The sequence below is a fragment of the Shewanella scandinavica genome (assembly GCF_031932065.1).
Lineage (GTDB): Bacteria > Pseudomonadota > Gammaproteobacteria > Enterobacterales > Shewanellaceae > Shewanella > Shewanella baltica.
Genome location: NZ_JAUOES010000002.1, coordinates 1 through 115,343 on the forward strand (window position 1 = coordinate 1; position 115,343 = coordinate 115,343).

A 115,343-nucleotide genomic window follows, 5' to 3' on the forward strand; every position below is an offset into this window, starting at 1 on the left:
TGTGAATTTAGCGAACTTGAAGAGCCTAATGAGCTGTTAAGGTTTGTGGCAAGTCCTTTATTAGTATTCGAAAGCGGTAAGCCAGCATCGTTTATGCTTTTGTTTTTGATGCCTTCGGTACTTGTATCTAATGTTTGTGGTTGAGCTGTTCTACCGCTTACCTTAGTCTCCGGTGCATCTACCTTTGCTGTAGTCGTTTGTTTTGTTGGTTCAGGTAAAAAAACGATAGCTTCAAGTTTTTTTAAAAAGGAAGCGATGATCTGAACTGGTTCAACTTTGGCGATCACAATGTCAGAAGACAATTTATTTGTGGGAACCTGAGTTTCATTTACTGGCGCCCCAATAACGATTTCGAGTTTGCTCTGTATTGGGGTGAGTAATAAAATAGGTCGCCCTTGCTGAAAGGTTATTTTTGCTAAGAATTCTCCTTGATTCAGCTGAGGTCCAGAATCTTGTGCTACAACAGTGCCATTAGCAAATTGAAACTCTTTGTTAATAATTGTGACGTTCGGTAATGGGTAACCTTGAGTTCGAGCCGCAAGAGCCGAAAGCTGTGCCTGAGATATGCCATTTTGTTGCGCCAAATTGATAACAGCCTCTGGAACTTTCAACGCAATAGGCGTGGCTAGAGCAAGCAGTTGGCTGATGGGATTTTGAGTCGCTGCGGTTGTTGGTTGCGTGTTTTGCGTAATAGGCGTGACTAGAAAAGTATTCGCTGTCAATAATATTTGCCGCTGCTGAGCGTTAACAAGCTTTAAATTATATTCTGTACCGTTTAGAATAATACTATCTCCTTCAGGCGAGGTTTGCACCTGAGCTGGAATAGGGCGCGGAGAAGCATTGAGAGCATCAGCTTGGGCCATCGCAGTATGTAACTGCGGGGTTCGACTGCTAACAAGTGGAATCGACTCCATTTATAGACCTTATATAGTTTATTCGGCGATACATTCGTTTTGTAAAATTAACAATTGACCAATTTTTTTTGCCAAGTATGCTTATGCGCCTTGTGACAACGGAACTGTCATACTGGATAGTATGCCACTAAGACGAATTATCTTTATATCGTCATTTTTGTATTGTCACTTTAGCGAAAACTTGCTGCCTAAGCTGTACATTTATATTAAGAGAGCGATATGAAGTTAAAATGGATGGGATTATCTTTGGGGTTATTGCTGTTGCCTAAAGTGCAAGCGGCTGAAGTACCCGCATCAGATACCATTCCGCAGGAAACCCCTGCTAAGGTACAAATCACCTATGATGATCCCCGCGACCCGTTCGAAGGCTTTAACCGTGCGATGTGGGATTTTAACTATCTCTATTTAGATAGATATTTATATCGTCCTGTTGCCCATGGTTACAACGATTACGTTCCTATGCCTGCTAAAACGGGCATCAATAATTTTGTACAGAATTTAGAAGAACCGAGCAGCTTAGTAAACAACGTGCTGCAGGGAAAGTGGGGCTGGGCGGCGAATGCGGGTGGACGCTTTACGATTAACACAACTGTTGGTCTATTAGGTGTCATTGACGTCGCAGATATGATGGGCATGAGCCGTAAGCAAGATGAGTTTAACGAAGTGCTTGGTTATTATGGCGTACCCAATGGACCTTATTTCATGGCACCGTTTGCGGGTCCTTATGTCGTGCGAGAACTCGCGTCTGATTGGGTTGATGGTCTATACTTTCCCTTGTCTGAGCTAACAATGTGGCAAACCATTGTTAAATGGGGACTTAAAAATCTTCACTCCAGAGCATCTGCGATCGATCAAGAGCGACTCGTTGATAATGCACTCGATCCCTATGCCTTTGTCAAAGATGCGTATTTACAACACATGGACTATAAAGTCTATGATGGGAATGTTCCTCAAAAACAAGATGATGATGAGTTACTCGAACAGTATATGCAGGAGCTAGAGTAACCAATAGGCCGTACTTGACAGCATTTGTCTTTAGTATGCAAGTGTTCGCCTTATCGAATAACGTTATCGGTATGTTCACTTGAGTAATGGCAATGCGATGAATTCTATTCAGGAACTTTTATGGCGTTAAATGGTGTTGCGGTTCTTTTAGTTGAAGATGATCCTGTGTTTAGGCAGATTGTTGCAAGCTTTCTTGATAGTAGAGGCGCGCAAGTTACACAAGCCTGTGATGGTGAAGAAGGATTATCATTTTTCAAATCGCAGCACTTTGATGTTGTTCTTGCAGACTTAAGCATGCCTAAGCTTGGTGGGCTTGATATGCTTAAGGAAATGACAAGGTTAGCGCCACTGGTTCCTTCAGTTGTGATCTCAGGTAATAATGTCATGGCTGACGTTGTTGAAGCCCTAAGGATTGGCGCCAGTGATTATCTCGTTAAGCCAGTATCCGATTTATTCATCATCGAACAAGCCATTAAGCAAAGCCTACATAATTCCTACATTGATGATACCCAAGCCGCGGATTTTGAAGCCCTATCTCATCAAGAGTTAAGCGACAACCTCGCTTTGCTCGAGCAAAGTGTTGCCGCAGCCAAGCAAGTGCAGCAACAATTATTCCCCGCTTCAAACATCAGTTACCCTGCCGCCAAAGTTGACTACAGTTTGTATAAAAACAGTGACATTAGCAGTTACTTTATTGATTCAGCAATGGTCGGCACTGATCACTTGATCATGTATATGGCGCATTTATATCCCGAAGATAATAGAGCCGCTTTTGCCTGTGTTCTGCTGAGAAGTTTTGTTAATCAGAAGCTTAAAGATTTTCGAAATGGCCAAAGCCAAAGCATTATTGAACCATTCAATATGATGAGCTATTTGAACGAGCGTCTAGTTAAATCGGGACTCGATATCAAAGCGGATATGATTTATGTCTCCATTGAGCTAACTAAGTACCGTGCTGCTATCGCACAGGCTGGGAAGGGACTGCGTTGTTATCTGCGTAATGACGAGGGATTAAGCCCGCTAGCGCTTTCAGAGAGCCTACAGCTGGGCGTATTAGATTGGGGTAAGCCGAGCATTCAGTTCCGCAGTATTTTACCGCAAGAGCAGTTGTGTATTGCGACCAGTGAGCCTGAACATAAACAGGCTTTGCTTGATAATAAATTTAAGGGGTTGGTTTACGATGCCACAATCCCCGAAGGTGGCTTCCTGCAGTTGAGCCTCTAGTTCGTCTTAAATGAAATCAGTATTCAGTCCAAATTCGACATAAAAAAAACGCCTTACTATTGCTAGTAAGGCGTTTTTGTTTTTACAGTCGAATAGCTAATTAGCGTTTTATTGCTTCATGTTCCGCAGTTACAGCAATTTCACTTTCTAATACTTCTGCTTCAGTCTGGTGCTTGCTTTCAGCGCCATGCATCCAGTCCACTAATTTATCAGCCATAAAATACAGGATAATGCCTGAAAGAGCTGCTGTGATGGCAATGCCAGAGAAAATCGCCATTGCATTTGCCAGTTGTTCTTCTTTTGCACCGCCATGGCCGATGAATGAGCCAACCACACCGCCAATCTTGTTGGCGGCAGCAACGAATAGGAACCAAGCGCCCATCATCAAAGATGCGATACGCAGAGGTGCTAACTTAGTCACCATAGATAAACCGATAGGTGATAAGCAAAGTTCACCCATAGTGTGGAAGAAATAAGCGCCCACTAACCACCACATGCTCGATTTAACCGATGCATCACCGCCCATTTGCATTACAGCGCCGATCATAAATAGGAAACCGATCGCGAGTAAGAACAGACCCAGTGCAAATTTCACTGGAGAGTTAGGTTCATTCTTACCTAAGCGGATCCAGATAGAAGCAATCACAGGTGCAAATAATACAATAAAGATAGCGTTTAATGATTGGAACCAAGTGGTTGGGACTTCAAAGCTACCGACCATGCGATCGGTGAACTCGTTAGTAAACAAGTTCATTAAACCGCCAGCTTGTTCGAAACCAGCCCAGAAGATAATCGTGAACAAACCCATTACCATGATGACTTTAATACGGTCACGTTCAACTTTGGTCAGGGGTTCTTTACGTACTTCGCCTTTCTCTTCAGCTTTTTGCTTTTCAAGCTTAGCGGCTGGCACTCTTCCGATATCGCCTAAATACTTCTGCGCGAACAAAAATTGGATGATTAAAGAGAAAATCATACCAACACCGGCACAGAAGAAACCTGCTTGCCAGTTGTTAACAAACACTTCTTGTCCGTCAACGATAGTAGCGTGTCCGAAGCTAGTATAAGCCCAGGCCACAATAAAGCCTGACAGGGCAGCACCTAAGTTGATGCCCATGTAGAAAATGGTAAATGCGCCATCACGACGGTGGTCGCCTTCTTCGTATAGATCCCCCACCATAGTGGAGATGTTTGGCTTAAATAAACCGTTACCTAAGATAAGAGTTCCTAGGCCGATATAGAACACCGTTGTTTCTAAACCTGGGATCCAGCTATGCGGCGCGGCAAGTAAGAATTGGCCGGCAGCCATTAAAGCACCACCCAAATAAATGGCTTTACGTTGGCCCAAAATGTTATCGGCTAACCAACCGCCGATAAGTGGCGTTAAGTAAACTAAACCTGTGAAGGTACCATAAAGTGATAATGCTTCAGCCTGAGTCCAACCTAGACCATGCCCGCCGTCACTCTGTACTTTATCAACTAAATACAGCACCAAAATGGCGCGCATTGCATAATAACTAAAACGTTCCCAAAGTTCTGTTGTAAACAGCAGGAACAATCCCTTAGGATGCCCAAGCATCGTTCCTTGTGGTTTTGCTACGCTCATGAAGTCTTCCACCTTAAGCTCGTGATTGCCTGTGGGCCCCTGAAACAGGATGATGTCACCACAGAAAAATGGTTGTTGCTCGTCCCCATATCGCCTGCAGGTTTAATCAGCAATCAATTCATACTAATGCATTCATTAATTGTTGAATAACCGCTAGTTACGTATGGGTTATTGTTACGTTTTTATAATAAAAGTAATATTTTTAGCTGTGAAATGAGTATTTTCGCTAAAATCCCACCTTATATACCCCTTAAAAGCAACCAAAGTCAATTTTGGTAAACCAAGTGGTGACATTATCAGCAATATAGTATTACCGTGCTTTTAGATGTGAATTCGCTAATCTAAGTGCGCATTGTATGTATACCGAGCGAGATGTCAGAGAACGGCGAAAAACTGCTTCCATCGACTTAAGCATCTTTGCTATGATTGCCGCCCGTGAATGGACGTCACTTAAAATAGGGTAGTGAGATTAGCGTATGAAGGCATGGTACCTTTTGTATTGTAAGCCTCGTAGTGAAGCGAGAGCACAACAGAACTTAGCACTTCAAAATTTAGAGACGTATTTGCCAATGGTCTCTGAAGAGAAATCTCAACGCGGGCGGAAACAAGTCTGTCGTGTACCATTATTCCCTAATTATTTATTCATCAATTTCGACCCAAGCCAAACAAGTGTTAGGCAGGTCCACTCTACTCGTGGTGTGAATCGAATCGTTAATTGTCAAGAAAAAATGACGCCCATTGACGACAGAATTATCCATGCCATTCGCATGAAAGAATTAACGCCTTCCCAAACGGTATTAGCCGAAGTACCAGAGCTAAAAACTGGGGAAAAAATTCGTTTTACTGATGGACCATTTGTTGATTTAGAAGGTATTTTCCAAGAAAAATGCCCGAACAAGCGTTGTCATGTTCTATTCAACATAATGGGACAAATAAAGACAGTTACAGTGCCAGAACAAACTGTTGAGCGGGTTAGTATTTAGCGAGTTGGATCACACTTCATTGTCAGACTTAAGATGAAGTTTTTGTAGGATATTAGCTATTTTAGTGATTATTGCTTTTTGCCTACAATAAATAAAAATCATTGAAAAACATATAAATCAATGAGTTACAGGTTGTCTGAAATAGTTGGTTGGTTTGGCAACAAATTGTTGTTTAAAATTCGAACAAATGCCTTGTGTTTGCTTGTTAATTAACCAGCTAAAACTGAAAGTTTACAGTAGACTTGTAAAACTCAATGTTGTGATAATGTTTTAATAATCTTGTCGCCCATAGTGGAGGCTAGCTAAGTGTTAAATGTGGATATTGAGGCAAAGACGACAATTAGCCTAGTTAAGCTATTTGTTTTTGCTTACCCAAAGTAGAAATTGCTCGGCGTGTTTTCTCACAAGTTTGATGATGTTACTCGCTAGGAATACTAAAGGATTAGAGCCTTGCCATTCTTTATATCAAAGAATGTTATAGCTTTATTGCTTGAAAAATATGAATTTTCGCGTCGCGAAGGGCAATATAGAAGCCGCAATCTATGGGCGGTAGCGTGCCTGAAAGGTGAGAAACCGAAGGTTGAGCCCTCGAACGAGAGGTACGGATACCGAACTGGCAGTTATATAGGGATATATTTATCGAATGAATAGTTTCATTCGTTAAGCGAACGCCGAAGGCCTCAGGCCGCCACGCGGATCGGTAGCGTGCCAGAAAGGCATTATGTATTTCAGTTTATGTAAAGACATCAAGCTGTTTACTGCTCAAACGTAGAACAAATTGTGCTACATCTAAATTCTAAAAAATAAGTTTTGCCCCAATTTTTATAAACGGAGATATCTGGTGCTACGACAAGTCAAAAAATTCATCATACTAGGCATAAGTGCCGCGATTTTGATGGGCGCGCAGGCTAATGCCATTACGCCATCTCCGCAGATGATCGAGCAGTTCAAAGCATTACCTAAGTCTGAACAAGAAAGATTAGCACGCCAATATGGTGTTGACCCTTCAATCATAACTGGGGCTGGTGCTACAGCGACAGTTGTTGAAAATCCTACAGTAGTGACTCCGCGCGCGGAGAAAAATAATGTGGTTGATCAATCGGAAAGCGACCAGTTAAATCAAGCGACTAAGTCAGAATCTACGGTTGAGGCAATTGAAGACAAGAAAGAAAATCAACTAAAGCGTTTTGGTTACGATCTCTTTGCGGGTTCACCAAGTACATTTGCGCCAGTTAGCGATGTACCTGTACCTGCTGAGTATATGATTGGTCCTGGTGATAGTCTGAATGTTCAGTTGTTCGGTAAAGAAAATAACCAATACACATTAACAGTGGGCCGTGATGGTGCCATTCAGTTTCCTAATTTAGGGCCTATATCGCTGGTTGGTTTGAGTTTTGCTGAGGTGCGCGAATTATTACAGCAAAAGATTAGCCAAAGCATGATCGGCATTGAATCAAATATCACTATGGGCGAATTACGCTCAATCCGCATTTTCGTTGCAGGTGATGCTTTCCAACCAGGCTCTTACACAGTTTCAAGTTTATCGACAATTACTCAAGCCCTATTTATCTCTGGTGGCGTGAACCAAATTGGTAGTTTACGCAATATTCAAATTAAGCGTGCTGGTAAAACGGTAGGCCACTTAGACTTATATGATCTTCTGCTTCGCGGGGATGCCTCTGGGGATATTCGTTTACAATCTGGTGATGTCGTATTCATTCCCTCTTCAGGTGGTTCGGTGAGTGTGATGGGGGAGGTTCGTCGTCCCGCTATTTATGAACTCAAAAATAATGAAACAATGGCCGATGTTATTCGCATGGCGAGTGGTCTAAACCCAGGCGCTTATCCTAAAGCAAGTACGGTTGAACGTTTCAGTAACGAATCAGTTAAAACCGTAATCAGTGTTGATTTAACCGAAAATGCGGGTTTAAACACCTTAGTTAAAAATGGTGACCTTTTAAATGTAAGATCGGCCTCCAGCCGTATCGATAATGCGATTACTGTCGCTGGTGCTGTCGTTCGACCTGGTAAGTATCAATGGACGAAAGGTCTGACCGTTGCGGATTTGCTTCCTTCAATTTGGGGTGATCTCACCATTTCAGCTGATTTGGATTATGCCTTACTAGTACGTGAGATAAATCAGCGCGGCGATATTCAAGTTGAGCGTATTGCCCTCGGACGCGCAATAGGTGAGCCTAAATCACACTACAATCCTCAATTGAATCCGCGTGATTCAATCATAGTGTTTGATTATGCAGACCGCGAAGCGTTACTAAAGCCAATAATTCAAAAACTTAGAGAGCAAAGCCGTTTTGGCGACGCTGCTAAGTTGGTCAATATTAATGGAAATGTGCGTTTCCCTGGCCAATATCCCATCACCATTAATGCTGATGTTAAAGAGCTACTTATCGCTGCCGGTGGTTTAGAGGAAGGCGCTTATACCCTTGCAGCGGAATTAACTCGCCAACAAGTATCAGAGCAAAATGGGGTGTCAGTTGAGCATGTGCAGCTGAGCTTAGACCGCGTAATGCAAAATGATCCATCTGCAAATATTAAGCTACAAAGCCGCGATATTCTGACAGTTCGCACCCTTCCTGATTGGCAAGATACTCGTTGGGTAACCATTAAAGGGGAAGTTAAGTTCCCCGGTACCTATAGCATTCAACGCGGTGAAAGTTTAAAGGATGTTCTTGCTCGTGCTGGCGGCTTAACGAACGATGCGGCTCCTCGCAGTGCGGTATTTTTACGTAAATCAGTAAAAGATAAAGAGCAACTTGAGTTATCAAAACTTGCTGATGAATTGCGCCGAGAGATTGCCGCGAAAGCGTTGACCAAAGATACCCCAACTATTGGTTATAACGATTCACAGCAGATGCTCAATGAGCTTGAGAATGTCAAAACGGTGGGTCGATTAGTTGTTGATATTAATGCCATAGAATTAGGGATTGATAGCGCAAACCTTATGCTTGAGGATGCCGATGCCTTGTACATTCCACCGACCAATCAAACTATTTCAGTTATGGGTCAAGTGCAACACCCAAGCACACACAGATATAAGCAAGGTATGACTTTCGATCAATATCTAGCTTTATCCGGCGGAGCGCGTAAACGTGCCGATGAATCACGCTCTTATGTACTGAAAGCTGATGGCTCAGTCCAAATGCCTGAATCATCTTTTTGGTTTAATGGCGGAAGTGCCATGGAACCAGGCGATACCATAGTTGTACCGTTAGATACTGAATACAAAGATAACTTAACGCTTTGGAGCCAAGTCACTGGCATTATCTACAACACAGCTGTCGCAGTGTCTGTAATCTCAGGGCTGTAGCAAAGTTTGAGGGCGTTGCTCCGCAACTTCTAGGGCGCAGTACAAAACGCTGCTGCTAGCAGCGAAGCACCCTTGCTTCTAGCAATCGCTCTGCTTTTCCACGGAGGTACCATGACTGAGCAAGAATTTAACCGTTGCAAGATGCAGTTGTTGAAATTGGCTGATGCAGATAAGCAAATAAACGCGCTTTGGCTATACGGTTCGCACGCTAAGGGATTGGCTCATGAGCACAGTGATTTAGATTTAGCTGTGCAGTTTACCTCCTTTGAGCCAGATATTTTTGCTCGGCGTATGCGTCCCGAGATGCTTCTACTGGATTGGCAGCAAAGTTTACAGCTACGTGATGGCCAATTGTCGGTGATTGACCTTATGCAAGCACCCATTCTGCTTGGTATCGAAGTTCTACAAGCCAATACCCTTTGGTATTGCCGTGAGCGAGGTTTAATGCTGCAAGGTGTGGGGAAAATCATGTCGCGATATGAAACCGACTATCTACAGCAGGTAAAAACTACAGCAGTGGGTGATACATGAGCGATAACATAAAACATGACGGGTATTTAGCGGCAATGCGTGTCCATGTGCAGCAGTGCCAAAGTGATTTAGAAGAATTGCGTAACCACTTTTTGCAGGCACCACTTGATAAATATCAGCGTTTAGCTTTACAACGTTTAATGCAAATAAGCATTGAGTCAGCAATTGGTATTGCCAAACATTGGGCGCAACAAGTAAATCAACGTCCAATATTGGAGGCCTATCAAGCCTTTGATATTTTAAATAACGCAGGCTTACTTAAAGGCAATGCGCCTTGGCGTCAGATAATCGGCATGCGTAATGTGTTGGTGCATGATTATTTGAATCTGGACGAACCATTGCTAGAAGTTGTCATCCGCCAGCAGTTATACGCGGTAATTTTTGATTTTTGCTATCAAGGATTAGCGGCGCTAGAACGGCCTTCGGCCTGCTAGTACGCCACTGCATGGCTCTAGGATTTAGGCCCTAGGCCCTAGAAGCGCAGCGTCCTAGTTTCTGCTTTTAAGGAGCCCCAATGCGATTCGAACAACTGGATGTTTGGAAACGCGCTTGTCGCCTTTCATGTGATGTATATAAGGAACTTAAAAATTGCCGAGATTATGGGCTCAGAGATCAGATGACCAGAGCGGCAGTTTCTATTCCCTCAAACATTGCAGACAAAAGTGCAGGAGCAACTTTTGAACGATGTGAGTTTAGCATCGGCCTCGAAGAGGTGAGGTACATGGATTTACCGAGTAAGGCGAGGAACGTGAGTCGAATGCAGAGTCAGCAAGATTTCTTTATTTTGCAAAAGGCTCATCTGGGGAACTGATTACTCAGATATATATTGCGATAGAAATTGGCGTGATAGACAAGCAAAACGGAATGACTCTTATCAAAGAGGCTAAAGAAATTTCAGCAATGATTGCTTCTTTGATAAAAATACGAAAAGGCAGTGTCCGAGAAGAGTCCGCAGATTATAAAAGTACTTAAAAACTAGGACGGCCTTCGGCCTCTAGGACGCAGCAAAAAGCGCTGCTGCTAGAACGCTCGCAAGCTCGCTCTAGGCCCTAGCACTTAGGACGCTTCGCTCTCGGCGCTAGCCCCTAGAAGCGCAGTGCTCTGCTTTTCCTAACACTTTCTTTAAATATCTTTAAGCTTTCCTAGGGCTTAGCACCTAGGGCCTAGAACCTGAAGAACCAATGAACACACAAATTACTCAAAATCCAAACACATACCAATCCGACGCAAGGTTTCCTCAAGTGCCAGATGACGAAATTGATCTCCGCGAGTTGTTCTCCGTAATTTGGCAAGACAAATGGTTAATCATTGCCATTACAGCAGTATTTGCTATTGGTTCTGTGGCACTTGCTCTGTATTTGCCAAATATCTATAAGTCTGAGGCATTACTGGCCCCGGCAGCTGAAGAGCAAGGAGGTGGCTTGAGTGCGTTAGCCTCTCAATTTGGTGGCTTAGCCAGTCTCGCTGGAGTTAATTTAGGCGGAAAAGGTGGTACGGATAAAACCCAACTTGCTATTGAAGTATTAAAATCACGTCAATTTACCGGTGAGTTTATTCAAAAACATAATATTTTACCGAGCTTAATGGCCGCCAAAAAATGGGATCGTGATGCAGATAAACTTATCTATGATGAAGATGCCTATAGTGAAGCCACAAATACTTGGATCCGTGAAGTTAAAGCACCATTAAAACCTGAGCCATCAATGCAAGAGGCCTATAAAGCCTTTAGTAAAATATTAGCTATTAATACGGATAAAGCAACGGGAATGGTCACGCTAACCGTGGAGCATTTATCGCCCACAGTTGCTCAGCAATGGTTGTCATGGCTCATTAAAGATATTAATAAAGTGATGAAAGAGCGTGATGTAGCAGAAGCCAATCGCAGTAGTGAGTTTTTAAATAGACAGATTGCGCTAACCAACGTCGCCGATATTAAAGCGATTCTCTATAAGTTGGTGGAAGAACAAGCTAAAACTATTATGTTTGCCGAAGTACGCGATGAATATGTGTTCAAAACCATCGACCCAGCCCTAGCGCCAGAAGAAAAGGCAAAACCTAAACGCGCATTAATTTGCGTATTAGGCACCTTCCTTGGCGGAATGCTTGGCGTTATGTTGGTATTGGTAAGGCATTTTGTAAGAAAAGAAGACAACCTATTATCTAATACCTAGTCCTTTTTTATCTGCCCATAAGGACTGCTGCAATAAATTAAACAGCAGAGAAACAGTAAAACCTAAGCGCTCAATAGGAGTAGGAAGTCGACAATCTCAAAATTACTAAAAAGTGTCTCAGTTCGAACTGAAAGGTTTAGATACAGACGTGAGAATTTACGGTATTTACTATTGTATTCTGGATTATTTTAACAAAAAAGCGGCTTTGTTTCCTAAATAGGTTGAACTAAAACCGTAGCCGCTGATCTGATCGGCATCGCCTATCAACTTACCCATTAACCGTGTCAAAACCTCGCTATAAAACAACCAACTGGAAGCAATACAACCAAGCCTTAATCAACCGCGGTTCACTTACCTTCTGGATTGATGAGGATGCAATTGCTAAGTGGAAAGCCAAGGTCGAGCAGCCCAAGAAAGGTCGTCCTCAAGTGTTTAGCGACTTAGCCATTACCACTGCGTTGATGGTTAAGCGTATTTTCTCTATGCCACTGAGAGCCTTACAGGGCTTTATCAATTCGGTGTTTAAACTGGGTGACATCCCATTATCTTGCCCGCAAAACGCGCGAAAACGGTCAATATTGCTTTTAAAACCAAGACTCGCGGCGCCATTGAGCACTTAGCTATCGACTCAACAGGCTTGAAGGTCTATGGCGAAGGTGAGTGGAAAGTGAAGAAACATGGCACAGATGGAAAGCGCCGAGTGTGGCGTAAACTGCATATTGCCGTAGATACACATAGCCATGAAATTATTGCCGCAGAACTCAGTTTATCAGGTGTAACAGACGCTGAAGTGATGCCCAATTTACTTAAGCAAACCCATCGAAAAATCCGCAATATCTCGGGTGATGGTGCTTACGACCCGAAAGCCTGTCACGAAGCAGTTCGTCGAAAACGCGCTTTAGTGCTCATTCCACCTAGGGAAGGTGCTGCGCTATGGGAACAAGGGCATCCACGAAACTTAGCCGTCAGTTGGCAACAGCTTCATGGCTCAAATAAGCAATGGAAAAAACGGTATGGTTATCATCGCCGCTCAATCTCAGAAACCGCTATGTACAGGATAAAACAACTGCTAGGAGGCACGTTGAGCATGCGGAATTATAACGCTCAGGTGGGAGAAACTTACGCGATGATTAGGGCTTTGAACAAGCTTACTGGGCTAGGTATGCCTGAAACCCACTATGTAGCTTGATATTTGAACAATGATGAGAGTTTTGTTCGCTGACTCGATTTAGGAAACAAAGCCCAAAAAAGCTGCAGTGAAGCGATCTAATTCATACGGTAATCTAATGAATAGCTCTAGTTTGAATATAATTGATTAAACCGGAAATATGATTTTTAAAGTCTCAATGAGTCTAAACGTAGGTTTTAAATATAAAAAGTTGTTTAGCGAACTTAACCATATTCTATCAACATTCTTGACTGGAATAGTGAGGGAGTGGGGAATCAAAGTACTTTGCATTACCTTTTCAATGTTAATAGTTAATATAACTTGTGAGTACGATTAAATTTATTATGCAAAATAAATACTTAAATAATGTATCTTGGTCTGTTTTTGAACAAATATTCAGATTGCTTTCTAATTTTTTTATTTCAATATTATTGGTTCGGTATCTTGGAGTTGAGGATTTTGGCGTTTATTCATATGTCATAACCATATCTACTTTTTATTATGTTTTCTCTAAATTTGGCTTGAATGATATTGTAATAAAATATCTTGTTGAAGAGCAAGATAAAGATAATTATTTAAGAATATTAGTATCAGTTATTAAAGTTAAATTATTTTTATGCCTTGTTCTGTATTTTGCAATAGTTATAATTTCATATATTTTTTTTGAAGATAAGACTATAGTTTTTTTAGTTTTGATTTCGACTGTTGGTGTTTTATTTCAGTCATTTGATGTTGTAGAAAGCCATCATACAGCAAGTGTAAATATTAAACCTATTGCCATTTCAAAAAACATTCAATTATTTTTTTCTTTAACGTTGAAGTTGCTTTTAATTTATTTTGAATTTGAATTGATTTATTTTGTTTTGCTATCTTCAATAGAAATAATATTCCTAATGTTCCTTTATTACTTTATATTTAAGCATTATAATGGTTTCTCTCTTCATTACAAAATTGATTTTTTAATAATCAAGAAAATACTTAAACAAGCTTGGCCAATTGCATTAGCATCATTAGCTATGATGGGCTATGTAAGGCTTGATCAAATAATGATTTTTAATATGCTTACCCCTAAAGATTTGGGTGTATATGCAGCTGCTGCTAAAATAAGTGAATCTTGGTATTTCGTTCCGACTATAATAGCTGCTACTTTTTTTCCTAAAGTAATTGCTGCTAGTACCAAATCGTTTGATGAATACCAACATACTATTGTCAAACTTGTACGGTTAGAAATAGTCATTGCATTTACATTTGCAATGTTTATAACTATTTTTGGTGATGCAATTATTTCTCATGCATATGGATATGAATTTGAAGATTCTTCTTTTATTCTAAAAACTCATATTTGGGCGGGTATATTTATTGCCATTAGTAGAGTTTCGATTAAGTGGCATATTAATGAAGGTTTTCAAATACACTTTCTTTATAAATGCATAATTGGATTTTTAATTAATTCATGTCTGAATTATTTTTTTATTCCTATTTATGGTATAAAAGGTGCAGCAGTATCAACTGTTATTTCAATGTTTATTATTGAATGTCTCTACTATTCAGTTATGAAGTATTCTAGAATATTTTTTAGGGTTATAGTGAAAGCTATATTTGTTATTTAGAATGTTTAATATATCTTTAATGTTATTTGTCGCTTTTTCAGGGGTTTATCTGTGGCAGTCCGGTCTACCACAACTTTCACACTTAGTAATATTATTTACAAGTACGATATTCATATCGAAAGTTAAAACTATTCCATTTACTAAGAGCTACCTTTTTTTATTTGCTTTTTTAATTTATTCTTTTGTAATAAATTTTTATTATTTTGTCATTTATGAAGACTTACAATTTATTATAAGTAGTATTCAGGTCTTTTTTAATTTTTATTTGTTAATTATTGTTGTTGGGATTTTGGGAAAGATTGATAATGCATATAGTTCTATCGTGTTTGGTGTTGTTATTGGGTACACCATTCAATGGTTTGTTCTTTTATTTGGATTTGGTAATTATACTCTTTACCCTCGTTATTCAGGGACATTTAATGATCCAAATCAGATGGCGTTTTGGTTGTTATCAACATATTCAATCTTTTTAAGTTTAAAAGATAGGGTCAAAATCAATAATTATTTTTCAATATTTTTGCATTTATCATTTTTAATATTTATAGCTATGACAATTTCTAGGTCTGCAATATTAGCGATAGTTTTTTTCACAGTTGTATTTTTTCTATGGAAGATTTTAAAATCAAATAAAATATATTTTTTTCTATTATCACTACTAGTTTTGCTTTTTTTGTCCATAGTACCATTATTTCTACAACACACATCTGATAATATTGTTCTCGATAGATTAACAAATTTAGAGCTTGAAAAACAGGCTGATGAACGAGGTTACACTAGGTTTAGTGAATATCCTGAATACACAATACTGGGTTCAGGACAAGGAGAACATAAACGATTTAATAGTAAGAAAGATCCTGATTTTTTAAATGTTGAAATGCATACAACTTGGGGGGGGCTGTTATTCTATTATGGTTTATTTGGATTTATTTCAATAGCTATTTTTTTGTTAACTGTACTAGTAAAAGTCAGCAGTTTTAATAGAATAGTTTTGCTTTCTACTTTTGTTTATGGAATATCAACATATTCATTCAGAACCCCAATATTTTGGTTTTTACTAGCTGTTTTTATAAGCATTGGTCTGACTATGCGTAAAGAAAATAATAATTTAATTAATAATAAGTGAGTTTATAGAGTGAGAAATAAGTTAATTTTCGTTGGTTATAATTTAAAGTCTAGTAATTTAGATGAGAATAGTCTCGTAAGTGGTGAGATTAAAAATGCTAATTATCTGATGAAAGCATTGATGAAATTTAATTTGGATGTTGTACCTGTTTCTATAGATCTATACGAAACATGTCAGGATGTAATTCATTCAATTAAGAAAAGTAATGCCAAAGGTATTTTTAGATGGTTGTCGGAAGGGAGGAAGCTAAATGATTTAATAAATAATATTGCTACTGACGAAACCATAATTTATTTAACTATACCAAGTTATTTGCCTTTCTTAAAATTAAACAAAAATGTTAAAGTTATTGTTACAGCTCATGGGACTTATTGGCCAGAATTAATAGCTGATTTGAAATACGAAAAAAATATTGTTAAGCGAATAGCCCATTTAATTAATGGGAAAATCCAGCTTGAAATTGATAAATTTAGTTTCAAAAGAGCTGATTATTTGCATTCAGTTAGTGACTATCAAGTTTCTGAAATGGTAAATACATATAATGTACCAAAGGAGAAAATAATTTCCATTCGAAATGGCACTGATTTTTATAATAAGAATGAGAATAGAAAATATGACTTTATTTGGGTTGGTAGGTTAGCAAAAAAGAAAAATCTTAACTTATTTTTAGATTTTATTAATATCTATCCTAATGCCAAAGTTTGTATTTGTGCAGGTAATGATTATTTTGCAATTGATGGAACTAGCAAAAGCCTGCTTGAATCTGCAAGGGGCAACCCTAATGTTGATGTTTTCAGCGATGTTTCTGATGGTATGCTATGCAACTTAATGAACAGTTCCAAATCATTAATTGTCTCAAGTACTGGGTATGAAAGCATACCAACAGTTATTTTTGAAGGCCTTGCGTGTGGCTGTGTTGTATTAGCTCCGAATTCTTGGGGAGTTGGGGAAGTTGAAGGTAATGGTTTAATCACGTACCGTGAAGGCTGTTTATCTTCTTTAAATGATATGTATAAAAGTATCGGTGAAGTTACTGGAACTGTAGAATCCTGCGTTAGTTGGGACTATAGAGCAAAAGAATTTAAGGAAGCTTTTAATTTATGAAAGTACTAATTGTAGATTTTTGGAGTGACGGCAATATCGGTGATGCAATTATGCAATGCGAGATATTAGAACAATCATTAGATGTTTCTAATGACATCCATGTTATTTCTTGTTTTGGGTATAATCAATTCCAGTTAAATGCCTTTAATGAAAGCCTACAATTTGATAATGTCACTTGGCATCCAAGCTCCTTTGATACATTTATTAAGTTGGATAGTTTCACAGAAAAGCAAAATACAGGACGAGTTTTTAGACTCATTAGAACTTTTTCAAGTTTAGTTATGGCCAACTTAAGAAATTCACTATATAGCATTACGAAAAATAGACTTTTTCTAGGTAAGTTATCTTATTTAAAAGAAGAAAAGTTTGATGCTATTGTTTTTAATGGGCGAAATTATCGTGATTTCAATTCATTTCTTAAGAATTATATTAACAATCAACCGTTGTTAATCAATCAAATTTTTATAAACAATCTTTTTCCTGACACTCCAAAATTAAATGCAGGATTTAGTACTTGGGGCTTAGATGCAAATGTGAAAAAGTTTATTGCTAATACTTGGCATCATTACACTGATAATGTTGCTAGAGAGAAATTTTCATTAGCTTACATGAATGATAATTTTGATTTTGATGTTTCATATAAAAAAGATTTAAGTTTTGATTATCTATCCAGTAGAACAAATATTTCTTATAAAAAGGTTAAAAAAATTGCATTCAGCCTAACAGCAGTGTCGGATATAGATGGTTATATCAAGCAGGTTAATAATGTTTTGATGTATTTCTGCAATAAAGGCTATGAAATAGTATTGATCGAACAAGTGTACTTAGCGCATGAAAATGTTGATTATCTCAAAAAGCTAATTAATGTTCCTTTTATAAATCTGAGTTCAAAAAAGATTTCGAATATACTAAGTTTTTACAAAGAATGTGAACTTGTTCTAAGTACTAGAATGCATGGTTCCATCATGGCTTTAAGTCAAGGTTGTAGAGTCGCAAGTATTGCATACGATGATGGTGCCAAATGGTGTATTTTGAAAGACGATATTCATCAGTATCCAATATTCACCCCAGTTAAGTCGTCAAGCGATGATATAATTAACTACCTTGAGTCTGAAGCTTCTATTTTACATTCACATTCTTTTGTCGAAAAAATCGAATCAGGGCAGCAAAAATATGTCTCACAATTCTTACGTAATATTAATTCCTAGTTTAAGTCGTGGTGGTGCTGAGTCCATGGCTTTTCAGTATGGAAAATATTTGTCTTTAAAAGGACATAGTGTGAAGTTTTTGTTGATGGAGGACAGGGTTGATCCGAAATATCAAAATGTAGATTATATGGTTTTAGGGTGCAGTTCATTATTCAAAACAATCAAATTATTCGGTAAATTAAAATTCCATAAGGATGTTATTTTTATTTCATTAATTCCTCTTTATACATTTTCGTTTCTTATAGGAAATTACATAAGGTTAAGGTTTTATTTTAAAGTCATATATACAGTGCACAATAATATTGAAATGGATTTTTCGGGCGGATTTTTATTAGCTTTAGTTAATAAGTTTTATATTTGGAAACTTAAAAGCTCTAGTAATGTGTATTCGGTTAGTGAAGGGCTTAATCGGCAGTTGAATAACTTGAATATTAATTCAAGAACTTTAATTAATAAAGTATCACATTCTTTCTCACCAGTTTTGAGGCATCCTACTAAAAAATTAAATTTTTTAATGGTAGGACGGTTGACTGAGCAAAAGGATTATTCAGAATCTTTTAATTTTTTTCATATGCTAAAAAATAATAACATTGATTTTAGTGTAGATATCTTTGGGGAAGGACCTTTAAAAGAGAGTTTAGTAGATGAGGTTAATACCCTTTCCTTAAGCCATGCTATTAAATTCAGAGAATACAGGGCTGATATTGAAAGTGTATTTATTGATGATAAGTATAATGTTTTCCTACTTACTTCCAATTATGAAGGTTTTGGCTTAGTTATACTCGAGGCCATTTCTAAGAACCTTTTTCCGATAGCAAGAGATTGTGAGTTTGGACCTAAAGAAATTATTTCAAAGGGGGTTGGATATTTGTTACCCTTAGAGTTTAGCGAAAATGATGTTTTGAATGCAATATCAGCTTACAAGTTGTGGGAGGTAAAGTTGCCAACAGAACAGTTTGAGTTAACTCGTAGCGTGTTTAGTTATTTTTCAAACAAGAGTGAGGATGAATGGAGTCAAATAGAGTTGTATCTGTAATTATTCAGGATGGGCAAGGGGGAATCGAAGTTGTTTCTAAATTGAATACATGTTCCTTAATTGTCCATTTAAATAAAAAGCCTAAATTTGGATTTTTAGGAAGTCAGTATGGTGTCTTATTTTGTATTTCATCTGTTTTCAGAATCTTGAAAGAAAATGATGTTGTGATGACTAACTTACCTATTCATCATATGGTTTTTTCATTAATTAACTTGTTTTATAAGCGTAAGCACATAGCTGTCGAACATGGCCCTTGGGTTTTCGCTATTGGAGCAAAAACTCATCAATTTGTCTCTTGGTTTTATCAGTTTTGGTTAAAAAAATCAAAGCTTGATGTAGTTTGTGTGAGTAAAGACTTATTTGCAATGTATAACTTGATTAGAAATAATAATCATTATATACCCAATGCAATATGTGATTTTGAGAGCGTAAAATCTCATTCATCAATTGACGATGTTTTAAGATTTGTTTTTGTAGGTAGATTTGATTATCAAAAAGATGTTCAGCTGGCAATTGAAGCATATTTGTCGTTTAAACGTGCTAGTAATAAAAAATGTATTTTCGATTTGTATGGTAGCGGTAAAGACATGGAGGGAATATTAGAAAAATATTCATCTTACGATGATATAAATTTTAAAGGTTATAATAATAATGCTAGAAACTTATTGTGTAATTATGATATTTGTTTAGTTACAAGCCGATTTGAAGGTTTACCTGGAATAGTTCTTGAATCACTTTATGCTGGTTGTAGAGTTGTTACGACCCCATTTATATCAGGCCTGCTGGAACTAGCTGTCTATCCTAACATTAGAGTGTCCAGGAATAGAGATATTATTTCTATTGTTGAGAGTATAAGTTCTATTTTAGATGTAGAGTATGATCCACTAGCTGTTAGAGTTTCACTTGAGCGTACTTATTCTCAACCTCTAATTAAAAATGAGTATTCAAAACTCTTCATTAAGAATGAATGCTATTGATTTTTATAAGGAGATATAGCTTGAAGGTTTTTCAAGTAATAACACGAGCTGATACCATTGGTGGAGCACAGAAGCATGTGCTCGACATTTCAACTGAGATATTAAATCATGACTGTGAGGTCCATGTAATTTCTTCTGGTGATGGACCATTTAGGGAATTAATCGAAAAATCAAATATTCCATATCATAAATTGCTTAATTTTAAACGTGAGCCCAATTTATTTGCTGACATAGGTGTGTTGTTGCAATTAAGAAGGCTAATAAAGTTGCATAAGCCTGATGTTGTAGCATTACATTCTGTTAAGGCTGGTTTAGTAGGTCGTCTTTCGTCGATAGGTTTAAATTGCAATGTTATTTATACAGCTCATGGTTGGTCACATATACGCAGTGCTAGTCGATTTAATAAAAAATTCTATTCCTTTTTAGAAAAGATTTTGTCATTTTTCTCTAGCCGTGTTATTTGCGTATCTGATGAAGATTATTCGTTTGCATTGAATTCAATTGGGATAAGTATTAAAAAGTTACGCTTAATTCCTAATGGTGCTATTGTTCCAGAATTTGCTGAACTTAATGGAGTAAGAAAAACTCCTGAATGTTTAAATTTATTATCTGTTGTTAGATTTCAAGAGCCTAAGGATTTTGATACATTACTAAATGCTCTGCGTGTGATAAAAGATAGTTGTTGGCACTTATCATTGCTAGGTGATGGCGAGAATTTTGAGTTAGTAAAATCTCAAATAGTATCTTATGGTCTTGAAAAAAAAATATCATTGGAAGGTTTTCACGCCGAAATATCTCGTTATTACAAAATGGCAGATGTTGTTTTGCTTATTTCTAAGTCTGAAGGATTGCCCATGTCTCTAATTGAAGCTATGAGTTATTCTAAAATGCTTATAGGTTCTAATGTTGGTGGCATTCCTGAGCTAATCAGTCATAATTGGAATGGTTATTTAGTCGGTGATGGTGATTTTATTTCTCTTTCAACATATATATCAGAACTTTCTCGGGATAATAATAATACTTGTAAAGTATTCGGGAATAGATCTTTTGAGCGTTTTATCGATAAATATACATTTGATAAAATGCTCCTTGATACTTTGTGCGTTTATAAGGGGCCTGCTTCATGATTTTACTTACTGGAGCATCGGGTTTCATTGGTAAGAATTTTATTTCTTCAGCTGGGCGTAATATATCCCGTGCGGTAATAAGAAGAGATTATTTAAATCAATTTCAGTTTCTATATCCTGAAATTGATTTTTTTACAATCGATAAGTTAACAGCAGATACAGAGTGGGGTGGCGCTTTTAATAGTTGTCAAGCAGTCATACATTTAGCTGGGCTAGCACATTCATCTGATTATTCAGAGGTAGATTTTCGGACCATCAATTTCGAAGGTACTATTAATTTAGCCTCAGCTGCTGCTAAGGCTGGTGTAAAGAGGTTTGTTTTTGTTAGTACAATAGGTGTGAATGGTACCTCTACACTTGGAAGACCATTTTCACCATTATCAGATCCTGTTCCTCATAATTACTATGCCCAATCAAAATATGACACAGAGTTAGCATTAAAAAAGATTTCATTTGAAACAGGATTAGAACTAGTAATTGTAAGACCTACTCTGGTTTATGGGCCAGATGCACCAGGTAATTTCGGGTTGCTCGCAAAGTTATTAAAAAATTTTTCGATACTACCTTTCGGTCTAGCTACCAATAAGCGTGACTTTATTTCGGTACAGAATTTAGCTGATTTGCTGATGATTTGTGCTACTCACCCAAATGCTGCTGGACATATTTTTTTGGCCTCAGATTGTGAAACTGTTTCAATCAAGCATTTTATAAACGCCATTGCCGAAGGGCTAGGTAAGAGGGTGTTTCAATTGCCAATACCAGTAAGCTTGATTAGATTGGTCGGTAAGCTAACAGGTAAATCTACCGTTGTAGAACAGTTATTTGGTAATTTACAAGTTGACTCTTCCAATATTAAGGAAGTATTGGATTGGACACCGCCATTAACAATGAAGCAAGCTATGGCTACACTACGTGATTCAGGTAAATAAAGCTTATGATTCGTTTAATTGATTTTATCGCAGCATTCTTCGGTTTGTTATTCCTATGGCCAATATTATTAATCGTTACCATCATAGGTTTATTTGATACTGGTTCGCCGATTTTCATTCAAACTCGTGTTGGTAGATATAAAAAACCGTTTAATTTGATTAAGTTTCGTACTATGTCTTTGGAAACAAAATCTGTAGCAAGTCATTTAGCCAGTAATGCTTCTATTACCAAACTCGGTAAATTTTTACGTAAGACAAAAATCGATGAACTGCCTCAATTGATTAATGTTCTAAAAGGTGAAATGAGCTTGGTTGGTCCACGCCCAAACTTATTTAACCAAGAAGAGCTGATTAAAGAGCGTGATGCTTTAGGTGCTTATAATGTGCTGCCGGGCGTGACGGGATTGGCTCAAGTTCAAAATATTGATATGTCTACACCAAAGCTTCTTGCTGAAACCGATAAGCAGATGATAGATACTTTGAATATCAAAAACTATTTTAAGTATATCTTAATGACTGTGACAGGCAGTGGTTCTGGTGATGCAGTAAAATAGGGCTATCCTTAATCACTTGAAATTAGTATTTTGATTGGTTCTGCTTGTTGTCTATTACTTGGCTTCTCCACTCATTGCTCAATACTGGTGTCACTCAAGTTACCCATGATCCTATAATTCTCATAATTGAGCTTTGAGAATCACAGCACCGAATTGGTTAACTTTTTGGCTAAATTATGAATGTTATTTATTGGGAGCGAAAAATGGAGTTTTTGCAAGGTTTGTTCCGTTTAAAACGTGCTCACAAACGTATGGTGAGCGTTGTTATTGATTCTGTTTTCCTTTGTTTTGCATTCTGGGCTGCATTATTAGTTCGGGTCGACGATGTCAGCGTACTCGTCAATGGGGCTTATTGGGCATTACTCATGGTGGTTGTTCCCTTTAGTATTGTGGGTTTTGCAAAGCTAGGCTTGTATCGAGCAGTATTGCGTTATATGGGATTACAGGCACTTACAGCAATATTGTTTGGTGTTATAGCCTCGACTATATGTTTGGTTATAGTTGCCTATTATTCTGAGGCCCAGTTACCTCGAACAGTGCCTATCATTTACGCTGCCTTTGCCTTAGTTTTTGTTGGTGGGACGCGTGCGATGGTTCGTTCGCTTGTGGGCTCAGGAATGAAGCGGGTTGGTGAGCCAGTGATAATTTATGGCGCTGGAGTCAGTGGTCGTCAATTAGTCACAGCATTAGTTCAGAGTCATGAATACTATCCATTTGCCTTTGTTGATGATGATGAGTCGCTACATGGCATAGTGATCCAAGGTGTTTATGTTCATTCCCCTTCAATTATTAAAAAATTAATTAAGCAAAATTCTGCAACCAAAGTGCTTTTGGCGATGCCTAGTGCGCCGCGCTCACGTCGGCAAGAGATCTTGTTGTCGCTTGAACCATTGGCTGTGCAAGTGCTTACCTTGCCGGCGATGGCTGATTTGGTCAATGGCACCAAACTTTATAGTGATATTAAAGAAGTTGAAATTGATGATCTGCTAGGGCGTGATGCAGTAAACCCCAGAGGCGACCTTCTTAGTGCGAATATTCGCAATAAAGTGGTTATGGTAACAGGCGCCGGTGGGTCGATAGGCTCAGAGCTTTGTCGCCAAATACTCAAGCAAAATCCTAAAAAGTTAGTGCTGTTTGAACTTTCTGAATATGCCTTATATGCCATTGAACGAGAATTACGCTTAACGGCAAATGAGTTGGGTTTGGATGTTGAAATCTTCCCCATGATGGGTTCTGTTCAACGTGCTAATCGTATAGACGCTGTGATGAAGGCATTTAGTGTACAAACTGTTTATCATGCTGCTGCCTACAAACATGTTCCATTAGTTGAGCACAATGTGGTTGAAGGTGTACGTAATAATGTTTTTGGCACGCTTTATACAGCTCAAGCTGCCATTGCTGCAAAGGTCGAAACTTTTGTATTGATCTCGACAGATAAAGCGGTAAGGCCGACCAATGTCATGGGAACTACTAAGCGGTTGGCAGAGTTGGTACTGCAGGCATTATCTAAGTTAGATAATAATACTCGGTTCTGTATGGTGCGCTTTGGTAATGTTTTAGGCTCATCGGGTTCAGTCGTGCCCTTGTTCAGAAGCCAAATTGCCAACGGTGGTCCCGTGACTGTCACGCACCCTGAAATTACGCGTTTTTTTATGACCATTCCTGAGGCTTCTCAGTTAGTGATCCAAGCGGGTGCTATGGGAAAAGGCGGTGATGTTTTTGTGCTGGATATGGGAAAATCGGTTAAAATCGTCGATTTGGCAGCAAAAATGATCCGACTAAGTGGATTTGAAGTTAAGGATGAAAAAAATCCTGATGGCGATATTGCGATTGAATTTAGTGGTTTACGTCCAGGTGAAAAGTTGTATGAAGAATTGCTGATTGGTGATGATGTTACTGGTACTGAGCATGAGCGCATTATGACGGCAAACGAATTATGTCTGCCTTGGAACGAGCTCGAAATTATTCTTAATAAACTAGATAAAGCCTGTCATGAATTCAATCATGAGGTTATCCGCGACATTTTACTAACAACGCCAACAGGATTTAATCCGACAGATGGAATTTGTGATCTTGTTTGGTTGCAAAAGAAATCAATCACTGCAGTTGAAGCCAAAAAGAAAGTCGTTACTTTAGTTTCTTAGTCTTATTTTTACTTTAAAAGCCAAATCAGGATTGATTTGGCTTTTTTGTTTTAGAAAATTGAATATTTGAGGGAGGTTTTATGTCTAGGAAGTATTTTGGTACTGACGGTGTGCGAGGTAAGGTGGGTGAGTTTCCAATTACACCTGATTTTGCGATGAAGTTAGGTTGGGCTGCGGGTACTGTGCTGGCGTCTAGTGGAACGAAGGAAGTCCTTATCGGTAAAGATACCCGTAGCAGTGGTTATATGCTTGAGTCGGCAATGGAAGCTGGTTTTTCTGCTGCAGGCGTGAATGTTGCGCTTATTGGCCCTATGCCCACACCCGCGGTGGCGTATTTAGCCTCTACATTTCGTGCTGATGCAGGGGTAGTAATTAGCGCATCGCACAATCCATTTTATGATAATGGCATTAAATTTTTTTCTAATTCCGGCACTAAGTTAAATGATGCCCAAGAACTTGAAATAGAAGCCTTGTTAGAAAAGGCGCTTAACCAGAATGCAATGCAGTGTGTTGCTTCTGAGAAGCTAGGTAAAGTGCGCCGTATCGATGATGCTGCTGGTCGTTATATTGAGTTCTGTAAAGGCACATTCCCAAATCATTTGTCTTTAGCGGGATTGAAGATCGTGATTGATAGCGCTCATGGCGCCGCATATCATATCGCGCCCAATGTTTACCGTGAACTTGGTGCTGAAGTGATTAGCATCAATGATAAACCTAACGGCGTGAATATTAATGATCACTGTGGCGCAACACATTTAGACAGTTTGCAAACTGCGGTGATGGTGCATGAGGCCGATTTAGGTATCGCACTCGATGGTGATGCAGATCGGGTAATGTTTGTTGACCATAATGGCCATGTGGTTGATGGCGATGAGATTTTATTTATTCTTGCCCAGGCTGCACACAGCAAAGGTGAAATGGCGGGTGGCGTGGTTGGTACCTTAATGTCAAATCTTGGCTTAGAGCTTGCGCTTAAGCAGATGGATATCCCTTTTGTTCGCGCTAAAGTAGGTGACCGTTACGTTGTTGAGCAACTTAAAGCTACTGGCTGGCAATTGGGTGGTGAGGGTTCTGGGCATATATTGAGCTTGCAACATGCTTCAACGGGTGATGGCATAGTTGCATCCTTACTGGTACTTAAAGCTGTATTAGAGTCCCAGAAGAGTTTATCTGAGATTAAAGCTGGCATGACTAAATTGCCTCAAGTGTTAATTAATGTACGTTTAGCCACAGCTGATGCTGATAGCATTTTAGCGACGACTAGCGTTCAGCAAGCTGTGATTAAAGCCGAAGGGATTTTAGGTGACCAAGGGCGAGTGCTGTTGCGTAAATCGGGTACAGAGCCGCTTATTCGGGTCATGGTCGAATCTACCGATAATATAATGACGCAGACTCAAGCTGAATATATCGCGGATGCGGTTCGAGCGGCTTAAACCTTAGGACTATTAAAGCTAACGGTTATACGCGTTCATTCAGGTATTGATATGCTGAATTTTTAAGCCAGAAAGTTGTATACTTTCTGGCTTTTTGTTTTCTGCTCTTTGCTAACAAATTAGCCGAATACTTATTACAGGTGGCGCTGGTTTATCGGTTTATCTTTGGGCTGCATGTGCTTTTTAATATACGGATAAATTTATTTAGTTTTTATTACAGCCATCTTGCTGATAGTGATGACTAACTTGCCAAGCTATTTGTGACTATGAAAAACTGATCCTGTCAATGGTGCTTAATGCACTTTCTGAGAAGTACTTACCTCTGGATAGCAATGATTAGCCAGTGCACGGATGTAATTCTGATTATGTTTGTTTTTTTTACTTTTAATGAAAGGCTAAGTGGGTAGGATTTATGATAGTGGAGACACTAATGAGCAGAGCAATCTTGGGGTCGAACACTGAACTTGTGCTTTACTAGAGGAAGTTAGTGCCCACTTATTTGCTTGATGTTTAACAGGCCGCAATGGTGACGCTAAGTAATCGACTTGGCATTGTCGTTACTAACTTTATATCTTCGCCTGGTTTAATGATAAGCATGTCATAGGGCATGATCTTGATGAACTTGCCATTATGCTCCCATGTCATTGTATCTAAGCAGCAGAGTAGTTGGATGATAGTTGTGTCAGCTTCAGTCTTGTGGTGCTCTTTTTTATTGTTGTTTGTGATAGCAGCATGTTCTTCTATAAATATGCTATCAAAGTTAAGCCTTTGAGTATGTGCTTTAAATACGCCTCGTTTAGTCATCACATTGAAATCAATAACATTACTGCCTAATAGTTGACTTGTTATTGAGGTTTCGCCTGCAAAGCATAAGGCACTGTCTTTAGGCGTGAGTCGTTTATATTCAGTTGTATCTGTGTCTCCCAGTATCTTTTCATTTGCTCCAAGGTCATTTATCTGTTTTTCCCCTTCATGGTTATCGATGCTGAGTTGAACACCATCACCTTCTAGGATAACCAGTTGTCTGTCTATGCCATTAAATAATGAAAAGGGTCCGTTACTGCCAATGCTTGCTATGCTGATCCGATAATCGAATTCAGTAAGATCGGCAGTGGCGGGCGAAATAAGTAGCTGTTTTGTGCTCCCACCGCCATTTTTCCATGGTGTTGATGGGCAATCTTGGTAGCGGATCAGTTGCGTGTGTTTATTTGAAGTCATTCCTTCGTCTCTGTATTTACCTTGAGGTTGATTAATGATGCTCGCTCATCCTTGAGCGTATATTTGTTCTGCTATTGTTTCTTTTTCAATACATAATTAGCGGCCAGATCGCCAGTAATTCTTTGGCCTTCAGTATCTAACATGATCAGCTGATTTTCACCGACCAGATACTGTGTGCCATCTTCCAAAGTGATTTTTTGGCCTTTCTCATCCCACGCTGCTTTGCCCATCAGTTTTAAAATCTTCTCATCTTTACCCAAATAGACCGTTTCTTGAACAAAGCTATTATCAGATTGTAATGTGATCAGGGTTTGAATACCTTCGCAACTGGCGCAAGGCAACACACCTTCATAGCTGCCTGCCCAATCGAGTGAATTTTGGCTAGTATCACCAACAGGGACGGTTTTAGCGGCGTCTGTTTGTACTTGGGTTGTATCGACTGCGGTTTCTTCTTTTGGGGCTTCAGAGCAAGCCGTGGTAAATAAGGCCAGAAGTGCGATGCAACATAGTGATTTGTTCATAGTGGCTCCAATAGAATTTCGAGGTGTTACGGGTTAAGTGCATTCATCATACCCGCCAAGGCTGGCTTAGCCTAACTTTGGCTATTTCTATTTTATAACAATAGCTTAAGTTGTAATCGTGTGTATCCCAAGTGGCGTGAGTGTTAGTTATTAGCCTAAAGTCTGTAACCAATAAGATGATAATTTATCCTTTGAAACTAGTCACTTTCGAGATTGAATCTATACTAAAGCTTAACTATTCATCGTATACGGTGGTTCTGTGGCGTTATTTAAGAAAAGTGCTGATGTTATCGAGGATAAATCCCATAAGCCTAAACAAGGCATTTGGAAAGTTGCCATTATTGATGATGAGCCTGGGATCCATGAGGTGACTCGATTTGCTCTAAAACATCTGACCTTAGATAATCGGGTATTACAGTTCTATTCCTGTTACAGCGCCGCTGAAGGTTTAGCATTACTTCAAACCGAAACGGATATTGCATTGGCTTTTATTGATGTGGTCATGGAAACCGACCATGCTGGGTTAGAGCTAGTTCAAAAAATCCGTACTGAGTTAAATAATCACAGTACCCGCATCATTTTACGCACAGGCCAGCCGGGACAGGCGCCTGAAGATCAAGTGATTCGGGACTTTGATATCAATGATTACAAGGCCAAAACAGAGCTTACCGCGGCTCGGCTTAAGTCTTGTGTCTACACTTCACTGCGTTCCTATCGCGATATTAAAATCATCGAGCAAAGCCAGAAGGGGATGGAGAAAGTCATTGCCGCCTCCACCTCGGTACTTAAAAGTCATACATTACATAATTTTGGCAGTGCGGTGCTTGAACAGACTTTACAGTTACTCAATCTTGAAAGCTCAGCCCTTTATCTCACCAGCTATCATCAAGACCTTTACCTCGATACCCAAATGAATCTTCTGGCCGCTACGGGTGAGATGATCAGTTACTGCGAAGGTGGCAGCGTTGAGACGCTACCAGGGGATGTACGTGAGTATATTATCGAGGCTATCGCGCTAAAAACCTCGCTCGTTCGTGACAATATTTACGTTGGGTTTTATGAGCTAAGTGGCCATGTCACCAGTATTTTATACTTGCAGCACAACACTAAATTAACGGATTTTCAAGTCAGTATTCTTGAGCTATTTGCGGCGAATGTGAGCTTAACTTTCGAGAATTTGTCGGGCCGTGAAAATGTGCAGCAGACGCAAAGGGAGCTGATTTTAATCATAGGCGATGCCATTGAGCAGCGCAGTAAAGAGACCGGAGCACATGTACGTCGGGTTGCGCGCATGACTGAAATGCTCGCGATTGCTATCGGCATGCACGCGGACTTTATCGAAACGATTCGTTACGCTGCGCCTTTGCACGATGTCGGTAAAATAGGTATCCCTGAGAGTATCTTGCATAAGCCAGGCAAACTTGATGCCGAGGAATGGGCGATCATGCAAACCCATGCGGAGAAAGGCTATAACTTGCTCGCGGGATCAAATCGTATTATTGCCAAAATGGGTGCCCGAATTGCTTATACCCACCATGAGCGTTGGGATGGGCAAGGGTATCCCCGTGGAATTGCTAAGGAAGAAATCCCCATTGAAGGCCGACTCATGGCGATTGTCGATGTGATTGATGCGTTGCTTTCCAAGCGCAGTTATAAAGAGGCGTGGTCAGTCGATGCGGTGCGAGAGTATATTTTGGCGCAATCGGGTAAGCAGTTTGACCCCGTACTGTGTGAAGCGAGTTTAAAACTGTTAGATGCGTTTGCCTCCCTACATATCCATATTCCGGACGAACCGCTATGACCCGAATGCTTGATCGAATCCTATTTGATGTCAGTAAGTCTCAGGTTATTGATGAGGGCGATCTCATTCAAGCATCACAACTTATAGTGAGTTCAATCTGTAAGGGATTACAGATCACGCGGGCGGGCATTTGGTTGTTTGGTCAGGATAATCAGACTATTGCTTGTTATTATTTACTCGACCACCAACAGCCGCAAGAAGCGTTAGTGCTCACCCGCGCGCAGTTTCCCCATTATTTCAGCCTACTCGATAATGAGCGCACTATTGTCGCCAATAATGCCCAAACCGATCCCGCCACCAAAGAGTTTGTTGAAACCTATCTGAAACCGAATCAGATCACCTCTATGCTAGATAGCCCCATTCGTCACCACGGCAAAATGGTGGGGATTATTTGTTCTGAGCATCAAGGTGAGGCGAGGGAATGGACGCGGGATGAAAAGGCGTTTGCTTCGGCACTGGCCGATCTGTTTGGCCGAGCCATGAGTGCTAAGGAGATCCTCGAATACCAGCAACAGCTCAAACTCATTAATGCCGATTTAGAGCATCAAGTTGAACTGCGAACAACGGAGCTCGAGACGGCCTTATCAACCCTAAAATCGACCCAAAAGCACTTAATTGAGAATGAAAAAATGGCCGCCTTAGGTAGCTTAGTCGCCGGTGTGGCCCATGAGGTCAATACGCCGTTGGGTATCGCGGTGACATCCGTGACCCATTGCTTGGATGAGTTGTCGTTACTAAAAGGATCATTCGAGAAAAACGATCTCGATGAAGATAAGTTTGTCAGTTTTATCAATACAATGCAGGATGGTTTGTGTTTAATTGAGCGTAATCTTTCCCGCGCCGCAGAACTTGTTCATAACTTTAAACGCACTGCCGCAGATCAATCGATATTGGAACGTGAGCGCTTTAATTTAAAGAATTATATCTTCCAAATATTTAGTTCGTTAAAGCCCTTAATGCGTAAGAAAAACATCACCTTAAAAGTCGAGCTCGATGACAATATTTTCATTGATTCCTATCCCGGCGCCATCGCTCAGATTTTTACCAATTTAGTCGCTAACAGTTTTCGCCACGCTTTCCCCGATGATTTTGTCGGAGATAAACAAATTGATATTGTGGTTGAAAAGGAGGGATCACAGATCAAGATGACGTATCAAGACAATGGCATCGGCATGTCTGATGAAGTGAAAGCCAAAGCATTCGAGCCATTTTTCACCACGGCGCGCCAAAGTGGTGGCACAGGGTTGGGGATGTCGATTATTTATAATCTGGTCACCCAAAAGCTCAATGGTCATGTTTCACTCTTCTCGGCACCAAATCAAGGGTTACGTATTGAGATGCTGATCCCCGAAAGTAGTAAGGGCGTAGATTAGTCAACACTCAGTTCAGCAAAGGCGTTTGTCTTTATTGAATAGAGGATTCTCCATCTTACTGAAGCTGAATGGCTTTTAGTGCTTGGAATGCAAACGGCTATTGCGCCATTATTTTCGTTAATCGACTGACTCATCTCCTGTCATCCGTTCTTCCGGCTCGTCGTCTTTTATATGCTACAATCTGGACACTTCACCTAGCTTATCAATCTTAAATATTTCAATGAGAAAAGGCATTTTACTGGCGGGCGGTACTGGCTCGCGTCTTTATCCTATGACGCAGGTTGTTTGTAAGCAATTACTGCCCATTTACGATAAACCTATGATTTATTATCCACTTGTCACCCTAATGCAGGCTGATATTCGGGATATCTTGATTATTTGCACTCCCCACGATTTGCCGCTATTCAAGGCATTACTCGATAAGCAGGTATTTGATGAAATGTAGCGCAACTGAGTTAGCCGAAGTGCTAGTGTTTGAACCGCAAGTCTTTGGGGATGAACGCGGTTTCTTTATGGAGACGTTTAGGCAATCCTATTTTGATGCCTGCTTTGCACAGCGGGGATTCGAGTCATGTGTGTTCGTGCAGGAGAATCACAGCCGTTCGCAACGTAATGTCCTGCGAGGCTTGCATTTTCAACGACGTAAACCGCAGGGTAAGTTAGTGCGGGTCTGTGCAGGGAGCATTTTTGATGTGGCCGTCGATATAAGGCCCGACTCGGCCACCTATGGGAAATGGGTTGGGCGAGTGCTATCAGCAGAAAATCATCTGCAAATGTGGATCCCACCGGGCTTTGCTCACGGTTTTTATGTTCTCAGCGATTATGCTGAAGTTATTTATCAATGTACCCAATATTATGATCCTGAAGATGAAAGTGTTATCGCGTGGAACTGTGCTGAATTTGCTATTGATTGGCCGTTAATTACCGCACCGATTTTATCCGCGCGAGATAGTCTCGCCAGTGCAGCATCATAAAGCCAGCCTCGTCTTGTATTAAAAGGAAGGACAAGGCTGTGATATCGCCTAAAATGGCACTCGGTGTGCGGATTTCGGCAACCGATTGGGTCGAGGGTGGTTGGGATTTAGCCCAAAGCCTAGTGTTGGCAAAAGCATTAGAGAGCAGAGGTTGCGATTTTATTCATGTGAGTACTGGCGGGTTAAGTCCGCTGCAACAAATCCCTGTCGCTGAGCACTTTCAAGTGCCTTTTGCCGAAGCAATTAAAGCTCAGGTAAACATACTTGTGATTGCCGTGGGCTTAATTACAGATGCTAATAAAGCGGAAACGATTTTGGCTCAAGGGCAGGCCGATGCTATCGCGCTTGCTCGCACTATGCTCTATGACCCACATTGGCCTTGGCATGCAGCCGCAACACTCGGTGCAACTGTGAAAGCGCCGCCACAGTACTTACGTTCATCGCCCCATGGGATCAAGTCACCAATAGAGTAGAGCGCTTAACTTGCTATTTATCGGTGGTATTAAGTCCTCGATTTTTTAAACAGTTTTTATGGGCAGAAAACAAAACGGGCAAGAATTATCTTGCCCGTTTTTTAGTTTTAACTACGCATTCACTATTTCGCTAGTTCAACACTCGGTCTGGTATACCAAGGTGCTCGCGCATCTGTGACATCAAACAAGTTGTACTTACGTCCAAGCATTTGACCACCGTCACGGGTCAGTGGCATCCAAGACAAGAAAGCACGACTCTGAGTCGATTTTATGGTCATGAGATCGAATGGGATGGAAATATAGAAGCCCTTGGTAAAGCTGCCTTCGCCGTATTCTTCTGCTGATAAATTGGTTTTAGTCGCAAATGCACCGACAATAACACCGCTATCAAACTGTTTAGAGAAGTCAACCGTCACGCCTTTATCTTCGGTAAGATACTGCCCTGCGCTCACTCTAAGTAAAGTATTGGGGAACCACTCCGGCTGGTAATAAGCCGTTGCATGTCCAGTCACAACACCGGTTTGCACTCGATAAGCCCGATTGGTTAGAGGATCAAATTGGTTTTCGTCACTAAAGAAACCGAACATACTGTCGGGATCTCGCTGTTTCGCATAGTTAATATCAAAACCAAATGCCCATTGGCTATTGAGTGGACGATAGAGAAATTCTGTCCCCACACCGCCATACATCATCTCTAAATAACCACCATAGGCTTGGTAGGAAATGTTATCACTAAGATTATCCATCCATGTCAATTGGAGGTTATTAACCCGCACTGGGTTATCATGAACGTACTGGCGTATTAACGTTCTTACTCGTTTCAAGTCGGTACCGTCTGGTGGTACGTCATATAAAAACTTATCGTAGTTATCGTATAAGTTGAGATAAAGAGAACCGCCAAATTCGAAATTATCGGTAAACTTATAGTTTGCACTCCCAGTAACACCGATATTAAACATGTAGAAGCCTTCTGAGCCTCCGAAGGATTGCACCATAGTGGGAGCAACATCGAAGCCTAATTTATCCAGCCAATCTTTATCAGTACGCGTTACTAACTCACCTTGGGGTAAGCGTGGGACTGCAACTTGACTCGCATCAGTAACCTTAGCATTGAGGTAAGCAAAGCTGGCTACTTGGGCAAATTTTTCTGCATCAATACGCGTTTCTGTAATCGGCTGGCTATAATGGGTCTCGATTAAGCGATACTCTTTAATTTGAGTCAGATCGCTATTATTGGCAAGTATAGTGGCAGCCCTTTGGTGGGCTTCATTTCTATCACGATATTTAGTTTGCTCTCCAACCACGGTAATACTGTCAGAGTCGAGGTAAATTTTAGCGTTGCTATAGCCTGAAATCGTTTGCAGATCCTGCGCAACCTTATTCCAGTCAATTGTTGTTTTTAACATTGCTTCTTTAGGCTGAACGATTAAATGAGTGTCAGCTATTTCTTCTTTGATGTGTAGAGTGGTGTCAGCCGTCGCAATGATATTTTCTGAAGGGCTAACACTATCTAAAGGAATATTGGCTGTTTGTACATGCGTTAACGGTGCCGCTGGTATTGGCTTATATTTAGCCGCAGCAGGATCGCGCTTTATCTGAGTTAAGGTATTGAAATTCGTTTGCAAACTAAAACCGAGCGTCCAAGTATTACCACGTTCATAACTTAAATGCAGATCGCCCCAGTCACCAAATCGATACAGTAAACCATAGTTGAATTTGCTGTCCTGTGGCATAGCATTCCTATCGCGGCCACGCACGACAGGGAAATCGGATTGATAATCGTTGCCGTCATATTCAAGCTTTAGACGCAGTGGATCCCATGGGGTTTGGTATTCAACACCACCGAAGAGTGCCGCACAGCCCTTAAACCAGCGTTGGTAATCGACTGTGCCGCCTTTGCCACCGACGGATGTATCTCTATCACAATTATAATTAAGGTCTTTCTTATCCGAGGTCAGATTACCGCTATTACCGATATAGCCCCAGCCAATACCTAAGGTGAAGTCTAGTGGGCCAACCCGTTTGGTCGCCGCAATAAACTCGCCATCGAACAAGCCTGTTCCGCCAAAGTCGCGCACACCGAAAGATGTTTCTGGGAGCCAGTTTGTTTCTTCAAGCAACCGAACTTTAAAGTCAATACCTTTATCTGTGTATTTAGTGTTACCACTGAAACTGGGATCGCTGCTATAGAGTAAATCCTGTACCTGCGTATAACGAACAGTGGTCTCAAACCAAGGAAACAGTTGTACTGAGGCTGTGAAGTGCTGGTAGTCGTCGTTATAGCTAGTCGCAAAATTAAACTCGCCTTCAGGCGCCATTCGGCCTGTTGGCATTTGCATCAAACCAACACCACCAAAATCTGATTGCGAGGCTAACAGTGTTGGATAAGAAAACTCATCTGCAGTTACCTGGAGTAATGGTAATAATGCCAAAGACAGTGCAGATAATCGGCCTAAGGTATGGATTGTGTGGCTAGACTTTTTCATTACAGAGCCCGATTCCTGAGTAATTCAACAATGTTTTCATTCAGTTGAGTGTAGTCATCAAATAGACTTGAAAACTCAACGTAGAGACTTGCTCCAGGAGCAATATCTTGCTCTTGATGATTCCAATAAGCGATGGGTTGTTTTATCGCTTTGCCATCTGGTTGAATAATCCACACAAAACTTGTTTCAGCATTATCGAGTAACCCTGCTTGTTTGAGGTAATCTTTGCTAGTCTTTTGGCCTTGCCATGCCAAATCCCCTGTTTGAGCTACTGCACCAAGCACTGTGACAGTGCTTGGACGAGGCGGTAAGACTAATAGGAAACGACCATCAATTAGCGAATTGTATGAATCATTGATACGAATAAGGTCAATATCCATAGGCTGCATTACGCGCTGCCCAAGTTGTAGACTGCGAATAAGTTGTGCGAGCTTAGCCAGTTTTGCGATGTAAGCACTGTCGTCTTTTACTTGGCCCATTTTAGCTAACTGGCTTAAGACTTGCTGACGTTTCGTTTCTAATGCGGCGGTATTCTGAATATCGAGTAATGCCGCACCTAACCAATAAATTGGAACAACCTCTTTATTCGTGGTTTTATTATATGCTGGGAGTTGCTGTAATCCGTCTTGTACTATTTGTTCTATACGCACTGCTGTCGGATAGTTTAGTTGAACCTGAGCATCCTGATTCGTAGATGTACTGATGAATAACTGGGTTTCAGCATGAACGGTTGCCGTTAGTGCTGAACTAAGTACAAGTGCCAATGGCGCGATGTAATATCTCATAATGGTTCCACTAAGATGCAAATGGCTTAAGTAAAGTTATATCGATAAAAGGCAGATTGGGTGCTATCTTCTGGCGGCTTTTAATGACGTGCCCATTATCCGGTTTTAACCAAAACTCATTTAAATATTGAATATCAAGACCTTCAACAGATACTAACTCGCTGTAATGCAATGCTTGAGTGGGAGTATCATTTATGAGTATCTTTTCCTCAGCGATAAAATCAAACTGTGAATTAAGTTTATACCCATAATGGTAGCCGGGCTGCCAGTCAAGCGTGCGAGTCCAAGTCTTAGGCGTGCTATTTAGATGTAGACCTAGGAGAATAGGATCGGGTTCTGAACTTTTAATAGCGGTTAAATTGCCTTTGAGCAGATTATGAGTTCTCACTAAACGCCCGTTCACCGTCACTAACATTGCTTTATCTGCAGAGAGCCATTTTAGCTCCATTGCTTCTGGCGCTGGTCTGACAGTGGTGAGGGTTTGTTTCGGTTCTGCAAAGGCTAAAACAACAAATGCTTGAGGTATATCTTCTATCTTGACATAGATGCTAGCGTAGGGATTGGCTTCTATTTGCTCGGTGGTGAGCTTAATATCATTCTCTCCAATAAGAGCCAATTTCATCGTATCGTTGAGGGCGCTAATTCGTTGACTACAGCCGGCAATACCCATTAATGCAACTGAGGCTGTGAGTAAGATTAATTTTTTATTTATACGCATCCGAGTTGCTTATTCTCAATAGTAATAAATATCTAATGTAGAGATATCTGAGACTTATTTCAATAAATGAAGTGATTCTCACTTTCTCTAAACGAGCAAAAAAAACAACCGCCAATAGGCGGTTGTTTAAGAGTCATTAATAACTGATTAATTGCCAGTACCAGTGGTAGTGGTAGTACCTGTACCAGTGATAGGGTTACCATCAGAGCTGTTAGATATTACAACAGCGCCAGCAATTACAGCTGCACCAGCTACAGTACCAGCAACGATTGTACCTGTGCTGTTTGCAGCAGCATTGTTGCCAGCTGGTTGACCATCGACTGCATTAGCAGCGACAGAACTGAATGCAGCGATAGCAGCGATTAGTGCTAGTGAAGTTTTTTTCATCGTGATTCCCTTTTAGAAAAAATTTAAGTGATTTTAGCTAATCTAGTAAAACATGATAGGGGATACTAGCTAAATGATCAATCTTAAATCCTAAAGAGGATTCAGGCTTTCGATTGAAATTTTGCTTAGCTATAAACTAAGCCCCTTTATTTTAATGAGTTGTATCATTCATCTTAGACTTGAACAGCTAAACAAACTCACCTTTATAAATCTGCTTTAGTCAATGAGTGCTGCATCATAGCTGTTAGCGATAAGGTTCTGCGCTATTTTCTGATTTTAAACCAAAAAAGGCTTTAAGTTCGTCGATTTGCTCCATGGCATCTTTGTAGCCTAGGTCGATCAACGCGCTGGTGTAGGTTTTTTCGAATAATAGGTAGGACACGATACTCGAGTCGGATTGTCTATCAATACCAATAAAACCGAGTAAGGTTTTTACTGCCCATGGCATGTCATCGTAGAAGCGGGCGGCAATTTTACTGAGGTCTTCGCTGGGCTTGATGACTAAGGTTTTAATCGGATGTAAGGCGAGCTTGTTACGGCTTGACTCGGGGATCAGGCTTAAGGTGTTATTGATCCTTTCGAGCCGCTCAAGGTCACTGTTTAAGGTATCTGAGAAGATAGTATCGAGCAGATGGCCCGCTATGGATGCGGTTTTAGGGTGATACTCCAGTTCCATTGGGAAGTGTTTGTGTGGACTCTCTAAGTTAATGACTAAGAGTTTTTCAGCGCCTAAATGGATAGGACTTGAGAGCGGTGCCAGCTGGTGGACCGAGCCATCGCCATAATAGGCTTGGTTGAGTTTAATCGAGGGGAACACCATAGGGATGGCCGAACTGGCGAGTAGGTGCTCAGTGTTGAGCATCATACGTTCGCCGCTGCGTCTAGCGCGGGTCCAGTTTTCGATATCCCGTGAAGCTTGGAAAAAACTCACCGAACGTGAGTTGTTATAGCAAGAGGCATCGACGCTGAGTGCGGTGAGTGCGCCGCTGCGAATATTACGGTCGATACGTTTAAAATCGATTAATTCATTGAGCAGTTTTCGGAGTGGATCGTTATCGAGCAGACTGCCTGCATCGGTATTAACCTTATCGTCCTGCATGCCTTTGAGTGCCATTTTACCAAGGTGGCCAAGCACGCCAGTGATGGATGCGCGATACACTTTGCGAGTCTCAAAATGGCGCCACACCCATTCGAGCTTTTTGACGCCAAGATGAAAACAGGAAGCATGGGTGGCTATGGAGGTGCCATTGATGGCGCCTGCCGAGGTGCCACAAATGATTTTAAAGGGAATGCCATGATTACGCGGATAAAGCTGAACCAGTGCTTTTAGCACGCCGACTTGATAGGCGGCTCTTGCGCCGCCGCCACCTAATACTAATGCAGTTGATGTAGGCAATCTTCAGACTCAATTTATTGTTTTAATAGTTTTATTAAAGCAACGCCCCCCTATAAAAAGCAAGTCGATAGACTCAATTAGTTGCAAATTTCGATTTATAGTCTATTCGATTGCTGCAATATTTCGCTTTAAACAATTAATCCGCTGTAATCTTGGTTGTTTGGCTGAGGCCAAAGCAGTGCTCCGTTGTTGGAAACTCAGCGGTTCTCACTTCTCTGGCGTATTCGGCGCAGGCGTGAGTGATTAAGGGGCCTAAGTCGATATAGCGTTTGGCAAATTTAGGCGTGTAGTCAGAAAATAAGCCTAAAATATCCTCAGTCACGAGCACTTGGCCATCGCAGGCGGGTGAGGCGCCAATGCCGATGACTGGGATTGAGACTTCTGCCGTTACTGTGCGCGCCGCGAGTTCGGACGTGCCTTCTATCAGTATGCTAAAAGCACCAGCTTGCTCGAAGTCTTTCGCTAAACGAACGAGGGCTTCGATTGCTGTTGCATCCCTTGCTTGGGTTTTAAATCCACCTAATTGATTGACGTGCTGCGGCATTAACCCTATGTGTGGCATCACAGGGATCCCTCGCTGGGTTAAAAAGCGAGTAGTGGCTAGCATCTCTGCGCCCCCTTCGAGTTTTACCGCCTGCGCGCCAGTACGTATTAATACTTGGCTGGCATGTCTAAAGGCTTGCTGAGGCGATTCTTGATAACTCCCAAAGGGCATATCGATAATCACGCAGGCATGTGCTGCGCCGCGAGTGACAGCCAGACCATGGTTAATCATCATTTCTAAGGTAACCCCAAGTGTGGAGTCTTGCCCATAAACCACCATGCCGACGGAGTCGCCGACGATAATCATATCCACATGAGGATCGATAAGTTCCGCCATCGGTTTTTCATAGGCGGTGAGGGCGACTATTGGCGTTTTACCTTTCATTTTTTGTAAGGTGACGGGCGTAACCCGGTTTTTATTCATGTGGATGCTCATGTCATCTCCAATTTGTTAAATCTGAGAGGGCATGTTAGCGCTTGCCGCTTTGGCGTTAGCTCGATAGATTGACTTAATGTCTAGATTAAAAGACACTTCCTAAAATAAAAGGCGTTGCTAAATTGGCGTTGCTAAATCGAGAGGTACGCTAATACGAAAAGAAGCTTCGATATAAAAATCACCTTGGGCGATAACACCTTGAATCAAGTAACCGACACTCCTTTATCCCAGCAGCATATAACTCCGCGCACTCAGGTGGCGCCATCACGTTTAGCCGCCGCAGGGCTAAGCGCGTCCATCATGTTGCTTAAGCGAACACTCATGCCGTATGAACATGTGCAGCGCCATCGTCATTCTTGGGGACAGGTCATTTATGCCAGCCAAGGTGTGTTGAGTGTGATTACGCCAGCGGGGCGTTACATAGTGCCGCCTGAACAAGCAGTGTGGGTGCCTCCCTTTGTCGATCATGAGGTTATCGCGCTAGGTCAGGTGCAATTGAGCAGTTTGTATTTGGATGACACCCAGATAGGCGGTTTTCCACCCGACTGTACTTGTTTGAGTGTGAAGCCTGTTTTGCAGTTGTTACTGCAAGAGGCTAATGCCTTGATGAAGAGTGAGGCTGGGCTGATTGATCCCGATTTTAAGGATAGCGTCATGCGACTCTTGATGGTGATCCGTGATTTTATTGTGCTCGCCCCTAAGGTCGCCTTGGATTTACCTTATCCTAGGGATAAAAAATTACTGCGCATTACAGAGGCTTTGCTTGCGGATCCAAGTGAGCAACGTACTTTGGTGGATTGGCAGCGGGAGGTCGGCGCCTCGGCCCGCACGTTAGCGAGATTATTTAAACAGCAAACTGGGCTAAGTTATAGCCAATGGTTGCAAAGGCTTAGGTTGCAGGTGGCGATTCAAATGCTCAGTCGAGGTGAATCAGTGCTCACTACAGCGTTATCTTTAGGTTATGCCTCGGGTTCAGCCTTTGGTTATATGTTTAGGCAGTTGATGGGCGTCGCTCCGAGTCAGTACCTGTTAGCGCAAAATACCTTGCCAAAAATACAGTGCCAAAAATACAAAGATAAACAGCTACAGATAAAAGTCATGTCGTGAGTGATCGACGAAGGTCAATAAAAGTCCAATAAAAAGCCAATAAAAAAAAGCACTTAAGCTGGGCTTAAGTGCGTTTCGTTTTTGATCGTTAAGCTTTTCTATATTTCGCGTTGAGGCTTAGCCTTTCACTGCGTTTTTCAGGAAGTCGAGCAGTTGATCAAATGGAATATCTTGCTTTTCACCGGTACGGCGGTTTTTGTATTCAAATACGCCAGCATCGATATTGCGATCGCCAATCACCACTGTGTGTGGGATACCAATCAGTTCCATATCGGCGAACATTACGCCTGGACGCTCTTTACGATCGTCCAGTAATACGTCAATACCCGCTTCGTTTAAGTCTTTGTATAACTGCTCGGCGATATCGGTTACGCGGTGCGACTTGTGCATGTTCATTGGCAGAATGCCCACGCTAAATGGCGCAATCGCTTCTGGCCAAATGATGCCACGGTCATCGAAGTTTTGCTCGATGGCTGCGGCCACAATACGGCTTACGCCGACGCCGTAACAACCCATCAATAGCACCTGTGACTTGCCGTTTTCGTCAAGTACAGTCGCGTTCATCGATTTAGAGTAGTTAGTACCCAGTTGGAAAATATGACCCACTTCGATACCGCGTGCCATAGCATAAGTGCCTGAACCATCTGGTGTTGGCTCGCCTTCGACTACGTTACGGATGTCGGCAACTTGTGCTGTCGGCAGATCGCGTTCCCAGTTGATACCAAAATAATGTTTGTCATCCACATTCGCACCAGCAGCAAAATCGTTCATTACGCTAACGCTGTGATCGATAACGATAGGGATGTTAAGACCGATAGGGCCAAGTGAACCAGGACCTGCGCCAATGGCGTCACGGATCAGCGCTTCTGATGCCATTTCTACTGGTGATGCCACTAAGTCTAACTTGTCAGCTTTGACTTCGTTGAGTTCATGGTCACCGCGAACAATCAGTGCCACTAACGGCGTCGCTTCTGATGCGCCCACGACGATCAAGGTTTTGACGGTTTTAGTGATATCCAGATCAAACTGCTCAACCAATTCAGCAATGGTCTTTGCATTTGGGGTATCGACTAAACGCAATTCTTCAGTGGCAGCGCCGCGAGGCTCTGTGGGTACTGGTGATTCAGCTTTCTCGATGTTAGCCGCGTAATCGCTACCCGTTGAGTAAGCAATTAAATCTTCACCGCTTTGCGCCAGAACGTGGAACTCGTGTGACATGCTGCCACCGATAGAACCTGTGTCAGCTAATACTGGACGGAAGGCTAAACCCATGCGCGTTAGAATGTTGCTATAGGCGTTGTACATGGCCTCATAGGTTTCATTCATGGTATCGACGTCAAGGTGGAAAGAGTAGGCGTCTTTCATCAAGAATTCGCGTGAGCGCATCATGCCAAAACGTGGGCGAACTTCGTCACGGAATTTGGTTTGGATTTGGTAAAGGTTCAGCGGTAATTGCTTGTATGAGCTGACTTCTTTACGAATGAGATCTGTGATCACTTCTTCGTGGGTTGGGCCCAGTACGAAGTCGCGATTGTGGCGATCTTTAAAGCGCAGCAGCTCGGGACCAAACTTTTCCCAACGACCTGTTTCTACCCACAAGTCTGCCGGTTGCACCATAGGCATTAGAATTTCAATTGCACCGGCTTTGTTCATTTCTTCACGAACAATGGCTTCGACTTTACGCAGCACGCGTAAGCCCGTGGGGAGGTAGCTATAAAGGCCCGACGCATTACGACGGATCATGCCCGCACGTAACATTAATTGATGACTAATGACTTCTGCGTTGGCAGGAGTTTCTTTCTGTGTTGATAGCAGGTACTTGCTGACGCGCATTACCGATGTCCAAATTTGAGTTGAATGGTCGCCATTTTATCACCTGCTTTGATGATGTCACCTACGTATTTAGGTTAAATTCAACTAGCTGGGAGACAAATAGCATTTTTGAGAAGATTACTGAGTCAAAGGAAAGCGATTTAAGATGCGATTTGTACCAGCCGATTTAGCTTTTATCCCGCCTATCGCCAATCACTTTGGCAGGGTTGCCAGCCACTATCGCCCAGTCGGGCACATCTTTAGTTACTATGCTACCCATACCCACCACAGCGTGATCGCCAATTGTCACACCATCGACTATGCCGGCCTGAGCGCCAATCCACACATCTTTACCTATAACAATGCCTTTGGAGTTGGCAGCTTGTTGATAGATGGGCGTATCTGGCGCCATGCCATGGTTGAAGGCATAAATAGTGACATTATTAGCGATGCGGGTCTGGCTGCCAATCTGAATACCGACCCTGCCACCATCGAAGGAGCAACCATGATTAATCGCCACTTCATCCCCTAGCGTGATGGGCCCGTGTAAAAAACAGTCGGCGGCGATCATGCAGCGATTACCCATGCGGATATCACGATTGGGTTCGGCGAATAACTGCGCTTCGGGTGCAATAAAACAGTGCTCGCCGATGTTGACTGTTTCGAGGGCACAAAGCTTTGCTTGGATCTCATCCTGCCAAGGTTTTGCCCAGACTAAATGTTTCTCTTTTAAAGAAAAATACAGCCACGGCATCCAAGAGAGACGCTTTTTATGCTGGCTTTGATAATCAGGCAAAGATGCCGGCTCTGATCTAGGCGTTGGCGTAGGCATTTAGCCACATTTCCCCGGTTTGAGTTCCAGTACCAAGATGTATTCTTGGTCATTATTATCGACCGCCATTTGCCAGAACACATCTAAATCATAGAGGGCGACTTGATAAAGCTTAGGATCGTCCTTGGCTTTTTTATAGGCGGGGCGCGGATCTTGCCCCAAGACTCCGCGGATAAGTACGGCTAAATCTGTGTAGGTTTCCTGCTGGGCGTAACGCTCAATTTGTGCCTTGGCATTATCGGAATACACCACTGAAATCAGTTTAGGGGCGTCTTGAGCAATGCCGCCGACAGCATCGGTAATCGAATCCGAGAATGGAATGTAAGGCTTAATATCGATAATTGGCGTGCCATCGACCAGATCCATACCGGAAATCTCGAGACACACTTTGCCCTTGCGTTGTACTACACCGTGCAGTTTCACTACTGACTGGCCTATACCATTAGGGCGAAAAGTGGAGCGAGTGGCGAATACGCCGAGTTTTTCATTGCCGCCTAATCGCGGCGGCCGCACTGTGGTTTTCCAACCTTGGGCAAGATTTTCATGGAAGCAAAATAGCAACCAGAGATGGGAATATTGCTCTATGCCACGCACCGCATCGATATGATTGACATGGGGTTCGAGTTCGACATAGCCGCGAGCCTCAACGAGTCCGGGTTGTCTTGGAATGCCAAACTTTTGTTTATAGGGGGTGCGGCATGTCGCTACTGCGACAATTTGGTTGGTAAATGTCATGCAAAAAATTACCTAAAAGGGTAAGTATAACAACCGCCTAAGTTCATCATTCTAAGCTCATCATTAAGGCCCATCTTTGAGCGCTAATTATGCAGCGTTAGCCATGAATCCTTGCTCATGGAACATCAGCCATTAAGCGGTTGATACGGGCAATCTTAGATCATCGAATCGCGAGCAGTTTGTTTGCTCAGCGTGTGACTTACTCTGCGGTAGCCGTTTTAACTGCTTGGCCTACGCACAGGGCGCGGCTGATACAACCTTGGGCGGCTTCATCTAACATCACACATTGTTTGATGATAATGCCGTTAGCGCCTTTATCTGCGGCGTTACGGCGGGCTTCGGTTCTGGCATCGGCTAATGACGCAGGTACGCTGTTGACATCGGCCTGACAGGATTCCCCTTGGACCAACCCTTTTAATTCATAATGACCTTTTGGCAAGGTATCGCCTTCATAGAGGGTGACATCGGATGCCTTGAAATAGTCATTAATCGCCTCACCGTCCAAATTACTGTTAAAACTGTAGTCGCTTGCACAGGCACTGAGCAGTAGCACTAATGCACTTGAGAGGATAATTTTCATGGTTTGACCTGAGATTGAGGGGAAAACTGCGCAGCCTTGGTAGGCTGCGCCGATGCGATATTATTATCTGAGTAAATTCTACCGCTTAAGGTACTTTTGATAAAGCTGCTGATGGCGATTATTCAGATCTATCTGCCGTCCTTCAATCCAGATAGCCTCTATCTTATTGGTCATAGGGTCGAGAATGTCCCCCTCGGACAGTACAACACTGCCTTGGTATCCCACGGCAATCGCCCCTAAATCCTCGACACCTAACAGTTTTGCGGCATCTAAGGTGATGGACTTAAGCGCTTGCTCAGGCGTTAAATCATAGGCGGCGCTATAACCTGCTGCATAGGGTAAGTTACGGCTGTTCCAGTCCGATGAGAACCCAAGGGCAAAGGGAATTCCTGCATTAGCGAGCAAGGAGGGGATTTTAAAGGGCAAATCCACCGGTTCATCTTTACGCTTAGGCAGACTCAAAGTATGTGGGTAAATGACGCTCGCATTAACTTCCCTCAGGCTTGAGGCTAAGCGCCATGCATCGTATCCGCCGACAATCACCAGTTTGAATTGGTATTTTTTTGTCAGAGCAATCACTTGCTCAATTTGGCCAACACTGTCGGCATGGGCAAACAGTGTCGCTTTACCTTGGTATAGCGGCAACATGGCCTGCCAGCGCAGGTTGTTGGTCGCGGACTGTGGATCTTCATCCTTGTTGTTATCTTTGCCCTTGGCTTTATCACTTAAGAAATAGCGATAGCCATCTTCAAAGGCGATATTGAGCTGGTCGATCGCCTGCTGATTTTTCTCGATAGCCTTGGCTTTCTCTTTTTCATCTTCTGGCATGCGTTTAATTTGCGGCCAGTAGACATGGAACTGTCCTGCACTGGGTGTCAGTGCATCCTCAATCGTCCACGCATCGAGATCCACTAGTACCGATTGGCCAGCAATACCATCGCCGCTCGGGACGATTTGTGCGTGAGTAATGCCGTTGAAACGTATGGTCGGGATGAGCTCCGAATCCGCATTGTAAGCTGTGGCTGTGCTGATCTGCGGATTGATATAACCCACCTCGGCGTTATCGACCGTGGGGCGGCTCATTTCAATTTCAACTAAGCCTAAGCTGGTATCGAGGGCAATTAAGCCCGGATACAAGTGTTTACCGCTAGCATCGACGACTTGAGTGTCACTGGTTTCTGCGGTTGCACTGTTGATTTGGCTGGTGAGTTGAGGCCCAACGGCCGTGATCTTGCCATTTTCAATCAAGACATCAGTATTGCTGAGCACGCCTTGACTGACTGTGTGCACTGTGGCGTTTTTAATCAGTACGCTGCGACTTTGTTTAGGAGTAGGCACGATATCGTTTGCCATCGCTGGGGCCAGCGTGGTGCAAATCGCGCCCAGTAGCGCGGCAAACAAAACCGGTTTAGATGAATGTTGCATTATTTGGCTCCCTCATGAGTGTGGCCCCATGCTTGATAGTGGGTGTCGCAGTGCCACTGTGGCTCGTTAAGTGGCGTGACTTTTTCACCCGCTTTGGCTTGATCATCACTGCTGAGAATTTTTTGGATAAGTGCGGCGCGCTCGTTGACGACTGCTTGCTGGGCAATTTGGTCTTGGTCGCGGTCAAAGTAGCGTTTTCCTTCAACCCATGCCTGTGTCACTTTGGCGTAAATCGACAGTGGCTCTGCGTTCCACAGCACGATATCGGCCATTTTCCCAGGTGTGAGTGAACCCACAAATTCATCGACTCTTAATTGCTTGGCTGGATTAATAGTGACCATTTTCCAAGCATCTTCCTTCGACATATTGCAATACATCATAGACTTAGCCGCTTCTTGGTTGAGTCTGCGCTGCATTTCATAGTCGTCTGAGTTTATGCTGGTGGTCACGCCTTTGTTTTGCATCAAACACGCATTTTGTGGAATCGCGTCGTACACCTCAAACTTATAGGCCCACCAATCGGCAAAGGTCGAAGCGCCAGCGCCATGGGCGGCCAGTTCACTCGCCACTTTGTAACCTTCGAGCACATGGGTAAAGGTTTGCACTTTAAAGTGATAAGCCTCAGCTAAGCGGATAAACATCAGGATTTCTGACTGCACATAGGAGTGAATGTGCACATCACGCTGCTGATTTAATACTTCGGCCACTGCTTGCAGACGGTAACTTGGGCGCGGTGCAACGGTTTTTTTCTTATCGCTGGAGCGCAGATTATCATAGGCTTTTAACGCATTTTCATAGGCGATGGCGGCATCGAAGGTCTCTTCAAATAAGGCTTTGACTCCCATACGCGTTTGCGGGAAGCGCTGCACAAATTTCTCGCCCCAATTACTCTGTTTGACGTTTTCACCTAAAGCAAACTTGATACTGGCGGGCGCGTTAGCAAATTTGAGTTGTTCGGCTGGCTCACCCCATTTCATTTTGATCAGTTGCGATTGGCCGCCAATTGGATTGGCGCTGCCGTGGAGTAATTGCGCGCTGGTGACGCCGCCCGCTAAGGCCCGATAGATTGAAATATCGTCGGGATTAATAATATCGCCAATGCGTACCTCAGAGGTCACAGCATCCGTGCCTTCGTTGGTGCCACCATTAATGGCGATATGTGAGTGTTCATCAATAATGCCCGCAGTAAGATGTTTACCTGTTGCATCGAGGACTTGATAACCAGAAGGCGTACTGAGTTGCTGGCCAATTTTTTCGATGCGGCCATTGGCCATCAAGAGATCTGCATGTTCGAGAATGCCTTGCTTATCCGAGGTCCACAGGGTGGCATTTTTGATGTGCAGCTTCTCGACCTTAGGTGCTTCGCTCAGTCCATAAGCAACGTTAGGGAAGGTGAGGTGACTCACTAGGCTAGTGTTGGCTTTATCCTTGGGTGCTTGATGGTCATCTTGAGTGGCATTATCAACCGCTGCAGTTTGCGCTATCGCAATACCGGCAACATTTGTGGTGCGACTCTTAGCATCGACCATGCGGCCCTGAATACCGTCATCGGCCATCCACAGCGTAAAGCGGCTAAGACCATTGATGCCTGCGGCGCTCAAATCGGCAGTAAAGCTTAATCGACCGTCGTCATCTAATTTAAGTTGGCTGAGCGCGATACTTTGCTCGCCACTGCTTAAGCTGCCTTGGATTTTAGGTTTATCACCTTTGCTCGCATCTTGCAGCGATAAATCCAGCGTGAGATTATTGAGGCTCAATTGATAATCGCCCAGTAATTTTGCTTGGGGCAGTGAGCGAAGACTTTGCTCCTGACCTTGCAACCAAACACTGTAGATCTGACCTTCTTTAAAAATATTGCCCTTAGTGATAACAAAGTCAGCCATGTAACCGGGGGCGAGTTTGCCGGTAAAATCGGCGGTGCCTGTCATCTCGGCGGCTTGGGTGGTCAGTGCAGCTAAGGCTTGCTCTTCACTCAAACCTTGGACAATGGCTTGGCGCAGGCGCGGCCAAAAGGCATCTGTCTTAATACCAAATTGTGTTAGTGCGAAGGGAATACCCGCTTTGGCAACTTCTGCTGGATTGGTTGGCGCACGTTCCCACTGTCTTAAATCCGCCAGTGACACTTCGCGATCGGCATCATCTGTTCCAACATCAGGCGCTTGCGGATAGTTTAAAGGCAAGATTAACGGGTAGTTCAGCGCCTTTAACTCATTGATGCGCGAGTATTCTTGACCATTACCGAGCAGGTTGGCTGGCAGTTTATGTTCTTTGAGTAAATGGGCGGCGCGCAATTGATCGTTGAGATTTTTGGTTTCAAAGATAATTTGCTTATCGGTTAAATTATCTAAGCGTTCAAAGGCGATATTAAATTCGACTTGATTGTTTATTGCGCCATTGCCTTGTTTGTTTTTATTTTGATTATACCAATTGGCGTCGGCAAAGGTTTGTCTAATAAGCGCAATACTGCCCATTAATGATGACGGATAATCTTGTTCAGATGAGCCTTTATCGAATGCCATAAAAGGTTGACTGCGGGCACGATAAATCACTTCGTTGGCGGTTTTGTCTGCTAATGACAGGCTAACACCCGTCCCTCGGAAGATTCCGTCGAGTTTGCTACTTTGCACACTCGTAAAGCCATTATTGATCCACTCTTTAGCGCGTTCTTTATTGGGATAAACGTAATTAAACCATTCTTTTTCAGAATGAATTGCACCATTGTCTGCATTGCCGCCGATACGTTTAATATCATAGACAGGGCGAGTGAGCCCAAGTTTTGGATATTCGAACTCAATCCCATAATCGGTGAAAGGATCGATAAATCCAGGGTAAATAGTATAACCACTCAAATCGATTTTAAATGCGCCAGCGGGAATGTCACCGTGCTCAATAATGGCTTTAATTCGATTATTTTCAACCAATAAAGTGGCATCGCTTAAACGCTTACCCGGCGCAATCATTAATTCAGCATGGGTAAAAGCCGTGAGTTTATTTGAGGTTGTCCCTGTATTGATTTGGGCATATGTGGTCTGTGAGACTAAGCTAGCGATCATGCTGCAGCTTATAATTATCTTATTGTTTATCTGCATTATTTTATTCAATCGAGTGAGGGTGAATAAAGAGTAACTGAAAGCAGATGTAAATACTAAGGTTGAATTGTAACGCAATTTGAGCGGGAATGAGGCGTGGGATTAACGCTTGTTGTTTTAGATTGCAGCCAATAGTGGATATAAAAAAGCTCGCAATGAATGCGAGCTTTTATGCAAATAGGTGTTGGTTACTCGAACCGCCACACCGAATTGGATTAGATTAAGAAATCTTCCATAGAACGACCTTTGTTGATCTCGTTCTTAAATACGGTAGGCATACGGCCTTGGCCAGTCCACTGAACCATTTCACCGTCAACTTCGATTTGGTATTTAGCTGGACGAGGAGCGCGTTTCTTCGCGGTTGCTTTAACAGCTACGCCACCTAAGTCATCAATTGATAAACCAACGGCTTCCATTTGTTGACGGATTTCTTCAATCTTAGCATTACGAGCTGCCATGGCTTGTTCTTCTTCCTCAGCCATAGACTCGCGTTCTACTAAAATTTTATCTAATTTATCGGCTAAATCACGTAACTCTTCAACGCTAAGTTCTTTAACTGCTGCTTTAAAACGACGGCCGTGAGTTAATATCTCTAAAAATTCGCTCATATCTATTTTCGTCCCACTCTAATTTTTAATACAGGATAATGGTGAACAACACCTAAATGATAGAAACTAATATAGCTCGAATCAAATAAAATTATGCGTTTTAAGTAAATTAAATATTATTTATATTTTGAACTTTTCTTATTTACTCAAATAAGTGTCCAAAAAAGTAGCCGTTGCGCGGATTAAAAAATGCAAACAGGCGTTTGACTTTGGTTGACGTTAACGTTAACAGGACGTAAAGTTGCTCTATCCTGCATTGGTATTAACCAATGTTTTGTCCATGTACATGAAAGTGTAGGAAGGAAACCCTATGAAAGTATTGGTGCCCGTTAAGCGCGTTGTTGATGCCAATGTGAAGGTCAGGGTCAAAGCTGACAATACAAGTGTTGACACTGCAAACCTAAAAATGGCGTTGAACCCTTTTTGTGAAATCGCAGTAGAAGAAGCGGTTCGTTTAAAAGAAGCGGGTAGCGCTACTGAAGTGGTTGTTGTCAGTATTGGTAATAAAGCCGTGCAAGAACAATTACGTACCGCGCTCGCATTAGGCGCAGACCGTGCGATTCATATCGATACTGAAGAAGAACTGGTGCCAGTATCTATCGCCAAATTGCTCAAAGCGGTACAAGACAAAGAACAAGCTGAACTGGTGATTTTTGGTAAGCAATCTATCGATGGCGATAACAATCAAACTGGTCAAATGTTCGCGGCGCTGATGGATATGCCACAGGCGACCTTTGCTTCTGAAATCAAATTGGAAGGTCAATCTGTGCAAGTTGCTCGCGAAGTTGACGGTGGTATGCAAACCTTACTTATGCCGTTACCTGCAGTCGTGACTGCCGATCTACGTTTGAACGAACCTCGTTATGCTTCACTGCCTAACATTATGAAAGCCAAGCGTAAGCCATTAGAAGTCTTTACTGTGGCTGATTTGGGCGTGACGTTAAAGAGTCACCAAACGGTTGTGAAGGTCACTCCGCCAGCAGAGCGTAAAGCAGGCATTATGGTAGCGTCGGTAGCTGAGCTAGTTGAAAAGTTAAAAAATGAAGCGAAGGTGATCTAAATGGCCATTTTAGTATTAGCTGAACATGATAATGCCGCACTGAAACTTGATACGGCAAAAATCGTCACTGCCGCTCGCGCCATTGGCGATGAAGTGCATGTACTGGTTGCGGGTCACCAATGTGGCGCGGTTGTCCAAGCTGCACAAGCACTACAAGGCGTTAGCCAAGTGCTCGTTGCCGATGTTAGCGTGTATGAAGCGCATTTAGCGGAAAATTTTGCCAAATTGCTGGTGGACTTAGCGCCAAACTATGGCCACATTCTGGCTTCTGCTTCGAGCTTAGGGAAGGACACGCTTCCGCGTGTGGCAGCATTATTAGATGTTGCGCAAATCTCTGAAGTCATTACCGTCGTCAGTGCGGACACTTTTGTGCGCCCTGTGTATGCGGGTAACGCCTTAGCGACAGTGCAAAGCCATGATGCCATCAAAGTGATGACAGTACGCGCCAGTGCTTTTGATGCTGCGCCAGAAGGTAACAGCGCGGCTGTGACGACACTCGATAAAGTGTTTGAAGCGAGAACTCAGTTTGTTTCTCAATCCTTGACGGTATCAGCCCGTCCAGAATTAGGTAATGCTGGCATTATCGTTTCTGGCGGCCGTGGTATGGGCAGTGGTGAAAACTTCGGCATTTTAGAGCAGCTTGCTGACAAGCTTGGTGCTGCGGTTGGCGCATCACGCGCGGCAGTTGACGCTGGCTTTGTGCCTAACGATTTACAAGTCGGTCAAACCGGTAAAATCGTTGCGCCTAACTTGTATATTGCCGTGGGGATTTCTGGCGCGATTCAACATTTAGCGGGCATGAAAGACGCAAAAGTTATCGTTGCTATTAACAAAGACGCGGAAGCGCCAATTTTCCAAGTTGCCGATTATGGCTTAGTTGCGGACTTATTTGAGGCGGTTCCTGAGCTGATCACAAGTCTCGGTTGATTTAATCTGTGATTTAGGTCACATTAAGTGGCTTTGCGGTAGCATCTGCTAAGCCGCTTATGTTTTTATGTGCCTCACGCCCGCGTAAGGGCGTTCTTAGAAGTAGAGGCGCGCCAAATATTAGTAGTGATCAGTAGGGTGATTCCGTTGATCGATTGCGAAAGGATTTGGTGCCGAAGTGGTTCGATTTATCACGATCAACTGCTGGGGTTGTATCTAATAGGTGCAACACTGCCATAGTATTTTCCGATACGGATATTGGAAATAGTTACTATGGAGCGCTACTGATAGGACAGGTGACCTTGGGTATCTATTGCCTTTCCCCACCAGTTCAGTCGCCCTCCATTCGTATTTAACGAAGATAATAATCAATGACTGTTATGAATTATGCCGATTCGGCACTTTCCTTGCTGCCGCCTGCGGTGGCTATTGTGTTGGCGATCTTAACTCGCCGTGTACTGCTTTCTTTGGGGTTAGGTATTTTAATTGGTGCTTTATTGCTCAATCAATTTTCACCTGTAGCGACGGGTGAATTTGTATTTAATGGCGTTAAAGGACTTTTTTGGACGGGCGAAGGCTTTAATTCGTGGAACTTATATATTCTCGGTTTCTTAATTGTACTGGGAATGATCACAGCGTTAATTACCGTAAGTGGCAGCGCGCGGGCTTTTGCCGATTGGGCTCGTTTACATATACGTAATAAACGTGACGCTAAATTATTAACCATGTTTTTAGGGTGTGTGGTTTTTATTGACGACTATTTCAATAGCTTAGTCGTAGGTTCGGTCGCTAGACCTGTTACCGACCGTTATTATATTTCCCGCGCTAAGTTAGCTTATTTATTAGATTCTACTGCGGCACCTGTGTGCGTTATTTCACCAGTATCAAGTTGGGGCGCGTATATTATTGCACTTATTGGTGGAATATTAACGGCCCATGGTTTTGCTGATACTGGCCATTTGAGTATTTTTATTCAAATGATCCCAATGAACTTCTATGCAATTTTCTCCTTGTTATTATTACTTTTCGTTGTCTTTATGGGATTAGATGTTGGGCCAATGCGCGAGCATGAACTCAATGCCCAGCGTGGTAATTTATACGATGAGTCAAAAGGATTACCGCCTGGAGCCAATGCGGATTTACCTGAAGCCGAAACCGGTAAGATCTTAGGTTTATTCCTGCCGATTACTGTGTTGGTATTTGCGACCCTGTATTTTATGGTCAACAGTGGCGCTCAAGTGCTTGCCGCTGAAGGGATTGAATTTAATATTATTTCAGCGTTTGAGAAAACCGATGTCAGTTCATCCCTTTTCTTTGGTGCATTAATCGGTTTAGCGATTTCGCTGATATTGAATTTAGTCCAAGGCGTTGAGAAATCAATGATAGTCAAAGGCATAGTGCAGGGCGCTCGCTCTATGCTGCCAGCGATTTATATCCTGTTGTTTGCTTGGACCATCGCAGGCGTGATTGGTCAACTCGAAACCGGCAAGTTTATGGCAAGTCTCGCGACGGGCAATATTCCGTTCGCCTTTTTGCCAGCCCTAATGTTTGTGTTAGCGGGTATTACTGCGTTCTCAACCGGTACTAGCTGGGGCACGTTCGGTATCATGTTGCCGATTGCTGCGGATATGGCGATGGGAAGTCACACTGGCATGATGTTGCCTATGCTTGCTTCTGTGCTGGCGGGCGCGGTATTTGGCGATCACTGTTCACCGATTTCCGATACTACGATTTTGTCGTCTACGGGCGCGAGTTGTCACCATATCGACCATGTGGTCACTCAGCTACCGTATGCATTGATTGCGGCGTTTATTAGCTTAACGGGTTATGTCGTACTTGGATTTACTGAGTCAGTTGTCGCAGGTTTAGTGGCCTGTAGTGTGGTGTTTGTGGTTAGCATCATAGTGCTAAAAATCAAATCTAAAGGCGCAATTAGCTAAACCTTAATTGAAACCTTGCACGGCAAAGGTTCACTACGAATAAGTCAAAATAAATCAGCCAGCATTATGCTGGCTGATTTTTTGGTTAACGCTCTATCTCTATCTTTAACCTAATCGCATTAAGGCTATCAGTACTTAACTTAGGCTACTTGCCGCTTAGGTTTTTTGTAGCTTAAAGTGTTTGGTCTAGCCCGCGGCGTTTTAGCAATCCTTGTGTCGTTGGCTCTTGTCCCCGGAAATTTTTGTAGGCTTCCATTGGTGCAATACTGTTGCCCACTTCACGAATAGTTTTGCGGTATTTCATGCCGATTTCACGGTTTAGACCACCTTGGGTTTGCACATAGGCAAAGGCATCCGCCGCTAAAATCTCACTCCACATATACGCGTAATAACTTGCCGAGTAACCACCGGGGAAGGCGTGGGCAAAGTAGGTCGATTTATAGCGTGGCGGCACGGCGCTGATGTTTAAGCCGTGCTTTTTCAGTGCATTGGCTTCAAAGGTGGCGACATCTTGCAACTGTGCATCTGGGCTTAATGAATGCCATTCCATGTCTACGAGCGCCGCAGCCATATATTCTAACGTATCGAAACCTTGGTTAAAGCTGCCTGATTTCAACAGTTTTTGCAGCAGTTCATCGGGAATGGGTTTGCCCGTTTCATAGTGTTTAGCGTAGTTGGCCAACACTTTGGGATGGGCCGCCCAGTCTTCTTCGAAGGTTGATGGGAATTCTACAAAGTCACGGGAAACCGAAGTGCCTGCCAGACTTGGGTAAGTCACTTTGGAGAACATGCCGTGGGTGCCGTGGCCCATTTCGTGGAACATAGTGGTGACTTCGTTGTAGCTGACGAAGGTCGGTTGACCCTCTGGTGCCTTCTTAATGTTCATCACGTTAACCACGACAGGCTTAGTGCCTTCGAGGAAGGATTGGCCTACAAACGAACTCATCCAAGCGCCGCCACGTTTACCTTCACGGGCAAAATAGTCGGCGTAGAAAATGGCCATGCTTGAGCCATCGGCATCAAACATTTCGTAGGCTTTCACATCGGGATGATAAACCGGTAAATCTGGGCGAGGTTTTAGGGTGACGCCATAGAGTTCTTTGAGGGTGTAGAACACGCCATCTTCGAGGACGCGGTTAAACTCAAAGTATGGGCGAATGCTATTGCCATCGAGGGCGTATTTTTCTTGGCGGACTTTCTCGGCGTAGAATTCCCAGTCCCATGGCGCCAGTTCAAATTTGCCGCCAGTCTTGTCGATCATAGCTTGAATATCGGCCGCTTCTTTCTCTGTATTAGCGACTACGGCTGGCACCATAGAGCCAAACATGCTGTAAACCGCTTCTGGCGTTTTGGCCATTTGCGGCGCTAGGCGATAACTCGCCCAGTTTTCATAACCTAATAGGGTGGCGCGCTCAGCGCGCAGTTGCGCTAAACGAGATACCAGCGACGCCGTTTCGTTTTCACCACTTAAGCCACGGTTAGCCGAGGCTTCCCAAATGCGTTGGCGCAGTTCACGGTTTTCCAGTGACGCCAATACGGGCTGGCGAGTGGTGTTGGTGATGTTGATCAGATACTTGCCATCGTGACCTGCTGCTTTAGCATCGTTTGCGGCCGAAGTGATATCGCTGTCAGTTAATCCTGCAAGCTCATTCTTTGATTCCACGATAACGGCGATTTCTTTAGTTAGGCGCAGTAAACGCTGGGAAAACTCATTGGTCAGTGTCGATTGTTCTTCGTTAAGAGCACGGATCTTCACTTTCTGCTCATCGGTCAGCTTAGCGCCCGCCATGATAAAGCGTTGATGATAGACCTCAACCAAACGCACAGCTTCTGGGGTTAACCCTAGGTTAGCGCGATCGTTATAAATGGCTTCGATGCGGGCAAATAGCGCTGGATTTAAGTTGATATTGTCCGAGTGGGCCGCCATTTTGGGTGCCATTTCACCTTGGATTTTACGCAGTTCTGGATTGCTGTTCGAACCCGCTAGATTATAAAACACACTCGATGCGCGGCTGAGCAGGGCACCGCTTTTTTCCATCGCGACAATAGTGTTGTCGAAACTTGCCGCGGCGGGATTATTCGCAATCGCGAGGATTTCTTGATAGTGCTCGGCCATGCCTTGCTCTAGGGCAGGCGTAAAGTGCTCATTTTTGATGAGGCTAAAGTCGGGCGCTTGATATTGCAGACTACTGACTTGAAACAAGGGGTTTTGGACTTGTACCGACATGGCGTTAGGGGCTTTGCTTTCTGTGTTGCTACAACCTGCCATAAATCCGGCGGTGAGCGTGGCGCCGATGGCGATGGCAATAAAACGTTTACGCATAATTGAGTGACTTCCTTTGAATTGTTGTTTTTTTAGGACTGTAACGTTAGTAACTTAAATGGGACTGAAAATGGCTTGTTATCGGGCTGTATCTAAATAAAAAGGAGTCCCGTGTTGATGAGACTCCTTGGCGATTTCCTTGCAGGGAAAATCGGTACCGCTTTTTACTGACTATTTAATCATGCGATGATGAAATGACTAATTAGCGAGTAAACTTGTGGTATTTATCAATACCAGAGCTTCTACCTGTGTTATGACATACTGCACAGGATTCAGTTGTTGGTTGTTTAAACCAATCTGCCACGCTAGGAACGCTGATCTCACCACCGTTGCTCACCATGTGCGCTTTCGCAGAATCAATCGTATGGCAGGCATAGCAGTTTGCAGATACAGGGCTGGTCATCTTGCTGCCGGGTTCTAAAATGTATTGATTTGGAATTTTATCTAAATCAATCGCTTTATCATGGCAGGCTACGCAACTGGTGACAGGATTGATCGCCCCTGCACCGTTAGCCGCATTCGCTTGAGTTCCATCCGCTTTCATTTCACCGACTTTAGCGCCATTACCCCAGTGCCAGCTGTGAACCATAGGGCCAAAACCTGCGCCTAAGGCGGCTGATGTCCGTGCCATGCCGTTGTCATGGCAAGCAATACAGCCATTACCGCCGTCATCGAAGGCCCCATTTTTGTGGAATGCAGTGGCATCGTTATGACAAGTCGTACAGCTGTTAGCGCTCACTATCTCACGACGCTCAAAGCCTGAGACTTTTTGAGCCGTGACAGGGTTAACGACGTCTGAGTAGGCGGTAAAGGATACGCCCATAGAACCGTCATAACCTGTCGCTCTTAGGCTGCCATTACTTTGATAACGTTGATTGCCATCATATTCAATCCAACCTGCGGTACTGAATGTCACGCGGGCAGAGTAAACATAGTTAGCATTCACAGCGCTGATATCCGTCAGTAAGTGACAGATGTTCTTAGTGCCGTCGGTGTTGTAACCATAGTAATAGTTAGTACGGTTTCCTGGGCGGCCCACTAAACTGCCATTGTCATAGGCGTGCAGATAGGCGCTGGCATAGACCAGCGGTTTCTTGGCATCAAACACCAGCGGATCTGAGTAGTTGAAGTTATCTTTGATACTAAAGATATTGCCATCAACATCCTTTACAGTAAGTGTTGTACACCAGCCTGGGGCGGCGACTGCGGCAGCACCTGTTGGCGCATAGTGATCTGTTTTCGTTGATATATCATCGACTTTAACTGGGGCCGCTAATGTCACTTTGTACTTAGCGCGAATAGCTTGGCGTTCAGTAATGCCAGACTTGCCTTCATGCATAGTACGGACATCGGCACCATTACTTGGGATAATAACGCCTGGTACACCACCACTATCATGGCAATCGATACAACCGGGTCCTGCAACGTTGATGTTAGTTGGGGCTTCAACGTGACAGGATGTACAGTTTTGTACTGAAAAGTCTTTAGTAAAATCTTGGTGATTAACATGGCCAATTTTAGATAAGGTGTTTGTCGTATAGCCACCCACAGAGAAACCTTCCGCATTGACAGCGCCGCGACTCACTGAGCCGTGACATGCTAAACAGCCTTCTACGAAAGTGACTTCACCGTCCATACCGGTTGCAACATAGCTTGCATGGCGACGAGGACTGGTTGCGTAATCGACGTGACAGGAATAGCAACTATCGGTTGTGGTGGAATGAGTGCCTTCGGGTTTATTGACAACTAAGGGGGCTGAACGTGCGATACCTGTTGCGCTATTGCCGCCAACGCGTAACCACACAATACCTTCAGTGCTCGGGTTTACCCCTAACATTGGGGTCACAAAAGTGTAGTGACCGTCGCCTAAAGAGGTCAGTGTGGCACCTTCAGTCGCTTGAGTTGCCGCGCCACCAATATGCACATTGTCTGCAACGCCATTAAGATCACTTTCGGTACGGTTATTGATGAAACCTTTATCGGTTAACGCCGCGACTTTAGCCTCTGCGTTTTGCAGCCCGTTGATTAAATTATTATTCTCATCAGTAATTTCAAATTCGTAACTGATACTGCCTTCGCCAAAGCTGTAGTTGATCACTTTGACTTTCGTCAGCGTCGAGCTAGTGACTGGGGGCGGTGTTCCGGGTTCCCCGGGTGTGCCAGGCGTACCTGGGGTTCCCGGAATACCGGGCGTTCCTGGTGCGCCATCGACACCATCTTTGCCATCATCGCCACAACCAACAAGGGCACCAGTTAGTGCTAAAGCCACTAAGTATGCCAGTTTTCTAGAGGTGAAAATTCTCATCATTATCTCCATTTGATCCAATATGCGCATAAAGGACGGAGTGGAGCACTAAAGTTTGCAGGGTAGATTAGTGCTTTGACCGTTAGCTTTAATTTGCAAGCTATCGAATACTTTCTTTTTTTAAATTGAGCACGTTTTGTCTCGAATGAAATATTACTGTTAACAAGATGTTTGTTTTTTTTGGGCGCAAGCCCATTAACACTTAATACTTTGGAGGTAGATCTCACTTTTGAAATTTAGCTTTATTTACTATTTCCTTATAAAACAGTATTTAAGGTTAAATTAAGCTTGTGTTAACAAAATTTAATCATTTGGTGGCTGGTGATGGCTTTTATCGTGCTAAGGATTAAATAAAGTGAGCTGGAGTTGGTTAAGTCGACGATGGGAGAGTAAAACGCTGGATAAGTCAGCGCAGTTGCAGTAATTCATGATAAAAGCTTAGTCGCTGCTAGTGTTCTGATGTGAAGCGCAATGTTAGACTAGCGGCCAATTTGGCTCCGATGGCAGACGCGTAAGCGCTAACGTTTTTTAAAGGGTATAAGTCTTGGCTCAATTGTATTTTTATTATTCGGCGATGAACGCTGGTAAATCCACTTCCTTATTACAGTCATCCTATAACTATCGCGAACGCGGTATGAATACCTTAGTGATGACAGCCTCCATAGATGACAGATATGGCAAAGGTAAAGTGGCCTCGCGCATCGGCATTGAAACGGATGCACAGGTTTTTAGTAGCCAAGATGATCTGACTCAGATGATTAGCGATGTGCATCAAGCCACACCATTAAGCTGTGTGCTGGTTGATGAGTGCCAGTTTTTGAGTAAAGAACAGGTTAAGCAGTTGACGCATGTGGTCGATAATATTGATATTCCTGTACTCTGTTATGGTTTAAGAACGGATTTCCAGGGCGAACTCTTTAGTGGCAGTCATTATTTATTAGCTTGGGCCGATAAGTTGGTTGAGCTGAAAACCATTTGCCATTGTGGCCGCAAAGCCAACATGGTGGTGCGCCTCGACGGTGACGGCAAAGTGATGCGCGAGGGTGAGCAAGTGGCGATTGGTGGAAATGAAAGCTATGAGTCCGTTTGCCGTAAACATTTTCGTGAGTTCATCTGGGATTAGTCTTTGCTAGCAGGGCGTTGTTGGCGGTGAGTTTTTTGTGTGGCTTAATGGATTGATGTCTTGTTTTACTGAGTGGCAACGGATTTGCTGAGTTGCATGAAAGATATTTATTTTAGTGTTTTTTTGGAGCTGTTTTGCCTAATTCCCCGTCAGAGATGAAGTTCGAAAATTATCGTCCTCGTCCACCACAACCCGAACCTAAGGTGAAGGTTAAGACTCCGCGTAAAGCCAGATCTAAGGGCAGGGTCTGGTTCTTATTTTTTATCTTAATTTGCTGTATCGCACTATTGATTGGTCTTGAAGTTAAAACCTCGTTTTATCAAGCCAAATACATCAATCAATATGCTAAGACACTCACCTATGAATTAGAAAACTCACCGAGCACAGCGGTGATTTATCCAAGTTATGGCCCTTTCGATGAGCGCCATGGCTATAGCAAGTTACCTCAGTATATTGACAGGTTACTGCAACGGAATTTTCAGGTGACGCAGCAAGTGTCATTTTCGCCTGCCTTGCTGGAATACGCGCAGCTGGGTTTTTTTCCGCCTTACCACGAAAAGGCGCAATCTGGCTTAACGCTGCTCGATTGTCGCAATACCGATTTGTACGAGTTCGCCTATCCCAAACGGGTTTATCAGGACGACGATAAGATCCCCAATGAAATCGTTAATACCTTATTATTTATTGAAAACCGCGAGTTATGGACCACGGAAGATAAACTCAATCCCGTGATCGACTGGCCACGCTTTGTGGTGGCGGGGATGAGCCAAATTGCAGAGATGGTCGGCATGAATGTGTCCACCGCCGGTGGCAGTACGCTGGCGACTCAGATTGAAAAATTCCGCCATTCTTCCCAAGGCTTAACCTTAAGCATCAAGGATAAGTTACTGCAAATTGGCTCGGCCAGTGTGCGCGTGTACCAGCAAGGTGAGAATACCGAACCCGCTCGTAAGCGCATCGTCCAAGATTATTTAAACACAGTGCCATTATCCTCGGCGCCCAATCATGGTGAAGTGCATGGTATAGGTGACGGGCTGTGGGCCTGGTTTGGCACCGATTTCGATACTGCAAACAAGCTGTTAGCATCGCCACAAATCAAGGGTAATGCCGCCAAGCGTGGACAAGTATTCCGCCAAGTGGTTGCGCTGATGATCGCCCAGCGTCGCCCTTCATACTATTTATTACAAGGTCATGAAGATCTTGAAAATTTAGTCGATAGCCATATCCGCTTACTCGGCCAATATTATTTGATTGATCGTGGTCTGCGCGATGCCGCACTCGCGCAGAAATTGCAGTTTAGGGTCACTAAGCCGCAACGAAATACGCAATCGGGCGCAGATAAGGGCGTGAATACAGTGCGTATTCGTACCGCGGGCATGTTAAATGTGGGGCTGTACGATTTAGACCGACTCGACTTAACAGTAAACAGTAGCTTACACAGTGATTTACAGCAGCAAGTGAGTCACTACTTGCGCAGTCTGGCGCAAGCGTCGACCGCAGAGCAAGTGGGTTTATTGGGCGAGCGTTTACTCGAGCCAAGCCAACTGCAAAACGTGCTGTATAGCTTTACGCTTTACGAGCGTACCGACACCGCCAACCGAGTCCGTGTGCAGACCGACAGTACCGACCAACCCTTTGATATCAACGAGGGTAGTAAGTTGGAACTGGGTTCAACCGCTAAATTGCGGGTGATGGCGACCTACTTAGAAATCATCGCCGAGATCCACGAAAAATATTCTAAAAAACATGGTATTGAACTGGAATCTATCATTATCGAACCTAGGGATCACTTAACCCGTTGGGCGATTGATTACTTGATTGTGAATCCTGATAGACGTTTAGATCGCATGTTAGATGCGGCGCTACAGCGGGAATATTCTGCCTCAACCAGTGAGCAGTTCTTTACCGGTGGTGGTTTGCATGTGTTTAATAACTTTAAAAAATCGGAAGATGTTAAGACTCCGACACTTTATCAAGCTTTGCAGGATTCGATTAACTTGCCGTTTGTGCGCCTTATGCGCGACATAGTCAATTACAGCAGCAGTATGCAAAATGAGGGCAATATGGCCCAGTTGCTACGTAATGATAAAGATCCGCGCCGCGACGAATACCTGCGGGTATTTGCCGATAGAGAGGGTAATACCTTCGTCACTAAGTTTTATCGCAAGTATAAAAAAGTGGCTGCAAATGAGCGTTTTGGGATGTTCTTCGACGGTTTATCCCAGTCGGAGCAACAATTAACGTCGGCGTATCGCTACCTCTTACCCGATGAACCTATGTCGGCATTTAAGGCTTTTCTGCAGCAAAGATTGCCGCAGGTGAGTTATACCGATGGTCGTATTAAGAGCTTATATAACAAGTACGGCCCTGATAAATATAACCTGCCGGATCAAGGTTATATCGCACGGGTGCATCCGTTGGAATTGTGGGTGCTGGATTATCTTAATCACAATCCCGATGCTAATTTGAACGATGTTAAACAGGCGAGTGAAGCACAACGCCAAGAGGTTTATCGTTGGTTGTTTAGGACGCGACATAAAAACGCCCGTGACGTTCGAGTGCAAGTGATGCTCGAAGTGGAAGCCTTCCTCGATATACATCAACGTTGGGCGCGTTTAGGTTACCCCTTTGATGCTATGGTGCCATCCTTAGGTTCGGCGCTCGGCAGCTCGGGTGATAGACCTGCGGCCTTGGCCGAGTTGATGGGCATTATTCAGAATGATGGTTATCGTTTGCCCACTGTGCGTATCAATCAGCTGCATTTTGCCGCGGATACACCATACGAAGTGACGCTGCAGAATCAGAACACCCAAGGTGAGCGAGTCATGCGCCATGAAGTCGCGCAAGCTTTAAAAGCGGCGCTGGCGAACGTAGTGCAAAACGGTACCGCCCGTCGTTTGAAGGGCATTTTTACCGATGAAAAAGGCGAGATGTTAGCCATAGGCGGGAAAACCGGCACCGGTGATAACCGTATCGTGACTCAAATGCAGCAAGGTAAAAAAGTGGCGACGACTGCCATGAACCGCACCGCAACCTTTGTGTTTTATCTGGGGGATAAATACTTCGGCACTTTAACCGCCTTCGTGCCCGGCAGTAAATCTGATGATTTTAGTTTTACTTCGGCGCTGCCATTGCAGGTGATGAAAGGCATGATGCCTATTCTGTCTCCCTATGTGAAAACCGAGCAGGGTATGTGCGTGGTAAACGAATAAAGACAGTGATTTTCATGCCAAATTTAATATCCTCAAATTAACAACCGCAAGCTAACCACAAAGAGTGTTCATTAAGAACGCTCTTTGCTTTTTTATCGCTTAAACTATCTATCGATTCGTGTAAGAGGGTTATAGCGTCTCATACCAAGCGATAAAGATTTATTATGAATCACTGCTAAATAGCAGTGATTTTGGACGATTAATTGCATTCACTGACTCGAAAATACCCCAAAGCAAGACAATTGAGTTACGCAGCATTAATTGTCATTGTTTCCCCAGTGACACGCCATAAACTCGTCCCTGAGGGCTCTACTAAAACATCCATGTTTTAGAAGGTCACTGGTGCAACAATGCCAATTTTACTAACCCTCTTGCTGCTCGTTTAGCTAAAAAGCTATTGCCCCAAAGCTTGTTTCGCCTCTTTTAACTAGCTCCTCCAGCTACAGGTTTGTTGACCAAACTTTAGTAATGAGTGAAAGTTAGTATTGATTGCCATTCGTTCTACCTAAACGAGGATTTCATGGGGAAACCATTAGTTATCTGCAGTATCCTAGGGTTACTTCTAGGAGCGTTCATTTCACTATTGGATGTGGACGATTCTCTAAATGGCCTTTTAATTTCGATTGTGGCTTGTATAGCTGCGGGCTACATAACTGTCTATACAGTTAGAGATTATCCTAATCTATATTCGCTTGTCACGGTTTCAACGACCGTTCCGCTTTTGCTAATCAGTTATGGGATAAGAGATGGTTTAGCCTACACACTGGGTGTAGCATTTATATATGGAATTTGTTCCGTTCAGCTGTTCCTAGCATTAAGAAATTCTTTTCATAATGCAAAAGTTATTTTTAAAAGCTTTAAACCTCGTAAACGCTAAAATGTGGATGCCCCAAAACGAGTTAACTCGTTGTCTGTGGGGGAGTCAAACGCAGACTTTCTCGCCTACAAATTTTCATCCATTTCACTCAAATATTGCCCTTCTTTGAAATGCCTAAAAGCTGGACAGTCATATTGAAATCATCACGATTTTTATCCCAACTTCGTGCGCGTTTTCACATTCCAATATGAATAAATATAATTAAAATCATGAAATTATAAACCCTATGGGTTAGATAACAGGTTTGGGAAACGCGCATGCGCGTTTTTCCAGATGGTGAATTTAGCAAAATGCTGATAAGTTCATTACATACAGATAGTTAACTGTGCACGTTTTCACTGGCCTAACGTGATAAACGCGCATGTGCACGAATAAAATGTTAGAAGACTAGCGATGATATACGAGCCTAAGGTTGTAAAAGTAGAGACTGATTTCGAATCAGACACTACAGTAGACATTGACGAAATTACATTCGACAAAGAATGCTTAACCATCGCTGTTAAATCGAAGTGTTGGAGTATAAAAGTTCATTTCGATGCTATCTATGGTTTCAGAGTGCTTAATGAAGGTGATTTAGGCGAGTTTTGGAGTGAATGTAACTTAAAAACTGGTTGGTGTTTTGAAGTAATCAACGGTGGCTGGAATGCTCTGGAAAAAACTAGAGATCACTTCGTTACGGGTAAGCTATATCAGCCAAAGGAATATCTAATTATTGGTTTAAACGAGTGTGTTTCGGTTTTAGCTTTTGAGCAACCAAAGGTAGTAGAAACATCGTCTTCTAACTAACCACTGTAGTCGCCCGCGAGCGGGCTGAGACAAATACACGTAGGCTCAGTCGCTTCGCTCCAATTTTAGCCTACGTGTATTTGCCCCTAAGTGGGGCGTTAGCCATTAGGATAGCTCAATGAGTACAACCAGCATTAATTCTGATAATTATGCAGAACGACAATTAATTGTTGTAATGCCTGATGATTTTGTTGATTCAATCCGAAAATTCGAAGAAGAGATAATCGAAGAAAACAAGGAGACAAGCTTAAAAGAGGCTGCCATCCTTGCAATGAAGCTTGCAATTAAGACAAACATTTTCACCATGGCAATAGATGCATACAAGGCTTTGGAAAAACTAAAACAAAATGGATTCAATGCAACTTACATTAAGAAGTCAGAATCTTCAGGCTTAACTTTCCCCCCTGGGCATCCTCGCAATGGTGTTTTATATGTTGCGCATCCAGCAGATGACGATGTCTATTATGCAATGGCATCATTTCACAGAATGGCTTTTGAGCACAAATTTTCAGAAGCTATTGATATTTTAATGAGTTTGGGTGCTAATAAAATTAAGGTTGAACATATTCGCGGTTGGTCACATGAATTTTGCGGAGAATTGGCAGTTTCTACACCCACTGGCAACCTCAGTGCAACTGCACACAATACATCTAAAATCTCATCATCAATTTTATATGAGGCGACACTAGATGGACATACTACCCCCTCAATTCCAGATCAACTTGCTTGGTACAAACATGAGCCAACATGGCAATCAATTGCTAAGGGAAGAATTCAACATGGTCTTCGCGAGTTCTCACTATCAGTTGCATATGAAGATGATTTTGGAATTAATGCGGGTCTGAAAATTTCGGCTGTAAAATCAGGCTTAGAACTTGGTGGCAGATTTGAAGACCACCAAGCAACCATTTGGAGAATTTCAGGAACATTCACAAATGGCTAACCATTCAATCAATCGGGACGGCCAAAAGCAAGCTTTTGGCTCCCCTAGCTGGCGCTCGGCGCCCCTTATTTCAAACGTTATGAGTTCGGGAGAGCATGAATACTGTTGAAGATTGGGTGATACTTTTAAAGCTAAGAGAGTCTGAATTTAATGGGCTCGAGTACAGCACGCTCCAAGAAAAATATGTTCTTATACTGGCAACACGAATTAGTGAGCTTTGTCTCGATACAGTGTTGCTGCTCAATCAAAATCGAATCTCAAGTGCTCCTATCATTCTAAGGACAGCACTGGAATCATACGCGGATTTAAGTTCATGTATTACAGACCCTACATACTGGGAGCAGCTAACGAAATCTCTTTATTGGCAACTACATGAAGTTAGTAAAGGTGTAAACACAGAAAGGGCTGAACATTACAAGTCAATTGGAAAGTACTTGTCGGTTAATAAGCGTTTTAGTAAAGCCGGGTTATCAGGCTTATTTAATGGTTATTACAAAGCCCTATCGCTGCATAGCCATGGCAACTTGTCATCATTAATTGAATTTCACTCTAAAGATAGTAATGCTTATTTTGGAACAATTTCTGATGACGATAAAACCATAGAATATTTTGAGCAAGCTACGAACTTGCTAGCTTTATGCTTAAGAGATACTTGGGAGTTCTTTGAAATATCTCAGCAAGGCATCCAACAAGCACAAAGAATCATAGATAAAATCAATAAAACTCATAACAAGTCAATCCATTCGACCGCTGACGCGTTGGCTGATTGAGGCGTTAGCCCATAGAAATTTTCATCCGAAAATGACGAGTTAGAGTTAAGGCTTTAACTCGGAATTGTCCAAAAATGAGTTATCTTGAGTATGAAACTTTAATACTCAATTGCTGTTCTATTTATGCACCTAAGCGCAGATGAGTATGATGCTTTATTTTTCCACGTATTCAATCTGATGCTGTAGAATCAAGCACATGTGACGTTTCAGTATAGAACTTTATTCCTCAACCACCATTGAGCTTGTTGCACTGGTTAAAAGGCTTTGGTTAAAGCGAGTGCTTAATATTGCTGCGGTGAGATCTGGTAAAATTTTGATTTCGCTTCATCGGTCACAAGATAAATCAACCCATCAGGCCCTTGCACGACTGAGCGTAATCTTTGCCTCAATTCATTTTTTAGCAGCCGTTCTTCCTTAATAATCTTGTCGCCATCAAGTACTAAACGTACTAGCGTTTTTTCCTTTAGGCTGGCGAGTAAAATATTATTTTGCCACTGCGGAAATTTATCGCCCGTGTAAAACATAAAGCCCGCCGTGGCAATTGAGGGAACCCATTTGTAGACGGGTTGCTCCATTCCAGCTTTGTGGGTGCCTTCGCCGATTTTGCCGCCACCGTAATTCTCACCATAGGTAATCACAGGCCAGCCATAGTTTTTGCCCGCCTCATCAATATTGAGTTCATCGCCGCCCTGAGGTCCATGCTCGCCAGTCCATAATACTTTGCTGGTGGGATTAATGGCCGCGCCTTGCATATTGCGATGACCGATAGACCAGATCTCGGGCAAAGCGCCCGCCGTATTAACGAAGGGGTTATCCTTAGGCACAGAACCATCGGCATTAATCCGCACCACTTTGCCTAAATGATTGTCTAATGTTTGGGCGCTATCTTTTTCGCTGTAGCGGTCGCCAAGTGTGATAAATAAAGTGCCGTCAGGCGCCCACACCAAACGAGATCCAAAATGGTGGCCGCTGTTGATTTTAGGTTGCTGACTAAAAACGCGGCTGAGATTTTCAAGCTTGTTGCCATTGAGAGTAGCAAAACTCACCGCTGTGCTATTGAGATCGCTTGCATCACCTTCAGCGGGTTCTGAATAACTGAAATAGATTTTTTTGCTGCTGGCAAAATCTGGCGCAAGCACCACATCAAGTAAACCACCTTGACCTTTGGCATATAGCGGTGGCAAACCCGTTAAGGGTTCGCCCACTTTACCTACGGCGCTGACAATGCGCATTCTGCCGGCGCGTTCAGTCACGAGCATGCTGCCGTCGGGGAAAAATGCCATACCCCAGACATTTTCTAACCCTTGGGCTATGGTTTTTACCTGAATGTTACCCGTTTCCGTTTTGACGCTAATGCTTGTTGCGCTAGTGTTTTGCGCGTAAATAGCGGGTGAGCTTGCAACAAGACACAGGGCAAGACTTAAGGTACTGAGCTTCAAGGCCTTTAGCTTCAAGCTGCATAGTTTCTTCAAGCTGCATAGTTTAAAGGTGATCCGTTTCATCGCTATCCTTAGTCACAGTGCTTTCCTAAATGATGGCTCAGAGTAACAAGCCAGCAACCTAAGGGCAATTTATCGATGTGACCTTGTATCGAAACTCACTGTCTTGTTCCCTTGAGTCCAAGAACTGCGCGTTGGCTAATGCATTCAAAGGCTAACGTATTAAAACCTTGTTTCACGCATAAACAGCTCAGCGCATGAAAAAGCCTAAGGCCATCGCTAAACCGACAATCACAATAAAGCCGCGCAGCAAGGGCTGTGAAATACGATAGGCCAGCGCCGCGCCGACATAGCCACCAATAATCGCCATCACAGCAAGCAGCAACAGATATTGCCCATCGATAACATTGCCCGCGGCATAAACCACAACGGCGATGGCGGTGAGCAGGGCTGAAATCAGATTTTTAAGTCCGTTCATCCCATGTAGATTGGTTTGCCCCATCAGCCCAAAACTTGCGAGTAGTATGATGCCTAAGCCACCATTAAAATAACCGCCATAGATACACACAGCCGACAGCATTATCAGTGCCGTTATCGGACTTAACATTGGCGTAGAGGTGTTTTCGCCTTGCTCAGCGATTCTTCGTTTGAGCAACCAAGGGCCAACAATAAAGGCCGCGGTGGCCAGTAAAATCAGCCAAGGGATCAGTTTTGCGAAGACTTGCTCGCTGGTGGTCAGCAAAATACCCGCGCCAATACTGCCGCCGATAAGGGCAATCAAGATCAGATGCTTAAGACTAAGACTCGCCGGATATTCTATATCTTTTCTAAAACGCCAAGCACTGGCGATATAACCGGGTAACAGCGCGGCTGTCCCCGTTGCATTCGCCGCAATCGGTGGAACCCCGACAAACACTAACGCCAAAAGAGTAATAAAACTGCCACCACCGGCAACCGCATTGAGCATGCCGCCTAAAAAGCCAGCGAGTGCAATAATAAGCCAGTCCATAGATACCGCTCCTTTGGGCAATGAGATAGTTAAACAGAGAGTTCATTTGAGTGCTAAGAATGAGTCTGTTCTCGTGAGTCAATCTAAGTACGTCACCCTAACAGGATGATTTAGATATCCCAAATACCAGACATAAAAATAACTGCAGCTATGGCTTCACTTTGCTCGGTAAAAACATCTTCTCCCCAGCAATTTTGCCCACGTTCTTGATAATAAACTTCAAAGGTACTGAGCATAGGTGTTCGAATGCAATACCAACCATCGAAAGTATTCTTGGCAAAATGCACCCAATGCTGCGCATCGGCAGTTTGGATTTGCTGTACGAGTATTTCATTCTGAGCCAGTAAAGCCGCAAGTTCACTCTGGGTGGTGATCTGGTGCTCGGCTTTTATTGCCTCTAGAAGATTTTTTAGTGTAATCATGGAGTCCCTTGCTTCTAGCAGCGAACCGAAACCACTTGCTAGCGAATTGCAGCTGCTATTGATGATTGGATCAGCGTCTCATAAACATCAGCTTGGCCTGCAGGAATAAGCTGCCGGTGTATTTCGCAGCGTTTTGCAATGTCGAATAAGCGCTCAGCGACCCAGCCGGTTAAATAGAGTGAGGACAGGCAGCCACCCGCGGTGGCAATATTGCCATTGATAACCAGAGCACAGTCTTCTACATCGACGCCCATGGCCACTAATGCGGGTTTTGCATCGGGGTGAGTCGTTGCCGAGATATTGTCGAGTAAGCCTAATTTGGCAAAGAAGAATGACCCCGCGCAGATACTGCCAAGCAATTGCCGTGTGGGATCTAATTTAAGGGCAGACATAAACTCAGTATCTTCGAGCGCGGCTGGCACGCCTTTGTAGCCACTGCTAAATAACACCACGTCGGCATCAGTGACTTCGGCCACATGACCATCGGTTGCAACCGTCATCCCCAAACTTGATCTGTGGCTAGTTTTGGTCCCGAGTACTTTCACATTCCAGTCTGTTTTTGTCCTGCCGAGGATGTCACGCATGAGGAAAAAATCGATATCGGTAAATTCATCAAATATCACAATTGCAATCTGGTACATAAGCTTTCCTTTGGCTTTGTGCTGATAGTTGTTTTAGATACGCTTCTTTAATTGTGTAATTTATACAATTGCTTGGCGATTTTTAGGGTTAAGGCTTTTTCGATTTTGCGGGTAAGTGATGCCAATTAACTGCGTATCGATATAGGGCTAAACACTGCGGAATGGTCAGCATTAGGATGATCACATAGTCGATATTTGAGCTTATGTCTGATGGATTTGTCGCATTACTGGCCCAATTGATGTCTAAGTACACCAAGCTCCATACGCAGAATATGGGGAAGAATCGTTGCCACACTTTTTGTGAGAAAAACCGTAATTTATAGACTTGGCCTTGAAGGCCAATTAATCCCTGCAACATCACCAGCCAATTGATAAAATCGTACCAAGCGACAGTGGACATCATAGCCGCGCGGTAATTCATGATTAATTGCAGTACACAAAACCAGAAATAGATCCTCCATGCCCGCATACCGCTCTCCGTGTTACCCATAACCTAAACTTTTATCGCTACGAGCGGTTTGCGAACGACAAATAAGGTATTCGTTCTGCATCCTTATCACGATCTGCAATGAGCCATAGCCTACTACTTGCCGTGTATTATCGCTTTTTTAAGAGGTAATTTACTGAAATATAGCGGGTTAATCAGGTAATTCATACTAATGAATGAGTGGTGCAATTGACTAGGATTAGCTCTCAAGTCGCAGCGCTAGCTAATTGTTAGATAAACAAAAAGCCCAGAATTATCTTCTGGGCTTTTAAGGTATAAAACTTAGTGCATCAAACTGGAGCATTGATGCTAAGAAGCAACCTTAACCTCTTAGATTAGAGAACGCTTAAAACACCATTTCTGGTACATGCTCTGGCACGATTAACTTGCCAGCAGTTTTGCTGACGATTTCTTCAACGCTCACACCTGGGGCGCGCTCTAAAAGATGGAATGCGCCATCTTTTATTTCGATAAAGGCTAAATCTGTGACGACGCGTTTAATGCAGCCGTAACCTGTTAGCGGCAATTCGCACACGGGTAGCAGCTTAGAATTGCCGTATTTATCGGCGTGCATCATGGTCACGATAATGTTTTCGGCGCCCGCGACTAAATCCATTGCGCCGCCCATGCCCTTGATGAGTTTACCGGGGATCATCCATGAGGCGATAGAGCCATTCACATCGACCTCAAAGGCGCCGAGTACGGTTAAATCCACATGGCCGCCACGGATCATGGCAAAGCTTTCCGCCGATGAGAAAAATGAAGCGCCTTTCACTGCGGTAACGGTTTGTTTGCCCGCATTGATTAAATCGGGATCTATGGTGTCTTCGGTTGGGAATTCGCCCATGCCAAGTAGACCATTTTCCGATTGCAGCATCACTTCCATGCCGCTCGGAATATAGTTAGCGACCAGTGTTGGAATGCCGATGCCGAGGTTGACGTAGTAGCCATCTTTTAATTCTTTGGCGACGCGCTGAGCCAGTTGTTCTCTTGATAATGCCATGATTTTTATCCTTTCTATTTGGCTTTGACGCTTTGGTCTTTACTCTTAGGCTTTTCCCTTTAGTTTTTTACTTTAGGGAGCTAAGTGCCAATTGCGTTAACTGTGTTTCAAGGTTTTTGCCTGCGCCTTTTATTTCGCGGCTTTTACCGTGCGCTGCTCGATACGTTTCTCGAACGTGCCTTGAATAACGCGGTCAACATAGATGCCCGGCGTGTGGATATGATCTGGGTCTAGCTCGCCCGGCTCAACAATAAACTCGGCCTCAACCACAGTGATTTTGCCCGCGGTCGCCATCATAGGGTTAAAGTTGGCGGCGGTTTTACGGAACACCAAATTACCCATGGTATCGGCTTTCCATGCGCGCACTAAGGTAAAATCTGCGGTCAGCGACTCTTCTAATACGTAATGGCGACCTTTGATTTCGCGGGTTTCTTTACCATCAGCGACTGGCGTGCCGTAGCCTGTAGCGGTGAAAAATGCCGGAATACCTGCGCCGCCTGCGCGGATCTTTTCCGCCAGCGTGCCTTGGGGCGTTAAAATCACGTTCAGTTCACCAGAGAGCATTTGCTGTTCAAAGGTGGCATTTTCGCCCACGTAAGAGGCGATCATAGTGGCGATTTGGCGATGTTTTAACAGTAAACCAAGGCCAAAGTCGTCAACCCCAGCGTTGTTTGAAATGGCGGTTAAACCGTTAACGCCCATCTTAACCATTTGATTAATTAAGCCTTCGGGAATGCCGCACAGGCCAAAGCCGCCGACCATAATGGTCATGTCGTTTGATAAGCCGTTTAACGCTTCTTCATAGCTGCTGACGACTTTATTGAGTCCTGCCATTGTGATGTCCTTTTATGCTGTATAAAACGCGCGGGAAATAACGCGCGTTTTTAATAACGGTTGTTGGTGTCGTTAATTATTGTTGTTCTATTTTGCTAACAGGGCCGTGGCCACTTTCGAACCGTTGTTGCGATTCAGCTGTGTGCTGATTGCTTGCCCTGCCAACGCTAGCTTGTTGAGATCGATACCTGTCTCTAATCCCATGCCGTGCAGCATATACACTAAGTCTTCGGTGGCAAGATTGCCCGACGCGCCTTTGGCATAGGGGCAGCCGCCAAGACCTGCAACCGAGGAGTCAAACACCCGCACACCTAAGTCTAAGCAGGCCAAAATGTTAGCTAATGCTTGGCCATAGGTGTCGTGAAAGTGTAGCGCCAGTTTATCCATAGGCACACGTTCAGTCACAGTTTGCAGCATTCTACGGGCTTTTTGCGGCGTGCCGATACCGATAGTGTCACCGAGCGATATTTCGTAACAGCCCATTTTGTAAAGGATTTCAGACACGCGGGCCACTTCACTGACCGCTATCTCACCTTCGTAGGGGCAGCCGAGCACGCAGGACACATAGCCGCGCACTGGAATATTGTGCGCTTTTGCTAATTCCATCAACGGGATAAAGCGTTCAATCGACTCTTCAATCGAGCAGTTGATATTGCGTTGACTAAAGCTTTGTGAGGCGGCGCCAAATATCGCTACTTCGGAAGCTTTTGCATCCAGTGCCAGTTCAAAGCCTTTGACGTTGGGCGTGAGCGCGCTATACACCACGCCGCTTTGACGCTGTATTTGCTTGAGCACATCGGCAGAATCGGCCATTTGTGGCACCCATTTGGGTGACACAAAACTGCCGGCTTCGATGCGCTTAAGCCCTGCATCTGCCAGCGATTCAATCAAGGCGATTTTAGCTGCCGTCGGCACAGCGACTTCGTTTTGCAGGCCGTCGCGCGCGCCCATCTCGAAGATGCTGACCCTATCTTTGGCGTCCGCAGCTTGGCTTAGATTGACTAAAGACATCTTAGGCTTCCTTGATCGCGGTTGGCTCGTCTGTCTCTAACGGCTCAACGTTAAGCAAGGTTGCGCCATCGGTCACTAGCTCACCCGCCTTAAAGTAGAACTCACTGACTATGCCATCAAAGGGCGCTTCGATTGTGTATTCCATCTTCATGGCTTCCATCACTAGCAAACCTTGGCCTGCTTTCACTTGTGCGCCGACATCAACTAAATGGGTGACTACCGTACCGTTCATGGGCGCTTTTAACTTATCAGCATTGCTGGCTTGTTCTTCGACCACTAAGGTTTGCACTGCTTTGAAGTGGTAACTGCCAGAGGATAAAAATAGCGTAAAGTCATCACCTTGTGCGCTAACCGGCACTTTACTCTTATGGCCGTTGATTTCGGCGAGCAGTAAGTCTTGTTTCAGTTCGCCATTTAGCAACCAATCTTGGCCGTGCAGTGGCAACTGATACATGCCGCCTAAATCGAGCATCACTAACTGCTGTAATTCATGGGCGTCATCGAGCAGGGCAATATTGTGTTGGCTACAACTGTTGAGTCTAAAGCCGCTCACTTGACCCCAAGGTGAGTAAGGATCGGCGCTGTTGATCGCTTGCGCTTTGGCGGCTTCTTTACGGGCAAGCACTTGATACAGCGCGGCAAAGGCAAGGGCAGTGTCGGCTTCGCTTGACGCTGTACCAATTAAGGTGTCGCCATAACGGCCAATAAAGTCAGTGCTAAAGTCGGCATTGGCAAACGCTGGGTGCTCGGCAATGTTCGCCAAAAACTCAATGTTGTGCTTAAGGCCGCTGATTTGATACGACTCTAGGGCATGCACTAAACGCTGCAGGGCGCGCGGGCGCGATTCATCCCACACAATAAGCTTGGCAATCATAGGATCGTAGAAGTTACTGATCACATCGTTTTCGCGAATACCCGAATCGATACGGACAAACTTACTTTGCTCGGGTTCACGCAAAAAGTTGAGCTTACCGCTGGCGGGTAAAAACTCATTTTGCGGATCTTCGGCGTAAATACGTACTTCAAAAGAATGGCCGTGAATACGCACTTCATCTTGCTTAAGAGGCAGTGGCTGACCGCTGGCGACCAGTAATTGCCATTTCACTAAATCTTGGCCTGTGACCATTTCGGTGACGGGATGCTCAACCTGCAGACGGGTGTTCATCTCCATGAAATAGAAGCTATTGTCTGTGTCGAGCAAGAACTCCACTGTTCCCGCGCCAACATAATCGATGGCTTTAGCAGCGGCGACGGCCGCATCACCCATTTGGGCGCGCAGTGCATCGCTTAAGCCCGGTGCCGGCGCCTCTTCGACCACTTTTTGGTGGCGACGTTGAATCGAGCAATCGCGATCCGATAAGTAAATCGCGTTGCCAAAGGTGTCGGCAAACACTTGCACTTCGACGTGGCGCGGCTGGCGTAAATAACGCTCCATCAATAATTTATCGTTACCAAAAGAAGAGGCCGCTTCACGGCGCGCTGAGTTAACGGCTTCCATGATTTCGCCTTCATTCTCGACGATACGCATGCCTTTGCCGCCGCCGCCATACGCCGCTTTAATCAGCATAGGGAAGCCGATTTTCAGTGCCTCCGCTTTTAAGGTCGCGTCGGTTTGGTCATCACCGTGGTAACCGGGCACTAAGGGCACGTTTGCCGCAGTCATAATAGATTTGGCGGCGCTTTTGCTGCCCATGGCATCGATAGCATCACTACCTGGGCCAACAAAGGCGATGCCTGCGGCTTCACATTTACGGGCAAAGTCGGCGTTTTCAGATAAGAAACCATAACCTGGGTGGATGGCTTGGGCGCCGGCTTTTTTGGCGATGTCGATAATCAAATCGCCCTTTAAATAGGAGTCTGCCGGCGCGCTGCCACCTAAATAGAAGGATTCGTCGGCCATGGCGACATGGCGCGCTTCTTTATCGGCATCGGAATATAGGGCAACGGTGCGAACACCCATGGCATGGGCGGTTTTGATGATGCGACAGGCGATTTCACCGCGGTTAGCAATCAATAGCTTGGTAAACATGTGGTTAGTTAACATTTGCTTGGTCAACATCAAAGGGCTCCTTGGGTATCACTTGGCTTTTGCGTGGGAGTTGAGAGCGCTTGTTGCCAGTTAGGCAGACGTTTCTCAAAAAAGGCGTTTAAGCCTTCTTGGCCCTCGGTTGATACCCGAATGCGGGCGATACGCTCGCTAGTGTAATCAATGGTGTTTTGGTCTATCACGCCATCTTCAAGATGCGACAGCAGTGTTTTTACCCACGCCATGCCTTGCGGACTATTGGCAAGTAGCGCGTCAATCATAGGCTTTGCGGCGGCGTCCAAGTCATCGCTGATCTCATGAATGACATTAAGCTTTAATGCGTTTTCTGCACTAAAACGCTCAGCCGTTAACATGTAGCGGCGCGATGCGCGGTTACCCATAGCGCGGGCAACGTAAGGGCTTATCACCGCAGGAATTAATCCGAGTTTCACTTCGCTTAAGCAAAAACTGGCGCGCGTTGTGGCGATAGCGATATCGCTAGCGCAAATCAGCCCCAGTGCGCCGCCAAAGGCTGCGCCTTGCACTAATGCAATGGTGGGCTTAGGAAAGGTATCTAAATCCTGCATCAGTTTTGCTAAGGCTTTGGCATCATTTAGATTTTGCTCAAAGTCCATTTTGGCTTGTTTGCGCATCCAATTGAGATCGGCGCCGGCGCTGAAGTTTTTGCCGTTTGCTTTGAGTACCAGCACTTGGCATTGCTTGTGCTCAGCAAAATAGCTAAGGACGCTAATCATCTCGCTAATCATCACTTCATCGAAGGCGTTGTGTACTTCTGCTCGGTCAAGAATAAGCTCGGCAACGCCGTTATTGAGCGCATAAGTGACGTGCTGCAAGTTGCTTAAATCCTTTGTGCCGCTAGTGCTGTTTAATCTGTCTGTCATTATTCTTTCCCCTATCTTATTGTGTGGCATATGTTTTTCACATGTGCCTTTACATACGGAACACACCAAAGCGGGTGTCTTCAATAGGGGCGTTTAACGCCGCCGATAGGGCAAGGCCGACTACATCGCGGGTTTGCGCTGGGTCAATAATGCCGTCATCCCATAAACGGGCGCTGGCATGATACGGATGACCTTCTTTGTCGTACTGGGCGACAATCGGCGCTTTAAAGGCTTTTTCAGCTTCAGCTGACCATTCTTCACCTTTACGGGCTAAACCGTCGCGACGCACTGTGGCGAGTACGCCAGCCGCTTGCTCGCCACCCATCACTGAGATACGGGCGTTAGGCCACATCCACATCATGGTCGGTTCGAACGCGCGGCCACACATACCGTAGTTACCCGCGCCGTAGCTGCCGCCGATAATCACAGTGAATTTAGGCACATTGGCGCAAGAAACCGCGGTCACCATTTTAGCGCCGTGTTTAGCTATGCCTTCGTGTTCGTACTTTTTACCCACCATAAAGCCGGTGATATTTTGTAGGAACAGCAGTGGAATTTTGCGCTGGCAGCACAGTTCGATAAAGTGCGCGCCTTTTTGCGCTGACTCAGAGAACAGAATGCCGTTGTTGGCGACAATGCCGACAGGATAGCCGTGAATTCGGGCAAAACCGCACACTAAGGTTGCGCCATAGTTGGCTTTAAATTCATCAAAATCAGAATCATCGACGATACGGGCGATCACTTCCTTTACATCAAAGGGCTTTTTCAAATCAGTGCCGACAATGCCGTACAGTTCGCTAATGTCGAACTTCGGCGGTTTGACTGGGCTCAGCAGTGATTTGATTTCTTTTTGATGATTCAGGCGTGATACCGCGCGGCGGGCAAGCTCCAGCGCGTGCTCATCGTTTTGCGCTAAATGGTCCGCCACGCCGGAAATTTTGGTGTGGACTTCGGCGCCGCCCAGTTCTTCGGCGCTAACTTCTTCGCCAGTGGCCGCTTTCACTAATGGCGGGCCCGCTAAGAAGATCGTGCCTTGATCTTTTACGATAATGGATTCATCCGCCATGGCGGGCACGTAGGCACCACCTGCGGTACATAAGCCCATGACCACAGCGATTTGTGGGATACCTTTGGCGGACATTTGCGCTTGGTTGTAAAAGATACGGCCGAAATGGTCGCGGTCGGGGAAAACTTCATCTTGGCGGGGCAGGTTAGCGCCGCCCGAGTCGACTAAATAAATACAAGGCAAGTGACAACGGCTGGCAATATCTTGGGCACGAAGGTGTTTTTTGACGGTAATCGGGTAGTAAGTGCCGCCCTTAACTGTAGCGTCGTTGGCGATGATCATGCACTCCACGCCACTCACTCGGCCGATACCAGCGATAATGCCCGCAGCGGGCACTTCTTCGTCGTAGACTTCAAACGCGGCAAATTGCGACAGTTCTAAAAAGGGTGAACCTGCATCGAGCAGCTTTTCAACCCGTTGACGTGGGAGTAATTTACCGCGAGATAAATGGCGCTCCAGCGCCACAGGGCCGCCGCCGAGTTCGATTTTATTGAGTTTAGTTTTAAGATCGGCCACTAGGGCGGCCATATCGTCGGATTTTGCTTTAAATTCATCGCTACGGGCGTTGATACGACTGCTTATTTGCGTCACTTTGATTGTCCTTATAAAGCGGAAACTCGGTATCACCTTGCTCGAATGGGTGGCGCAAACTGTAAATTACAGTGAGGGGCTACCCATTCACTTGTGAGAGATTATTGGAACTCGCGTTATTTCGACTCATTGAACAGTTCGCGGCCAATCAGCATGCGGCGAATTTCTGAGGTGCCTGCGCCGATTTCATACAGCTTGGCATCACGCAGTAAGCGGCCGGTGGCGTATTCGTTAACATAACCATTGCCGCCGAGCAGTTGGATTGCATCCAGTGCCATTTTAGTGGCGAGTTCTGCGCTATAAAGAATGGCGCCTGCGGCATCTTTACGGGTGGTTTCACCGCGATCGCAGGATTTTGCCACGTTATAGACATAGGATTTGGCGGCATTCATGCCTGTGTACATGTCGGCTAACTTGCCTTGTACCAGTTGGAATTCACCAATCGATTTACCAAATTGCTCACGCTCGTGGATGTAAGGCACAACGATATCCATACAGGCATTCATGATCCCCAGCGGACCGCCAGACAGTACGACGCGCTCGTAATCGAGGCCGCTCATCAGCACTTTTACGCCGTTATTGAGGCCGCCTAAAATGTTTTCTTCTGGTACTTCTACATCTTCAAACACCAGTTCGCAGGTGTTAGAGCCGCGCATGCCGAGTTTGTCGAGCTTTTGCGCTTGGCTGAAACCTTTCGAATCACGCTCAACGATAAAGGCGGTAATACCGTGTGCGCCTTTGGTTAAGTCGGTTTTCGCGTAAATGACATAGGTGTGTGCATCTGGACCGTTGGTGATCCACATTTTGTTGCCGTTTAAGATGAATCGGTCGCCTTCTTTACGGGCATGCAGCTTCATCGAAACCACGTCAGAACCTGCGTTTGGCTCACTCATGGCCAGCGCGCCAATATGCTCACCGCTCACCAGTTTTGGCAGGTACTTGGCTTTTTGCGCGGCATTACCGTTACGGTTGATTTGATTGACACACAGGTTTGAGTGGGCGCCATAACTTAGGCCGATAGAAGCTGATGCACGGGAGATTTCTTCCATTGCGACGACGTGGGCTAGGTAGCCCATGTTTGCGCCGCCGAACTCTTCGGGTACAGTTACTCCGAGCAGTCCCATTCCTCCAAGCACAGGCCAAAGTTCATTGGGAAAGGCATTGTCGTGATCCACTTTCGCGGCAATTGGGGCGATTTCATTCGCGGCAAAATCCTGCACTGCATCGCGCAGCATATCGACGTCTTCGCCTAGGCCAAAATTTAGACTTGTGTAGAGAGAGTTCATTGCTTGTGTCCTTTCAGATGTTCTAATTTCAGATGGTTAAACTCTGATGTTTAAATTTATAGTTTTTATGATTTTTAGGTGCTTGAGTCTTTTAAATCTTGTACTTAATCCTAGTGCTAACATCCTGCGTCTTGAGATGCGCGAGTCAATCATATTGACTTGATCTTGTTGTCACTGGGATTTAGGCTTTTGCCGTTTTGTTATCTTCTAAGGCTAAGCGGCATTGCTGCTCGGCGGAATTGAGTTCCATCAACACCACTTTAATGTCGTCCATTTGCTGCTGTAGGGCGGATTTCTTTTCTTCCACTAGCGCCAGCATGGTATTGAGCTGTGAGGTGCTGCTCTTGTCGGCATCGTATAATTCGAACAGGCGACGGGTTTCTGCCAACGAAAAGCCCAAGCGTTTGCCGCGAAGAATGAGCTTGAGACGCACCCTGTCTTTGAGGCTATAAATACGGGTTTGGCCGCGGCGTTTAGGCTTAAGCAAACCTTGGTCTTCGTAAAAACGAATACTACGCGTAGTGATATCAAATTCTTTTGAGAGATCACTGATCGAGTAAGTCGTTTGTGGTGTGTTCGTTGCGCTCATTCATGCACCCTAAATAATCAGTTTTAAGCAAGATATATGAAGTTTACGTAAAGGTAAAGATTTTGACTTTTATTCTGTTGCCATAAAAGTGTCAATCCCAATTGCCATCAGCCTGTGCGGCCAGATTAAAACGGGTGCTTTAAATTAGTGTTCTCACATAAAACCACAAATATTTTCTGGTTATAGGCTAACGTCTAATAGTGGGCTGGATGCCCCCCTGTTAATAATGGTTGTTGGAAGGGGTAGTTATTGCGGCTGACGATTTTAGCCGCAGTCCTGATTGGAGGACATATGTTGACCGAACAGCAAAATGCATCTGTAGCGCAAGCCGCAAATCAAAAACAGAACCAACAAAAACATCAAGCGTTGCACCAAGCATCCTTGCTTAATAAAGCCGAATTCTGGGGAGAAGCGGCGAAGACGCTCGATTGGATTAAACCTGCGCAAACGGTGCTCGATGAATCGCAGGCGCCGTTTTATCATTGGTTCGCCGATGGTGAGATGAACACTTGTTATAACGCCGTTGATCGCCATGTGCTGGCTGGACGCGGTGACCAAGTGGCTATCCAATATGTGAGCCCTGTTACTGATACTGAATACGGCATTAGCTACGGGGAGTTACAGGCTCAAGTGAGCCGACTCGCGGGCTTTATGCAATCTATTGGTATAGGGAAGGGCGACCGTGTGGTGATTTATATGCCTATGGTGCCGGAAACCGCCTTCGCTATGCTGGCCTGTGCTCGCATAGGTGCGATTCATTCTGTGGTTTTTGGTGGTTTTGCCGCCAATGAACTCGCGACTCGGATTAATGATGCTAAGCCTAAATTGGTACTGTCGGCATCCTGCGGAATTGAGCCTTCGGGCGTCATTCCTTATAAACCTTTGCTAGACAAAGCGTTAGCTCAGTCAGTGCATCAGGTTGATCACTGCCTGATTTTAAATCGCAGCCAGTATCAGGCTGATTTACTTGAGGGCCGTGACTTAGATTGGCAAGCTGCATTAGCGACTGCGCCTAAGGCCGATTGTGCCGCGCTTAAGGCCACCGATCCCTTGTATGTACTTTATACCTCAGGCACCACGGGTCAGCCTAAAGGTGTGGTGCGCGATAATGGCGGCCATGCAGTGGCACTGGCTTGGTCGATGCAACATATTTACGATATTCAAGCGGGCGATGTGTTTTGGGCAGCGTCTGATGTGGGCTGGGTTGTGGGTCATTCTTACATTGTGTATGGACCGCTGCTGGTGGGTGCTACAACCTTAATGTATGAAGGCAAACCTGTTGGTACGCCCGATCCCGGTGCTTTTTGGCGTACGATTGCCAAATATAAAGTCAAAAGTTTTTTCACCGCGCCGACGGCCATTCGCGCAATCAAGCGTGAAGATCCTGATGGTGAGTATCTACAAGGTGTTGATTTAGCTTGTCTTAAAAACGTGTTTTTAGCAGGTGAACGTTGCGATCCCGACACTTTAGTTTGGGCACACACTAAACTCGCTAAACCTGTTATCGATCACTGGTGGCAAACCGAAACGGGTTGGCCAGTTGCGGCAAATTTGATGGGCACAGCGCCCGTCGCCATTAAGCCGGGCTCACCCGCTTTACCTGTGCCTGGTTATGCGGTTGAAGTAGTGGATGAATTGGGTGAGCAAGTTGCGCCCAATACCTCGGGGAATGTGGTGATTAAATTGCCTTTGCCGCCGGGAACCTTAACTACATTGTGGCAAAATGATCAACGCTATCAAGATAGTTACTTGTCTATGTATCCAGGTTATTACTTAACTGGCGATGCGGGTTATACCGATGAAGATGGTTATCTCTACATTATGAGTCGTATCGATGACATCATAAATGTAGCAGGACACAGGCTATCGACCGGACGTTTTGAAGAAGTCTTGTGTCAACATCCTGATGTGGCCGAAGCGGCGGTGATTGGTGTCGATGATCAGCTTAAAGGTCAGGTGCCTCTTGGATTAGTGGTACTGAAAAAGGGCGTGACGATCAGTGACGAAGAGCTGCATAAACAGCTTATTACCCTAGTTCGTCAAGAGATTGGTCCCGTCGCCTCCTTTAGGTTAGTGAGTGCCATTCAAAAATTACCTAAAACGCGCTCGGGTAAAATTTTACGCGGTACTATGCGAAAAATTGCCGATAATCAGCAATATACCGCGCCAGCGACCATAGAAGATCCACAGACCTTAGAGCTAGTGCGCACTGCACTTACTCGAATGGGTTATGCCGATGCCTTAGTGTAATAAATAGAGCGTAAAGGCTTTTGTAGAAAGAGTGTAAAGGTCTTATCGAGAGTTGAAATATCAAGGCGATAGTAAACTGACCAAGCTTGCTATCGCCTTTTTGCTCATGGCATTTCTTATTTCGGTAAAATCAAAGATTGAATTTTCCTCCTCAAATTTGCTAGTCTTTCATTCTCATCATGCACAATCATCACCTACAGTTTTTACTGTAATAAAATGGCTTAGGGACGACCCTAAATACGCCTAATCTAACATGGGGACGACCCCTTTTTTGGGAGTTCACTATGAGTTGGTTCTTATTAGTCCTTGCGGGTTTATTCGAAATTGGTTGGGCCATAGGGCTTAAATATACCGAAGGTTTCACGCGTTTGTGGCCAAGTATCTTTACAGTGGCGTCGATGGCTGTGAGTGTGTTGCTACTCGGACTCGCAGTTAAGCAACTGCCTATCGGTACGGCTTACGGCGTGTGGGTCGGCATTGGTGCTATGGGCACCGCAATTGCAGGGATTATTCTGTTAGGAGAAGGAGTTAGCTTACTTAAGATTGCCAGTTTGATACTGATCTTACTGGGCGTTTTAGGGCTTAAACTCGCCCATTAATTGACGCTTATATTGGATAAATGAGACGTAAACGATTGGTACTTTCAGCATAATCGAAATTGCCAATCGTATGTCTCTGGTAATTAAGTTACAAAGATCGGTATAATTACCCCTCAAAATTGGTTAGCTCTAACCTCTGTGACCCGTGGGAATTATATAATGCAAAACCACAGAAATCTTAATGATATCGGCGTAATTGGCCTTGGCGTTATGGGTAAAAACCTCGCGCTAAACATCGCGGATAACCAATATCACGTCAGCGCATTTGACCTCGATCCTGTTAAAGTTAATGGTGTTATACAGCAAGAAAAACAGGAACGCGCTGGACTCGAACCTCGCATTCTTGGCTGTTCTAATCTTACCGAAATGTTAGCCAGTCTCACAAAACCCCGCATTCTTGTGCTTTCTGTTCCCGCGGGCGCACCCGTCGATGGTGTCTGTAGTGCTTTGATTTCTGCCGGAATTGAGTCCGATGATATCGTTATCGATACTGGTAACAGCCTATGGACTGACACTGTTGAGCGTGAAGCGCGCTACAAAGGTCAGTTTGTATTTTTTAGCTCTGCGGTTTCGGGCGGTGAAGTCGGTGCGCGTTTCGGTCCATCACTTATGCCAAGCGGCGATATCGATGCATGGCATCACGTTGCACCTATTTGGAAAGCCATTGCCGCTAAGGTTGATGCGAGTACAGGTCTACCCATAGAGCGCTTCGAACCGGGTAATCCAGTGACAGAAGGCGAGCCATGCACGACTTATATTGGTCCTGCGGGTTCTGGCCATTACGTGAAGATGGTGCATAACGGTATTGAATACGCAGATATGCAGTTGATTTGCGAAGCCTATCAAATGCTGCATGACGGTTTAGGCATGAGCGCTGCAGAAGTGGGCGATGTGTTTGAACGCTGGAACAAAGGTAGCTTAAACAGCTATTTGATGGGGATCAGTGCCGAAGTCTTAAAACAGGCCGATCCATTAACGGGTAAACCATTGGTGGAAATGATCTTAGATAAAGCGGGCCAAAAAGGAACGGGTTTGTGGACGGCCGTAAGCAGTTTACAAATTGGTTGTCCGGCACCGACGATTGCTGAAGCTGTATATGCTCGCGCCGTAAGTACCCAAAAATCCTTACGTTTACAACTCAGCCAGAAATTGGCTGGGCCAAATGCACCTGCTATTGATGAGGCGCAAAAAGCGCAGTTGATTGAAGCTCTAGAAAGCGCGTTATATTGCGCGAAAGTGTGTTGTTACGCGCAAGGCTTCCAGTTGATGGCGATGACGGCCCATGAACAAAAATGGCAGTTAGACTTTGCTGAAATTGCAAAAATTTGGCGTGCGGGTTGTATTATTCGCGCGACGTTCTTGCAATCAATCACTCAAGCCTATGAAGATAATGCCGAGCTTAGCAATCTGTTGATGGCCGACAGTTTTGCGTCAGCCTTATCTGAAAAGCAAGGCCTATGGCGCACTGCGGTAGCGACAGCGGTAATGCAAGGCATTCCAGCGCCGTGTATTAGCTCTGCACTGGCGTATTACGACAGTTATCGCTGCGAAACATTACCGGCGAACTTGCTCCAAGGTCAGCGTGACTTTTTCGGCTCTCATACCTTTGAGCGTATCGATACGCCAGCTGGCGAGAAATATCACTTAGATTGGAGCGCCAAAGAGCGCACCTTAGCTAAGGTTTAAGTCTAAGGTTTAAATCTCAGGTTTAGCCAGTTATTGAAATGAAAAACGCCCCTTATCGAGGGGCGTTTTTACTTATGGCCGATGACTTTAATAAGGGCATACAACTTGGTTACTTCACCTTATTTAAAGCCACTAAAACCAAACCTGAAGCTTGAATTCCTAAGCATTCAGCTCAGATGAAAAGGCGATCAGCTTTTGCCAGAGTGCTTGGGCGACAGGGCCCAAAGGTGAGTGGGGTTTTCGCATAACATAGTAATCGAGTTGAATGTTGTTTTGTCTTTCGCGTAGATCCAGTGCGATTAATGCACCTTGTTTGAGTGAATCTTCAATCATATAGTGCGGCAGTTTGCCCCAGCCCATGCCACTTTGAATAAGCATTTTCTTGGTATAAAAATCATTAACATACCAACGTCGTTGCCCCGCCTGTACCCCAAACTCAATATTCGCAGTGCCTGAGCCCGTATCTTGGATCACGATTTGGTATTCGTTAACGAGCTCTCGTGCGTAGCTCAGTGTCGGATGGCGCTCAAGCATGCGCGGCGCAGCGACATCGAGCAGGCTACCGGAAAATAAATAGGCTAATTCTAAATGACTCGAACGTATGGGCTCAATTCCGCCAGCTGAGATGATGATTTCGGCTTTATCTTGATTCAACGCTTCGAGTGCACCGGTTAAAAATTCTTGTTTGAGAATGATTTGAGTATAGGGGAACTCATTTTGAGTCAGTTCTAAAATCGGTAGAATTCGAGCGAGATTGAAAGAGGCTTCAAAAGCTAAGGTGATACTCGCTTCGTTGCCTTTGGCTAAATGTTTCGCCACTTGCTTCATTTCCTGCGCTTCATTCAGCACCCGCTGGGTATGTTGCAGCAGTTTTCGGCCTTGCTCTGTGATGGCGAGTCGATAACCTTCACGGTTAAATAAGATGAGATCGAGTTGAGATTCTAACTGTTTGATACTTTGACTAATGGCGGGTTGGGTTTTATGTAGCTTGTCACTGGCGGCTTTGAGTGAGCCCGCCTCAGCCACGGTTTTAAACATCAGCAGTTGGTCTAAGGTCACTGGGATTGCTCGCAAGTCATAAAGTATTAGTTTATGAGATATTAGATTTTATTCCATATTTATTTATCTTTTATCGGCTCATAATCTACTCCATTCTCGCTCGTGGTCTGCGGATTTATGCCCAAGACTGACGGCAATATTAAGATCAATGGGGTGTGTGCGATGCGATTTTTAAACTTATGTGGTGCTAAGGGCTCAAGTATCAATGGCTTAGTTGCTGAGGCCGATACGCAGAAGCTATTCCTTTGTGCCAATACACTCAATCGCGCCGCCGCAACCGTTACACTGGCGATGAGCATAGTGTTTTTTATCTCGGGATTTGCCAAGTTATTTGGCGTGCATATGTTCCATGTTCCGTTTACTTTGATGAATCTTCCCACCGGATTTGGCTATTTTATTGGTTTGATGGAAGTGATTGGCGCCTTTGGATTGTGTCTACGTGACTACCGAGTGTTATCGGCGAGCGGTTTGCTGGCGATTATGATGGGGGCGATTTATTTTCAATTTAACTATGAAGCGGCGATTAATGCACTGCCTGCATTGAGTTTATCGGCTGGATTCTTTCTAGTTATCAAACTGGATGAAATTATTGAGCGTTTAGTGCAATTTCAGCGACAGTTGGCGCTAAGTCGCTCCGCATTTTAAGTGATAAAAATAGAGTCTGAAGTCAGTCGTACCGATATAAGTTAATCAACAAGAGAAAACCATGATGCAAGTTAAAGCGAGTCGTATGCCTGTGCTATTTGTGCCCCACGGTGGTGGCCCAATGCCTTTGCTAAATGATGCCAATCATAAAGAGTTACGTGCTTTTTTAACCTCAGTGACCGCGCCCATTGAAACCCCTAAGGCGATTGTGCTGATCACCGCCCATTGGGAAGAATCTGTGGTGACCTTGTCGAGTAGCCCTAAGCCCGGCATTTTATATGACTACTATGGTTTTCCACCCGAAGCGTATCAGCTGACGTATCCTGCACCGGGTGAGCCAGAATTAGCGGCACAGATTGCGAATATGCTCGCGGATAAGGGTATCGCCGCCCGCTTAGATAGCGAACGCGCATTTGATCACGGTACCTTTGTACCACTTAAGTTGATGTATCCCGAGGCGAATATTCCCGTAGTACAAATGTCGTTAGTCCACCGTCTCGATCCTGAAACCCATATAGCGATTGGCGAAGCCTTAGCGCCGCTGCGGGATCAAGGGGTATTGATTGTGGGCTCAGGGATGTCGTTTCACAATATGCGGGCGTTTTTTTCAAGCGATCCCACGGTCCAAAGTCGCAGCGCAGAGTTTGACTATTGGCTGACGCAAACATTAACCGCAAGCGTGAACACTGCCGAGACCAAAACAGCACTGACTCACTGGCAAGCGGCTCCTGAGGCGCGGTTTAGTCATCCGCGGGAAGAACATTTATTGCCTCTGCATGTGTGTTTCGGCGCTGGTCACAGTGACTCATCCCAAGCGCTACGTAACTTTAACGGCATTTTGCTAAATACTCTGATCTCAGGCTATATCTGGCAATAATCTGGCAATAATCTGGCAATAATCTGGCAATAATCTGATGTTGGATTGCCGTGGTCGAACATGACAGTAAACCTAAGGCTAAGCATATTTAGCCAATAAAAAAGGTTCGTATCCTCGACAGATACGAACCTTTGTTGTATTCAGGATTAAGCTGCGGCTGCTTGTAGCGACCAGTTGCATTAGCCTAGCGGCTTTACTCTTATGCGGTAAACACTAAACCCACGCTAAACAAGGTACTGAAAATCATCGTTAACTTAGCCGTGCGGCCGAGTAACGGATTTAACGCTTCACCAGACACCGCATAGAAATCGCTGCTGAGTTTACGGGCGATAAGCAGTGACAAACCCGCGAGTAATACTGGTAACCCAGGTAAAATACCCAGTAGAAAGCCTGCAATCACTAAGCCGAAGGGCAGGTAAATCAGCGCTTGATACAACACTTTTGATTGCGCTTCGCCGATACGTACTGCCAATGTGTGTTTGCCCGCTTGGGTGTCGGTGCGAATATCGCGGGTGTTATTCACCAGCATGATCGCCGCATTGAACAGCCCAATGGCGCAGCCTAATAACCAAGCATTGATTGTTGTATCGCCCGCCTGCAGATAATAACTCCCCACGACAGCGACCAATCCAAAAAAGATAAAGGCCGCGACTTCGCCCAGCCCATGGGAAGCGAGGGGATAGGGGCCACCACTATAACCGAGTGCACCTAAAATGGCTGCCGCGGCGAGAATCGCGATAGGCCAGCCTCCGTGCCAAATTAAATAGGAACCCACAGCAAGTGCCATTAATAGGCAAAATATCATGGCATTGCGGACGCTCGTTGGTGGAATTAAACCACTTTGCGTCACGCGAACGGGTCCTAAGCGTTCGGCCGTGTCTATGCCGTTTTTAAAGTCAAAATAGTCGTTAGCGAGATTGACGGCAATTTGTAATAGCACAGCGCACAGCATAGAAGTGGCAGCAATTAACCAGCTGTAACTCTCAAGATGCAGGGCGAGAATATTGCCTATCAATAGGGGACCTATGGCCGCGGGTAGCGTACGGGGTCTTATAGCTAAAATCCAAGGATTCATGGCGTCCAGTCGTTATTGGTAAATGGGAAATGGTATCGAGCAAGGGCTCAATTAGCGCATAGCATAACAAGATTTAACACGAAAGTGAGCACTATCTAATAAACGCATTTAACAGAGTTTGAATTGGCGCACATATGTTCACTGATGTAGACGGAGATTTGTCGTCAAGCTCAAAGAAAATCAAAAAAGTCTGTGTTTCTATAGTTGATGTTGTTGGAGACACTGCGCCGCCCAAGACATAGGCGTAACGCTAAATCCTATGTTCAACTGGAGATACCACAGGTGCTAGTCGCCTTATGCGGGTTGTTTTTGAGCATTCATTGGCTGCGTTTTGCCGCTACTGTTATGCCGATAAGGATATATTTGGATGCGTTTCGATAATAAGGTGGCGTTAGTCACTGGGGCGGGAGCAGGGCTAGGTCGAGCCTATGCCATTATGTTAGCTGAGCGGGGCGCGAAAGTGGTGCTCGTTGATCAGCCGTTATCGTCATCCGAGTCTATTTCTACCTATGGTGCTCAAACAATGTCGGCCAACTTAGCATTGATGCAAACCTACTGCAGCATTATTAAACTCGGCGGTGACTGTCTCTACTTTGTGCTCGATGTTAGCCAGCGGGATGAAGTAAACCGCATGGTCGAAGAAGTGATCTTACGTTGGCATCGCATTGATATCTTGATTAATAACGCGGGGATCTACGGTGCTTGTCCGTTCGAACACATTAAGCTTGAGCAGTGGCAACGGCAATTGGATGTCGATCTCAATGGCAGTTTTTATCTGACGCAAGCCGTTTGGCCCTATATGCAACAACAGGATTATGGTCGGATCATGATGACGACGGGGGCTTCGGCCTTGTTTGGTGATTTGCATCAAGTCGGTTTCAGCGCGAGTAAGATGGCGCTGGTGGGCATGGTGAATTGCTTATCGATAGAAGGAGATATCCATAATATTCGTGTCAATAGTCTATGCCCACAGGCCGTCACAGCGATGACAGCCAAACATTTAGCAAGTGCGATTCAGCCGTTATTTTCCTTTGAGTCATTAACCGCCACAACGGCTTTTTTGGTGAGTGAACAGGCGCCCAATGGTCAACACTTACTCGCAGGTGCGGGCAGCGTCAGTCATGGCATGTTTGTCGAGTTTCAGCCGATGTATTTTAATGAGGGGCTTTTTACGCCAGATAATCTCGCGCAGCAGTGGCCTCAGTTACACCAATCCTTTCCTGTTACTTTGCACTCCAGTGGTGAGGATAAAGTCTTGTCTTGGTCTCAGTTAAGTGCGCTAGAACACCATATTAAAATTGATTGATGAGTGACACTGTTACCCATAACTCAGCCCATGACCTCTGTTATTAAACCGCGTTAACGGGTCAAGTAAAACCCTTCGCAATACGCAGATGACACCCGCACTGAACTTGAGTCAAGCCTCGTTTAAATCCTGTATCGTGGGAGTGATGATTTCATTGTGAATAATCGATAGAAGACTGGTCAGCTTAAGGCGAACTGAGTTACCCTTTAGCATTAATGGCTAATTATGCAGTAGGATCCCATGAGTCAGGTATTAGACGATCTTTTATCATTACTTTCCCTTGAGCAAATTGAAATCGGCCTCTTTCGTGGTCAGAGCCAAGATCTGGGATTTGGGCATGTGTTTGGTGGTCAAGTGATGGGGCAAGCGCTGAGCGCCGCTAAACAAACCGTCCCCGCTGAGCGTAAGGTCCACTCATTACACTCCTACTTTTTACGTGCCGGTGACGAGAAGTTACCGATTGTGTATGAAGTCGAAAATATGCGAGATGGCGGCAGTTTTAGTGCCCGCCGCGTGAGTGCAATTCAAAAAGGTCGACCGATTTTCCACATGACCTGTTCCTTCCAAGAACCTGAAGAAGGATTTAGTCATCAAGCGATGATGCCGCAAGTACCTGGACCTGAAGGTTTATTGAATCAGCAGGAGTTAGCGCTGACGATGCGGGATAAAGTGCCGCCGAGCATACTCGAAAAGTTTATGGCCGATGCGCCCATTGAGATGCGACTGGTTAATCCATTACATCCCTTTGCGCCCAAAGAAACCGAGCCGTACCGGCATGTGTGGATGAGGGCCAATGGTCCCATGCCAAATGACGCCCATATTCATGAATATTTACTCGCCTATGCCTCGGACTTTAACTTTCTCGTGACAGCGGCTCAGCCCCACGGCGTGTCGTTTTTAAGTCCTGGAGTGCGCATGGCGACGATAGATCATGCTATGTGGTTCCATCGCCCGATTAATATGGGAGAGTGGTTGCTTTACAGTATTGATAGCCCCAATGCCAGCGGTGGCAGAGGTTACGTCAGAGGGCAGTTTTTCAATCAACAAGGTGAATTAGTGGCTTCTTCTACCCAAGAAGGCCTGATCCGCATGGTAAAAGGACGTTAATATGTATCTGAAAATAAAGTCGTTTGTATTGTTCTCGCTCATGGCTATTCTACTCAATGGCTGCGTGACGGTGAAACCTGAACCCCCGATTATTATCAATGGCGCAGCGGGTTATTTAGAGAAAATTCCCTTGCCTCAAGGTTGCCAAATCACTATTGCAATTATTGATTTGAATACCCCGGGTATTATCGTCGCACAGAAAACCTTTAACATCGCCAGAGCGCCAGTGCCGTTTAAATTTACGCTGCCTGCAAAATCGATCGATAAGAGTATCCAATATGGCGTAGTGGCGATGATCAAGTTCCAAGACCAAGTGATCTTCCAAACCTATGACAGGTTCCCTGTCGTCAATAATGATAAGTTCACGACAGAAGTGTTAATGAAGGCGGTCATGGCGAATTAATCACTCCTAATTATTGCCTGCGTATCATTTTTGTATTGCTGAAGATGTAGCCCTTTCAATTTATATTGGAAGGGCTTTTTTGTGGTTAATATTCGGGTATCCATGTTGTAAATGTAAAATCAAATATGATTTTGCTTTACACAGAGCTAAGAATATTAATGCATAAGTTAGTCTTTATTTATAAGGAGTACCATTTTGTAAAAATGGCATTCATACTAATTTTGTTTAAAGAAAGTTAAAGGTAAGTTTAATTTGTGTTTAAATTTATTTTTGAAAATGTTTATTTTGTAACAGATGTTTTTTGCGAATAATAATATTTTTACGGTCACTCGTTCTGTTTTTTAGTGCACTATCTTGGTGCTAAAATATTTAAGAGTTTTAATTAATATACTGATTTTAAATAACTATTTGTATTTCACATTTTTGTTTATGAGCTTTAATTTACCGGCTATTCAACCTGCGAAACAATCTATTTCTCTTTTTTAAGATAAATAGAAGCTGATATACGATTTACTGAATAACGTTCTGTTAACTTAATGTTTTAATTTGTATCTTAGCGTGTTACAAATCGTCGCGATAAAACTCAGTGATCATCATCACAGTAAATTGAATGGTTATTCATAAAAAATGTCAGTTACAGGTGACGTTCTTGGTTGTTGCAGTGTATTCATGCCACCAACCTGAGTTTTATAAATCATACAACTTATAAGAATTAGGGAAGTTACAATGAAAACTAAAATAGCACTAGCAGTGTCTATGGCGCTGTTATCGTCGGCGGCAAATGCGCAAACCGTTTTATCACCTACGGGTGAAACCTTGCAGTTAGATATTCCAAGTGAACTACAAGCCACGTCATTACGCGGTAATGCTGCCGGAGCTGAAGTTAAGTTTGTACCAGAAGCGGATTTAGGCGAGGGTGAATTTACTTATATCGTTCGTTTACGTGACAGTTCAGTCGCCAATTATCAAGGAACGACTCCTGGCTTTAAAGCGACGAGCTCACAGAGAGTGCAGACAAGTGGCACTTCAAAAGTCGCTGTGAATGGCAAGCTCGATGCTTCAAGACCTGAAGTCAAAAGTTATGTAAGCTATTTGAAAGTCAAACAAAACCGATTTTTAGCTAACGCGAGTGCGGCAATTGGCACCAATCTGCAGCCATTAACGACCTATCAGTATGCGTTAAACGGTATGGCAGTTCGTATGACTCAAGCTCAAGCTAAGAAAATGGCTGAGTTACCTGAGGTTGCGTTTGTTGAGCGCGAACGCATGGAACAAATGGAAACCGACGTCAGCCAAGCGCTTATCGGTTCTCCAAATGTATGGGATGGTAGTGCAACGGGCACGAAAGCCATGGGGGAAGGTGTGATTGTCGGTATTATCGACTCAGGCATTAACTCTGACCATGCTTCATTTGCGGATGTTGGCCAAGATGGTTATGACCACACTAACCCATTAGGTCAAGGCATCTATATTGGTGACTGTAAAACTGATTTCGCCAGCATGTGTAACGACAAACTGATCGGTGTCCGTAGCTATCCAGAAATCACCAATAACTTTGATGATGTTAAAGTGTATGGTGACACCCCTCCGGCAAAAAATGGTGAGGATTACGGCGGACACGGTTCGCATGTCGCCAGTACAGCAGCAGGTAACATTTTAGTGAATGTCCCTTATGTGCAAGGTGAAACGGGTAAGTTAGAAGGTGATGGTATTGCGACGGGTCTTGAATTTGCGCAAATCTCAGGTGTTGCACCACATGCAAACATCATTGCTTATCAAATCTGTAATCCGGGTAATGCGGGCGACACTTATTCTGGCTGCCCGACTGCACCTATCTTGAAAGCGTTAGACGATGCAATCAAAGATGGCGTCGATGTGATTAACTTTTCAATCAGCGGTGGTGGAAATCCGTGGAATAGTGCAACAGAACAAGGTTTCTTAGCTGCGCGTAATGCGGGTATTTTTGCTGCAGTAGCTGCGGGTAACACACGTGCCGCGACAAACACTAGCCCTGCTATTAATCAAACACCTTACTCTACGCCTAAAAATGCGCCTTGGTATACGTCGGTTGCTAATTCGACTCACAATCGTGACATAGTACGTGCCGTTGAATTTAATGGTAAAAACTACAATTACACTGCGGGATCGGGTCCAGTTCAAACTGAAGTGCTCAAAGGTGTGCCTGTTTATGCTGGTACAATTGATGCGGCTAATTTTGAAGCCTGTAAACCATTTGCCGCCGATGCTTTTAAAGACAAGATCGCTGTTTTAAGACGCGGTGGTTGTTCATTCGATATCAAAGTCGCAGCGGCGATGAAAGCTGGCGCTAAGGGTGTGATTGTTTTCAATAGAGATGGTGAAAATAATGCGCGCCTGACCATGTCTGGGTTAGATAAATTGGATATTCCCGCAGTATTTATTGGCGATATCGATGGCTTAGAACTGATTGCTGCTATGGCAGCAAATCCAGCGCTTGAAATCACGCTGTCTCCAACCCCTAAAGTGGTCAGTAAAGAAGCGGATGTTTTAGCTGCCAGCTCCTTGATTGGACCTAACCTGACTAACGATGTACTGGTGCCTTATGTTGCTGCACCGGGCAGTGACATCTACGCTGCTTATTCAGATCAACAGTTTGGCCATGATAAGACAGGGACTGATCCTGCTGATTTCACTTTGATGTCAGGTACTTCAATGGCGAGTCCTCATGTTGCCGGTGCTGGCGCGTTACTTAAATCACTGCATAAAGATTGGACCCCAGATAACATTCGTTCTGCGCTAATGATGACAGCAACGACAGCCCAAGCGATGAAAAAGGCTGATGGCAAAACTGTTGCAGATCCGTTTGACGTAGGCGCAGGCCGTATTCGTGTGGATTTAGCGGCTAAATCTGGCTTAGTGATGGATGAAAGTGCCTTAAACTACGAGATTGCTAACCCTACAACAGGTGGCGATCCACGTAAGTTAAACATTCCAAGCATGGCTGATTCACGTTGTATCGATACTTGTACTTGGACACGTACTGTCACTGCAACGGCTGACGGTAGCTGGACTGCAAAAGGTGTTTCCGCAACCGATAAGTTCGCGTTAACTGTGATGCCAGAAAGCTTCAACCTGAAAAAAGGTGAGAGCCAAACTATCACAGTGACTGCTGATGTGACTGACGTGGGTGCAAGTTGGGGCTTTGGTAACTTAGTATTAGCTTCGGAAGCCTTCCCAACGGCTAACATGCCGATCGTGGCTAAGATTGCTAAACGCGACTTACCTGCGGTTGTTAATGTTTCAGCCTCACGTGATGCCGATGAGCGCAATTTAGCTCACTTAAAAGCGATTGATCTACCGGGTGTTGCGGCGACAGTGACTGAACTTAAGTTAAGCGCTACTTATGAATCAAGTGTGAAACAAGATTCAAATACCGATAGTGCATTTGATGATTTAGCCGATGGCGTAAAAGTATTTAGCTTTAACGTTGAAGACAAAGCGTTATATTTCAATGCATCAATCGGTAATACCACCTCTCCTGACTTAGACATGTTTGTGATACTCGATAAGAAAGATGGTAGTAAGCTTTCTATCGCGGCATCTTCTGCGTTTGGTGGTTCAAAAGAAAGTGTGTCTATTAAGGACCCAGTGAAAGGTGAGTATATTGTCGTGATACAGAACTATCAGGCATCTGCAGCCGATGCGGATGATGCTTTTAGTTTGAAACAAGTGACCTTATACGATGAAGCGGGTGATAACTTAACGGCAAATCTTACCGGTGATCATAAAAATTTTAATGTCAACTTAGCGTGGAAACAAGCGATGTTAGTGGGCGATGCTGGCTTGGCTATGCTGACTCTGACCACTACTGATGACAAAGTCGCACCGGTTAAAATTCCGGTATTATTTGAGCGCGTCAGTGATGATGTTTTACCGCCTCTAGGTAGCACTGTTTCTGGCGAGTTAACGCCAGGCGCCGCTAAAATGATGAAGACCCGTGTCGAAGCGAACAAAACGCAAGAAACCCGCGTTTACACTTTAGAGGCGTTATTACCAGAAGGTCACGAAGTGGCTAATATCAGCCATCAAGGTACACAAGTGGGTAATAAGATCACTTGGACTATCGAGATGGTCTCTGGTGCATCGGCACAAGATGTGACGTTTGACTTAGTGCCACGTAAGGCAAGCCAAGACAACCTTGTGACTTTGACCAACAAAGTGAACAACGAGTCGGCTGAAATCTTGAAGCAAGAATATCAATTTGATGTGCCAGAAGTTGCGCCAGTGGCAGTGATTGAAGCACCGGTATCTGTTCAAGAAGGTAAACCACTGTTTATCGATGCGAGCAAGTCATCCGATGCCAACAATGATCCATTAACCTACAAATGGACTCAGTTAGGCGGTGCGAGCTTTAACTTTGACGCTAATGCAGCCAAGCTTAATCTCGTGGCGCCAGAAGTGAGTGGTACAGCTCAAACAGTGTCATTCCAACTGACTGTAGCGGACAACCATGGCAATAAAGATTCAAGTGTCGTGTCTGTGTCTGTGACTGAAACACCCGCTAAGAAAGATGATGGTGGTTCATTAGGTTGGTTAAGCTTGTTATTGCTACCATTTGCCTTTGGTCGTCGTAAACAAGGCTAATCGCTTAAGGTTAAATCGAGAGGTTTAACAGTAATTTAATAGTAAATAGAGAAGGGCTGATATTGATATCAGCCCTTTTTGTTTTAATCGGTTTAGGTCAGCGATTTGACATTAAAAAATCGACAAAGGCGCGGTCTGCTTGACTCACCGGGCGTTGTTTTTTCCATGCGATGTGCAGATTCAAAAATACTGGTGGATCGAAGGGCTTAGCTAAAATGTCATCTTTTGAGCTTATGGCCATTTCGAGCACGCTGGTGATCCCAAATCCTTGGGAAACAATCTGTTTGATAAGGTTAATCAGATTAGTCTCGAAGGCGACATTGGGCTTTTTCCCCAGATCCTTGGCTTGCGATAAGATCCACTCGCGGTGGAAATAACCTGTCTTGAACATCACTAATTCATGGTCGAAAAAGTCATTGAGACTGACGGCGTTATGTTCCGCTAAAGGGTGTTCGGCTCCCATAGCGATCACCATTTGCTCACGGATTAACAGCTGACTATCAAATTCGGGTTGTAGGTCTTGGGCGGTAATGATCGCAATATCCACTTCTTCCTGTTGCAACATACGCAGTGCGTCGCGCGTCCCGCCTTCAAACAGTGACAGTTTCAACTCGGGGTATTTATGCCGAAAAGCCATTAAGCGCGAGGGCAGGTAGAAAGATCCCAGCATGCCCGGCACGGCAATACGGACTTCCCCCGAGGTGAGATTCGCCATGGCACGGATTTGCGCTTCGGCCTGCTTAATCTGTTTCAGGATCAAAGTGGCATGTTGATGCAGGACTAAACCTTCGGCCGTGAGTGCGAGCAGCTTGTCATTCTTGTTGCTCGTACGATTAACCAAAGTCACGCCGAGTGCGACTTCTAAGCGCTTGATACTTTGGCTTAAGGCTGGTTGGGCCATATTGAGCTTTTTGGCTGCGGCGGTAAAGCTGCCAGTACTGGCAAGGGCATCTAAATGCTTGAGTTGGCGGATATCCATCAATCGGGCCCATACTGTTGAATAGTGGTAAGGTCGGTACTTTGTGGCTATAACAAAAATCAATGATAGCGATAGATATTATCTATTATTGTTATGTTATGCCCAGTGATAACCTTTGTCTATCCTATAAGTGATGCTTTGTCGAGGCTCCTGTGCAAGCCGAGTTAGATACTATGATTGATAATAAACAGCGTGACACCCGATTGATGTGGGCGCTATGTGTTGCCTCTGTGGTGGTGTATATCAACTTATATCTGATGCAAGGCATGCTGCCGCTGATTGCGGAGCATTTTGCGGTATCGGGGTCTAAAGCGACGTTAATCCTGTCGGTAACCAGTTTTTCCTTGGCCTTTTCATTGCTCTTGTATGCGGTACTGTCAGACCGTATCGGTCGACACACACCGATTATTGTCAGCCTGTGGTTGTTGGCGCTATCTAACTTACTGTTAATTTGGGCACCGGACTTTAACGGGCTAGTGCTAGTGCGATTGCTGCAAGGTGCGTTACTCGCTGCCGTGCCAGCAATTGCTATGGCGTACTTTAAAGAGCAGTTGTCACCGAGCACTATGCTCAAAGCCGCGGGCATTTACATTATGGCGAATAGCATTGGTGGCATTGTTGGTCGTTTACTCGGCGGCGTTATGTCGCAGTTTTTATCTTGGCAAGAATCCATGTGGCTGTTGTTTTTAGTCACCTTAGCGGGCGTGGCTTTAGTGAACGATTTGCTGCCTTCACTTGCCGATGCGCAGGCCATGTCAAAGAGTAAAACTGAGCCCTCTTTATCAAAACGCGCCCGTTTAGCCCAAGATCTTCATGGCTTTAGCCATCATCTCACCGATGCACAAATGCGCTTGGTCTACGCGATTGGCGGCTTAACCTTTATGATGATGGTGAATCAATTTAGTTTTATTCAGCTGCATTTGATGGCGGCGCCCTATGAATGGAGTCGCTTTCAAGCAACCTTGATTTTCCTGTGTTATTCCAGTGGGACTATAGCTTCGTATTTCACTGCGAAATGGCTCGCCAAATTTGGCCAACATAAGTTGTATCAGTGGTCTTGGTGCGTGATGTTGCTCGGAAGCTTACTGACCCTGTTTGATACCACTTTAACCATTAGCTTAGGTTTTTTGATGACGGCCTGTGGTTTCTTCCTCACCCACAGTTGCTGTAATTCCTTTGTCGCGATGCGCGCCAGTCGCGATCGGGCTAAGGCGACATCGCTGTATTTATGTTGTTACTACTTAGGCGCTGCGATTGGTGGGCCTTATTTGATGATGTTTTGGCATGAGGCGCAGTGGCGCGGCGTGGTGATGGGCTCGTTAACCTTACTGGCCTTGATTGCCTTAGCCATCACCCGTTTGCATTACCATCAAACGCATGTCAAACGGGTATTAGTCTAGCTTTCAATTTGTTTAGTCGTCGGAATTAATGTACTGCTTGCGGTCTAAATCATATTTACGCATTTTGTCGTAGAGGGTTTTGCGGGGGAGTTCGAGTTGCTCCATCGTCTGCTTAATACTGCCCTTGTTGTGGCTGAGCGCTTCTTCAATCAATACCCGCTCAAAAAACTCGACTCGTTGCAGTAAGGACATACTCGAGTGCAGGCTTGGGGTATTGCCCAAAGTGCCAGCAAAGGCGGCTTCTCCGCCCAGCAGCACAAAGCGTTCGGCGAGATTACGTAATTCACGCACATTACCCGGCCAGTCGTGGGAGGTGAGTATGGCGTTTTGCTCGGCATTTAAGGCAATAAGCGCTTTGTGATAGCGTGCCGATGCGACGCGGGCAAAGTGCAGGAACAGCAAAGGAATATCTTCACGGCGATCCCGCAGGGGAGGGATAGGCACAGTCACCAGATTTAAGCGATACAACAAGTCTTGGCGAAATTCCCCCGTGTCACACAGGCTTTTTAAATCCACCTTAGTGGCGGCGATTACCCGTATATCAAGGCTGATGCTTTTGTTTGACCCTAAGCGTTCAACTTTACGATCTTCAAGTACCCGCAGCAGTTTTACTTGCAGCGACAGTGGTGTACTTTCAATTTCATCTAAAAATAATGTACCGCCGTTGGCGTATTCAAACTTACCAATGCGCATCTTATCGACGCCGGTAAAGGCACCTGCTTCGGCGCCAAAGAGCTCACTTTCAATTAAGTTTTCGGGGATCGCCCCACAGTTGATGGCGACAAAGTTGGCTTGGCTGCGGCTGCTGTGATCGTGTAAATAGCGGGCGACGAGCTCTTTACCTGTGCCTGTTTCGCCTTCGATTAACACATCAGCTGGGGTGTCTATCACTTGATCTATGATGTGGCGCATGCGGTTGATGCCGACACTGTTACCCAAAATGCGAGGGCCTGGTACGCTCTGACTTTCGAGATCCTTTTTAAGCTTACGGTTCTCTAGGGTCAGGCTGCGTTTATCTAAGGCGCGCTTGACCACATCGAGTATATGCTCGTTATTAAAGGGCTTTTCGAGAAAGTCGTAGGCACCTTGCTTTAAGGCATTGACTGCCATGGCGATATCCCCAAACCCTGTCAATAACACAACGGGGAGGTCGGGGTCCTGCAGGCGGATTTGTTGCATTAAGCTGATGCCATCTAATTGCGGCATGTTGACATCTGATATCACCATTCCCGCCCAATCTTTATGCAGGTGCTTAGCGATCCCTTTAGGCTCTGTGGTGGCGAGCGCCTTAATGCCCTCAAGTTCAAATAGCTGAACGAGAACTGTGCCTATGTGTGGCTCATCGTCGATGATGAGAACAGAATAATCTTGGATGGAATTGGGCACACTCATAAGACTAACGTTCCTCAAGCAAATAAATAGGTAAAATAATCTGGAAAATGGCGCCACCCTCTTCGGCATTGGCAACGTTAATTTGGCCTTGCATGGATTCGATAATACGCTGTGAAATCGATAAGCCAAGCCCCAGTCCGTGGCGCTCGTTGGTGGTAAAATAAGGTTCGAATATTTTTTCCATTTGGCTTTCACGTACGCCAGGGCCAGAATCTTGGATGCTGATGCAGAACTTATCTTCACTGGTCACGCGGATGACCAAGCTGCGTTTAACCGATTGTTGCATAGCGACAATGGCGTTGCTCATGATATTGACAAACACTTGCTGTAATCGGACTTTATCGCCCCAAACCTGATAGTTGCCATTGGGTAACTGCACATCGAGTTCAACGCCTTGCTTGTCTATTGCGGGCTGAACTATGGTCAGCGCTTGTTTGATACAGCGGCCAATATCGGTGGCGCTATCCGTGCCTTGGCTCTTGCGAGTGAAGCTTTTAAATTGGCCGACAATATCGGCCAATCTATCGGTCAGTTCAATAATAATCTTGATATTATCCAGTGCCTTATCTTGCATATTACGGGCTAGAAAGGTTTGAGTATTTTGGGCGTAGCTGCGCAGTGCTGCAAGCGGCTGATTAAGCTCATGGTTAATGCTGGCGGATAAACTGCCGATCACAGTCAGTTTTGCCGCTTGAATGAGTTCATCCTGAGTGTCTTTAAGCTGATGGTTCGCCTGCTGCAAGTCTTGAGTTCGTTCTTCTACGCGTTGTTCTAATAGGCTTTGTGCCAGCTGCATACGCTGTAGGTTGCGGCGACGCTCGGCGCTAAACAAGATGCTGAGTGCCAGCAACAGATAAATACTGGCTGACAGTAACATCAGTGCAGGTAAAGACGACAGCAAGGGTTTGATGGGCGCTAAGATGTGCACCCGCCAGCCAGCTTTGGCCATCAACTGATGATTATCCATGTATTGCTCATGATCTCTGCCCGTTTGTAATTGGTAGAGCATGGCTTGGCTGCCACTCTCATAGGGCGGTTTCATCAACAGTTCACCTATGGGGCGTTCCGCGTAACGCTTTGATGCATTAAGCGCATATTGTTTGGCTTGGGTAAGTGGAGTGAGTGACTTTAACCGCCACTCATCGATGCTAGAGATAAAAACAATGTCTTCAGGGTCGCTGATAAGGAATTGGTATTGACCCGCAATGGCAATGCTCGTGCTTTGCTGCTCGATACCGCTAATGTCCACTTTGACTATGATCGCGCCGAGTATGCCTTTGCCGCCTTGCTGATAAATAGGGTAAGAAAAGTAAAAACCACGCTTATCTGAGCTGGTACCCACGGCATAATAACGGCCTAAATTGCCCGAAATAGCATCGGTGTAATAGGGTCTAAAGGAATAATCCTTGCCAATAAAGGAGAAATTCTGTTGCCAGTTACTGGCGGCAATCGCAATCCCTAAGGCATCAATCAGATAGATATCGGACGCCTCAGTGACATGCTGGATTTCTTCGAGATATAAATTAAGTTCTTGGATCTTATCGGGGTTTTGTTGGTCGTTCAGTACATTGGCGAGCATAGGGTTCGTCGAGAGCACGTGGGGAATACTTTCGTAGCGCGATAATGCACCATCGAGAAAGCTGACTAACTCCTTCAGTTGTTTCTCCGATTGGGTTTGGATCTCGATTTTACCTTGATGCAAATGCACCCAATAGGTCAGTTTGAGTGTTGCAAATAGGCCTGCAAGTAACACTACAGTGAGAAAGAGGCGTTTCTTGGCCTTAGGCGTCATGGGCAACATGGTGGCTATCCTGATAAAGCGACGGTATCAATCACTGAGACTGTGCATCATAAAACAAAGCGAGCCTGACTAGGCTCGCTTAAAAACTAACTGTAATCAAGGGGTAATCTCACAACCTTGCATTGCAGATTAATAACCACGCATCGAATCCAACCATTCTGGTAAGAAGAGCGAAATCTGTGGCACGTAAGTGATCAAGGTTAAGAAGGCTAACATCAGCAGTAACCAAGGCAGAACCGATTGAATGACCCAGCCAATACTCTTACCCGTGATCCCCGCGGTAACAAAGAGGTTGAGCCCCACCGGCGGCGTGAGCATACCTATCTCCATGTTCACCACCATGATGATACCTAAGTGAATAGGATCTATGCCTAAGTGAGTCGCGATAGGGAAGAGGATCGGCGCCATAATCAGTACAATTGCCGATGGCTCCATAAAGTTACCAGCAGCAAGTAGCAGTAAGTTAACGATGATCAGGAAGCCCCAAGCGGGTAAGCCCATGTTAACGATATGCTCAGCGATAATATGTGGAATACGCTCAGTGGTTAATACATGCGCGAACAACATAGCGTTAGCTATGATAAACAGCAGCATGATACTGACCTTAGCACCATCACGCACTACGTTACGTATGTCTTTGTCGATAGGCGTTTTAATTAGCCCAAGGAACATGTGACCTAAGTTACGTGCGGCGGCTTTAGGTAAGCTTTCACCTTGATTGCGCCAAGCCACCTCTTTTAATGGTCCAATGTCACGGTAACCAAATACCGCAATAAAGTACGCATACATACAAGCCACAGCCGAAGCTTCAGTCGGGCTCGCAACGCCGCCATAGATAGAGCCGAGTACGATAAGGATGAGTGCTAATCCACCTAAAGCTTTAGCGCTTGAAATCCCCAGTTGTTTAAAGCCTGGGAAAGGACGCGAAGGCAAGTTCTTAAAGCGCGCGACTATGTAGATAACGATCATCAGGATGAATCCCATCATTAAGCCTGGGATTAAACCTGCCATAAACATTCTTGCTGCGGACACTTCGGTCGCTGCCGCATACACCAACATCACAATTGATGGTGGGATCAAAATACCAAGTGTGCCTGAGGTCGTGATAACCCCCGCCGCAAACTTCTCGGGATAACCCGCTTTAACCATGCCCACAATCACGATTGAACCAATCGCCGCTACGGTTGCGGGTGATGAGCCTGAAACCGCCGCAAACAGCATACAGGCCATAACAGATGCCATCGCTAATCCACCACGGACATGTCCAATACTGTCCATGGCAAAATCGATAATCCGTCTCGCGACGCCACCGGTTGAGAGGAAGGCGGATGACAGAATAAAGAAGGGGATAGCGAGTAGGGTGTAATGCTCCGATGAAGACTCATACAGTTTGAGTGCCACTGAGGCTAAGGAGTCATTCGAGAAAAATAAAATGGTGAGCATGCTGGAAAAACCTAACGCGATAGCGATAGGCATACCGAGAAACATACACACTAATAGGGCGGTAAATAGGGTTGCAATCGCCATTATTTAGTCTCCTTTTCGTCAGAGACGGGTTCTTCATTGGCGTTTTTAACGCTTTCATCGATTAAATGCATACTTTCTTTCGCTTCATCGGCAAATTGGAAGCCAGTGACTTGGTCACGTAGGATGGCAATAAAGAGTTCGGCGAATCGCCAAGTTAACATCGAAAAACCAATGATCAAGATGCTCTGGGATAACCAAATCGGTACCGCGCCATCTTCAACATCAATCCGTAAGGTGTTCCAAGCAAAGTCTGGATCGAGGCTTTTTAAGAAAAATTGGGGGAAATTAATATCCTCCATAGGCACACCAATTTGATACATCTGGCTTAAGTAATCCCAACTGCCCTTTAAAAACAGTCCGCAATAGACGATACAGACAAAGGCGGTAACGAGGGACGTTATCTTTTTGGCCCGAGGCGCTAAGTTTTTAACGAAGGCATCGACACCAATGTGCGCGCCAACTTTTACCCCATAAGACATACCAAACAACACAAACCAACCGCAAAAGGTCAGTGTGAGTTCTTGGATCCACAGAAAACCCGTATTGAAGAAGAATCGTGCGACGACTTCTGAAAACACTAACAACGTCATCAGAGTGATCAATAAATTGAGCACACCTTCTTCAAAATAACCAAATATTCGCGATATCACAGCCATAATCCCCTCGCTGAAATGGCCGCTTAACCTCGGTTGAGATTAAGCGGCTATCATCATTATTATTTATTTGCAGCTACAGCAGCATCAATCACATCTTTACCGATTTGCTCTTCAAACTTAGCCCAAACTGGTTTCATCACATCGACCCATTTTTGACGTTCAGCAGGCGTTAAAGTCACTAACTGTGAACGTTTAGAATCTAGGATTAACTGTTTGTCTTGGTTATCTTTCTCAGCGGCAATTTTGTTACCTAATGCGATAGATTCATCTAAAGCTTCTTTGATGATCTTACGTTTGTCAGCGGGTAAGCCTTTCCAGAAAGTGTCAGAGGTCACGACCATATAGTCGAGCACACCGTGGTTACTTTCAGTGATTTGGCTTTGCACTTCATAGAACTTTTGTGAGTAAGTATTTGACCATGTGTTTTCTTGACCATCGATAGCGCGGGTTTGCAGCAGGGTAAATACTTCAGAGAAAGGTTTTTTCACTGGAATAGCGCCGACAGCATCAAACTGAGCCGCCAAAACATCAGACGCCATTACGCGGAACTTCAAGCCCTTTGCATCAGCAGGATTTTTAAGTGGCGTGTTAGCCGAGAACTGTTTCAGACCATTGTGTAAATAGCCTAGACCGACAATCCCTTTACGGGTCATAGAGTTCAGCAGTGTTTGACCTGCTTCACCTTGTTGGAAACGGTTTACCGCATCCATATCATTGAAGAGGAAAGGTAAATCGAATACTTGTAGGCGTTTAGTGTAACGTTCAAATTTTGAGAGTGACGGCGCAACAAATTGCACGTCGTTTAACAGTAGTGCCGCTAACTCGTTGTTATCCCCAAATAACTGTGAGTTAGGAAATACACTGACCTTGTATTCACCCGGTAAACGTTGTTCAACGAGTTCTTTAAACTTAAGTGCCATTTGGCCTTTGGGCGTATTTTCTGCCACAACGTGCGAAAACTTAATTTCAATAGGTTCTGCAAATACGTTAAAGCTGGTTGCGAACACGGAGGCAACGGCGAGCATTTTGACTAAGGTTTTGAGTGGACGGGTCAATCCAGTTTGTTGATTCAATGTCATCTTGAGTTCCTTTTTCTGTTGTTAGGATTTGTCCTCAGTCTTGGTTAGTTTGTTACCAAGTTTGAGTAGGAATACAGCCTTGATTTCCCTGAGGTCTGTTTTACTAAAGGCAAATACCACGCCAACTTACACTGACTTCTGTAAGTGTTTGGTTACTAAAGTGTAGTTCATTTGATGTTTGTCACACTTTTAGTTTTGTGGGTGAGATCTCGCTCACAGTGATTTTGTATTTGGGTGGGAATCCACCCATGGCGCGGATCTGCCTCAAATAGATAGCCCTTGGCGGTGCAGGTTTATTAAACAAACTTAGTTATTTTGAGATCAAAAAATGCCGCAAAAGTATGCGCTTCGCTGAAACATGCGTGATGGATTATTTTGGGATAAGCAGTGTAGGCTGATTGTGTGGTTAATTGTGGTCAAGTCGATGGTGTTTGTCGTCAATCAAGACAAGGAGTCAGTTGGCGCAGTTAATCATCATCTAAAAGGATACGTTTTAGGATCGCATCGCTAGGCAACAACTCTAAGTGGCCTTGTTCGTCAAAGTACCAACCGGTAATAAAGCCCTTTTGGCGCATGCTGACGAGATTGTGCATGACTTCCCGTGCTTCCTTGAGTGCCGTTTGCTCATCGCAAGCGTGGGTATGCTTTAAATAAGCGGCAATATTGGCAAGAGAAGCGGATTGACTGACGCTGGCCATAATGTTGATCTCCAAACAATGCTAAAAGCAGAATGAAATCAGGCTGAGTGTCGATAGAGCTTGGTATTTTACGGATTATAAAAGGGGAAAGAGTAAAATTTAGCACTCGCTGATTGAGATCAAGCATAGTTGAGCCAGCGTGTTGGTAAAGTTTATTGGCGGGATAAATATGGTGGTCGCTACTGGGCTCGAACCAGTGACCCCCTCCTTGTAAGGGAGGTGCTCTCCCAGCTGAGCTAAGCGACCTGGGATATAACTTGTGTATTGCAAAATATGGTGGTCGCTACTGGGCTCGAACCAGTGACCCCCTCCTTGTAAGGGAGGTGCTCTCCCAGCTGAGCTAAGCGACCTGGGATATAACTTATGTATTACAGAATATGGTGGTCGCTACTGGGCTCGAACCAGTGACCCCCTCCTTGTAAGGGAGGTGCTCTCCCAGCTGAGCTAAGCGACCTGGGATATAACTTGTGTATTGCAGAATATGGTGGTCGCTACTGGGCTCGAACCAGTGACCCCCTCCTTGTAAGGGAGGTGCTCTCCCAGCTGAGCTAAGCGACCTGGGGATTCTGATATTACACAATTTTTGAGTCATTATTCATTGAAGAATGGTGGTCGCTACTGGGCTCGAACCAGTGACCCCCTCCTTGTAAGGGAGGTGCTCTCCCAGCTGAGCTAAGCGACCTGGGCATGACTTTCACACAATGAGTTACATTAAGTTATATGGTGGTCGCTACTGGGCTCGAACCAGTGACCCCCTCCTTGTAAGGGAGGTGCTCTCCCAGCTGAGCTAAGCGACCTGGGATATAACTATTTTTTTGTACAGCCATTATTTCTTTACAAATTATGTATAAAAACAATATATCTATAAAATAATGGTGGTCGATACTGGGCTCGAACCAGTGACCCCCTCCTTGTAAGGGAGGTGCTCTCCCAGCTGAGCTAATCGACCTCGCTGTGTGGAGCCGTATTATAGGGAGGTTCGATCTAGTGTCAACGCTTTTTAGTGAAAAAAGCATTGGTCGCGCTATTTTTGTTCGCATTGGCTTAATGCTAATCACGCCGCCGATCAAAGTGTTAGTTTATTCGCCTGTCAATGGCGTGCAATTTGGGTGTTTGGGATGCCGCGATAGCTAGACTCATGTCATTCGTGAGCATTTCGGACGATAAAATGACAGGGTGTGAGTGACTCACAATGATTAGATGTTAGAGATTGAGTGGATAGCGGTGTATAGGCGTTGCGCCAAAGACACACTATTTATAGCTGAAGGCATGATAGGGGCAAAAGTAGGGCAGGGATCTAAGCGTAGCGAAAATCAATCCATGAGTCTTAAGTCAGATAAATGGGGCACAGGTTTGCGGGTGATAGCTGTGGCATCACTTTATATGCGCACCTTTATATAGGCTTCTCTATATAAGGAGGGGATTTAGCATCACGATTTTACTAGATAAGTGATACTGCAGAGCTTGTCCCATTTGCAGCGCCTGCTTTGACTGTTAGAATAAGCCTACTTTTTTATCGTGATTGTCTTTATCTAGACGACTTTATATAGGTTAGTGTCCCATTATGACAACTAAGACGCGTTTTGCCCCTAGTCCTACTGGTTTCTTACATGTTGGTGGTGCCCGTACTGCACTTTATTCTTGGTTACAAGCTCGCGCCAATAACGGTGAGTTTGTATTACGTATTGAAGACACTGATATTGAGCGTTCGACTCAAGCCGCCTGCGATGCGATTTTAGAAGGTATGAACTGGTTAGGTTTGACATGGGACGAGGGCCCGTATTACCAAACTAAGCGTTTTGATCGTTATAACGAAATTATTGCCCAAATGTTAGCAAAGGGCACTGCATATAAATGCTATTGCTCACGTGAGCGTATTGATGCGTTAAGAGAAGCACAAGCCGCCAACGGTGAAGCACAAAAGTACGATGGTTGCTGCCGTGACTTACCCGCTCGTGTTCTGTCAGCGGGTGAGCATGATGAGCCATTTGTCGTGCGTTTCAAAAATCCTATCGGCGGTTCAGTGGTATTTGATGACCATGTTCGTGGCCGTATCGAATTTTCAAACGATGCATTAGATGACTTGATCATCGCCCGTACCGATGGTGTGCCAACCTATAACTTCTGTGTGGTCGTTGACGATTGGGATATGGGAATTACCTGTGTGGTTCGTGGTGAAGATCATATCAACAATACGCCGCGTCAAATCAATATCCTTAAAGCATTAGGGGCGCCGATCCCAGAATATGCTCACGTCTCTATGATTCTCGGTGATGATGGCGCGAAATTATCTAAGCGTCATGGCGCAGTGAGCGTAATGCAGTACCGTGACGATGGCTATTTGCCAGAAGCACTGTTGAACTACTTAGTGCGTTTAGGTTGGTCACATGGCGATCAAGAAATCTTCTCATTAGAAGAAATGAAGCAATACTTTAAGCTTGGTGATATCAATAAAGCCGCTTCTGCCTTTAATACCGATAAACTGGTGTGGTTGAACCAACACTATATAAAGAGTCTTGCCCCAGAATATGTGGCAACACACTTACAATGGCACATGGACGATCAAAAAATTGATCTATCAAACGGCCCAGCATTAGCTGAAGTGGTTACTGCATTAGCTGAACGCGCTAAGACACTAAAAGAGTTAGCCGCTTCTAGTCGCTACTTCTATGAAGACTTTGCTGAGTTTGATGAAGCCCAAGCGAAAAAGCATTTACGTGGTGTTGCGTTAGAGCCATTGCAACTGGTTCAACAAAAATTAGCCGCATTAACTGAGTGGACTGTAGAAGCTATCCATCAGGCGATTGAAGACACTGCAACAGAATTAGATGTGGGTATGGGTAAAGTTGGTATGCCTTTACGTGTCGCAGTAACAGGGGCAGGGCAGTCACCAGGCCTTGATATCACATTATTTTTAATCGGAAGAAGCCGTTCTGAGCAAAGAATATCCAAAGCGATTGAATTTGTAGCAGATAGAATAAATTCCTAAAAAACGAGTTGACACTTTTAGGTGCGCTGCATAGAATGCGCCACGCAGTTGAGACACAGACGAGCAAATGCTTGTAGTGCACTTAAATGTAGCTTGATAAGTTTTGGGGTTATAGCTCAGCTGGGAGAGCGCTTGCATGGCATGCAAGAGGTCCACGGTTCGATCCCGTGTAGCTCCACCAAACTTACTGCAGATGTTAAGCAGGAACGTGAGTTCGAATTAATATGTCTGAGGTCAGCTTCCTTCATTAGAAGAGAGTGCCTAGGACACCGTAGATGTTAAACGGGAACAATAAGTTCAAATTAATATGTCCGGGGTCCCCTTCGTCTAGAGGCCTAGGACACCGCCCTTTCACGGCGGTAACAGGGGTTCGAATCCCCTAGGGGATACCATCTATTTTTTATAGAGAGTGGTTCCTAGCAAATAACTAACGAGTTGTTTGGTAAGAACAAAGCATTTACTTCCTAGCCTACTGAAGTGAATGTGTTACAAAGCTCGGTTACGAGTTAAATCATAAGTCCGGGTCCCCTTCGTCTAGAGGCCTAGGACACCGCCCTTTCACGGCGGTAACAGGGGTTCGAATCCCCTAGGGGATACCAAGTATTGGTTCCTGTCGAATAGCTAACGAGTTGTTTGATATGAATAAAATCTAAATTTCTGCTGATACGCATACTATTACAGTTAGCAGTGTCGACAAAAATTTGGGGCTATAGCTCAGCTGGGAGAGCGCTTGCATGGCATGCAAGAGGTCCACGGTTCGATCCCGTGTAGCTCCACCAATTTACTGTAGATATTAAGCAGGAACGTGAGTTCGAATTAATATGTCTGAGGTCACCTTCCTTCTTTAGAAGAGAGTGGCTAGTACACCGTAGATGTTAAACGGGAACAATAAGTTCAAATTAATATGTCCGGGGTCCCCTTCGTCTAGAGGCCTAGGACACCGCCCTTTCACGGCGGTAACAGGGGTTCGAATCCCCTAGGGGATACCATCTATTTTTTTATAGAGAGTGGTTCCTAGCAAATAACTAACGTGTTGTTTGGTAAGAACAAAGCATTTGCTTTCTAGCCTACTGAAGTGAATGTGTTACAAAGCTCGGTTACGAGTGAAATCATAAGTCCGGGACCGCTTTGTTCTTTAGAAGATAGTACCTAGGACACCGTAGATGTTAAACGGGAACATTAGGTTCAAATTAATAAGTCCGGGTCCCCTTCGTCTAGAGGCCTAGGACACCGCCCTTTCACGGCGGTAACAGGGGTTCGAATCCCCTAGGGGATACCACATTTTGGTTCCTAGCAGATAACTAACGAGTTGTTTGGTAAGAACAAAGCATTTACTTCCTAGCCTACTGAAGTGAATGTGTTACAAAGCTCGGTTACGAGTTAAATCATAAGTCCGGGTCCCCTTCGTCTAGAGGCCTAGGACACCGCCCTTTCACGGCGGTAACAGGGGTTCGAATCCCCTAGGGGATACCAAATTTTGGTTCCTAGCAGATAACTAACGAGTTGTTTGGTAAGAACAAAGCATTTACTTCCTAGCCTACTGAAGTGAATGTGTTACAAAGCTCGGTTACGAGTTAAAACATAAGTCCGGGTCCCCTTCGTCTAGAGGCCTAGGACACCGCCCTTTCACGGCGGTAACAGGGGTTCGAATCCCCTAGGGGATACCATCTATTTTTTATAGAGAGTGGTTCCTAGCAGATGACTAACGAGTTGTTTGGTAAGAACAAAGCATTTACTTCCTAGCCTACTGAAGTGAATGTGTTACAAAGCTCGGTTACGAGTTAAATCGTAAGTCCGGATCCCCTTCATTTTTTAGAAGAGAGTGCCTAGGACACCGTAGATGTTAAACGGGAACAATACGTTCAAATTAATATGTCCGGGTCCCCTTCGTCTAGAGGCCTAGGACACCGCCCTTTCACGGCGGTAACAGGGGTTCGAATCCCCTAGGGGATACCAATTTTAATCAAGGTTTATCGAAACTTTGGTTAAAGACAATAAACCACCTCAAGGTGGTTTTTTTGTGTCTGAATTTTGAATATTAAATTGAGATCTCCCCGATTCATTTACGAGTCATACGCCTCGAGTTATTTGCCAATGCCGAATTTACCCACCAATCAAACCATCCACATTAAGATAAATAATGCTTCGAGAGGCATACTTAGTGTGGTGAAGTCATTCTGTTCAATCGTGTGATAAGAATTATTTAAGTGTTTTCCTGCTTAACCTTGCGTTAACCCATGGCTAAAACTTACCTTTCGGATTATTCAGTGTGTTGGCACTTTGAATGCTGCTACTCTTAATGGTGATACTTGGAACCGTTAATCGCGATTTATCTCATGTTTCCAACAGTTCAACGAGCGCAATTTGAAGTGAACCGTTCTTACGGTAGCTATTGTAATAGCTGAATAGCGTATCGTTGCGGTGAATATGAGGGTGTTGTAAGAGTTAAGCTTTGCGGGAAGAGGGCAGAATTAGGCGGAAACTTATTTGAGATAAAAAAGGCGACACTCATTGCTAAGTGTCGCCTTTCGTCATTTAACTTTTAATTTAGTCTACGCCTAAGAATCCACCGGTTTGGTGTGCCCATAGCTGGGCATAAATGCCGCCAGCAGCAATGAGTTCTTGATGCGTGCCTTGTTCGACGACTCGGCCTTGATCTAACACTATTAGCCTGTCCATTGCTGCAATGGTCGAAAGTCGATGAGCGATTGCAATTACTGTTTTACCTTGCATTAACTCATATAAACTTTCTTGAATGGCGGCTTCGACTTCAGAATCCAGCGCTGAAGTGGCTTCATCAAGCAGCAAAATCGGCGCATTTTTTAATAAAACCCGCGCGATAGCGATCCGCTGTCTTTGGCCACCAGAGAGTTTTACACCACGTTCACCGACTTGGGCATCTAAGCCATGATTACCGTGAGGGTCACTTAGATCCTTAATAAAGTCATAGGCTTGAGCTTGTTTAATGGCGCTATCGAGCTGTTCTTCGCTGGCCGTTGGATTGCCGTAAAGAATGTTCTCGCGGATAGTACGGTGCAACAGTGATGTATCTTGGGTTACCATACCGATTTGCGAGCGTAGCGAATCCTGCATAACCGTTTTAATGTCTTGATCGTCAATATTAATCTGACCTTTCTCGACATCGTAGAAGCGCATTAATAGATTCACTAAGGTCGACTTACCCGCACCAGAACGTCCCACTAAGCCAACTTTTTCACCTGCCTTAATATTCAGATTCAGATCTTCAATCACCCCTGTTTGCTCACCGTAATGGAAATACACTTGGTTGAAATCAATCTTACCCTGATTGACGACCAACGGCTTGGCGTTTGGCTCATCTTGGATGATCGTTGTTTTCGATAAGGTGTTCATCCCATCGGTGACAGTGCCGATATTTTCAAATAACGAACTGATTTCCCACATGATCCACTGTGACATGCCGTTTAAGCGTAGTGCTAAACTGACCGCAATGGCGATGGCGCCTACCGTGATTGCATTATCAGTCCACAGAGCTATCGATACAGCGGCAATGCTGAATGCGAGTACATAGTTGATAATTTGCACGCTGACACTGATGCCCGTTACTAAGCGCATCTGGCGATAAACCGTGTCTAAGAATATCCGCATGCTGGATTTGGCGTATTCGGCTTCTTTTTGCGTGTGGGCAAATAGTTTCACTGTGGTGATGTTGGTATAACTGTCGACAATACGGCCTGTCATGGTCGAGCGCGCATCGGCTTGTTCGGTAGAGACACTTTTCAGCCTAGGTACAAAGTACCATTGCAGCCCAACATACAGTGCAAGCCAGATGAGCATAGGTATGACTAAGCGCAGATCTGCGCTGGCGATCATCACTAACATAGAAGTGAAATACACGAGAATGTATACCAATACATCGAGTAATTTCATCACAGTTTCACGCACGGCTAGGGAGGTTTGCATGACTTTGGTGGCGATTCGGCCAGCAAAATCATCTTGATAAAATGACACACTTTGCTTTAGCAAATAACGGTGGGCGAGCCAACGGATCGACATAGGATAATTGCCGAGCAAGGTTTGATGCATGATAAGCGCATGCAGCAATACCAAGATTGGCATCACAATCAGCACCATGCCTCCCATCAGCATCAATGTCGTGCCTTCGTCTTGAAATAAGGTTTCAGGATTTTTTTTCACAAGCCAATCCACTAATTGGCCCATAAATCCGAACAGGGACACTTCAAGCATTGCCAGCATAGCGGTCAGCACTGACATTAAGATCAGCGGCAGTTCGTAGCCTTTAGTGTAGTGGCGGCAAAAAGCATAAACCCCTGTGGGTGGCTTAGTCGGTTCATCATCGGGGAGGGCTTCCACCCAAGATTCAAATCGTTTAAACATGAATTAGCTCTATGGTGAGATAAAAAATAGTCGCGTATAGCATATACCCAAACAACCTGAAGATGCAGGATTCAGCGGGAATTTAACGCACTTTAGCCAAGGTGGTTATTTGCAGACCTAGTGGATTAAGTTAAAAATAACCAACACGGCATAAAGTGCGTTAAACCCCGCCGGGACGGAGCGCCTAGGGCACTCCACTTCCGTGTTGCATCAATTCAAAAGGTGGCCGACATTCTGTCATTGATGCGCCTTGAATTGAAGCACCCTAGACGCTCTGAAACTCGTATCTTCAGGTAGCTTGGGTATATAAGATTTCATTCCCTAAAAGCATTGAAATGATTGAGTTCCGTTTTCCGCTAGTGCTACATGCTAGTTTTACGTAAAGTAATGAACAAGAAATTAATTGTGAGCGAATATTGTCGGGCGTAGTGAAAAATGAGTACAGATAGAGCGTCTGAGAGTGCGATTAAGCGTGATGAAATAGACTCAGTGCATTCACTGGAATCCAGTGCGGGGCTACTTTCTGCGTCTATTTGCCGTGAGGCTAGGATCAGCCGCGATCCGCGTTTTGATGGTAAGTTTTTTGTGGGCGTATTAACGACGGGCATTTATTGCCGTACCGTGTGTCCCGCCGTCGCGCCAAAAGAGCAGAATGTGCGTTATTTTGATTCGGCCGTGAAAGCCGCACTGGCGGGATTACGCCCGTGTTTGCGTTGTCGGCCCGACAGTGCGCCAGGTTCAAATCCGTGGAAGGGCACAGGCACGACATTGGCGAGGGCCATTAGTTTAATTGAAGCGGGTGCCTTAGCGGGGAAATCATCGGGAGAGCCAGCGTCGACTGTGACACAATTGGCTGACAGATTAGGGATCAGTAGTCGTTATCTCAATAAGCTCTTTACCGAAGGTTTTGGCACTTCGCCTAAACAATATGCCTTATACCGGCAGTTACTGTTTGCAAAACAGCTGCTACATCAAACCCAATTACCTATCACCCAAGTCGCGCTAGCGGCGGGTTTCAACAGTATTCGCCGTTTCAATGAGGCATTTAAGCAAACCTTACAATTGACGCCAACTCAATTAAGAAAGACCGCGTTAACTAAGGCTGCAAAGGAGCCGGTTATTGATTCATCAACAGGATTCGGTGAAATTGATACTTTGGGTGAATTTGTGCCGCACTATGGATTAACTCTATATCAATACTATCGACCACCATTGGATTGGGCATCGCAGCTGGCATTTTATCGCTTACGTGCGGTGACTGGTATGGAATGGTTTACGCAGCAAATCAGTCACCCACAAGCGAGCGATGTAGTGCATGTTGCAGATGATACCCACGTTGCCGCTGAAGCCAAGGCTGACGATAACGGGCTCGAATATGGTCGCTGTTTTGCCATAGGCAAGATGCGCGGCACAGTGCAAATTATCCATGAGCCTAAGCTGAATCGCTTCAAACTTGCGATTGCTTTGACCGAAGATTCCGCCGTCGATGAACTGCAATTGCTGGTCACTGAGGTGCGGCGCATTTTAGATCTCGATGCGGATATGCAGCAGATTGAACAAGGTTTAAGTACGTTACCGAGTTTAGGTTTAACACCGTTTTCGGGACTGCGCATTCCAGGCGCTGGATCTTTATTTGAAGCGGTTTGCCGCGCAATCTTAGGCCAGCAAGTGACGGTGGTGCAGGCGACTAAGTTACTGAATATATTGGTTGAAGCCTATGGCGAGCGCTTTAGTCTCAATGGTCGTGAGTATCGTTTGTTCCCAACACCCGAGGCGATTCGTGAGGCGAGTTTAACTGAGCTTAAAATGCCGGGCGCCCGTAAACTAGCGCTCAATGCGCTCGCGGCGTTTATCTGCGAACATCCTGAGGCAAGTGTCGATGACTGGCTTAGCGTTAAAGGCATAGGTCCTTGGACGATAGCGTATGCCAAACTTCGTGGCTTGGGCGATCCAAACGTGTTTTTGCATTCGGATTTGATTGTTAAAAAGCATTTATTGGCCTTATATATCAAGAACAATAGGTTAGATGAAACGGCAGCCGCGGCAGTGAGCTATCCCAAATTGTGCGAGCAGCTGAGCCAACAAATTGCCCCGTGGGGCAGTTACTTAACCTTTCAGCTTTGGCATCAATAACCATCAAGCCGCATCACATTTAACTGCCAGTTTAAAAAGATGAGTTAGCAGTTCAGTTAAGTACCAAATTAAGATCAAACAAAGAGCAAACGAAGAGACAGATTATGAAACATGCAATTCGTCAATTGAGCCAAGCGCCAAGCATTGCAGAATATCAACCCTGCGCCGTGGATACGTTTATCAGTCCTGCCGGAATATTGCAGTTAAATGCCAATGCCTATGGACTAAGCCATTTAACGGTTGTCGGCTCGGATCGCACTGAGATTGTGCTTGCCAAGGCGAGTGAGGATGCCCTCAATCAAGCTAAGGCGCATATTCGCGAAACTCAGGCGCAGCTCGCGGATTACTTTGCGGGTGAGCGGGTTGAATTTGATTTAAAGCTCGCGCCCAAGGGCACTGAATTTCAGCGCGACGTATGGCAAGCCTTGCTCAATGTAGATTACGGCCAGAGCTGTAGTTATGGGCAGATTGCCGAGCAAATCGGTCGGCCTAAGGCGGTGCGCGCCGTGGGCGCGGCCAATGGTGCCAATCCCATCGCGATTATCGTGCCTTGCCATAGAGTGATAGGCAAAAATGGCAAGTTAACGGGTTACGCCTACGGGCTTGCGATGAAACAGCAGTTGTTAACGCTGGAAACTGACAAGCACTGCCTCGATATTTAAGCTAGAATAGCCGCCTATTAAGATATTGGTGAGCAGTTAAACTTTCTATGACTCAGGCTTCTTCCTCTGCGGCAAGCTTTGCCCAACTCGGCATTATTGCACCTTTGCTAAATCGACTAACCGAATTAGCGTATGTTTCGCCCACACCAGTACAGGCGGCTACGATCCCCGCTGTGCTCGCTGGGCGGGATGTGTTAGCTGGCGCCAATACGGGCTCGGGTAAAACGGCAGCTTTTGCCGTGCCGCTGTTGCAGCAACTTGTTGAAGCAAAAACAGACTATAAGACAGGTGCTTATGTTCGTTGTTTGGTCTTAGTGCCAACCCGTGAGTTAGCCCAGCAAGTCGCTGACAGCTTTCTGTCCTATGCCTCGCATTTGAATGGCAAACTGAAAATTGTCGCTGCGTTTGGCGGTGTGTCAGTCAATGCGCAAATGCAGAGCCTACGCGCTGGTGCCGACGTATTAGTGGCAACGCCGGGCCGTTTGTTAGATCTGTTGTCGAGTAATGCCATCAAACTTAACCGCGTTAGCGCCTTAGTCCTCGATGAAGCTGACCGCATGTTAAGCCTTGGTTTTACAGAAGAATTAGCCAAAGTGCTCGACGCTTTGCCCGCCAAGAAACAAACCTTATTATTCTCAGCGACATTCCCTGAAGAAGTCCGCGAATTAACGGCAAAACTGCTGAATGATCCGCTTGAATACCAATTGCAAAGTGAACAAGAAAGCACGATTCATCAGCGGGTGATTACCGTTAATCGTCCGATGAAAACCGCATTATTGGCGCATCTGATTAAAGAACATCAGTGGTCACAGGCGTTGATTTTTGTGAGTGCTAAAAATACCTGTAATCACTTAGCGCAAAAGTTATCTAAACGTGGGATCAGTGCCGAAGTCTTCCATGGTGATAAAGCCCAAGGCGCACGTACGCGAGTGCTCGATGGGTTTAAAAATGGTGAGATCAGTGTGTTAATCGCC

Annotated in this window: 85 protein-coding genes, 16 tRNA genes, 5 pseudogenes and 1 riboswitch (1 of these 107 running past the window's edge); of the genes and pseudogenes, 57 read left to right on the top strand and 49 right to left on the bottom strand. The window is 44.5% G+C overall.

The window, feature by feature from the left end:
* Nucleotides 1-914 (bottom strand): annotated as a pseudogene (locus Q4Q50_RS01490) (flagellar hook-length control protein FliK); the annotation flags it as partial.
* Nucleotides 915-1,133: 219 nt separating this feature from the next.
* On the opposite strand from Q4Q50_RS01490, the gene Q4Q50_RS01495 reads away from it, so the two are divergent.
* Together Q4Q50_RS01495 and Q4Q50_RS01500 are read left to right on the top strand one after the other, a co-directional pair.
* Nucleotides 1,134-1,919 carry an MlaA family lipoprotein gene (locus Q4Q50_RS01495; protein WP_311898028.1) on the top strand — a complete coding sequence of 262 codons (786 nt, stop codon included), beginning with the start codon at nucleotides 1,134-1,136 and terminating at the stop codon, nucleotides 1,917-1,919.
* Nucleotides 1,920-2,039: 120 nt separating this feature from the next.
* Nucleotides 2,040-3,143: a response regulator gene (locus tag Q4Q50_RS01500; protein ID WP_106651056.1), complete on the top strand. Its 1,104-nt coding sequence runs from the start codon at nucleotides 2,040-2,042 to the stop codon at nucleotides 3,141-3,143.
* A gap of 100 nt (nucleotides 3,144-3,243) precedes the next feature.
* On the opposite strand, the gene Q4Q50_RS01505 is transcribed toward Q4Q50_RS01500, so the two are convergent.
* Complete coding sequence (locus Q4Q50_RS01505) at nucleotides 3,244-4,749, bottom strand: peptide MFS transporter (RefSeq protein WP_311898029.1); 1,506 nt, start codon at nucleotides 4,747-4,749, stop codon at nucleotides 3,244-3,246.
* A gap of 476 nt (nucleotides 4,750-5,225) precedes the next feature.
* On the opposite strand from Q4Q50_RS01505, the gene rfaH reads away from it, so the two are divergent.
* The 18 genes and pseudogenes from rfaH to glmM all read left to right on the top strand — a co-directional run bounded on the left by rfaH (nucleotide 5,226) and on the right by glmM (nucleotide 26,175).
* Nucleotides 5,226-5,732 (top strand): transcription/translation regulatory transformer protein RfaH, encoded by a 507-nt coding sequence (gene rfaH, locus Q4Q50_RS01510; protein WP_115334226.1) that lies wholly within the window; start codon nucleotides 5,226-5,228, stop codon nucleotides 5,730-5,732.
* Between the two features lie 841 nt (nucleotides 5,733-6,573).
* Entirely contained in the window at nucleotides 6,574-9,060 is a 2,487-nt protein-coding gene (locus tag Q4Q50_RS01515) for an SLBB domain-containing protein (protein ID WP_311898030.1), read from the top strand.
* Between the two features lie 111 nt (nucleotides 9,061-9,171).
* Nucleotides 9,172-9,591, top strand: coding sequence for a type VII toxin-antitoxin system MntA family adenylyltransferase antitoxin (mntA, locus tag Q4Q50_RS01520; protein WP_311898031.1), 420 nt, complete (start codon nucleotides 9,172-9,174; stop codon nucleotides 9,589-9,591).
* On the top strand, nucleotides 9,588-10,025 hold the full coding sequence (gene hepT, locus Q4Q50_RS01525) for a type VII toxin-antitoxin system HepT family RNase toxin (protein WP_220777718.1): 438 nt from the start codon (nucleotides 9,588-9,590) through the stop codon (nucleotides 10,023-10,025). The genes mntA and hepT overlap by 4 nt, the downstream gene beginning before the upstream one ends.
* 80 nt (nucleotides 10,026-10,105) lie before the next feature.
* Nucleotides 10,106-10,563 (top strand): annotated as a pseudogene (locus Q4Q50_RS01530) (four helix bundle protein).
* Nucleotides 10,564-10,772: 209 nt separating this feature from the next.
* Nucleotides 10,773-11,762 carry a Wzz/FepE/Etk N-terminal domain-containing protein gene (locus Q4Q50_RS01535; protein WP_311898033.1) on the top strand — a complete coding sequence of 330 codons (990 nt, stop codon included), beginning with the start codon at nucleotides 10,773-10,775 and terminating at the stop codon, nucleotides 11,760-11,762.
* A gap of 281 nt (nucleotides 11,763-12,043) precedes the next feature.
* Nucleotides 12,044-12,951, top strand: a pseudogene (locus Q4Q50_RS01540) (IS5 family transposase).
* Nucleotides 12,952-13,274: 323 nt separating this feature from the next.
* On the top strand, nucleotides 13,275-14,540 hold the full coding sequence (locus Q4Q50_RS01545) for a flippase (RefSeq protein WP_311898034.1): 1,266 nt from the start codon (nucleotides 13,275-13,277) through the stop codon (nucleotides 14,538-14,540).
* A 1-nt stretch (nucleotide 14,541) separates the two neighbouring features.
* Nucleotides 14,542-15,663 (top strand): O-antigen ligase family protein, encoded by a 1,122-nt coding sequence (locus tag Q4Q50_RS01550; protein ID WP_311898036.1) that lies wholly within the window; start codon nucleotides 14,542-14,544, stop codon nucleotides 15,661-15,663.
* A gap of 9 nt (nucleotides 15,664-15,672) precedes the next feature.
* On the top strand, nucleotides 15,673-16,767 hold the full coding sequence (locus Q4Q50_RS01555) for a glycosyltransferase family 4 protein (protein WP_311898038.1): 1,095 nt from the start codon (nucleotides 15,673-15,675) through the stop codon (nucleotides 16,765-16,767).
* On the top strand, nucleotides 16,764-17,975 hold the full coding sequence (locus tag Q4Q50_RS01560) for a polysaccharide pyruvyl transferase family protein (protein ID WP_311898039.1): 1,212 nt from the start codon (nucleotides 16,764-16,766) through the stop codon (nucleotides 17,973-17,975). The genes Q4Q50_RS01555 and Q4Q50_RS01560 overlap by 4 nt, the downstream gene beginning before the upstream one ends.
* Nucleotides 17,941-19,011 (top strand): glycosyltransferase, encoded by a 1,071-nt coding sequence (locus Q4Q50_RS01565; protein WP_311898040.1) that lies wholly within the window; start codon nucleotides 17,941-17,943, stop codon nucleotides 19,009-19,011. The genes Q4Q50_RS01560 and Q4Q50_RS01565 overlap by 35 nt, the downstream gene beginning before the upstream one ends.
* Nucleotides 18,984-19,988, top strand: a complete 1,005-nt coding sequence (locus Q4Q50_RS01570; RefSeq protein WP_311898041.1) for a glycosyltransferase family 4 protein — start codon at nucleotides 18,984-18,986, stop codon at nucleotides 19,986-19,988. The genes Q4Q50_RS01565 and Q4Q50_RS01570 overlap by 28 nt, the downstream gene beginning before the upstream one ends.
* Nucleotides 19,989-20,008: 20 nt before the next feature.
* The gene (locus Q4Q50_RS01575; protein ID WP_311898042.1) at nucleotides 20,009-21,115 is read left to right on the top strand and encodes a glycosyltransferase family 4 protein; all 1,107 of its coding nucleotides are present in this window, start codon (nucleotides 20,009-20,011) and stop codon (nucleotides 21,113-21,115) included.
* Entirely contained in the window at nucleotides 21,112-22,044 is a 933-nt protein-coding gene (locus tag Q4Q50_RS01580; protein ID WP_311898043.1) for an NAD-dependent epimerase/dehydratase family protein, read from the top strand. Before Q4Q50_RS01575 ends, Q4Q50_RS01580 begins: the two co-directional genes overlap by 4 nt.
* Before the next feature lie 5 nt (nucleotides 22,045-22,049).
* On the top strand, nucleotides 22,050-22,598 hold the full coding sequence (locus Q4Q50_RS01585) for a sugar transferase (protein WP_311898044.1): 549 nt from the start codon (nucleotides 22,050-22,052) through the stop codon (nucleotides 22,596-22,598).
* 203 nt (nucleotides 22,599-22,801) lie between these two features.
* On the top strand, nucleotides 22,802-24,742 hold the full coding sequence (locus Q4Q50_RS01590; RefSeq protein ID WP_311898273.1) for a polysaccharide biosynthesis protein: 1,941 nt from the start codon (nucleotides 22,802-22,804) through the stop codon (nucleotides 24,740-24,742).
* An 80-nt stretch (nucleotides 24,743-24,822) separates the two neighbouring features.
* Entirely contained in the window at nucleotides 24,823-26,175 is a 1,353-nt protein-coding gene (gene glmM, locus Q4Q50_RS01595; RefSeq protein ID WP_311898045.1) for a phosphoglucosamine mutase, read from the top strand.
* Between the two features lie 510 nt (nucleotides 26,176-26,685).
* Here the strand turns inward: glmM and Q4Q50_RS01600 are convergent.
* A complete protein-coding gene (locus Q4Q50_RS01600; RefSeq protein WP_311898047.1) occupies nucleotides 26,686-27,393 on the bottom strand; it encodes a HutD/Ves family protein in 708 nt (235 codons plus the stop codon).
* A gap of 71 nt (nucleotides 27,394-27,464) precedes the next feature.
* Entirely contained in the window at nucleotides 27,465-27,914 is a 450-nt protein-coding gene (locus Q4Q50_RS01605) for a copper resistance protein NlpE (RefSeq protein WP_006085564.1), read from the bottom strand.
* 259 nt (nucleotides 27,915-28,173) lie between these two features.
* Here Q4Q50_RS01605 and Q4Q50_RS01610 point away from each other — a divergent pair, with 259 nt between their 5' ends.
* The 5 genes and pseudogenes from Q4Q50_RS01610 to Q4Q50_RS01630 all read left to right on the top strand — a co-directional run.
* On the top strand, nucleotides 28,174-29,715 hold the full coding sequence (locus Q4Q50_RS01610; protein ID WP_311898048.1) for a DUF3369 domain-containing protein: 1,542 nt from the start codon (nucleotides 28,174-28,176) through the stop codon (nucleotides 29,713-29,715).
* Entirely contained in the window at nucleotides 29,712-31,088 is a 1,377-nt protein-coding gene (locus Q4Q50_RS01615; RefSeq protein WP_311898049.1) for a sensor histidine kinase, read from the top strand. Before Q4Q50_RS01610 ends, Q4Q50_RS01615 begins: the two co-directional genes overlap by 4 nt.
* 220 nt (nucleotides 31,089-31,308) lie before the next feature.
* Nucleotides 31,309-31,506, top strand: a pseudogene (locus Q4Q50_RS01620) (sugar phosphate nucleotidyltransferase); the annotation flags it as partial.
* A gap of 16 nt (nucleotides 31,507-31,522) precedes the next feature.
* Nucleotides 31,523-32,062: a dTDP-4-dehydrorhamnose 3,5-epimerase gene (gene rfbC / locus Q4Q50_RS01625; protein WP_311898051.1), complete on the top strand. Its 540-nt coding sequence runs from the start codon at nucleotides 31,523-31,525 to the stop codon at nucleotides 32,060-32,062.
* Nucleotides 32,063-32,094: 32 nt separating this feature from the next.
* Nucleotides 32,095-32,535, top strand: a pseudogene (locus tag Q4Q50_RS01630) (oxidoreductase); the annotation flags it as partial.
* A gap of 122 nt (nucleotides 32,536-32,657) precedes the next feature.
* On the opposite strand, the gene Q4Q50_RS01635 reads toward Q4Q50_RS01630, so the two are convergent.
* The 6 genes from Q4Q50_RS01635 to panB form a co-directional block, all read right to left on the bottom strand.
* Nucleotides 32,658-35,021, bottom strand: a complete 2,364-nt coding sequence (locus Q4Q50_RS01635; RefSeq protein WP_311898053.1) for a YjbH domain-containing protein — start codon at nucleotides 35,019-35,021, stop codon at nucleotides 32,658-32,660.
* Complete coding sequence (locus Q4Q50_RS01640; RefSeq protein WP_311891497.1) at nucleotides 35,021-35,806, bottom strand: capsule biosynthesis GfcC family protein; 786 nt, start codon at nucleotides 35,804-35,806, stop codon at nucleotides 35,021-35,023. The genes Q4Q50_RS01635 and Q4Q50_RS01640 overlap by 1 nt, the downstream gene beginning before the upstream one ends.
* 10 nt (nucleotides 35,807-35,816) lie before the next feature.
* Complete coding sequence (locus Q4Q50_RS01645) at nucleotides 35,817-36,524, bottom strand: YjbF family lipoprotein (RefSeq protein ID WP_311898055.1); 708 nt, start codon at nucleotides 36,522-36,524, stop codon at nucleotides 35,817-35,819.
* A gap of 147 nt (nucleotides 36,525-36,671) precedes the next feature.
* Nucleotides 36,672-36,911 (bottom strand): hypothetical protein, encoded by a 240-nt coding sequence (locus tag Q4Q50_RS01650; protein ID WP_311891495.1) that lies wholly within the window; start codon nucleotides 36,909-36,911, stop codon nucleotides 36,672-36,674.
* Between the two features lie 244 nt (nucleotides 36,912-37,155).
* Complete coding sequence (locus Q4Q50_RS01655) at nucleotides 37,156-38,307, bottom strand: patatin-like phospholipase family protein (protein ID WP_311891494.1); 1,152 nt, start codon at nucleotides 38,305-38,307, stop codon at nucleotides 37,156-37,158.
* Between the two features lie 136 nt (nucleotides 38,308-38,443).
* Nucleotides 38,444-39,286, bottom strand: a complete 843-nt coding sequence (gene panB / locus Q4Q50_RS01660) for a 3-methyl-2-oxobutanoate hydroxymethyltransferase (protein ID WP_311898057.1) — start codon at nucleotides 39,284-39,286, stop codon at nucleotides 38,444-38,446.
* A 183-nt stretch (nucleotides 39,287-39,469) separates the two neighbouring features.
* On the opposite strand from panB, the gene Q4Q50_RS01665 reads away from it, so the two are divergent.
* Nucleotides 39,470-40,393 (top strand): AraC family transcriptional regulator, encoded by a 924-nt coding sequence (locus Q4Q50_RS01665; RefSeq protein ID WP_311898059.1) that lies wholly within the window; start codon nucleotides 39,470-39,472, stop codon nucleotides 40,391-40,393.
* Nucleotides 40,394-40,510: 117 nt separating this feature from the next.
* On the opposite strand, the gene Q4Q50_RS01670 is transcribed toward Q4Q50_RS01665, so the two are convergent.
* From Q4Q50_RS01670 to Q4Q50_RS01700, 7 genes are all read right to left on the bottom strand, one after another.
* Complete coding sequence (locus Q4Q50_RS01670) at nucleotides 40,511-42,226, bottom strand: proline--tRNA ligase (protein ID WP_311898061.1); 1,716 nt, start codon at nucleotides 42,224-42,226, stop codon at nucleotides 40,511-40,513.
* Between the two features lie 166 nt (nucleotides 42,227-42,392).
* Nucleotides 42,393-43,037: an acyltransferase gene (locus tag Q4Q50_RS01675; protein WP_115334255.1), complete on the bottom strand. Its 645-nt coding sequence runs from the start codon at nucleotides 43,035-43,037 to the stop codon at nucleotides 42,393-42,395.
* Nucleotides 43,038-43,772: a tRNA (N6-threonylcarbamoyladenosine(37)-N6)-methyltransferase TrmO gene (tsaA, locus tag Q4Q50_RS01680; RefSeq protein ID WP_011847253.1), complete on the bottom strand. Its 735-nt coding sequence runs from the start codon at nucleotides 43,770-43,772 to the stop codon at nucleotides 43,038-43,040.
* A 199-nt stretch (nucleotides 43,773-43,971) separates the two neighbouring features.
* Complete coding sequence (rcsF, locus tag Q4Q50_RS01685) at nucleotides 43,972-44,352, bottom strand: Rcs stress response system protein RcsF (protein WP_006082342.1); 381 nt, start codon at nucleotides 44,350-44,352, stop codon at nucleotides 43,972-43,974.
* 78 nt (nucleotides 44,353-44,430) lie between these two features.
* Nucleotides 44,431-45,777, bottom strand: coding sequence for an amidohydrolase family protein (locus tag Q4Q50_RS01690; protein WP_311898064.1), 1,347 nt, complete (start codon nucleotides 45,775-45,777; stop codon nucleotides 44,431-44,433).
* The gene (locus Q4Q50_RS01695) at nucleotides 45,777-48,866 is read right to left on the bottom strand and encodes an amidohydrolase family protein (protein WP_311898065.1); all 3,090 of its coding nucleotides are present in this window, start codon (nucleotides 48,864-48,866) and stop codon (nucleotides 45,777-45,779) included. Before Q4Q50_RS01695 ends, Q4Q50_RS01690 begins: the two co-directional genes overlap by 1 nt.
* Before the next feature lie 215 nt (nucleotides 48,867-49,081).
* Nucleotides 49,082-49,474 (bottom strand): H-NS histone family protein, encoded by a 393-nt coding sequence (locus Q4Q50_RS01700; RefSeq protein ID WP_006082339.1) that lies wholly within the window; start codon nucleotides 49,472-49,474, stop codon nucleotides 49,082-49,084.
* A gap of 310 nt (nucleotides 49,475-49,784) precedes the next feature.
* On the opposite strand from Q4Q50_RS01700, the gene Q4Q50_RS01705 reads away from it, so the two are divergent.
* The 3 genes from Q4Q50_RS01705 (at nucleotide 49,785) to Q4Q50_RS01715 (ending at nucleotide 53,401) form a co-directional block, all read left to right on the top strand.
* A complete protein-coding gene (locus tag Q4Q50_RS01705) occupies nucleotides 49,785-50,534 on the top strand; it encodes an electron transfer flavoprotein subunit beta/FixA family protein (RefSeq protein ID WP_006082338.1) in 750 nt (249 codons plus the stop codon).
* On the top strand, nucleotides 50,535-51,461 hold the full coding sequence (locus Q4Q50_RS01710) for an electron transfer flavoprotein subunit alpha/FixB family protein (RefSeq protein WP_311898066.1): 927 nt from the start codon (nucleotides 50,535-50,537) through the stop codon (nucleotides 51,459-51,461).
* 95 nt (nucleotides 51,462-51,556) lie between these two features.
* Nucleotides 51,557-51,753, top strand: a riboswitch (Lysine riboswitch).
* Between the two features lie 79 nt (nucleotides 51,754-51,832).
* Complete coding sequence (locus Q4Q50_RS01715; RefSeq protein ID WP_311898067.1) at nucleotides 51,833-53,401, top strand: Na+/H+ antiporter NhaC family protein; 1,569 nt, start codon at nucleotides 51,833-51,835, stop codon at nucleotides 53,399-53,401.
* A 172-nt stretch (nucleotides 53,402-53,573) separates the two neighbouring features.
* On the opposite strand, the gene Q4Q50_RS01720 is transcribed toward Q4Q50_RS01715, so the two are convergent.
* Both Q4Q50_RS01720 and Q4Q50_RS01725 read right to left on the bottom strand, forming a co-directional pair.
* Nucleotides 53,574-55,724, bottom strand: coding sequence for a M3 family metallopeptidase (locus Q4Q50_RS01720; protein WP_311898069.1), 2,151 nt, complete (start codon nucleotides 55,722-55,724; stop codon nucleotides 53,574-53,576).
* 202 nt (nucleotides 55,725-55,926) lie between these two features.
* Entirely contained in the window at nucleotides 55,927-58,029 is a 2,103-nt protein-coding gene (locus tag Q4Q50_RS01725; RefSeq protein WP_311898070.1) for a multiheme c-type cytochrome, read from the bottom strand.
* Between the two features lie 544 nt (nucleotides 58,030-58,573).
* Between Q4Q50_RS01725 and Q4Q50_RS01730 the strand changes: the two genes are divergently transcribed.
* From Q4Q50_RS01730 to Q4Q50_RS01750, 5 genes are all read left to right on the top strand, one after another.
* Nucleotides 58,574-59,152 (top strand): thymidine kinase, encoded by a 579-nt coding sequence (locus Q4Q50_RS01730; RefSeq protein WP_261271414.1) that lies wholly within the window; start codon nucleotides 58,574-58,576, stop codon nucleotides 59,150-59,152.
* Nucleotides 59,153-59,286: 134 nt separating this feature from the next.
* Entirely contained in the window at nucleotides 59,287-62,364 is a 3,078-nt protein-coding gene (locus tag Q4Q50_RS01735; protein ID WP_311898071.1) for a transglycosylase domain-containing protein, read from the top strand.
* Between the two features lie 1,270 nt (nucleotides 62,365-63,634).
* Nucleotides 63,635-64,027 carry a hypothetical protein gene (locus Q4Q50_RS01740; RefSeq protein WP_311898072.1) on the top strand — a complete coding sequence of 131 codons (393 nt, stop codon included), beginning with the start codon at nucleotides 63,635-63,637 and terminating at the stop codon, nucleotides 64,025-64,027.
* A gap of 118 nt (nucleotides 64,028-64,145) precedes the next feature.
* Nucleotides 64,146-64,970 (top strand): hypothetical protein, encoded by an 825-nt coding sequence (locus Q4Q50_RS01745; RefSeq protein WP_311898073.1) that lies wholly within the window; start codon nucleotides 64,146-64,148, stop codon nucleotides 64,968-64,970.
* Between the two features lie 95 nt (nucleotides 64,971-65,065).
* Nucleotides 65,066-65,740, top strand: coding sequence for a DUF5677 domain-containing protein (locus Q4Q50_RS01750; RefSeq protein WP_311898075.1), 675 nt, complete (start codon nucleotides 65,066-65,068; stop codon nucleotides 65,738-65,740).
* Between the two features lie 281 nt (nucleotides 65,741-66,021).
* Here Q4Q50_RS01750 and Q4Q50_RS01755 read toward each other — a convergent pair whose 3' ends face one another.
* The 13 genes from Q4Q50_RS01755 to Q4Q50_RS01815 form a co-directional block, all read right to left on the bottom strand.
* A complete protein-coding gene (locus Q4Q50_RS01755; protein WP_311898077.1) occupies nucleotides 66,022-67,242 on the bottom strand; it encodes a PQQ-dependent sugar dehydrogenase in 1,221 nt (406 codons plus the stop codon).
* Between the two features lie 187 nt (nucleotides 67,243-67,429).
* Nucleotides 67,430-68,188: a sulfite exporter TauE/SafE family protein gene (locus Q4Q50_RS01760; protein WP_311898078.1), complete on the bottom strand. Its 759-nt coding sequence runs from the start codon at nucleotides 68,186-68,188 to the stop codon at nucleotides 67,430-67,432.
* 110 nt (nucleotides 68,189-68,298) lie between these two features.
* On the bottom strand, nucleotides 68,299-68,610 hold the full coding sequence (locus tag Q4Q50_RS01765) for a cytoplasmic protein (RefSeq protein WP_311898079.1): 312 nt from the start codon (nucleotides 68,608-68,610) through the stop codon (nucleotides 68,299-68,301).
* A 38-nt stretch (nucleotides 68,611-68,648) separates the two neighbouring features.
* Entirely contained in the window at nucleotides 68,649-69,251 is a 603-nt protein-coding gene (locus tag Q4Q50_RS01770) for a DJ-1/PfpI family protein (RefSeq protein ID WP_311898080.1), read from the bottom strand.
* Between the two features lie 88 nt (nucleotides 69,252-69,339).
* Nucleotides 69,340-69,720: a hypothetical protein gene (locus Q4Q50_RS01775; protein ID WP_311898081.1), complete on the bottom strand. Its 381-nt coding sequence runs from the start codon at nucleotides 69,718-69,720 to the stop codon at nucleotides 69,340-69,342.
* A 364-nt stretch (nucleotides 69,721-70,084) separates the two neighbouring features.
* Nucleotides 70,085-70,741, bottom strand: coding sequence for a 3-oxoacid CoA-transferase subunit B (locus tag Q4Q50_RS01780; RefSeq protein WP_006082325.1), 657 nt, complete (start codon nucleotides 70,739-70,741; stop codon nucleotides 70,085-70,087).
* A 129-nt stretch (nucleotides 70,742-70,870) separates the two neighbouring features.
* Nucleotides 70,871-71,575 (bottom strand): CoA transferase subunit A, encoded by a 705-nt coding sequence (locus tag Q4Q50_RS01785; RefSeq protein WP_311898082.1) that lies wholly within the window; start codon nucleotides 71,573-71,575, stop codon nucleotides 70,871-70,873.
* Between the two features lie 87 nt (nucleotides 71,576-71,662).
* Complete coding sequence (locus tag Q4Q50_RS01790) at nucleotides 71,663-72,586, bottom strand: hydroxymethylglutaryl-CoA lyase (RefSeq protein ID WP_311898083.1); 924 nt, start codon at nucleotides 72,584-72,586, stop codon at nucleotides 71,663-71,665.
* 1 nt (nucleotide 72,587) lies between these two features.
* On the bottom strand, nucleotides 72,588-74,630 hold the full coding sequence (locus Q4Q50_RS01795; RefSeq protein WP_311898274.1) for an acetyl/propionyl/methylcrotonyl-CoA carboxylase subunit alpha: 2,043 nt from the start codon (nucleotides 74,628-74,630) through the stop codon (nucleotides 72,588-72,590).
* A gap of 14 nt (nucleotides 74,631-74,644) precedes the next feature.
* Nucleotides 74,645-75,514 carry an enoyl-CoA hydratase-related protein gene (locus Q4Q50_RS01800; protein ID WP_311898084.1) on the bottom strand — a complete coding sequence of 290 codons (870 nt, stop codon included), beginning with the start codon at nucleotides 75,512-75,514 and terminating at the stop codon, nucleotides 74,645-74,647.
* A gap of 49 nt (nucleotides 75,515-75,563) precedes the next feature.
* Complete coding sequence (locus Q4Q50_RS01805) at nucleotides 75,564-77,171, bottom strand: carboxyl transferase domain-containing protein (RefSeq protein WP_006085530.1); 1,608 nt, start codon at nucleotides 77,169-77,171, stop codon at nucleotides 75,564-75,566.
* A 116-nt stretch (nucleotides 77,172-77,287) separates the two neighbouring features.
* On the bottom strand, nucleotides 77,288-78,457 hold the full coding sequence (locus Q4Q50_RS01810) for an isovaleryl-CoA dehydrogenase (protein WP_113940993.1): 1,170 nt from the start codon (nucleotides 78,455-78,457) through the stop codon (nucleotides 77,288-77,290).
* 181 nt (nucleotides 78,458-78,638) lie between these two features.
* Nucleotides 78,639-79,046 (bottom strand): MerR family transcriptional regulator, encoded by a 408-nt coding sequence (locus Q4Q50_RS01815; protein ID WP_006082318.1) that lies wholly within the window; start codon nucleotides 79,044-79,046, stop codon nucleotides 78,639-78,641.
* Between the two features lie 291 nt (nucleotides 79,047-79,337).
* On the opposite strand from Q4Q50_RS01815, the gene Q4Q50_RS01820 reads away from it, so the two are divergent.
* The 3 genes from Q4Q50_RS01820 to gnd all read left to right on the top strand — a co-directional run bounded on the left by Q4Q50_RS01820 (nucleotide 79,338) and on the right by gnd (nucleotide 83,581).
* Entirely contained in the window at nucleotides 79,338-81,296 is a 1,959-nt protein-coding gene (locus Q4Q50_RS01820) for a propionyl-CoA synthetase (RefSeq protein ID WP_311898087.1), read from the top strand.
* A 284-nt stretch (nucleotides 81,297-81,580) separates the two neighbouring features.
* Entirely contained in the window at nucleotides 81,581-81,895 is a 315-nt protein-coding gene (sugE, locus tag Q4Q50_RS01825) for a quaternary ammonium compound efflux SMR transporter SugE (RefSeq protein ID WP_006085526.1), read from the top strand.
* Between the two features lie 159 nt (nucleotides 81,896-82,054).
* On the top strand, nucleotides 82,055-83,581 hold the full coding sequence (gene gnd, locus Q4Q50_RS01830; protein ID WP_311898089.1) for an NADP-dependent phosphogluconate dehydrogenase: 1,527 nt from the start codon (nucleotides 82,055-82,057) through the stop codon (nucleotides 83,579-83,581).
* Nucleotides 83,582-83,740: 159 nt separating this feature from the next.
* Here the strand turns inward: gnd and Q4Q50_RS01835 are convergent, their stop codons facing one another.
* The gene (locus Q4Q50_RS01835) at nucleotides 83,741-84,640 is read right to left on the bottom strand and encodes a LysR family transcriptional regulator (RefSeq protein WP_012089633.1); all 900 of its coding nucleotides are present in this window, start codon (nucleotides 84,638-84,640) and stop codon (nucleotides 83,741-83,743) included.
* Nucleotides 84,641-84,802: 162 nt separating this feature from the next.
* Here Q4Q50_RS01835 and Q4Q50_RS01840 point away from each other — a divergent pair, with 162 nt between their 5' ends.
* Entirely contained in the window at nucleotides 84,803-85,285 is a 483-nt protein-coding gene (locus Q4Q50_RS01840; protein WP_311898091.1) for a DoxX family protein, read from the top strand.
* Nucleotides 85,286-85,346: 61 nt separating this feature from the next.
* The gene (locus tag Q4Q50_RS01845; protein WP_311898093.1) at nucleotides 85,347-86,162 is read left to right on the top strand and encodes a DODA-type extradiol aromatic ring-opening family dioxygenase; all 816 of its coding nucleotides are present in this window, start codon (nucleotides 85,347-85,349) and stop codon (nucleotides 86,160-86,162) included.
* Nucleotides 86,163-86,361: 199 nt separating this feature from the next.
* Here the strand turns inward: Q4Q50_RS01845 and Q4Q50_RS01850 are convergent, their stop codons facing one another.
* Entirely contained in the window at nucleotides 86,362-87,237 is an 876-nt protein-coding gene (locus Q4Q50_RS01850) for a 1,4-dihydroxy-2-naphthoate polyprenyltransferase (protein ID WP_006082311.1), read from the bottom strand.
* Between the two features lie 367 nt (nucleotides 87,238-87,604).
* Here Q4Q50_RS01850 and Q4Q50_RS01855 point away from each other — a divergent pair, with 367 nt between their 5' ends.
* From Q4Q50_RS01855 to Q4Q50_RS01870, 4 genes are all read left to right on the top strand, one after another.
* Nucleotides 87,605-88,543, top strand: a complete 939-nt coding sequence (locus tag Q4Q50_RS01855; protein WP_311898094.1) for an SDR family NAD(P)-dependent oxidoreductase — start codon at nucleotides 87,605-87,607, stop codon at nucleotides 88,541-88,543.
* Nucleotides 88,544-88,783: 240 nt separating this feature from the next.
* On the top strand, nucleotides 88,784-89,650 hold the full coding sequence (gene tesB, locus Q4Q50_RS01860) for an acyl-CoA thioesterase II (protein WP_006085518.1): 867 nt from the start codon (nucleotides 88,784-88,786) through the stop codon (nucleotides 89,648-89,650).
* A gap of 1 nt (nucleotide 89,651) precedes the next feature.
* A complete protein-coding gene (locus Q4Q50_RS01865) occupies nucleotides 89,652-90,053 on the top strand; it encodes a YbaY family lipoprotein (RefSeq protein ID WP_006082308.1) in 402 nt (133 codons plus the stop codon).
* Nucleotides 90,054-90,779: 726 nt separating this feature from the next.
* Nucleotides 90,780-94,676 (top strand): S8 family serine peptidase, encoded by a 3,897-nt coding sequence (locus Q4Q50_RS01870; RefSeq protein ID WP_311898096.1) that lies wholly within the window; start codon nucleotides 90,780-90,782, stop codon nucleotides 94,674-94,676.
* 97 nt (nucleotides 94,677-94,773) lie between these two features.
* Here the strand turns inward: Q4Q50_RS01870 and Q4Q50_RS01875 are convergent, their stop codons facing one another.
* The gene (locus Q4Q50_RS01875) at nucleotides 94,774-95,655 is read right to left on the bottom strand and encodes a LysR family transcriptional regulator (RefSeq protein WP_006082306.1); all 882 of its coding nucleotides are present in this window, start codon (nucleotides 95,653-95,655) and stop codon (nucleotides 94,774-94,776) included.
* Nucleotides 95,656-95,807: 152 nt separating this feature from the next.
* On the opposite strand from Q4Q50_RS01875, the gene Q4Q50_RS01880 reads away from it, so the two are divergent.
* Nucleotides 95,808-97,055, top strand: coding sequence for an MFS transporter (locus Q4Q50_RS01880; RefSeq protein ID WP_311898098.1), 1,248 nt, complete (start codon nucleotides 95,808-95,810; stop codon nucleotides 97,053-97,055).
* 12 nt (nucleotides 97,056-97,067) lie between these two features.
* Here Q4Q50_RS01880 and Q4Q50_RS01885 read toward each other — a convergent pair whose 3' ends face one another.
* The 13 genes from Q4Q50_RS01885 to Q4Q50_RS01945 all read right to left on the bottom strand — a co-directional run bounded on the left by Q4Q50_RS01885 (nucleotide 97,068) and on the right by Q4Q50_RS01945 (nucleotide 105,157).
* Complete coding sequence (locus tag Q4Q50_RS01885; RefSeq protein ID WP_006082299.1) at nucleotides 97,068-98,447, bottom strand: sigma-54-dependent transcriptional regulator; 1,380 nt, start codon at nucleotides 98,445-98,447, stop codon at nucleotides 97,068-97,070.
* Nucleotides 98,448-98,451: 4 nt separating this feature from the next.
* Nucleotides 98,452-100,248 (bottom strand): sensor histidine kinase, encoded by a 1,797-nt coding sequence (locus Q4Q50_RS01890; RefSeq protein ID WP_311898100.1) that lies wholly within the window; start codon nucleotides 100,246-100,248, stop codon nucleotides 98,452-98,454.
* A gap of 129 nt (nucleotides 100,249-100,377) precedes the next feature.
* The gene (locus Q4Q50_RS01895) at nucleotides 100,378-101,775 is read right to left on the bottom strand and encodes a TRAP transporter large permease (protein WP_006082297.1); all 1,398 of its coding nucleotides are present in this window, start codon (nucleotides 101,773-101,775) and stop codon (nucleotides 100,378-100,380) included.
* The gene (locus Q4Q50_RS01900; protein ID WP_006082296.1) at nucleotides 101,775-102,431 is read right to left on the bottom strand and encodes a TRAP transporter small permease; all 657 of its coding nucleotides are present in this window, start codon (nucleotides 102,429-102,431) and stop codon (nucleotides 101,775-101,777) included. The genes Q4Q50_RS01895 and Q4Q50_RS01900 overlap by 1 nt, the downstream gene beginning before the upstream one ends.
* 59 nt (nucleotides 102,432-102,490) lie before the next feature.
* Entirely contained in the window at nucleotides 102,491-103,510 is a 1,020-nt protein-coding gene (locus Q4Q50_RS01905; RefSeq protein ID WP_006085509.1) for a TRAP transporter substrate-binding protein, read from the bottom strand.
* A 467-nt stretch (nucleotides 103,511-103,977) separates the two neighbouring features.
* Nucleotides 103,978-104,208, bottom strand: coding sequence for a hypothetical protein (locus Q4Q50_RS01910; RefSeq protein ID WP_006082294.1), 231 nt, complete (start codon nucleotides 104,206-104,208; stop codon nucleotides 103,978-103,980).
* Between the two features lie 170 nt (nucleotides 104,209-104,378).
* Nucleotides 104,379-104,454 (bottom strand) — tRNA-Val (locus tag Q4Q50_RS01915).
* A 28-nt stretch (nucleotides 104,455-104,482) separates the two neighbouring features.
* Nucleotides 104,483-104,558, bottom strand: a tRNA-Val gene (locus Q4Q50_RS01920).
* A gap of 28 nt (nucleotides 104,559-104,586) precedes the next feature.
* Nucleotides 104,587-104,662 (bottom strand) — tRNA-Val (locus Q4Q50_RS01925).
* 28 nt (nucleotides 104,663-104,690) lie between these two features.
* Nucleotides 104,691-104,766 (bottom strand) — tRNA-Val (locus tag Q4Q50_RS01930).
* Between the two features lie 48 nt (nucleotides 104,767-104,814).
* A tRNA-Val gene (locus tag Q4Q50_RS01935) sits at nucleotides 104,815-104,890 on the bottom strand.
* 39 nt (nucleotides 104,891-104,929) lie between these two features.
* Nucleotides 104,930-105,005 (bottom strand) — tRNA-Val (locus Q4Q50_RS01940).
* Between the two features lie 76 nt (nucleotides 105,006-105,081).
* Nucleotides 105,082-105,157: transfer RNA gene (locus tag Q4Q50_RS01945), tRNA-Val, on the bottom strand.
* 615 nt (nucleotides 105,158-105,772) lie between these two features.
* On the opposite strand from Q4Q50_RS01945, the gene gltX reads away from it, so the two are divergent.
* The 10 genes from gltX to Q4Q50_RS01995 all read left to right on the top strand — a co-directional run bounded on the left by gltX (nucleotide 105,773) and on the right by Q4Q50_RS01995 (nucleotide 109,153).
* On the top strand, nucleotides 105,773-107,197 hold the full coding sequence (gene gltX, locus Q4Q50_RS01950; RefSeq protein ID WP_259481027.1) for a glutamate--tRNA ligase: 1,425 nt from the start codon (nucleotides 105,773-105,775) through the stop codon (nucleotides 107,195-107,197).
* A 105-nt stretch (nucleotides 107,198-107,302) separates the two neighbouring features.
* A tRNA-Ala gene (locus tag Q4Q50_RS01955) sits at nucleotides 107,303-107,378 on the top strand.
* A gap of 135 nt (nucleotides 107,379-107,513) precedes the next feature.
* Nucleotides 107,514-107,589: transfer RNA gene (locus Q4Q50_RS01960), tRNA-Glu, on the top strand.
* A gap of 131 nt (nucleotides 107,590-107,720) precedes the next feature.
* Nucleotides 107,721-107,796 (top strand) — tRNA-Glu (locus Q4Q50_RS01965).
* Between the two features lie 104 nt (nucleotides 107,797-107,900).
* Nucleotides 107,901-107,976, top strand: a tRNA-Ala gene (locus Q4Q50_RS01970).
* 134 nt (nucleotides 107,977-108,110) lie between these two features.
* Nucleotides 108,111-108,186, top strand: a tRNA-Glu gene (locus tag Q4Q50_RS01975).
* A gap of 214 nt (nucleotides 108,187-108,400) precedes the next feature.
* Nucleotides 108,401-108,476: transfer RNA gene (locus tag Q4Q50_RS01980), tRNA-Glu, on the top strand.
* Nucleotides 108,477-108,594: 118 nt separating this feature from the next.
* Nucleotides 108,595-108,670 (top strand) — tRNA-Glu (locus tag Q4Q50_RS01985).
* Between the two features lie 118 nt (nucleotides 108,671-108,788).
* Nucleotides 108,789-108,864, top strand: a tRNA-Glu gene (locus tag Q4Q50_RS01990).
* Nucleotides 108,865-109,077: 213 nt separating this feature from the next.
* Nucleotides 109,078-109,153 (top strand) — tRNA-Glu (locus tag Q4Q50_RS01995).
* 591 nt (nucleotides 109,154-109,744) lie between these two features.
* On the opposite strand, the gene Q4Q50_RS02000 is transcribed toward Q4Q50_RS01995, so the two are convergent.
* A complete protein-coding gene (locus Q4Q50_RS02000; RefSeq protein ID WP_311898102.1) occupies nucleotides 109,745-111,574 on the bottom strand; it encodes an ABC transporter ATP-binding protein in 1,830 nt (609 codons plus the stop codon).
* A gap of 435 nt (nucleotides 111,575-112,009) precedes the next feature.
* Here Q4Q50_RS02000 and Q4Q50_RS02005 point away from each other — a divergent pair, with 435 nt between their 5' ends.
* The 3 genes from Q4Q50_RS02005 to Q4Q50_RS02015 all read left to right on the top strand — a co-directional run.
* Nucleotides 112,010-113,707, top strand: coding sequence for an Ada metal-binding domain-containing protein (locus tag Q4Q50_RS02005; protein WP_311898104.1), 1,698 nt, complete (start codon nucleotides 112,010-112,012; stop codon nucleotides 113,705-113,707).
* A gap of 104 nt (nucleotides 113,708-113,811) precedes the next feature.
* On the top strand, nucleotides 113,812-114,369 hold the full coding sequence (locus Q4Q50_RS02010) for a methylated-DNA--[protein]-cysteine S-methyltransferase (protein WP_311898106.1): 558 nt from the start codon (nucleotides 113,812-113,814) through the stop codon (nucleotides 114,367-114,369).
* A 47-nt stretch (nucleotides 114,370-114,416) separates the two neighbouring features.
* A protein-coding gene (locus tag Q4Q50_RS02015; protein WP_311898108.1) for a DEAD/DEAH box helicase crosses the window boundary here: on the top strand, nucleotides 114,417-115,343 show its 5' portion. Its footprint extends 357 nt past the window's final position; 927 of the gene's 1,284 nt are visible here — the first part of the coding sequence; it begins with the start codon at nucleotides 114,417-114,419; its stop codon lies beyond the right edge, outside the window.

Coding starts and splice junctions, on each gene's coding strand:
- Q4Q50_RS01790 (WP_311898083.1), bottom strand. CDS start 72,586: ATGTCTTTAGTCAATCTAAGCCAAGCTGCGGACGCCAAAGATAGGGTC.
- Q4Q50_RS01720 (WP_311898069.1), bottom strand. CDS start 55,724: ATGCGTAAACGTTTTATTGCCATCGCCATCGGCGCCACGCTCACCGCC.
- Q4Q50_RS01700 (WP_006082339.1), bottom strand. CDS start 49,474: ATGAGCGAATTTTTAGAGATATTAACTCACGGCCGTCGTTTTAAAGCA.
- Q4Q50_RS01775 (WP_311898081.1), bottom strand. CDS start 69,720: ATGCGGGCATGGAGGATCTATTTCTGGTTTTGTGTACTGCAATTAATC.
- rfbC (WP_311898051.1), top strand. CDS start 31,523: ATGAAATGTAGCGCAACTGAGTTAGCCGAAGTGCTAGTGTTTGAACCG.
- Q4Q50_RS02010 (WP_311898106.1), top strand. CDS start 113,812: ATGAAACATGCAATTCGTCAATTGAGCCAAGCGCCAAGCATTGCAGAA.
- hepT (WP_220777718.1), top strand. CDS start 9,588: ATGAGCGATAACATAAAACATGACGGGTATTTAGCGGCAATGCGTGTC.
- Q4Q50_RS01500 (WP_106651056.1), top strand. CDS start 2,040: ATGGCGTTAAATGGTGTTGCGGTTCTTTTAGTTGAAGATGATCCTGTG.
- Q4Q50_RS01815 (WP_006082318.1), bottom strand. CDS start 79,046: ATGAGCGCAACGAACACACCACAAACGACTTACTCGATCAGTGATCTC.
- rfaH (WP_115334226.1), top strand. CDS start 5,226: ATGAAGGCATGGTACCTTTTGTATTGTAAGCCTCGTAGTGAAGCGAGA.
- Q4Q50_RS01615 (WP_311898049.1), top strand. CDS start 29,712: ATGACCCGAATGCTTGATCGAATCCTATTTGATGTCAGTAAGTCTCAG.
- Q4Q50_RS01535 (WP_311898033.1), top strand. CDS start 10,773: ATGAACACACAAATTACTCAAAATCCAAACACATACCAATCCGACGCA.
- Q4Q50_RS01740 (WP_311898072.1), top strand. CDS start 63,635: ATGATATACGAGCCTAAGGTTGTAAAAGTAGAGACTGATTTCGAATCA.
- Q4Q50_RS01910 (WP_006082294.1), bottom strand. CDS start 104,208: ATGGCCAGCGTCAGTCAATCCGCTTCTCTTGCCAATATTGCCGCTTAT.
- Q4Q50_RS01900 (WP_006082296.1), bottom strand. CDS start 102,431: ATGGCTGTGATATCGCGAATATTTGGTTATTTTGAAGAAGGTGTGCTC.
- Q4Q50_RS01895 (WP_006082297.1), bottom strand. CDS start 101,775: ATGGCGATTGCAACCCTATTTACCGCCCTATTAGTGTGTATGTTTCTC.
- Q4Q50_RS01795 (WP_311898274.1), bottom strand. CDS start 74,630: ATGTTAACTAACCACATGTTTACCAAGCTATTGATTGCTAACCGCGGT.
- Q4Q50_RS01770 (WP_311898080.1), bottom strand. CDS start 69,251: ATGTACCAGATTGCAATTGTGATATTTGATGAATTTACCGATATCGAT.
- Q4Q50_RS01905 (WP_006085509.1), bottom strand. CDS start 103,510: ATGACATTGAATCAACAAACTGGATTGACCCGTCCACTCAAAACCTTA.
- Q4Q50_RS01675 (WP_115334255.1), bottom strand. CDS start 43,037: ATGCCTACGCCAACGCCTAGATCAGAGCCGGCATCTTTGCCTGATTAT.
- Q4Q50_RS01870 (WP_311898096.1), top strand. CDS start 90,780: ATGAAAACTAAAATAGCACTAGCAGTGTCTATGGCGCTGTTATCGTCG.
- Q4Q50_RS01800 (WP_311898084.1), bottom strand. CDS start 75,514: ATGACAGACAGATTAAACAGCACTAGCGGCACAAAGGATTTAAGCAAC.
- Q4Q50_RS01605 (WP_006085564.1), bottom strand. CDS start 27,914: ATGAACAAATCACTATGTTGCATCGCACTTCTGGCCTTATTTACCACG.
- Q4Q50_RS01645 (WP_311898055.1), bottom strand. CDS start 36,524: ATGCGTATAAATAAAAAATTAATCTTACTCACAGCCTCAGTTGCATTA.
- Q4Q50_RS01845 (WP_311898093.1), top strand. CDS start 85,347: ATGATGCAAGTTAAAGCGAGTCGTATGCCTGTGCTATTTGTGCCCCAC.
- Q4Q50_RS01545 (WP_311898034.1), top strand. CDS start 13,275: ATGCAAAATAAATACTTAAATAATGTATCTTGGTCTGTTTTTGAACAA.
- Q4Q50_RS01580 (WP_311898043.1), top strand. CDS start 21,112: ATGATTTTACTTACTGGAGCATCGGGTTTCATTGGTAAGAATTTTATT.
- Q4Q50_RS01640 (WP_311891497.1), bottom strand. CDS start 35,806: ATGAGATATTACATCGCGCCATTGGCACTTGTACTTAGTTCAGCACTA.
- Q4Q50_RS01585 (WP_311898044.1), top strand. CDS start 22,050: ATGATTCGTTTAATTGATTTTATCGCAGCATTCTTCGGTTTGTTATTC.
- Q4Q50_RS01725 (WP_311898070.1), bottom strand. CDS start 58,029: ATGAGAATTTTCACCTCTAGAAAACTGGCATACTTAGTGGCTTTAGCA.
- Q4Q50_RS01785 (WP_311898082.1), bottom strand. CDS start 71,575: ATGGCAGGACTCAATAAAGTCGTCAGCAGCTATGAAGAAGCGTTAAAC.
- gnd (WP_311898089.1), top strand. CDS start 82,055: ATGCAAAACCACAGAAATCTTAATGATATCGGCGTAATTGGCCTTGGC.
- mntA (WP_311898031.1), top strand. CDS start 9,172: ATGACTGAGCAAGAATTTAACCGTTGCAAGATGCAGTTGTTGAAATTG.
- panB (WP_311898057.1), bottom strand. CDS start 39,286: ATGAGCATCCACATGAATAAAAACCGGGTTACGCCCGTCACCTTACAA.
- Q4Q50_RS01875 (WP_006082306.1), bottom strand. CDS start 95,655: ATGGATATCCGCCAACTCAAGCATTTAGATGCCCTTGCCAGTACTGGC.
- Q4Q50_RS01890 (WP_311898100.1), bottom strand. CDS start 100,248: ATGTTGCCCATGACGCCTAAGGCCAAGAAACGCCTCTTTCTCACTGTA.
- Q4Q50_RS01865 (WP_006082308.1), top strand. CDS start 89,652: ATGTATCTGAAAATAAAGTCGTTTGTATTGTTCTCGCTCATGGCTATT.
- Q4Q50_RS02000 (WP_311898102.1), bottom strand. CDS start 111,574: ATGTTTAAACGATTTGAATCTTGGGTGGAAGCCCTCCCCGATGATGAA.
- Q4Q50_RS01840 (WP_311898091.1), top strand. CDS start 84,803: ATGCGATTTTTAAACTTATGTGGTGCTAAGGGCTCAAGTATCAATGGC.
- Q4Q50_RS01715 (WP_311898067.1), top strand. CDS start 51,833: ATGACTGTTATGAATTATGCCGATTCGGCACTTTCCTTGCTGCCGCCT.
- Q4Q50_RS01755 (WP_311898077.1), bottom strand. CDS start 67,242: ATGAAACGGATCACCTTTAAACTATGCAGCTTGAAGAAACTATGCAGC.
- Q4Q50_RS01885 (WP_006082299.1), bottom strand. CDS start 98,447: ATGAGTGTGCCCAATTCCATCCAAGATTATTCTGTTCTCATCATCGAC.
- gltX (WP_259481027.1), top strand. CDS start 105,773: ATGACAACTAAGACGCGTTTTGCCCCTAGTCCTACTGGTTTCTTACAT.
- Q4Q50_RS01705 (WP_006082338.1), top strand. CDS start 49,785: ATGAAAGTATTGGTGCCCGTTAAGCGCGTTGTTGATGCCAATGTGAAG.
- Q4Q50_RS01695 (WP_311898065.1), bottom strand. CDS start 48,866: ATGCAGATAAACAATAAGATAATTATAAGCTGCAGCATGATCGCTAGC.
- Q4Q50_RS01635 (WP_311898053.1), bottom strand. CDS start 35,021: ATGAAAAAGTCTAGCCACACAATCCATACCTTAGGCCGATTATCTGCA.
- Q4Q50_RS01750 (WP_311898075.1), top strand. CDS start 65,066: ATGAATACTGTTGAAGATTGGGTGATACTTTTAAAGCTAAGAGAGTCT.
- Q4Q50_RS01710 (WP_311898066.1), top strand. CDS start 50,535: ATGGCCATTTTAGTATTAGCTGAACATGATAATGCCGCACTGAAACTT.
- Q4Q50_RS01855 (WP_311898094.1), top strand. CDS start 87,605: ATGCGTTTCGATAATAAGGTGGCGTTAGTCACTGGGGCGGGAGCAGGG.
- Q4Q50_RS01650 (WP_311891495.1), bottom strand. CDS start 36,911: ATGAAAAAAACTTCACTAGCACTAATCGCTGCTATCGCTGCATTCAGT.
- Q4Q50_RS01810 (WP_113940993.1), bottom strand. CDS start 78,457: ATGAACTCTCTCTACACAAGTCTAAATTTTGGCCTAGGCGAAGACGTC.
- Q4Q50_RS01850 (WP_006082311.1), bottom strand. CDS start 87,237: ATGAATCCTTGGATTTTAGCTATAAGACCCCGTACGCTACCCGCGGCC.
- Q4Q50_RS01670 (WP_311898061.1), bottom strand. CDS start 42,226: ATGCGCGTCAGCAAGTACCTGCTATCAACACAGAAAGAAACTCCTGCC.
- Q4Q50_RS02005 (WP_311898104.1), top strand. CDS start 112,010: ATGAGTACAGATAGAGCGTCTGAGAGTGCGATTAAGCGTGATGAAATA.
- Q4Q50_RS01780 (WP_006082325.1), bottom strand. CDS start 70,741: ATGGCATTATCAAGAGAACAACTGGCTCAGCGCGTCGCCAAAGAATTA.
- rcsF (WP_006082342.1), bottom strand. CDS start 44,352: ATGAAAATTATCCTCTCAAGTGCATTAGTGCTACTGCTCAGTGCCTGT.
- Q4Q50_RS01570 (WP_311898041.1), top strand. CDS start 18,984: ATGGAGTCAAATAGAGTTGTATCTGTAATTATTCAGGATGGGCAAGGG.
- tsaA (WP_011847253.1), bottom strand. CDS start 43,772: ATGACATTTACCAACCAAATTGTCGCAGTAGCGACATGCCGCACCCCC.
- Q4Q50_RS01550 (WP_311898036.1), top strand. CDS start 14,542: ATGTTTAATATATCTTTAATGTTATTTGTCGCTTTTTCAGGGGTTTAT.
- tesB (WP_006085518.1), top strand. CDS start 88,784: ATGAGTCAGGTATTAGACGATCTTTTATCATTACTTTCCCTTGAGCAA.
- Q4Q50_RS01600 (WP_311898047.1), bottom strand. CDS start 27,393: ATGACTTCAAATAAACACACGCAACTGATCCGCTACCAAGATTGCCCA.
- Q4Q50_RS01565 (WP_311898040.1), top strand. CDS start 17,941: ATGTCTCACAATTCTTACGTAATATTAATTCCTAGTTTAAGTCGTGGT.
- Q4Q50_RS01760 (WP_311898078.1), bottom strand. CDS start 68,188: ATGGACTGGCTTATTATTGCACTCGCTGGCTTTTTAGGCGGCATGCTC.
- Q4Q50_RS01495 (WP_311898028.1), top strand. CDS start 1,134: ATGAAGTTAAAATGGATGGGATTATCTTTGGGGTTATTGCTGTTGCCT.
- Q4Q50_RS01590 (WP_311898273.1), top strand. CDS start 22,802: ATGGAGTTTTTGCAAGGTTTGTTCCGTTTAAAACGTGCTCACAAACGT.
- Q4Q50_RS01560 (WP_311898039.1), top strand. CDS start 16,764: ATGAAAGTACTAATTGTAGATTTTTGGAGTGACGGCAATATCGGTGAT.
- sugE (WP_006085526.1), top strand. CDS start 81,581: ATGAGTTGGTTCTTATTAGTCCTTGCGGGTTTATTCGAAATTGGTTGG.
- Q4Q50_RS01690 (WP_311898064.1), bottom strand. CDS start 45,777: ATGCAACATTCATCTAAACCGGTTTTGTTTGCCGCGCTACTGGGCGCG.
- Q4Q50_RS01745 (WP_311898073.1), top strand. CDS start 64,146: ATGAGTACAACCAGCATTAATTCTGATAATTATGCAGAACGACAATTA.
- glmM (WP_311898045.1), top strand. CDS start 24,823: ATGTCTAGGAAGTATTTTGGTACTGACGGTGTGCGAGGTAAGGTGGGT.
- Q4Q50_RS01505 (WP_311898029.1), bottom strand. CDS start 4,749: ATGAGCGTAGCAAAACCACAAGGAACGATGCTTGGGCATCCTAAGGGA.
- Q4Q50_RS01765 (WP_311898079.1), bottom strand. CDS start 68,610: ATGATTACACTAAAAAATCTTCTAGAGGCAATAAAAGCCGAGCACCAG.
- Q4Q50_RS01820 (WP_311898087.1), top strand. CDS start 79,338: ATGTTGACCGAACAGCAAAATGCATCTGTAGCGCAAGCCGCAAATCAA.